General features: G+C 64.2%; 86 protein-coding genes, 1 tRNA gene and 1 pseudogene (1 of these 88 running past the window's edge). 27 read left to right on the top strand and 61 right to left on the bottom strand.

Going from position 1 to position 84,088, the window contains the following annotated elements; all coding sequences use genetic code 11:
- The first annotated feature begins 370 nt into the window (after positions 1-370).
- A complete protein-coding gene (locus tag QMG72_RS09005; RefSeq protein ID WP_309485689.1) occupies positions 371-1,087 on the top strand; it encodes an endonuclease domain-containing protein in 717 nt (238 codons plus the stop codon).
- A 201-nt stretch (positions 1,088-1,288) separates the two neighbouring features.
- On the opposite strand, the gene QMG72_RS09000 is transcribed toward QMG72_RS09005, so the two are convergent.
- From QMG72_RS09000 to glmS, 8 genes and pseudogenes are all read right to left on the bottom strand, one after another.
- Entirely contained in the window at positions 1,289-2,374 is a 1,086-nt protein-coding gene (locus QMG72_RS09000) for an inositol-3-phosphate synthase (RefSeq protein WP_226774617.1), read from the bottom strand.
- Positions 2,375-2,543: 169 nt separating this feature from the next.
- Complete coding sequence (gene mgrA / locus QMG72_RS08995; protein WP_283480313.1) at positions 2,544-3,581, bottom strand: L-glyceraldehyde 3-phosphate reductase; 1,038 nt, start codon at positions 3,579-3,581, stop codon at positions 2,544-2,546.
- Positions 3,582-3,605: 24 nt separating this feature from the next.
- Positions 3,606-5,366: pseudogene (gene treZ / locus QMG72_RS08990) on the bottom strand (malto-oligosyltrehalose trehalohydrolase); the annotation flags it as partial.
- Positions 5,367-5,398: 32 nt separating this feature from the next.
- Positions 5,399-7,741, bottom strand: a complete 2,343-nt coding sequence (treY, locus tag QMG72_RS08985) for a malto-oligosyltrehalose synthase (protein ID WP_283480297.1) — start codon at positions 7,739-7,741, stop codon at positions 5,399-5,401.
- Positions 7,738-9,978, bottom strand: a complete 2,241-nt coding sequence (glgX, locus tag QMG72_RS08980; RefSeq protein WP_226774614.1) for a glycogen debranching protein GlgX — start codon at positions 9,976-9,978, stop codon at positions 7,738-7,740. The genes treY and glgX overlap by 4 nt, the downstream gene beginning before the upstream one ends.
- A gap of 91 nt (positions 9,979-10,069) precedes the next feature.
- Positions 10,070-11,596 carry an NAD(P)H-hydrate epimerase gene (locus QMG72_RS08975; RefSeq protein ID WP_283480296.1) on the bottom strand — a complete coding sequence of 509 codons (1,527 nt, stop codon included), beginning with the start codon at positions 11,594-11,596 and terminating at the stop codon, positions 10,070-10,072.
- Between the two features lie 63 nt (positions 11,597-11,659).
- Positions 11,660-12,007 (bottom strand): holo-ACP synthase, encoded by a 348-nt coding sequence (locus tag QMG72_RS08970; RefSeq protein ID WP_226774612.1) that lies wholly within the window; start codon positions 12,005-12,007, stop codon positions 11,660-11,662.
- Between the two features lie 4 nt (positions 12,008-12,011).
- A complete protein-coding gene (gene glmS / locus QMG72_RS08965) occupies positions 12,012-13,904 on the bottom strand; it encodes a glutamine--fructose-6-phosphate transaminase (isomerizing) (RefSeq protein WP_226774611.1) in 1,893 nt (630 codons plus the stop codon).
- 130 nt (positions 13,905-14,034) lie between these two features.
- Between glmS and coaA the strand changes: the two genes are divergently transcribed.
- The 3 genes from coaA (at position 14,035) to mscL (ending at position 16,420) form a co-directional block, all read left to right on the top strand.
- Positions 14,035-15,000 (top strand): type I pantothenate kinase, encoded by a 966-nt coding sequence (coaA, locus tag QMG72_RS08960; protein ID WP_226774610.1) that lies wholly within the window; start codon positions 14,035-14,037, stop codon positions 14,998-15,000.
- A 5-nt stretch (positions 15,001-15,005) separates the two neighbouring features.
- The gene (locus QMG72_RS08955; RefSeq protein ID WP_283480294.1) at positions 15,006-15,911 is read left to right on the top strand and encodes a M15 family metallopeptidase; all 906 of its coding nucleotides are present in this window, start codon (positions 15,006-15,008) and stop codon (positions 15,909-15,911) included.
- 101 nt (positions 15,912-16,012) lie between these two features.
- A complete protein-coding gene (mscL, locus tag QMG72_RS08950) occupies positions 16,013-16,420 on the top strand; it encodes a large conductance mechanosensitive channel protein MscL (RefSeq protein WP_253032200.1) in 408 nt (135 codons plus the stop codon).
- A 65-nt stretch (positions 16,421-16,485) separates the two neighbouring features.
- Here mscL and glmM read toward each other — a convergent pair whose 3' ends face one another.
- The 3 genes from glmM to rplM form a co-directional block, all read right to left on the bottom strand.
- Entirely contained in the window at positions 16,486-17,847 is a 1,362-nt protein-coding gene (gene glmM / locus QMG72_RS08945; RefSeq protein WP_226774607.1) for a phosphoglucosamine mutase, read from the bottom strand.
- 150 nt (positions 17,848-17,997) lie between these two features.
- Complete coding sequence (gene rpsI / locus QMG72_RS08940) at positions 17,998-18,507, bottom strand: 30S ribosomal protein S9 (RefSeq protein ID WP_069949264.1); 510 nt, start codon at positions 18,505-18,507, stop codon at positions 17,998-18,000.
- Positions 18,508-18,543: 36 nt separating this feature from the next.
- Positions 18,544-18,987, bottom strand: a complete 444-nt coding sequence (rplM, locus tag QMG72_RS08935; RefSeq protein ID WP_024367145.1) for a 50S ribosomal protein L13 — start codon at positions 18,985-18,987, stop codon at positions 18,544-18,546.
- Between the two features lie 308 nt (positions 18,988-19,295).
- On the opposite strand from rplM, the gene QMG72_RS08930 reads away from it, so the two are divergent.
- The 10 genes from QMG72_RS08930 (at position 19,296) to QMG72_RS08885 (ending at position 27,648) form a co-directional block, all read left to right on the top strand.
- Complete coding sequence (locus QMG72_RS08930) at positions 19,296-19,961, top strand: prepilin peptidase (protein ID WP_282359735.1); 666 nt, start codon at positions 19,296-19,298, stop codon at positions 19,959-19,961.
- Between the two features lie 173 nt (positions 19,962-20,134).
- Entirely contained in the window at positions 20,135-20,341 is a 207-nt protein-coding gene (locus tag QMG72_RS08925; RefSeq protein ID WP_226774605.1) for a Flp family type IVb pilin, read from the top strand.
- Positions 20,342-20,427: 86 nt separating this feature from the next.
- Entirely contained in the window at positions 20,428-20,808 is a 381-nt protein-coding gene (locus QMG72_RS08920) for a TadE/TadG family type IV pilus assembly protein (protein ID WP_226774604.1), read from the top strand.
- A complete protein-coding gene (locus tag QMG72_RS08915) occupies positions 20,796-21,716 on the top strand; it encodes a pilus assembly protein TadG-related protein (RefSeq protein ID WP_226774603.1) in 921 nt (306 codons plus the stop codon). The genes QMG72_RS08920 and QMG72_RS08915 overlap by 13 nt, the downstream gene beginning before the upstream one ends.
- A gap of 11 nt (positions 21,717-21,727) precedes the next feature.
- Complete coding sequence (gene cpaB, locus QMG72_RS08910) at positions 21,728-22,465, top strand: Flp pilus assembly protein CpaB (RefSeq protein WP_226774602.1); 738 nt, start codon at positions 21,728-21,730, stop codon at positions 22,463-22,465.
- Positions 22,462-23,667 (top strand): CpaE/TadZ family protein, encoded by a 1,206-nt coding sequence (locus tag QMG72_RS08905; RefSeq protein WP_282359736.1) that lies wholly within the window; start codon positions 22,462-22,464, stop codon positions 23,665-23,667. Before cpaB ends, QMG72_RS08905 begins: the two co-directional genes overlap by 4 nt.
- Complete coding sequence (locus tag QMG72_RS08900) at positions 23,664-25,238, top strand: TadA family conjugal transfer-associated ATPase (protein WP_283480292.1); 1,575 nt, start codon at positions 23,664-23,666, stop codon at positions 25,236-25,238. The genes QMG72_RS08905 and QMG72_RS08900 overlap by 4 nt, the downstream gene beginning before the upstream one ends.
- Before the next feature lie 13 nt (positions 25,239-25,251).
- A complete protein-coding gene (locus tag QMG72_RS08895) occupies positions 25,252-26,184 on the top strand; it encodes a type II secretion system F family protein (protein WP_226774737.1) in 933 nt (310 codons plus the stop codon).
- Between the two features lie 26 nt (positions 26,185-26,210).
- On the top strand, positions 26,211-27,095 hold the full coding sequence (locus tag QMG72_RS08890) for a type II secretion system F family protein (protein ID WP_282468022.1): 885 nt from the start codon (positions 26,211-26,213) through the stop codon (positions 27,093-27,095).
- Between the two features lie 88 nt (positions 27,096-27,183).
- Positions 27,184-27,648 (top strand): Hpt domain-containing protein, encoded by a 465-nt coding sequence (locus QMG72_RS08885; RefSeq protein WP_226774739.1) that lies wholly within the window; start codon positions 27,184-27,186, stop codon positions 27,646-27,648.
- Here QMG72_RS08885 and QMG72_RS08880 read toward each other — a convergent pair.
- On the bottom strand, positions 27,645-28,415 hold the full coding sequence (locus QMG72_RS08880; protein ID WP_226774740.1) for a response regulator transcription factor: 771 nt from the start codon (positions 28,413-28,415) through the stop codon (positions 27,645-27,647). The two genes, QMG72_RS08885 and QMG72_RS08880, sit on opposite strands and share 4 nt — an antisense overlap.
- 213 nt (positions 28,416-28,628) lie before the next feature.
- Between QMG72_RS08880 and QMG72_RS08875 the strand changes: the two genes are divergently transcribed.
- The gene (locus QMG72_RS08875; protein ID WP_226774741.1) at positions 28,629-30,290 is read left to right on the top strand and encodes a sensor histidine kinase; all 1,662 of its coding nucleotides are present in this window, start codon (positions 28,629-28,631) and stop codon (positions 30,288-30,290) included.
- Here the strand turns inward: QMG72_RS08875 and QMG72_RS08870 are convergent.
- The 8 genes from QMG72_RS08870 to QMG72_RS08835 all read right to left on the bottom strand — a co-directional run bounded on the left by QMG72_RS08870 (position 30,287) and on the right by QMG72_RS08835 (position 35,525).
- Positions 30,287-31,195, bottom strand: a complete 909-nt coding sequence (locus QMG72_RS08870) for a tRNA pseudouridine synthase A (protein WP_226774742.1) — start codon at positions 31,193-31,195, stop codon at positions 30,287-30,289. The two genes, QMG72_RS08875 and QMG72_RS08870, sit on opposite strands and share 4 nt — an antisense overlap.
- A 31-nt stretch (positions 31,196-31,226) precedes the next feature.
- Entirely contained in the window at positions 31,227-31,784 is a 558-nt protein-coding gene (rplQ, locus tag QMG72_RS08865) for a 50S ribosomal protein L17 (RefSeq protein ID WP_253032186.1), read from the bottom strand.
- Positions 31,785-31,859: 75 nt separating this feature from the next.
- Complete coding sequence (locus tag QMG72_RS08860) at positions 31,860-32,870, bottom strand: DNA-directed RNA polymerase subunit alpha (protein ID WP_024366109.1); 1,011 nt, start codon at positions 32,868-32,870, stop codon at positions 31,860-31,862.
- Positions 32,871-33,001: 131 nt separating this feature from the next.
- Positions 33,002-33,403, bottom strand: coding sequence for a 30S ribosomal protein S11 (gene rpsK / locus QMG72_RS08855; protein WP_018773682.1), 402 nt, complete (start codon positions 33,401-33,403; stop codon positions 33,002-33,004).
- Positions 33,404-33,444: 41 nt separating this feature from the next.
- The gene (rpsM, locus tag QMG72_RS08850; RefSeq protein ID WP_024366110.1) at positions 33,445-33,819 is read right to left on the bottom strand and encodes a 30S ribosomal protein S13; all 375 of its coding nucleotides are present in this window, start codon (positions 33,817-33,819) and stop codon (positions 33,445-33,447) included.
- 174 nt (positions 33,820-33,993) lie between these two features.
- Positions 33,994-34,107, bottom strand: coding sequence for a 50S ribosomal protein L36 (rpmJ, locus tag QMG72_RS08845; protein WP_009358722.1), 114 nt, complete (start codon positions 34,105-34,107; stop codon positions 33,994-33,996).
- Between the two features lie 68 nt (positions 34,108-34,175).
- Complete coding sequence (gene infA, locus QMG72_RS08840; protein WP_011775571.1) at positions 34,176-34,397, bottom strand: translation initiation factor IF-1; 222 nt, start codon at positions 34,395-34,397, stop codon at positions 34,176-34,178.
- A gap of 177 nt (positions 34,398-34,574) precedes the next feature.
- Entirely contained in the window at positions 34,575-35,525 is a 951-nt protein-coding gene (locus QMG72_RS08835) for a P1 family peptidase (protein WP_283480278.1), read from the bottom strand.
- A 233-nt stretch (positions 35,526-35,758) separates the two neighbouring features.
- Between QMG72_RS08835 and QMG72_RS08830 the strand changes: the two genes are divergently transcribed.
- The 3 genes from QMG72_RS08830 (at position 35,759) to QMG72_RS08820 (ending at position 39,047) form a co-directional block, all read left to right on the top strand.
- Positions 35,759-36,709, top strand: coding sequence for a carbohydrate ABC transporter permease (locus QMG72_RS08830; RefSeq protein ID WP_226774745.1), 951 nt, complete (start codon positions 35,759-35,761; stop codon positions 36,707-36,709).
- A complete protein-coding gene (locus tag QMG72_RS08825; protein WP_502934654.1) occupies positions 36,706-37,626 on the top strand; it encodes a carbohydrate ABC transporter permease in 921 nt (306 codons plus the stop codon). The genes QMG72_RS08830 and QMG72_RS08825 overlap by 4 nt, the downstream gene beginning before the upstream one ends.
- A 74-nt stretch (positions 37,627-37,700) precedes the next feature.
- Positions 37,701-39,047: an ABC transporter substrate-binding protein gene (locus QMG72_RS08820; RefSeq protein ID WP_226774746.1), complete on the top strand. Its 1,347-nt coding sequence runs from the start codon at positions 37,701-37,703 to the stop codon at positions 39,045-39,047.
- An 86-nt stretch (positions 39,048-39,133) separates the two neighbouring features.
- Here the strand turns inward: QMG72_RS08820 and map are convergent, their stop codons facing one another.
- The 23 genes from map to rpsJ form a co-directional block, all read right to left on the bottom strand.
- Positions 39,134-39,961: a type I methionyl aminopeptidase gene (gene map, locus QMG72_RS08815; RefSeq protein WP_283480276.1), complete on the bottom strand. Its 828-nt coding sequence runs from the start codon at positions 39,959-39,961 to the stop codon at positions 39,134-39,136.
- A gap of 103 nt (positions 39,962-40,064) precedes the next feature.
- Entirely contained in the window at positions 40,065-40,634 is a 570-nt protein-coding gene (locus tag QMG72_RS08810; protein ID WP_226774812.1) for an adenylate kinase, read from the bottom strand.
- A gap of 5 nt (positions 40,635-40,639) precedes the next feature.
- A complete protein-coding gene (gene secY, locus QMG72_RS08805; protein WP_253032183.1) occupies positions 40,640-41,950 on the bottom strand; it encodes a preprotein translocase subunit SecY in 1,311 nt (436 codons plus the stop codon).
- A 185-nt stretch (positions 41,951-42,135) separates the two neighbouring features.
- The gene (gene rplO, locus QMG72_RS08800) at positions 42,136-42,630 is read right to left on the bottom strand and encodes a 50S ribosomal protein L15 (protein ID WP_058931722.1); all 495 of its coding nucleotides are present in this window, start codon (positions 42,628-42,630) and stop codon (positions 42,136-42,138) included.
- Complete coding sequence (gene rpmD, locus QMG72_RS08795; RefSeq protein WP_160664304.1) at positions 42,631-42,837, bottom strand: 50S ribosomal protein L30; 207 nt, start codon at positions 42,835-42,837, stop codon at positions 42,631-42,633. It abuts the gene before it with no gap.
- A gap of 3 nt (positions 42,838-42,840) precedes the next feature.
- Complete coding sequence (gene rpsE, locus QMG72_RS08790; protein WP_226774750.1) at positions 42,841-43,524, bottom strand: 30S ribosomal protein S5; 684 nt, start codon at positions 43,522-43,524, stop codon at positions 42,841-42,843.
- 26 nt (positions 43,525-43,550) lie between these two features.
- Positions 43,551-43,934 carry a 50S ribosomal protein L18 gene (gene rplR, locus QMG72_RS08785; RefSeq protein WP_024366121.1) on the bottom strand — a complete coding sequence of 128 codons (384 nt, stop codon included), beginning with the start codon at positions 43,932-43,934 and terminating at the stop codon, positions 43,551-43,553.
- A gap of 2 nt (positions 43,935-43,936) precedes the next feature.
- Entirely contained in the window at positions 43,937-44,473 is a 537-nt protein-coding gene (gene rplF, locus QMG72_RS08780; RefSeq protein ID WP_226774751.1) for a 50S ribosomal protein L6, read from the bottom strand.
- Between the two features lie 18 nt (positions 44,474-44,491).
- Positions 44,492-44,890, bottom strand: coding sequence for a 30S ribosomal protein S8 (rpsH, locus tag QMG72_RS08775; RefSeq protein ID WP_024366123.1), 399 nt, complete (start codon positions 44,888-44,890; stop codon positions 44,492-44,494).
- A 94-nt stretch (positions 44,891-44,984) separates the two neighbouring features.
- A complete protein-coding gene (gene rplE, locus QMG72_RS08770) occupies positions 44,985-45,566 on the bottom strand; it encodes a 50S ribosomal protein L5 (RefSeq protein ID WP_226774752.1) in 582 nt (193 codons plus the stop codon).
- Positions 45,566-45,925 (bottom strand): 50S ribosomal protein L24, encoded by a 360-nt coding sequence (rplX, locus tag QMG72_RS08765; protein WP_226774753.1) that lies wholly within the window; start codon positions 45,923-45,925, stop codon positions 45,566-45,568. The genes rplE and rplX overlap by 1 nt, the downstream gene beginning before the upstream one ends.
- Positions 45,926-45,928: 3 nt before the next feature.
- On the bottom strand, positions 45,929-46,297 hold the full coding sequence (rplN, locus tag QMG72_RS08760; protein ID WP_024366126.1) for a 50S ribosomal protein L14: 369 nt from the start codon (positions 46,295-46,297) through the stop codon (positions 45,929-45,931).
- Positions 46,298-46,663: 366 nt separating this feature from the next.
- Entirely contained in the window at positions 46,664-46,972 is a 309-nt protein-coding gene (gene rpsQ / locus QMG72_RS08755; RefSeq protein ID WP_136321879.1) for a 30S ribosomal protein S17, read from the bottom strand.
- The gene (gene rpmC / locus QMG72_RS08750; RefSeq protein WP_269461899.1) at positions 46,969-47,298 is read right to left on the bottom strand and encodes a 50S ribosomal protein L29; all 330 of its coding nucleotides are present in this window, start codon (positions 47,296-47,298) and stop codon (positions 46,969-46,971) included. Before rpmC ends, rpsQ begins: the two co-directional genes overlap by 4 nt.
- Positions 47,299-47,300: 2 nt before the next feature.
- A complete protein-coding gene (rplP, locus tag QMG72_RS08745; RefSeq protein ID WP_024366129.1) occupies positions 47,301-47,717 on the bottom strand; it encodes a 50S ribosomal protein L16 in 417 nt (138 codons plus the stop codon).
- Entirely contained in the window at positions 47,718-48,563 is an 846-nt protein-coding gene (rpsC, locus tag QMG72_RS08740) for a 30S ribosomal protein S3 (RefSeq protein WP_226774754.1), read from the bottom strand.
- On the bottom strand, positions 48,564-48,929 hold the full coding sequence (gene rplV, locus QMG72_RS08735; protein ID WP_069949298.1) for a 50S ribosomal protein L22: 366 nt from the start codon (positions 48,927-48,929) through the stop codon (positions 48,564-48,566). It abuts the gene before it with no gap.
- Between the two features lie 38 nt (positions 48,930-48,967).
- Positions 48,968-49,249 (bottom strand): 30S ribosomal protein S19, encoded by a 282-nt coding sequence (gene rpsS, locus QMG72_RS08730; protein WP_018773666.1) that lies wholly within the window; start codon positions 49,247-49,249, stop codon positions 48,968-48,970.
- A gap of 12 nt (positions 49,250-49,261) precedes the next feature.
- Positions 49,262-50,101 carry a 50S ribosomal protein L2 gene (gene rplB, locus QMG72_RS08725; RefSeq protein WP_226774755.1) on the bottom strand — a complete coding sequence of 280 codons (840 nt, stop codon included), beginning with the start codon at positions 50,099-50,101 and terminating at the stop codon, positions 49,262-49,264.
- Between the two features lie 29 nt (positions 50,102-50,130).
- Entirely contained in the window at positions 50,131-50,436 is a 306-nt protein-coding gene (rplW, locus tag QMG72_RS08720; RefSeq protein WP_056425233.1) for a 50S ribosomal protein L23, read from the bottom strand.
- Entirely contained in the window at positions 50,433-51,056 is a 624-nt protein-coding gene (gene rplD / locus QMG72_RS08715; protein WP_056425230.1) for a 50S ribosomal protein L4, read from the bottom strand. Before rplD ends, rplW begins: the two co-directional genes overlap by 4 nt.
- A 4-nt stretch (positions 51,057-51,060) precedes the next feature.
- Complete coding sequence (gene rplC, locus QMG72_RS08710; protein WP_024366134.1) at positions 51,061-51,711, bottom strand: 50S ribosomal protein L3; 651 nt, start codon at positions 51,709-51,711, stop codon at positions 51,061-51,063.
- Positions 51,712-51,728: 17 nt separating this feature from the next.
- Positions 51,729-52,037, bottom strand: coding sequence for a 30S ribosomal protein S10 (gene rpsJ, locus QMG72_RS08705; RefSeq protein WP_038464699.1), 309 nt, complete (start codon positions 52,035-52,037; stop codon positions 51,729-51,731).
- Between the two features lie 451 nt (positions 52,038-52,488).
- On the opposite strand from rpsJ, the gene QMG72_RS08700 reads away from it, so the two are divergent.
- Positions 52,489-53,928 carry a GH1 family beta-glucosidase gene (locus QMG72_RS08700; RefSeq protein WP_283480269.1) on the top strand — a complete coding sequence of 480 codons (1,440 nt, stop codon included), beginning with the start codon at positions 52,489-52,491 and terminating at the stop codon, positions 53,926-53,928.
- A 13-nt stretch (positions 53,929-53,941) separates the two neighbouring features.
- Here QMG72_RS08700 and QMG72_RS08695 read toward each other — a convergent pair whose 3' ends face one another.
- From QMG72_RS08695 to rpoB, 7 genes are all read right to left on the bottom strand, one after another.
- On the bottom strand, positions 53,942-54,067 hold the full coding sequence (locus QMG72_RS08695; protein ID WP_283480268.1) for a hypothetical protein: 126 nt from the start codon (positions 54,065-54,067) through the stop codon (positions 53,942-53,944).
- 140 nt (positions 54,068-54,207) lie between these two features.
- Complete coding sequence (gene tuf / locus QMG72_RS08690) at positions 54,208-55,398, bottom strand: elongation factor Tu (RefSeq protein WP_226774757.1); 1,191 nt, start codon at positions 55,396-55,398, stop codon at positions 54,208-54,210.
- A gap of 242 nt (positions 55,399-55,640) precedes the next feature.
- Positions 55,641-57,755, bottom strand: coding sequence for an elongation factor G (gene fusA, locus QMG72_RS08685; protein ID WP_226774758.1), 2,115 nt, complete (start codon positions 57,753-57,755; stop codon positions 55,641-55,643).
- A gap of 69 nt (positions 57,756-57,824) precedes the next feature.
- Positions 57,825-58,295 carry a 30S ribosomal protein S7 gene (gene rpsG / locus QMG72_RS08680; RefSeq protein WP_011692813.1) on the bottom strand — a complete coding sequence of 157 codons (471 nt, stop codon included), beginning with the start codon at positions 58,293-58,295 and terminating at the stop codon, positions 57,825-57,827.
- 1 nt (position 58,296) lies between these two features.
- Entirely contained in the window at positions 58,297-58,671 is a 375-nt protein-coding gene (gene rpsL / locus QMG72_RS08675; protein ID WP_011692814.1) for a 30S ribosomal protein S12, read from the bottom strand.
- Between the two features lie 395 nt (positions 58,672-59,066).
- Positions 59,067-62,966, bottom strand: coding sequence for a DNA-directed RNA polymerase subunit beta' (locus tag QMG72_RS08670; protein ID WP_226774759.1), 3,900 nt, complete (start codon positions 62,964-62,966; stop codon positions 59,067-59,069).
- A 101-nt stretch (positions 62,967-63,067) separates the two neighbouring features.
- A complete protein-coding gene (gene rpoB / locus QMG72_RS08665; protein WP_226774760.1) occupies positions 63,068-66,586 on the bottom strand; it encodes a DNA-directed RNA polymerase subunit beta in 3,519 nt (1,172 codons plus the stop codon).
- 391 nt (positions 66,587-66,977) lie between these two features.
- Here rpoB and QMG72_RS08660 point away from each other — a divergent pair, with 391 nt between their 5' ends.
- Both QMG72_RS08660 and QMG72_RS08655 read left to right on the top strand, forming a co-directional pair.
- Complete coding sequence (locus tag QMG72_RS08660; RefSeq protein WP_226774761.1) at positions 66,978-68,177, top strand: acetyl-CoA C-acetyltransferase; 1,200 nt, start codon at positions 66,978-66,980, stop codon at positions 68,175-68,177.
- A 20-nt stretch (positions 68,178-68,197) separates the two neighbouring features.
- The gene (locus QMG72_RS08655; RefSeq protein WP_283480260.1) at positions 68,198-68,755 is read left to right on the top strand and encodes an aminoacyl-tRNA deacylase; all 558 of its coding nucleotides are present in this window, start codon (positions 68,198-68,200) and stop codon (positions 68,753-68,755) included.
- Positions 68,756-68,779: 24 nt separating this feature from the next.
- Here QMG72_RS08655 and QMG72_RS08650 read toward each other — a convergent pair whose 3' ends face one another.
- From QMG72_RS08650 to QMG72_RS08610, 9 genes are all read right to left on the bottom strand, one after another.
- Positions 68,780-70,612 (bottom strand): bifunctional metallophosphatase/5'-nucleotidase, encoded by a 1,833-nt coding sequence (locus QMG72_RS08650; protein ID WP_282359757.1) that lies wholly within the window; start codon positions 70,610-70,612, stop codon positions 68,780-68,782.
- A gap of 215 nt (positions 70,613-70,827) precedes the next feature.
- Complete coding sequence (rplL, locus tag QMG72_RS08645) at positions 70,828-71,202, bottom strand: 50S ribosomal protein L7/L12 (protein ID WP_024365995.1); 375 nt, start codon at positions 71,200-71,202, stop codon at positions 70,828-70,830.
- A gap of 77 nt (positions 71,203-71,279) precedes the next feature.
- Positions 71,280-71,882, bottom strand: coding sequence for a 50S ribosomal protein L10 (gene rplJ, locus QMG72_RS08640; RefSeq protein WP_226774764.1), 603 nt, complete (start codon positions 71,880-71,882; stop codon positions 71,280-71,282).
- A gap of 308 nt (positions 71,883-72,190) precedes the next feature.
- The gene (locus QMG72_RS08635; RefSeq protein WP_226774765.1) at positions 72,191-73,300 is read right to left on the bottom strand and encodes a GNAT family N-acetyltransferase; all 1,110 of its coding nucleotides are present in this window, start codon (positions 73,298-73,300) and stop codon (positions 72,191-72,193) included.
- 221 nt (positions 73,301-73,521) lie between these two features.
- Positions 73,522-74,229, bottom strand: a complete 708-nt coding sequence (gene rplA / locus QMG72_RS08630) for a 50S ribosomal protein L1 (protein WP_024365991.1) — start codon at positions 74,227-74,229, stop codon at positions 73,522-73,524.
- 141 nt (positions 74,230-74,370) lie between these two features.
- The gene (gene rplK / locus QMG72_RS08625; protein ID WP_024365990.1) at positions 74,371-74,802 is read right to left on the bottom strand and encodes a 50S ribosomal protein L11; all 432 of its coding nucleotides are present in this window, start codon (positions 74,800-74,802) and stop codon (positions 74,371-74,373) included.
- Positions 74,803-74,932: 130 nt separating this feature from the next.
- Complete coding sequence (gene nusG / locus QMG72_RS08620; RefSeq protein ID WP_282359759.1) at positions 74,933-75,802, bottom strand: transcription termination/antitermination protein NusG; 870 nt, start codon at positions 75,800-75,802, stop codon at positions 74,933-74,935.
- A 114-nt stretch (positions 75,803-75,916) separates the two neighbouring features.
- Positions 75,917-76,201 carry a preprotein translocase subunit SecE gene (gene secE, locus QMG72_RS08615; RefSeq protein WP_226774768.1) on the bottom strand — a complete coding sequence of 95 codons (285 nt, stop codon included), beginning with the start codon at positions 76,199-76,201 and terminating at the stop codon, positions 75,917-75,919.
- A gap of 78 nt (positions 76,202-76,279) precedes the next feature.
- Positions 76,280-76,352, bottom strand: a tRNA-Trp gene (locus tag QMG72_RS08610).
- A gap of 297 nt (positions 76,353-76,649) precedes the next feature.
- Between QMG72_RS08610 and QMG72_RS08605 the strand changes: the two genes are divergently transcribed.
- Positions 76,650-77,867 carry a pyridoxal phosphate-dependent aminotransferase gene (locus tag QMG72_RS08605; protein ID WP_226774769.1) on the top strand — a complete coding sequence of 406 codons (1,218 nt, stop codon included), beginning with the start codon at positions 76,650-76,652 and terminating at the stop codon, positions 77,865-77,867.
- A 213-nt stretch (positions 77,868-78,080) separates the two neighbouring features.
- Here the strand turns inward: QMG72_RS08605 and QMG72_RS08600 are convergent, their stop codons facing one another.
- Together QMG72_RS08600 and QMG72_RS08595 are read right to left on the bottom strand one after the other, a co-directional pair.
- Positions 78,081-78,755 (bottom strand): LuxR C-terminal-related transcriptional regulator, encoded by a 675-nt coding sequence (locus QMG72_RS08600; protein ID WP_226774770.1) that lies wholly within the window; start codon positions 78,753-78,755, stop codon positions 78,081-78,083.
- Complete coding sequence (locus QMG72_RS08595) at positions 78,752-80,059, bottom strand: ATP-binding protein (protein ID WP_282359760.1); 1,308 nt, start codon at positions 80,057-80,059, stop codon at positions 78,752-78,754. The genes QMG72_RS08600 and QMG72_RS08595 overlap by 4 nt, the downstream gene beginning before the upstream one ends.
- Before the next feature lie 124 nt (positions 80,060-80,183).
- Between QMG72_RS08595 and QMG72_RS08590 the strand changes: the two genes are divergently transcribed.
- From QMG72_RS08590 to QMG72_RS08570, 5 genes are all read left to right on the top strand, one after another.
- A complete protein-coding gene (locus QMG72_RS08590) occupies positions 80,184-81,779 on the top strand; it encodes a PspC domain-containing protein (RefSeq protein WP_226774772.1) in 1,596 nt (531 codons plus the stop codon).
- A 1-nt stretch (position 81,780) separates the two neighbouring features.
- Positions 81,781-82,062, top strand: a complete 282-nt coding sequence (locus QMG72_RS08585; protein WP_226774773.1) for a hypothetical protein — start codon at positions 81,781-81,783, stop codon at positions 82,060-82,062.
- Positions 82,063-82,065: 3 nt separating this feature from the next.
- Positions 82,066-82,320: a PspC domain-containing protein gene (locus tag QMG72_RS08580; RefSeq protein ID WP_226774774.1), complete on the top strand. Its 255-nt coding sequence runs from the start codon at positions 82,066-82,068 to the stop codon at positions 82,318-82,320.
- A gap of 158 nt (positions 82,321-82,478) precedes the next feature.
- Positions 82,479-83,504 carry a 6-phosphofructokinase gene (locus QMG72_RS08575; RefSeq protein ID WP_226774775.1) on the top strand — a complete coding sequence of 342 codons (1,026 nt, stop codon included), beginning with the start codon at positions 82,479-82,481 and terminating at the stop codon, positions 83,502-83,504.
- A gap of 38 nt (positions 83,505-83,542) precedes the next feature.
- A protein-coding gene (locus QMG72_RS08570; RefSeq protein ID WP_226774776.1) for a GNAT family N-acetyltransferase crosses the window boundary here: on the top strand, positions 83,543-84,088 show its 5' portion. Its footprint extends 165 nt past the window's final position; the window shows 546 of its 711 coding nt (coding positions 1-546); the start codon lies at positions 83,543-83,545; its stop codon lies off the right edge, out of view.

Raw genomic sequence — 84,088 nt, 5'->3', positions numbered from 1 at the left:
ACCCTCCCTCACATCCCGCGACCCACCCGCCAAGGGACGTCGGAACCGGTGACTACCGCTACGGGCCATTCCCGGGCAACTGTGGATAACTCCTGCACGGTTACCTGAATGGGTTCACAATTCCAGCATGAGAATGCGAACGGAGCTTCCCGGGCCACTCGGCACAGCACCCTTCACTGTCGCTGACGCCCGGTCCTGGGGAGTGCCCAAAAACAGACTCAGACAGTCGGATATCCGGCAGATCAGCAGGGGTCTCTACCGGCCCGTGGAGTGGCGCTTCGAGTTGGAAACGGCGGCTCGAGCATTGTCCGTCGCGTCGCCGGGTGCCTGGATCTCACACGTCACAGCCGCCAGACTTCGATGTCAGCTCTTGCCTCCCTGGCTCTCGGACTCTGAGGAGCTCCACCTAAGCAAGCCGCGGGAGCTGCCCGAGGTCCGCCGCAAGGGCATAGTCGGGCATACGGTTCTCGCTTGGGACGACGAGGTCGAAACAGCGGACGGCATCCGGATCAGCACCCGGCCCCGGACGTGGCTCGACCTCGCCCGGCGGTTGAGCCTGCCCGAACTTGTCTGCATGGGAGACGAGCTCGTGCGTATTCCCCGGGTGGGCCTGGAAGGACGGAGCGAACCCTTCGCGACCATGGATGGGCTGCGTTCGATGCTGAAACGCCACCCGAATCTGCAGGGAATCGTCCGTGCCCGGGCGGCACTTGACCTGATGCGAGTGGGATCCGATTCAGGTCCGGAGACGCTGTTGCGCCTTGTGATGTGCGACGCCGGGCTCCCGGAGCCGGAGCTCCAGCTCCTGCTCCGCCCGGAAAGACCGGGCTCCCCAACAGCGGACCTTGGCTATCGCCGGCGTCGGGTGGCAGTGCAATACGACGGCGGTCACCATCTGCTCCCTGCCCAGATATTTAGCGACCGTCGTCGTGACAAAGCGTTCGAGGCAGCGGGATGGACGGTGCTCGTCCTGACAAGAGATGACCTTGCGGACGGCTTCGCCGTCGCCACCGCCAGGATTAAGCGACTCCTCCGCAACGCATACCTCAGCCCGTCCTCTGCTGCCGGCTTTTCCAGCGAAGACTGAAGGAGCGCTCCGCCGATACCTGCATAACGTGAGGGAGGATCGGGCTGGAAACGACCGGAAGTGAGGGAGGATCGGGCTGGAAGCGACCGGACGTGAGGGAGCGCCTCCCGGACACTCCCGGACACTCCCGGACACTCCGGACACACGAACGCTCCCACACCAAAGGTGCGGGAGCGTTGTCGGGGGGCGAAAGAGCGGGGCTTAGCGCTCCACGTCTCCGCGGATGAAGGCCTCGACCTTTTCACGGGCAAGGTCGTCGTTGAACTGCTCCGGCGGCGACTTCATGAAGTAGCTCGAGGCGGAGAGCAGCGGGCCGCCGATGCCGCGGTCCATGCCGATCTTCGCGGCACGGATGGCGTCGATGATCACACCGGCAGAGTTGGGCGAGTCCCAGACCTCCAGCTTGTATTCCAGCGACACCGGGGCGTCGCCGAAGTTGCGGCCCTCGAGGCGGACGAAGGCCCATTTGCGGTCGTCGAGCCACTGGACGTAGTCCGACGGGCCGATGTGGACGTCCTTGGCGGCGAGCACGGCTTCGACATTGGACGTCACGGCCTGCGTCTTGGAGATCTTCTTGGACTCGAGCCGGTCGCGCTCCAGCATGTTCTTGAAGTCCATGTTGCCGCCGACGTTCAGCTGGTAGGTGCGGTCCAGGGTGACGCCGCGGTCCTCGAACAACTTTGCCATCACGCGGTGCGTGATGGTGGCGCCGATCTGGCTCTTGATGTCATCGCCCACGATCGGCACGCCTGCGGCGGTGAACTTGTCCGCCCAGGCCTTGGTCCCGGCGATGAACACCGGCAGGGCGTTGACAAAGCCAACTCCGGCATCGATCGCGCACTGGGCGTAGAATTCGGCGGCCTCCTGCGATCCGACCGGCAGGTAGCAGACCATCACATCGACCTTGGCGTCCTTGAGGGCCTGGACAACGTCGACCGGCTCCTCCGGGGACTGCTCGATGGTCTCGAGGTAGTACTTGCCGAGTCCGTCGAGGGTCGGGCCGCGCTGGACGGTAACACCGGTCGGCGGGACGTCGGCGATCTTGATGGTGTTGTTTTCGCTGGCCAGGATGGCGTCGGACAAGTCCAGGCCCACCTTTTTGCCATCGACATCGAAGGCGGCGACGAACTCGACGTCGTTGACGTGGTACTTGCCGAACTCCACATGCATCAGCCCGGGAATCGTGGCCTGTGGGTCGGCATTGCGGTAGTACTCAACGCCCTGGACCAGTGAAGTGGCACAGTTACCTACGCCGACGATTGCAACACGAATCGGATGTGAAGACACGGAACTCCTTTGAGGACAACTTCATGTGCCCGGCGCGGAAGTACTCTGATGCACGACGGCGGCAACGGGCACGGCGCCATACGGCGCCCTTAGCATTCTAGTCAACGGCGCGGCGGCCTAAGTTGTTCCCGGCCGCCGCACCTTCCTTAGCGCCTGCAGGCGAGGCAGGCTACTTCTGCGCCCACAGGTTGATCTCGGACTCGACGGCGAACTCGTCGATCGCGCTCAGCTCTTCGGCGCTGAAGCCGAGGTTGTTGATCGCCGCCAGGGTGTCCTCCAGTTGCCGGACACTGGAGGCGCCGACCAGCGCCGATGTCACGGCGGAGCCCTTCTCCTGCGGACGGAGGATCCAGGCGATGGCCATCTGGGCGAGGGACTGGCCGCGGCTTTCGGCGATCCGCTGCAGGCCCCGCACCCGGTCCAGCTTCTCCTCGGTGATGCTGTCTTCGGCCAGGGACTTCTCCTGGGCGGCGCGGGAACCGGCCGGGATCCCGTTCAGGTAACGGTCGGTCAGCATTCCCTGGGCCAAGGGCGAGAATGCGATGGAGCCGGCACCGACCTGTTCGATCGCCTCGTACAGGTTGGGGCTGCCGTTTTCGGTCCAGCGGTTCAGCATGGAGTAGCTCGGCTGGTGGATCAGCAACGGGGTGCCGAGTTCCTTGAGAATCCGGGCGGCTTCGAGGGTCTGCTCCGGGGTGTAGGAGGAGATGCCCGCGTAGAGGGCCTTCCCGGACCGGACGGCGTGGTCCAGTGCGCCCATGGTCTCTTCCAGCGGCGTTTCCGGGTCGGGACGGTGGCTGTAGAAGATGTCCACATAGTCCAGGCCCATCCGGGTCAGCGACTGGTCCAGGCTCGCGAGCAGGTATTTACGGGAACCCCATTCGCCGAACGGACCGGGCCACATGTTGTAGCCGGCCTTGGTGGAGATGATGAGCTCGTCCCGGTAGGGCGCGAAATCATCTTTGAGGTGGCGGCCGAAGTTGGTTTCGGCCGAACCGGCGGCCGGGCCGTAGTTGTTCGCCAGGTCGAAGTGGTTCACACCCAGGTCGAAGGCCCGGCGCAGGATGGCCCGCTGGGTCTCGAACGGCTTATCATCCCCGAAGTTGTGCCACAGCCCCAGGGAGATGGCGGGGAGCTTCAGTCCGCTGCGGCCCACACGGCGGTACGGCATGGAGTCATAACGGGTTTCTGCTGCAACATAAGTCATACGTTCAATCCTGTCCGATTTCGAGACGACGGCGGCACTGTGGCCGGGGAGGGCGAGCTGGCCGTCGGCGAGGTGTACTGCGTCCTCGGTGGCCAGCGAGATCGAGGCGCCCGCAACACTGAGCCGGCGCGGTTCGGCGGAGAAGTTCATGGCGACCTCCACACTGCCGCGGCGCAGGCGGAGCCAGCCTTCGGCCTCGCTGAAGGCGACAGCGGTGTCTTCGAAGCCGAGTCCGGCGAGCTCAGGCGTCGTGCGCCGCAGCGAGATCAGCTTGCGGTACAGCTCCAGCAGACGGGCATGCTCACCCGCGGCGGCTTCGGCCCAGTCGAGCTTGGAACGGGTGAAGGTTTCCGGGTCCTGCGGGTCGGGGACGACGGCGGGGTCCCAGCCCATCCGTTCGAACTCCCTGATCCGGCCCTCCGCAGTGGCTTTGCCGAGTTCCGGTTCGGGGTGCGAGGTGAAGAACTGCCAGGGTGTGGTGGCGCCGTATTCCTCACCCATAAAGAGCATCGGCGTGAACGGCGAGGTCAGGGTCGCGACGGCCGCCAGCGCCAGCTGCCCGTATCCCAGCGTTTGGGACAGCCGGTCGCCGGTGGCCCGGTTGCCGATCTGGTCGTGGTTCTGGCTGCAGACCACCAGGGCCGCGGGATGCACCACACCGGTGTTGATCGGTCGGCCGTGGTGCCGCCCACGGAAGCTGGAGTAGCCGCCGTCGTGGAAGAACCCGTCCACCAGGACCTTGGCCAGGGCTTCAATGGACTCGAAGTCGGCGTAGTAGCCGGTGGCTTCGCCGCTCACGTTGACGTGCACCGCATGGTGGAAGTCATCGCTCCACTGGCCGGCCAGGCCGTAGCCGTTGATGCCGCGCGGGTAAAGCAGCCGCGGATCGTTGAGGTCCGATTCGGCGATCATGGTGGCAGCGCGTCCGGTTTCGGCGGAGATGCTGTCCGCAAGCGCACCGAACTCCTCCAGCAGGTGGACGGCCCGCTCGTCCTTGAAGGCATGCACGGCGTCGAGCCGAAGCCCGTCGACGTGGTAGTCCCGCAGCCACATGGCGGCGTTCTCCAGGATGTAACCGCGCACCACGTCGGACCCGGAACCGTCGAGGTTCACCGAGTCGCCCCAGGTGTTGCCCTCGCCCGATTTCAGGTACGGACCAAAGCGCGGAAGGTAGTTCCCGCTGGGTCCGAGGTGGTTGTAAACCACGTCCTGGATCACACCCAGACCGGCAGCATGGGCCGCGTCCACGAACCGCTGGTACGCGGCAGGGCCGCCGTAGCCCTCGTGCACGGCGTACCAGAGAACGCCGTCGTAGCCCCAGTTGTGGGTTCCATTAAAGCCGTTCACCGGCAGCAACTCCACAAAATCAATACCAAGCTCCGCCAGGTAGTCCAGCTTGCCGGCCGCGGCGTCCAGGGTGCCTTCGGGGGTGAAGGTCCCGATGTGGAGCTCGTAGATCACCGCTCCCTGCAGCCCGCGGCCCTGCCAGTTTCCGTCCGACCACGTGTGGCTGCCTGCGTCGAAGGTCCGGGAGAGCGAGTGCACCCCGTCGGGCTGCCGGCGGGACCGGGGGTCCGGCAGCGGTGTGGTGTCGCCGTCGAGCAGGTAGCCGTAGTCGACCTCCCCGCTGGCCGGGGCGTCGGGTGCGGTCCACCAGCCGTCAGCGGCATCGGCAGGTGCCCGGCGGGTCATCGGGTACTGCCGACCGTCGGCCAGCAGCGTCACGGCGGCCGGTTCCGGCGCCCAGAGGTCAAAGCGTTCATTTCCATCGGCAGGCAAAGTGATCACAGCTTTCCGTTCGCTTTTCGGAGGTTACGTCAGTGCTCGGCGGGAACCAGCAGGGCGACCGGGTAGCGGCCCAGGATGGCTGCCAGTTCCACGGCACCCGGGCCGAACGTGGCGCCGGTCAGTTCGTCGGTCATGGCTCCGGGCAGGTCAATGGCGGTCTCCCGCCAGCCGCCTTGCTGCTCCAGGGTGCGGGGCAGCCGGGTGGCGAGCGTCACCGCGCCCGGTCCCGCCGCTGAGCCGCGGTCAAAGCCGACCAGATGCCCCGCAGCCGGCCCTGCAGCCACCACGGGGCGGTACCCCGTGAACAGCCCGGGCCGGTCGCGGCGCAGCCGCAGCGCCCTCGAGGTGACCAGGAGTTTCGCCGCGTCATCGGTGTACGACGCCGGACGTTCGCCCGCGTCCAGCGCGGCCAGTGCGGCACGCCGCGCACCGTAGTCGAAGGGCCGCCGGTTATCCGGATCGGTCAGCGAGCGGTCCCAGAACTCGGTGCCCTGGTAGACATCGGGGACTCCCGGCATGGTCAGCTGAACCAGCTTGGCCCCAAGCGAATTGACGGCACCATAGGGATTCAGGAGCTGCACCAGGGATTCCAGTTCCGCCACAACCTCAGGGTTGTCAAAGGCCGCGTCGACGACGGCGGCCAGCTTCACCTCGAAACCCGCGTCCGGATCCAGCCAGTCGGTGGAGTTGCCGGCCTCACGGGCGGCCTTCAGTGCATAGGACTGCAAACGCTCACGGTCCGCGGGCCAGGCTCCGGCAATGGCTTGCCACAACAGGTTGGCCAGCGGTCCGTCCGGCAGCGGTGCAAGGTCCTGAAGCCGGGCCAGGGCAGCCCGCCATTCCGGTGCCAATTCGGCAAGCACAGAGATCCGCGCGCGGGTGTCTTCGCTGCGCTTGGTGTCGTGGGTGCTCAGCGTGGTCATGGACAACGGGAGCTCCGCCTGCCGGCGCGCCATCCGGTGATGGAATTCTTCCGCTGCGAGGGAGAACTCGGTAGGGTCGGCGCCGACCTCCGTCAGGGTGCCCAGCCGGGTGTAGCGGAAGAACGCGGTGTCCTCCACCCCCTTGGCCATGACCATGCCGGAGGTCTGCTGGAAGCGGCGCCCCAGCTCGGCATCGGGCTCCGGGCCCGCGTCAAGCAGCAGCGGGAGCAGCATCGCAATAGCGTCGGCGAGGTCAGGACGCCGGCCGGCTGCGAGTTCGCACGCTTCCGCCAGGACGTCGGCGCCCACGGGCAGGTAGCTGCGGTAAACGGGGAAAGCGGCGATGATCTCGGACAGGGCGTCGGCGCTCTGGTCTGCCCTGAGACCGGTACCGGCCGGGACCAGCCGGGCCAGCCGAAGCATCTCGGAGTGCAGGATCCCGTCCGTGATCCGGCGCTTGGTCCCCCGGATCATGTCCTCGTAGTCCGCCGCCTGGCCGCCGCGCAGCCCGGTGTCGAGGGCGTCGAGGTCTGCCTGCCCGGCGGGGTCGACGAAGAGCCGGTCCACGTCCGCGAGGGCGTCGTACCCGGTGGTTCCGTCGCAGTCGAAGCTGGCCGGAAGCTGCTCTCCGGGCTCGAGGATCTTCTCGATCAGCAGGTAGCTGCCGCCGGTCACTTCGCGGAGCCGGTGCAGGTAACCCTCCGGGTCGGCCAAGCCGTCCGGGTGGTCGATCCGGAGACCGTCAACCAGGCCCTCGCGGAACCAGCGGACAATCTCGGCGTGGGCCTCATCAAAGACCTCCGGGAGCTCCACCCGGATGCCGGCCAGGGAATTGACGGCAAAGAACCTGCGGTAGTTCAGTTCGTCGTCGGCCCGGCGCCAGCCGATCAGCTCGTAGTGCTGCCGGTCGTGCACCTCGCGGGAGTCATCGGCAGAGGAGTCACCTGCGGTATACGTGCCTTCGGCAAGCGGGAAGCGGTGGTCGTAGTAGCACAGCTCCCCGTCCTTGATCTCCAGCGCGTCAACGTCGGAGTCCTCCCCGAGGACTGGGATCCGGATCCTGCCTGCCCCAAAGTCCCAGTCGACGTCGAACGCCGGGGCGTAACGGGACTGCTGTCCCTCCTTGAGCAGGGACCACCACCACGGGTTCTGGGCGGGGGTTGCGACGCCGACATGGTTGGGCACGATGTCAACGAGCACACCCATGCCGGCGTCCCGCGCCGCCTTCGACGCCGCGATCAGACCCTCGGCGCCGCCGCGGTCAGGGTCGATCGCGGCGGGGTCGGTGACGTCGTAGCCATGGTCCGATCCCTTTTCGGCGGTGAGGATCGGCGAGAGGTAGATCCAGTCCACGCCGAGCGATTTCAGGTACGGCACGGTCTCGGCAGCATCCTGGAGGGTGAACCCGGGCCGGACCTGCAGCCGGTAGGTGGAGACAGGAGTCCTCATTCGGCGGCAGCCTTCGAAGCGCTGGTAGCGGCGGCTTCCTCCTGGGACTCCACCATTTCCTCGAGGGCGTCCTCGTGCTCGGCCATGGAGGCCAGCGACGCGGCTGCGGAGTAGTCCACTTCCACCTCGGGACCGGAGTGGGCGCGGAGCACCACCATCGACTTGGCCGCGAGCTTCACCACCGCACCAGCCTTAAGCGGCTCCTCGGTGTCAGCCTGGTCTGCGGTGTCCACAAGCACGTCCCAGAACCGCGAGTACTCCGTGGACGGCAGTGCGAAGTCCACGTCGTCGTCGTGGGCGTTGAAGCACAACAGGAAGCTGTCGTCGGTGATGCGGCGTCCGCGGGAGTCCTGCTCCTGGATGCCGTCTCCGTTGTAGAACACACCGATGGTCCGCCCGAAGCCGCTGTCCCAGTCCTCCGGGAGCATTTCGGTGCCGTCCGTTTTCAGCCAGACGATGTCCGGGAGCTTCTCGCCCTCGCCGCGGCGGACCGGGCGGCCGTCGAAGAAGCGGCTGCGCCGGAACGTCGGGTGGTCGTGCCGGATCTTGTTGACGACGGCGGTGAACTCGACCAACGGCTGGTCCATCGCCTCCCAGTGGATCCAGCTCAGTTCCGAGTCCTGGCAGTAGGTGTTGTTGTTGCCCTGCTGGGTGCGGCCCAGTTCGTCGCCGTGCAGGAGCATCGGGACGCCCTGCGAAAGCAGCAGGGTGGCGATGAAGTTGCGCTGCTGGCGGGCGCGGAGGGTCAGTACGTGGTCGTTGTCCGTGTCCCCCTCCTCGCCGCAGTTCCAGGAGCGGTTGTGGGATTCGCCGTCGTTGTTGCCTTCGCCGTTGGCGTCGTTGTGCTTTTCGTTGTAGGAGACGAGGTCGCGCATGGTGAAGCCGTCGTGGGCGGTGACGAAGTTGATCGAGGCCACCGGGCGCCGGGCAGAGCTTTCGTACAGATCCGCCGAGCCGGTCAGACGGGACGCGAATTCACCCAGGGTGGATGCCTCACCACGCCAGAAGTCGCGGACCGTGTCGCGGTACTTGCCGTTCCATTCGGTCCACTGCGGCGGGAAGTTGCCCACCTGGTAGCCGCCCGGGCCGATGTCCCACGGCTCGGCGATCAGCTTCACCTGGGAAACAATCGGATCCTGCTGGATGAGTTCGAAGAAGGTGGAGAGCTTGTCGACGTCGTAGAACTCTCGGGCCAAGGTGGAGGCGAGGTCGAAGCGGAAGCCGTCGACGTGCATTTCCGTCACCCAATAGCGCAGGGAGTCCATCAACAGCTGCAGGGAGTGCGGGTGCCGGACGTTGAGGGAGTTTCCGGTTCCGGTGTAATCCATGTAGTGCTTCTGGTCGTCGTCAACGAGCCGGTAGTAGGCCTGGTTGTCGATGCCCTTGAAGGAGAGTGTGGGGCCCAGGTGGTTCCCTTCCGCGGTGTGGTTGTAAACCACGTCCAGGATCACCTCGATGCCGGCCCGGTGCAGATCGCGGACCATGGCCTTGAACTCCTGGACCTGGTGCCCGACGTCGCCGGAGGAGCTGTAGGTGTTCTGCGGCGCGAAGAAGCCGATGGTGTTGTAGCCCCAGTAGTTGTTGAGGCCCTTTTCCTCGAGCGTGCCGTCATTGACGAACTGGTGCACCGGCATTAGTTCGATTGCGGTGACGCCGAGCTTCTTCATGTGATCAATAACCGCCGGGTGCGCGACGCCGGCGTAGGTGCCGCGCTGCTCTTCGGGGATTTCAGGGTGCAGCTCGGTCAGGCCCTTGACGTGCGCCTCGTAGATTACCGACTGGTGGTAAGGGATCCGCAGCTGGCGGTCCCCGTCCCATTCGAAGTAGGGGTTGATGACCACACCGTGCATGGTGTGGGGCGCCGAATCGCTGTCGTTCCGGGAATCGGGGTCACCGAATTCATAGGTGAAGAGCGCCGGATCCCAGTCAATCTGGCCTTGGACTGCTTTGGCGTAGGGGTCCATCAGCAGCTTGTTGGCGTTGAAGCGGTTGCCGTTTTCGGGTTCATACGGGCCGTGGACGCGGTAGCCGTATTTCTGTCCGGGCTGGATGTGCGGCAGGTAGCAGTGCCACACATAGCCGTCCACTTCGGTCAGCTCAACCCGGGTTTCGGTCAGGTCATCAGCGAGGATGCACAGCTCCACCCGATCGGCGCGTTCGCTGAACAGGGCAAAATTGGTTCCGGTGCCATCAAAAGTGGCTCCCAGCGGATATGCCGTTCCGGGCCAGACTTCCATGTGTACTCCTCGTGCGTGGCGAAAATTCTCTAGAAAGACTACTTGTAAGTAAGGTTACTATCTGACGTGGCGCACTCAACGCGCGGTTATATTACATCCTCGACATAACCTCCCGCACGGCCTCCGCAACGTTCGACGCCGTCACCGGCCCGCCGCCCGATGCCAGGCTCCCGGCCCGGCCATGGACGCTGGCTGCCAGCGCCGCGATGGCGGCCCAGCGGTCGGCGGCCGGAATGCCGCGGCGCGCGAAAGCCCCGGCGTGCTCCGACAGCTGCGCCAGGAGGCCGCCGAGAACACCGGCCAGGACGTCTCCGCTGCCGGCCGTTGCCAGCCACGGTGTCGCTTCGGACTGGCTGAAGACGGTCCCGGACGGTGCGGCGACGAGGGTTGTGGCGCCCTTGAGCAGTACCGTGGCGCCGGTGAGGCCGCTGGCCCGCCGGACGGCCGCGAGCGTGGCGCTTTCCACCGCGGAACGGCCGGCTCCGTCGCCGTATCGCGCCAGCAGGGCGGCAAGTTCGCCGGCGTGCGGCGTCAGCACAACGTGCGGGGCGAGGGTCCGCGGCAAAGCAGGCAGCGCCCCGGCATCCGCGACGACCGGAAGGCCGGCGGCGGCGGCGTCGCTGACGCGCTCCAGTTGCGCGTGGGCTTGCTCATCAAGGCCCGGGCCCAGGAGCCACGCCTGGACGCGGGCATCAGCGACGCTGCCGGCGCCGCAGACAACTTCGGGGCAGGAACGCCGGACCAGGTCGGAGACCTCGGGCGGGCCGAGGTAGCGCACCATGCCCGCCCCTGCGGCCAGCGCGCCGCGGCAGGCCAGCACGGCGGCGCCGGGATAGCGCGTCGATCCTGCCACGACACCCAGGACACCGCGGGAGTACTTCTGGGAGCGCCGTTCCGGATACGGCAGGAGGGCGGACAGATCCCCGGCTTCGAAACGGCGCAGGGCCGGCTCCGGCAGGACATCGTCAATGCCGATGCGGACAAGCTGCACGCGGCCGGCGAAGTCCGCGCCGGGATCGGCCAGCAGGCCGGCCTTGGCCGCCCCAAAGGTCACAGTGAGTTCGGCGCGCAGCACAGGTCCGCTGACTTCACCGGTATCGGCGTCTACGCCGCTGGGGAGGTCGCAGGCCACCACGAGTCCGGGCCGCGACCCCGCCAGCTGCTCGAACAGCGCAGCGGCAGGGCCGCGGAGCCCGCCGCGGGCGCCCGTGCCAAGGACCGCGTCGATCACGACGCCGGAACCGGCGGCGGCCAGCGCGGCGGCGGCGATGTTCTCCGACGACAGACGCAGCACCCGGCCGCCTGCCGCTTCAAAGGCGGTGAGTGCCCCCGGATGGGCTTCTCCCCCCGTCAGGACGGCCGTCGTCCGCATTCCCCGGCCCGCAAGCATGGCTGCCGCGAACAATCCGTCCCCGCCGTTGTTGCCCTTCCCGGCCAGCACCGTGACGCTGGCGCCATAGAGCCGGCTGCCGCGGGACCGGAGCTCGCGGACTACCGCGTTGGCCAGCCCGTAGGCGGCCCGCTGCATCAGGACAGCGCCCGCGCGGGGTGCCCGGCTGGCGTGGAGAAAGCTCTCTTCAGCCGCACGAATCTGGTTTCCGGTGTAGGCGCTGATCATCGTTTCAGTCCGTTCGCGGTGCACTCGCTGCGGGTAGTCCGGTTCTGGTCAGGCGGGTAACGCTCAGCTTTCGGCGATGACCGTCGCCGTGGCAATTCCGCCGTCGTGGCTCATCGACAGGTGCCAGCGTTTAACGCCCTTCGACTCCGCCACGGCAAGCACAGTTCCTTTGACCTGGACGGTGGGCCCGTGCTGGTCAAGACCGATCCAGCAGTCCTGCCAGTTCATGCCGGCCGGAGCGCCGAGGACCTTGGCCACGGCTTCCTTGGCGGCGAACCGGGCAGCCAGGGAGCGGGTGTTCAGTTCGCGCTCCGCCGGCACAAACAGCCTGTCACGCAGCCCGGGGGTGCGCTCCAGCTGCCGGCCGAACCGTTCAATGTCTACGACGTCTACGCCAATGCCAACAATCATGGCGCTATTCTACGGTCACGCTCTTGGCCAGGTTGCGAGGCTGGTCCACGTCGTAACCCTTGGCGGAGGCCAGGGCAAGGGCAAAGATCTGCAGTGGAACGGTACTGAGCAGCGGTGCCAGCAGCGTGGGGGTTTCGGGGATGTAGAAGACATGCTCGGCGTATGCCTTGACAGCCTCGTCGCCTTCTTCCGCGATGACGATGGTCTTGGCGCCGCGGGCCCGGACCTCCTGGATGTTGGAGACAACCTTGGCGTGCAGCGAGTCGCGGCCGCGGGGCGAGGGAACCACCACAAACACGGGCTGGCCCTCTTCGATCAGGGCGATCGGGCCGTGCTTGAGTTCACCGGCGGCAAAACCCTCGGCGTGGATGTAGGCGAGTTCCTTGAGCTTGAGCGCACCCTCCATTGCCACGGGGAAGCCGACGTGGCGGCCCAGGAACAGGACGGATTTGGCGTCCGCCATGGACTGGCCGAGTTCCTTGATCTGTGCTTCGTTGTCGAGGATCTGCTGGATCTTGGCCGGGATCTTGTTCAGGTCCGCGAGGATGTCCTTGATCTCGCCCTGGAACTTGTTGCCGCGCAGCTGGGCCAGGTAGAGGCCCAGGAGGTAGGCGGCGGTGATCTGCGCCAGGAAAGCCTTGGTGGAGGCGACGGCGATTTCCGGCCCGGCGTGGGTGTACAGCACGGCGTCGGACTCACGCGGGATGGTGGACCCGTTGGTGTTGCAGATCGAGACCGTTTTGGCGCCCTGTTCCTTGGCGTAACGGACGGCCATCAGGGTGTCCATGGTCTCGCCGGACTGGGAAATCGAGACGATCAGGGTGTTCTCGTCCACAATCGGGTCGCGGTAGCGGAATTCGTGCGAGAGCTCCACCTCGGTCGGGATCCGGCACCAGTGCTCGATCGCGTACTTGGCGACCTGGCCGGCGTAGGCGGAGGTGCCGCAGGCGAGGACGATGATCTTGTTGACGTTCTTGAGCAGTTCCGGATCTACCCGGAGCTCGTCGAGGGTCAGCTTGCCGTTGATGTCCGAGCGGCCCAACAGGGTCTGCAGGACGGCATCCGGCTGGTCGTGGATTTCTTTCTCCATAAAGGACGGGAAGCCGCCCTTTTCCGCCGAAGCCGGATCCCAGTTGACGTGGTATTCCTTGCCCTCGGCCGGGGCGCCGTAGAAGTCGGTGATTTCCACGGTGTCTGCGGTGATGGTGACGATCTGGTCCTGGCCGAGTTCGACGGCGCGCCGGGTGTAGTCGATGAACCCGGAGACGTCCGAGCCGAGAAAATTCTCGCCGTCACCGAGTCCGACGACGAGCGGGGAGTTCCGGCGGGCTGCCACCACAACATCGGGCTGGTCCGCGTGGACGGCGAGGAGGGTAAACGCACCTTCCAGGCGCTGGCAGGCAAGCTGCATGGCTTTGGTGAGGCCGCCGTTGGCGGGGTCGCCCTGGAGTTGATTCCGGTAGATATCGCCCAGGAGGGCCGCAGCGACTTCGGTGTCCGTCTCGGAGAGGAAAGTCACTCCCTTGTGCACGAGTTCCAGCTTGAGTTCGGCGAAGTTTTCGATGATGCCGTTGTGGATGACGGCCAGCTTGCCCCCGTCGGAGAGGTGCGGGTGCGCGTTCTGGTCCGTCGGACCGCCGTGGGTTGCCCATCGAGTGTGACCGATGCCGGTCAGCGAGTCAGGCAGCGGGTTGGCCTCAAGTTCGGCGATCAAGTTGCTCAGCTTGCCCGACTTTTTGCGCGATGAAATGGTTCCGTCCGCCACTACGGCGATCCCTGCAGAGTCGTAGCCCCGGTATTCCAAGCGCCGCAGTCCCTCAAGGACAACGTCCAGAGCATTGTGTCCAGTATTTACCCGGCCAGCGGAGTGGCCCACATATCCAACGATTCCACACATGGACACAAGCCTAGCGGGTTTCCCGGGCCCCCGGCGTAGGATCAGCAGCCAGCCCGCAACCTGCCTGCCGCGCGGCGGTCCGCTGACGGCCCATTTCGCTCTCGGCCCGGCGAAGGGCAGAATCTCTAGGGTGACTTTGCAACGCAATGATGCGAACGGCGACGGCGTCTCCCCGTTCGTGGAGCTGGACCGGCAGACCTGGTCCCGGCTCGCTGCCCAGATGGAGCAGCCCCTCAACCGGGAGGACGTGCTCCGTCTCCGTGGCCTCGGCGACCCCCTGGATATAAAGGAAGTCCGCGAGGTCTATCTCCCCTTGTCCCGGCTGCTGCATTTGTATGTCGAGGCGGCAGGCCAGCTCCATGCCGCGACCACAACATTCCTGGGAGAGCAGACCCAGCGCACGCCGTTTGTGATCGGCGTCGCCGGCTCGGTCGCCGTGGGCAAATCGACAATCGCCCGGGTACTCCGCGAGATGCTCCGCCGGTGGCCCGGTACCCCCAACGTGGAGCTGATCACCACCGACGGTTTCCTGTACCCGCTGGCCGAACTCAAGCGGCGGCAGCTCCTGGAACGGAAGGGATTCCCCGAATCCTACGACCGCCGCGCCCTGCTCCGCTTTGTCAGCGAGATCAAGGGCGGGGCCGAAGAAGTCCGGGCACCCTGGTACTCCCATGTAACGTACGACATCGTCCCGGGCAAGGAAGTGGTGGTGCGCCGCCCCGATGTGCTGATCGTTGAGGGGCTGAACGTGCTGGCGCCGGCCAGGCCGCGCCAGGACGGCCGGCAGGGGCTGGCGCTGAGTGACTTCTTCGACTTTTCCATCTATGTTGACGCCAAAACCTCCTATATAGAGGAATGGTACGTGGACCGCTTCCGCACCCTTAGGACCACGGCGTTCGCGCAGCCGGAGTCCTACTTCCACCGCTATGCCACGCTCTCGGATGCCGAGGCGGAACAGACTGCCCGGGATATCTGGAAACGCATCAACGAACCAAACCTCGAAGAGAACGTGCTCCCCACCAGGGGCCGTGCACAGCTGGTCCTCACCAAGGACGCAGACCACTCCATCCGCCGTATGCTGCTCCGCAAGGTGTAGCACACGTGTGCCATGACGGTTCGGCCGCGCCGCAGCCGGCACCGGAGTCAGCCGCCGGCCCCGGCAGGCGGGCTTTCAGCCGGCTCCTGCTGGCCGGCTCGGGCCTCGCGGTCCTCAGCGCCTGCGCTCCCGAAGGGATCCGGCCGCCGCCGTCCGTGTCGGCAACGCCGCCGGCAGCCACCGGGGGGACGGTTTCGGCGACGGCTGCGGCAGGGATTCTGCCGGACAGTCCCGCAGCCACCGAGCCAACAGCAGCAGCTCCGGCCCCGGCCCCGGCCCCCGCGGTGTCCACTGCCGCACCCCCGGCCCGGCACTCACTCACCGACCCGGCGAGCCCGTGGGTCATCGTGAACAAGCACCGGCCACTTTCCCCCGCCGACTTCGCTCCGGCCGGCCTCGTCCAGCCGCGGGTGCGCCTGGCCACCTCCGGCGAAGCGGCGCTACTGAACAGCACGACGGCGGCAGCAGCGGAAGAGATGTTTGCTGCGGCTGCGGCCGACGGCATCTCCATCACCCTGGCCAGCGGGTACCGCTCCTTCGCCACCCAGATCGCGACTTATAACAAGTGGGTGGCTGCGGAGGGGCAGGCCGGTGCGGATACCGCCTCCGCCCGGCCGGGCTATTCGGAACACCAGACGGGCTGGTCCTTCGACATCGGCGACGGCAGCGGGCAGGACAGCTTCACCCCCGCATTCGCCACGCAACCGGCAGCACTTTGGGCCAAGGCCAACGCCCATCGGTTTGGTTTTGTGGTGCGCTACCCGTGGATGTTCCACGAGCGAACCGGCTACTACTACGAACCCTGGCACCTGCGCTACGTGGGCGTGGAAGCGGCGGTCGATATGAACACCCGGGGCGTTGCGACTCTCGAGGAGTACTTCGGCCTCGAAGCGGCGCCGGGCTACCGGTAGGCCGGGTGCCTGGACCCGAGCTCCGGAGCGGCCGACCGACACGCTACGGGAACTAACCTCCCTGATACGGGGTGTTCACACAGGCGGGCTATTTTGAGGACATGCTAACCGGGTTCAAGAACTTTATTCTCAAGGGCAACGTCGTAGACCTTGCCGTCGCAGTCGTCATCGGCGCCGCTTTTGGCGCCGTGGTAACGGCACTAGTCCAGAGCGTGCTGATGCCGTTCATTGCAGGCCTGGTGGGTTCGCCCAACTTTGACAGTTTCGCCGTTGTTACCTTGAACGGAAATGACATCAAGTTCGGTGTGCTGCTGACCGCGATCGTCAACTTCCTCCTGATCGCGGCAGCTATCTACTTTGTTGTCGTCGTCCCCATGAACCACATGATCGAACGACGCAACCGCCGCCTCGGCATCAACGCCGACGTCAAGGCAGAAGCAGCCGAGGATCCCCAGATCGCCCTGCTCACCGAGATCCGCGACGCGCTCCAGAGCGGGCGCGCCAGCTAAAGGCGCCGCACGCAGTTGTGGCGTGTCCCCCGCGGGGGACACTCCACAACAGCGTGCGGGAAAGCTCAGTCGGCGACGAGCTCCAAGGCCAGCTCGGTCCGGACCACCTGGGCAAGGCGCTCCGCGACGTGCTGGGCCGTGTCCTGGGACTCCGCCTCAACCATCACCCGGACCACAGCCTCGGTGCCTGAGGGGCGCAGCAGGACCCGTCCGGTGTCTCCGAGCTCGGCCTCAGCCCGCGCAACGGCTTCAGCCACTGCGCCGTCGCCCTTGACCCGCGTGCGGTCCACTCCCCTGACGTTGATCAGGACCTGCGGAAGTTTGGTCATCACCGCGGCCAGTTCCTTCAACGGACGGCCGGTCAGTGCCACCTGGGCGGCAATCTGCAAGCCGGTGAGGACGCCGTCGCCGGTGGTGGCATGGTCGGCGAAGATCACGTGGCCGGACTGCTCGCCGCCAAGGTTGTAGCCGCCTTCGCGCATCCCTTCCAGGACGTAGCGGTCGCCCACTCCTGTTTCGCGCAGGCTGATGCCGGCTTCGCGCAGCGCGATCTTGAGGCCGAGGTTGCTCATCACTGTCGCGACGAGGACGTCGTCCTTGAGCTTGCCGGAGGCTTTCAGCGCAACGGCGAGGATGGCCATAATCTCATCGCCGTCCACTTCACCGCCTTCGTGGTCAACGGCCAGGCAGCGGTCCGCATCGCCGTCATGCGCAATCCCGAGGTCCGCACCGTGCTCCAGGACTGCTTGCTTGAGCGGTCCCAGATGGGTGGAGCCAACGCCGTCGTTGATGTTCAGGCCGTCCGGTTCCGCGCCGATAACAACAACGTCAGCGCCGGCGTCCTTGAAGACCTGGGGGGAACAGCCACTCGCCGCACCGTGGGCACAGTCCAAAACGACCTTAAGACCGTCCAGGCGGTGTGGGAGGGTGCCGAGCAGATGGACGATGTAACGGTCCTCGGCGTCCGAGAAACGCTGGATCCGGCCAACATCGCCCCCGATCGGCCGGAATGGCTCTTTGCCGAGCTGTTCCTCGATGGCGTCTTCAACGGCGTCAGGGAGCTTCTGGCCGCCACGGGCAAAAAACTTGATGCCGTTATCCGGGGCAGGATTGTGCGAAGCGGAGATCATCACACCGAAGTCTGCGTCGAGATCTGCCACCAGATAAGCCGCGGCCGGGGTCGGCAGCACACCGGCGTCGTACACGTCGATCCCGGAGCTGGAAAGCCCCGCTTCGACGGCAGCTGCGATGAATTCACCACTGGCCCGGGGGTCCCGGGCGACCACGGCACGCGGCCGGGTCACGCTCGTATTACGGTCGTGGCCAAGCACCACTGCCGCGGCCTGGGCCAGCTGCATCGCCAGCTCGGCCGTCAGCAGGCCGTTCGCCAAACCCCGGACACCATCTGTTCCAAATAATCTAGACATCGGGTCAAGTTTAGACGATGGCGGGCCATCTTCCGCCCGTCGGGCCCCGCCGAGCCCGCGGCGCCGGCCGAATACCGGCCGTTGCGGAGGGCAAACGGCGAAAGCCCGCCCCGCCACAATGGGCGGAACGGGCTTTCGCGCCAGCGCAGTTTAGCGCTTGGAGTACTGCTGAGCCTTACGGGCCTTCTTGAGGCCGGCCTTCTTGCGCTCGATGACGCGGGCGTCACGACGCAGGTAACCGGCCTTCTTCAAGGTGGCCCGGTTGTTCTCGGTGTCGATCTCGTTCAGTGAACGGGCGATGCCGAGGCGCAGGGCACCGGCCTGGCCGGAAATTCCGCCACCGTGGATACGGGCGAAGACGTCATAGGCGCCATCAAGATCAAGGATCTTGAAGGGCTCGTTGACGTCCTGCTGGTGCAGCTTGTTCGGGAAGTAGTTGGCCAGTTCGCGGCCGTTGATGATCCACTTGCCGGTGCCGGGCACGATGCGAACGCGTGCGACGGCTTCCTTGCGACGGCCAACTGCTGCACCGGCAACCGTGAGGGCCGGGCGTTCCTTCTTGGGCGCTTCTGCTTCTGCAGGACCGCTTTCCGAGGTGTAGCTGGTCAGGTTTTCCTCAGCCACAACGGCCTCGGTGGTCAGTTCTTCGTTCTGAGCCACGATTCTCCTTGATAAAAAGTTGGTTGGTGGCCAGGACTACTGGGCGACCTGGGTGATTTCGTACGTCTTGGGCTGCTGGGCTGCGTGGGGGTGCTCTGCACCCTTGTAGACCTTCAGCTTGCCCAGCTGCTGTGCAGCGAGGGAGTTCTTCGGGAGCATGCCCTTGATGGCCTTCTCCACGGCGCGAACCGGGTTGGATTCCAGCAGCTCCGCGTAGGTGACCGAGGTCAGGCCGCCCGGGTAGCCGGAGTGGCGGTATGCGCGCTTCTGCTCCAGCTTGGCGCCGGTGAGGGCAACCTTTTCAGCGTTGATGATGATGACGAAATCGCCCATGTCCATGTGGGACGCAAAGGTGGCCTTGTGCTTGCCGCGCAGCAGGATTGCGGTCTGGCTGGCAAGACGACCAAGGACAACGTCGGTGGCGTCAATGACGTGCCACTGGCGGTTGATATCGCCGGGCTTCGGGGTGTACGTACGCACGGTGTTTGCCTCGTTCTTGTTCTGGCGTTCTTGTTTTAGGCGTCACACGAAGGTGCACCTACTATCTATGCGTTACCGGAACAGAGGTGAGGGCTCTATGTAACCAGTCATCCTGAGGTCTCGACTGTGCCCACCGGGTAGTCATCCTGCAACCGGATTCCCACGTGGGCACGCATCATCGAGAAGGACACGCACAACGACTACCAAGAATAGCCGAAGACGTGTCGCTGGGTCAAAATGGGGTGTCCCCGTGCACGGTGCACGGTCAGCCCGGCCCGCCCCCGTGCTGCTCCAGTCAGGGAGTCCTAGTGTCCTTATCAGGTATTGCAGCCAGCGCCGGGCCGCTCCTCGTCATTTCCGCGGGACTGTTCGGCCTGTTCGCGGCGATGCTCTCCGAGCTGGCGATCGCTCGCTCGCTCCCCCGCCTTGGCGTATTGCCGGCCAGATGGACACGAATTACGACGTCGGCCCTGACTGGCCTATTTTGCGTCGCCCTGGCACTCCGGTTCGGTGCGGTCTGGTCGCTGCCAGCCTTTCTGGTGCTTGGCGTGCTCGCCGTCCAGCTGGCCCGCATCGACCTCACTCTCCGCCTGCTGCCAAATCCACTCGTGGGCGCCTTGCTCGTGTCCGGCTTGGCGCTCTTCGCTGTCAGTAGCGTGGCCACGACCGATTGGTTCGGGTTTCTTCGCGCAGTGGCCGGGGCGGCGGTCTTGTTCGTTGTATTCCTGAGCCTGGCGCTCGTGTCGCCGCATGGCATCGGAATGGGCGATGTGAAGCTCGCCGCTCCTGTGGGCCTCCACCTGGGTTTCCTGGGTTGGAGCCAGGTACTTTACGGCGGCGCCCTGGGCTTCGTCATCGGGGGGATTGTCTCCCTAGTCGCGATCCGGCGGCAGGTACCGGGCCGAGCGGCTGAGGTTGCTTTTGGGCCCTCTCTGCTCGCGGCGGCCCTGGGGGTTGTTTTGTTCACGTCGTAGCCCGCGAGGAGCGCTCCATTTCCCAGCGTAGGCACAGGTCCAGCGCAGGAACAGCCCGTACGTCAAGCCTTTGCGCAGCTTGCGCGCAGCACCGGCCCGAAGCGTCCTGGCACGTTCTAACGTATACTCTGGAGCTGGCGCTGGGCCAGCCGCATCTCTCTTCAGGAGTCTTTATGTTCGCTCGTCTGGCAGCAAACCTGCACACCCTCGGTTTCACGCTCCAGTCCCGCCTTCGCAACGATGAAAAGGGCGCCACCGCGGTCGAATACGGCCTCCTGGTGGCCCTGATCGCCGTGGTCCTGATCGTCGGTGTCACCGCTTTCGGCAAAGACCTGAGCGCCTTCTTCACGGGCCTCAGCGCCAAGACCACGCTCAAGTAGCCGGCCCGGCCGGACAGCTGCCTCTCGAGGCGCTGCGGTGCCTCGGTTGATTGTGGCCGCATTCCCTACGTCTGCCGAAAGAAGCAATGGAACGATCATCCTCAGAGCGCGGCGCCGCCGCAGTCGAGTTCGCCTTGATCGTTCCGTTGCTTCTTTTGCTTCTTCTGGGGGTTATCGAGTTTGGCCGGGTCTTCAACGCCCAGCTGCAGCTGAGCGCCGCCGCCCGGGAATCGGTACGGGTGATGGCCATCCAGAAGCTGCCCGGCACGGCGATCAACACGGCGATCGCTGCGGCGCCAAACCTCAATCCCCGGCTCAACGCCGGGAACATCCAGGTCACGCCGGCGTCCTGCGCCGCCGCCACGGATGTAACGGTCACCATCACCTACTCCGTGGATCTGTTGTCCGGCCTCTTCGCCGACTCTGTCCCGCTGACCGGACGGGCGGTGATGCGATGCGGCGGCTGAACAGGCAGCTGAGGAACGGGGAAGACGGCGCCGTGGCCGTGATCATGGCAATTTTTATGGTGGTGTTGCTCGGCATGACCGCAATCGTGGTGGACGTCGGCATGATCTATGCGGAACGGTTCCAGCTACAGAACGGGGCCGACGCTGCGGCTCTGGCCATTGCTCAGGACTGCGCTGCGGGAAGATGCACCAATCCCGACGCCACGGCCACGCTGCTCGCCGGGAAGAACGCCCACGACGGGGTTTCCGCCGCCACGGCCGTCATTTCCGGGAACTCCGTGACGGTCCGGACCAGCACCGCCACCCCGGACGGCGGCAGCGCCGTCCGGCACTGGTTTGCCCCGGTCCTGGGCATCAAGTCCACCACGGTAGAGGCGGAGGCAAAGGCCTCGTGGGGCAGCCCGTCAAAAGCCACCGTTTTTCCGTTCACCGCCCCCCGTTGCATTTTCGATTCGGCACCCAAAGATGTTGAGCTTTGGATCACCAGTACCTCCACCTGCACCGGCGCAGGTGGCCAAACATTACCGGGCGCTTTTGGCTGGCTAGACGCAGACGCAAGGAATGACTGCCAGACTTCCGTCGACGTCCACCAGGTCATCGGCGGCGAGCCGGGCAAGAGCGGCCCCAAGGGATGCCACATTGATGGCACCACCATCCTCCTTCCGGTCTACGCCAGCGCCTCCGGCAACGGAAACAACGTGTCATACGTTATCGACGGTTTCGCCGCCCTCAAAGTGACCGCGCACAGCTGGCCGAGCGAGCAGCGATCGGAGGCTGGCTGCAATAAGTGCACGGGCGTCAAGGGCAAATTCATTACGCTGGTCTCCCTCGCGGATCTCCAGTCTTTCGGCGTTGAGGAGCTGGACGGAAAGTCCCTCAACGCCTTCTTCGTCGCGTTAACCCTGTAGGAGCAATCAGAGTGAACAGCAGAGTCCTGGCATCGGTAGCAGCCGTCGTGCTGGCAGTGGTCGGGAGCATCCTGCTGGTCTCCTACACCAACGGCGCAGAGCAGCGAGCTTTCGCTGGAGTCCAGACCTCCGAGGTGCTCATAGTCAGCGCGGCGGTGCCCGCCGGAACCCCTTCAGCCACGGTGCTGCAGAGCGCCACGCGGCAAGCTGTGCCCGCAAAGACTCTTGCGGCTGACGCCGTGTCCGATCCTGCAGCCATCAGCGGACTCGTCACAACCGTGGACCTGGTGCCCGGTGAACAGCTCCTGCGCACCCGATTCCGGGATCCGGCCACCACGACGGACCCGGGGACTGCCACTGTGCCGGCCGGGATGCAGGAGGTGTCGATCCTCCTGGCGCCGCAGCGCGCGGTGGGCGGACTGCTCAAGGCCGGGGACACCGTGGGGATCTTCATCTCCCTCGGTGCTGGCATAACCAAACCGCCGGCGGAAGTCACGCATCTGACGCTGCACAAAGTCCTAGTCACTGCCGTCCAGGGAGCAACCGCCCCTGTCACGGAAAAATCGAGCTCCGAAGCCAGCCCGGGGGCCGCATCCGAGAACTTGCTGGTGACCCTGGCACTGACCTCGGCAAACGCGGAGAAAGTTGTCTATGGACAGGAGTTCGGCACCATCTGGCTCTCCGGCGAACCCTCAACCGCCGGGGAAGACGGCACCCGCGAACTGAGCCGCGAGGGGATCTACAAGTGAGCCGTTACGTCGTCGTGACCGATGATCCTGGCCTGCCGGGCCGGATCGGGGCAGCCGCCACGGGGCCCTTGCAGGGGGACGTCCACCGCTGGCAGGGCGGCAGGCTTCCGGGGCGCCCTGCCGACGTTCGGAGCCAGTTGGAACGCCCCGCTGATCTCGAGGTTCTGATCCTTGGCCCGGGCATGCCGCTGGAGCTGGCGCTGACGCTCGCGACGGCGTTCGACGTAGAATGCCCCGAAGTGGCGGTACTCCTGGCGGCTCAGCCGGACCCCGGCGTTGTGCTGGCGGCGCTGCGCGCCGGAGTCCTTGACCTGCTGGAACCGGAGGCCGGTGCTGCCGAGATCGCGGCGCTGCTCCACCGTGCCGTGCGTAGCGCCGCTGTGCACCGCAGAGCTGTGCCCGTGGAACAGACCAAGGCTGCGACGCCTGCCGGGCGGGTCATCGCCGTCGTCTCACCCAAGGGCGGCGTCGGAAAGACGACTATCGCGAGCAATCTCGCAGTGGGCCTCGCCAGGTCAGCGCCGCACGGCGCAGTTTTGGTGGATCTGGATCTGCAGTTCGGCGACGTTGCCAGCGCACTCGCCATCTCCGCTGAACACTCGGTGTCCGACGCCGTACACGGTCCCGCGCGGCGGGACACCATGGTGCTCAAGACGTTCCTGAGCGCCCATCCCAGTGGTCTCTATGCACTCTGCGCCCCGGACTCCCCCGACGCCGCCGAGGGACTGACCGGCGAGGACGTTGCCCACCTGCTCGGCCAACTGGCCAGCCAGTACCGCTATGTTGTAGTGGACACCGCCCCCGGCCTGTCGGACCACACCCTTGCCGCCTTGGACCAAGCCACGGATTTCATCTTCGTCACCGGTCCTGATGTGCCGGGCGTCCGGGGCATGCGCAGGGAACTGGACGTGCTGGCCGAGCTGGGGATGCATCCGCTCAAGCGGCATATGATCCTCAACGGCGCGGACTTCAAGGCCGGCGTCTCACTGCGCGATGTGGAGACTGCGCTGGGAACCAGCGTGGACGTGGTGATACCGCGCTCCCGAGCGGTCGCTCTTTCCACCAACCAGGGATCCCCCCTGCTGAACGGAGCGGTCCGCGGACCGGCCACCAAAGCACTGCAAACATTGTTGGCCCGCTTCGTCGCCCCTGCAGTCCCGCCCCGGCGGTACGGGCCCCGGCACCGGGTAGGAGCCAAATGAACCTCGCCCAGCGCCTGCAGGCTGCCCGCGACACTGCCGGACAGCAGGCCCGTTACGAAGCACCCGCACGTCCTGACCGCCCCGCACCCGCATCCTCACTGATGCCCGCCCCGGACCCGACCTCTATCCCTGCCCCTGCGCCTGGCCCTGCACCGGTCCCGGCCCCGGTCAAGAGTGCGCCGGACGCCCGCTCCGTTCGCGCGGCAGGCACCACCCAGCCGGTTCCCCCGTACGCCGCCGGGAGTCCCCGGAAACCCGCGCCGGCGGCGGCCGCCCCGGCCCGGGACGCCCTGGCGAAGTTGAAAGATCGGGCCGGTTCCATTTTGTTCGAACGGCTGGGCACCCGGCTGATTGATACGTCCCTGACCGAGGATCAGCTGCACGCGCTGGTGCAGCAAGAGCTCATCGAGGTGGTCGAGGCCGAGCAGGTGCCGCTGACCAAGGATGAAAGACAACGCCTGATCAAGGGCGTCAGCGATGACGTCCTGGGCTACGGACCCCTGCAGCGCCTCCTTGACGACGAGAGCATCACGGAGATCATGGTCAACGGCCCGGACATGATCTACGTCGAACAGGATGGGAAACTGACCCGCAGCAGGGTCCGTTTCGCCTCCGAAGCGCACCTCCGGAAGGTCATCGAGCGCATCGTTGCGCGGGTGGGACGGCGCATCGATGAATCCTCGCCCTTGGTGGACGCCCGGCTGGCCGACGGATCCAGAGTCAACGCCGTTGTCCCGCCGCTGGCCGTCAACGGGTCGTCACTGACCATCCGCAAATTCGCCACCGACCCCTTCCAGGTCCACGACCTCATCGGCTTCGGCACGCTGTCCCCGGAAATGGCCGAGCTCCTCGACGCCTGCGTCAAAGCCCGCCTGAACATCATCGTCTCGGGCGGCACCGGGACGGGCAAAACCACGCTGCTCAACGTCCTGTCCAGCTTCATTCCGGACGGCGAACGCATCGTCACCATCGAGGACGCCGTCGAGCTCCAACTGCAGCAGGACCATGTGGTCCGGCTGGAGAGCAGGCCCAGCAACATTGAGGGTAAAGGCGAAATCACCATCCGCGACCTCGTCCGCAACTCCCTCCGGATGCGGCCCGACCGGATCGTGGTGGGTGAGGTCAGAGGCGGAGAGACCCTGGACATGCTGCAGGCCATGAACACCGGCCACGATGGTTCCCTGTCCACGGTCCACTCAAACTCCCCCCGGGATGCCATCGCCCGGCTCGAAACCCTGGTACTGATGGCCGGGATGGACCTGCCGCTGCGCGCAGTCCGGGAACAGATCGCCTCCGCCGTGGACGTGATCGTCCAACTCACCCGGCTCCGCGACGGCACCCGCCGCGTCACCCATGTCACCGAAGTCCAGGGCATGGAAGGCGAGATCGTGACCCTTCAAGACGCATTTGTCTTCGACTACAGCGCCGGACTCGATGCCAACGGCCGTTTCCTCGGCAAGCCGATGCCCACCGGGGTCCGCCCGCGGTTTACGGACCGCTTCACGGAACTCGGCATAGAGCTCTCCCCCGGGATTTTCAATCCTGCTCCCGTATTGGCCCGGGCCCGATGACGAAGGCAAACTCATGGAAATGATCCTGGGATTTCTGTTGAGCTACGCGGCCCTGGGCGTTGCCGTTCTGTTCGTTGTGGCGCCGCGTAGGCCGGCCACCCTGCTCAACCGGCGGGCCGCCACAGTTCCCGGCCGGAGCACCTTAGCCGGGGGTATGGGGGCCCGGGCAACTGCAGCCGTGGAATCCCTGTTGAAGCGGCGGAACTACACTGCAGCGGTGGCGGCATCGCTGGAACAGGCAGGCCTCAGTATGAGGGCCGCGGAGTTTGTGGTGCTCGGACTGGCCGGCGCGGCCATCATCGGCGCCGTAGCGCTGGCCGTGCTAGGTCCGCTTCCGGCGTTGATTCTCCTGCTACTCTCGCCGTTCGGTGCGCGCTTCATCCTGCGGTTCCTGGCATCGCGCCGCCGAGCAAAATTCGCCGCACAGCTCGACGAGACCCTGCAGCTTCTCGCCGGTGGCCTGCGCGCCGGCCACAGCCTGCTGCGCGCCATTGACGCGGTGGCCGGGGAAGCCGAGGCCCCCACCACCGCTGAGTTCGCACGGATCATCAACGAAACGAGGCTCGGCCGGGATCTGGGCGAGGCTCTGGACGACGCCGCCCTGCGCATGCGCTCGGAGGATTTTTCATGGGTGGCCCAAGCCATCGCCATCCACCGGGAGGTTGGCGGCAACTTGGCTGACGTGCTGGACCAGGTGGGCCAGACCATCCGGGAGCGGAGCCAGATCCGCGGCCAGGTGAAGGCTCTCAGCGCCGAAGGGAAGATCTCGGCGCTGGTCCTGATGCTGCTGCCGGTGGCGATCACGGGAGCCTTGATGGTCATCAGCCCGGGGTACATGGATCCCATGGTGACCACACCGCTGGGCCTCACGATGGTCGGCGCCGCGGCAGTCCTCTTCAGTCTGGGCGGACTCTGGCTGCGCAAAGTCGTTCAGTTCAAGTTCTAGCGAAGGCCTGAGAGGAGAAGTTTCTTATGTCGGCAACGGCTAGTGCAGCTATCGGATTGATCATGGCGGCTATTGCCCTGGCAACGTGGTCCGTCGTCGGCACCCGTGTCGCCGGGAAGGATTCCATCGTGGCAAACCTGTCCCGGGGGCTTGTTCCCGCCAAGAAGCCCGTCAAAGCGAGGAACTCGGTACTGGAGTCTTTCGCCGGACGGTTCACCCCCCGGCGTCTGGTGGCAAACCTGGACCGGCAGCTCGCCCTGGCGGGCCGTCCTCCCGCGTGGCCGCTCAAGCGCCTCATGGCCGCCAAATTCGCCGCCGCGGGCATCGCCGTCGTCGTCGGGTTACTGCTGATCAGAGATGATCCCAGCGCCAAGACACTGTGGCTCTCGATCGCCGTAACCATGGTTGGCTATTTCCTCCCCGATCTCCTGATCTACAGCAGGGGGCTCGAGCGCCAGGCCACCATCGGACTGGAACTGCCGGATACGCTGGATCAGATGACCATCGCTGTGGAAGCCGGCCTGGGGTTCGATGCCGCCATGTCACGGACCGGCCAAAACGGAAAAGGACCACTGGCCGCCGAGCTGGTCCGGACCCTGCAGGATATGCACATCGGGATGTCTCGCCGCGAGGCGTACCTGGCCCTCGCGGACCGGACCGGCGCGCCGGACCTCCGTCGCTTCGTCAACGCCATCCTGCAGGCGGACCGGTACGGAATCTCGATTTCCGCGGTACTCCGGACGCAGGCCAGCGAAATGCGGCGGAAGCGCCGGCAGCGGGCCGAGGAGCAAGCCATGAAGATCCCCGTCAAGGTCCTTTTCCCGCTCATGCTCTGCATCCTGCCCGTGCTCTTCATCGCACTGCTCGGCCCAGCCGTCATTAACGCCATCGCGACTTTCAGCGGCTTGTAAGGAGACCTTCCTGCGGCAAGCCGAAAGGTTTCCGCAGGAACCCCCAGAACGCGGAGCGTGTCCGGGTGGAGGCAGTAACGTTGGGCACATGTGCATTACAAGTCCCCCAGACGACGGCGGCGCGAACACTGCCCCCTCGGGCGAGGCCACCGCCAGCGGACCCAGCCTGAAAGTCCGCGAGGCAGCCGATCCAGCAGTTGCACCCCTCGTCGACCCTGCGGCGCTCCAGGATCTCGGTACCCAGCTGGACAGCCCTTCCGCAGCCAAAGGTTTCGCCAGAGACTACGCAAAGATGTGGGATCGCCGCTACAGCTGCCTGGCGTCGGCGCTGGGGCGCCGGGACCAGGCCGGCTCCCTGGAGGCTGTGCTGAGCCTTAAAACGTCCTCGGAGATGGTTGGCGGAGTGCGACTGGCCGAGCTCGCCGCAGAACTTGAGGCTGCCATCCGAGCCGGCGACATGGACCGCGCCCGGTCCCTCCTGGCCGAAGTTGCCGAGAGCGGCAGCGACACCGTGGACGAACTGCAGTACGGCTTCATCCTCCGGGAAAACTAGCCGCGCTGGGGAGCGAGCCGATACCCCACACCGCGGATCGTCTGAAGCCAGCGCGGCTGCAGCGGATCCTCGCGCAGCTTCCGCCGAAGATTCCCGATATGGACCTCAACGGCCCGCTCGTCGGATTCACCGATATAGGCATCCGTCGGGTAATACTCGCCACGCACCACGCGGACCAGGTCAGACTTGGAGCGGACGGCACCGGCTCCCTTGAGCAAGGCATGCAGTAGATCGAACTCGCTGCGGGTAAGGCTGGTGGCCGCACCTTCCACGGTGACCGTCCTGCTGTCCGGGTTAAGTTCCAGACCGTTGTGACGCAACATGGAATCCTGCGGCACAGCCGGGGCGGCCGAACCCGCAGCGACCGCAGTGCCGAGTGGTGCGCTGATAGTGTTCTGCCGGGGCCGCCGCATCATCGCCGCCACCCTGGCACGGAGTTCGCGGGGCCTGAAGGGTTTGGTCAAAAAATCGTCGGCGCCGGTGTGCAGCGCGGTGAGTGTGTCCACCTCGTCCGTTCGCGCTGTCAACATCACGACGTACGCATCACTGAACAGGCGGATCCGGCGCAGTACTTCGAAGCCGTCGATGTCGGGCAGCCCAACGTCCAAGGTGACGACGTCAGCGTCCAAGCGACGGACGACGTCCACCCCTTCCCGGCCGCGGTCTGCCAAATGGACGTCGAATCCCGCCTGGCTCAGTACGGCTTCGATCAGGTTTCGAACGTCTTCGTCGTCCTCAACGACGACAGCGACTCCAAGGTCAGTCATGGCGCCCCTCACATCAGGTCCTGCTCCATCTTCCGACGCGGACGCGCCGGCAATGCTGATCACACCGGCCCCCACCGGCATTGTCAGGATACCCACGGGGACCCGGAAAAGACGGTTCCGGCGCAGGAATAGAAGGCCAATTCCTAAGTGTTGAGTCAATCTTGTGTGACAGGAGGTGTAAAACTGGAGAAGCGAGGAAGGAGTAAAGCTTCAGTGAGTGAACAGCAACTGGTCCGAAGGGTGGACGGCTACTTCAGTGCCTTGGGGCCTCGGGTGCGGTCGCTGGCCTGCCAGCTGCCGCTGGCGGTGGCCATGGCCGTCGTCGTCCTGGCATCACCCGCCAGCTGGCAAGGGCTCTTCAGCGATCCGGTGTTTCTTTTCGCCGTGGCACTGCACACACTGGCCCTGCTGGCATGCGTTGTGGTGCCGTGGGAACGTCTCGGACGGCTTGCCACGCTGATGATCCCACTTCTGGACCTCATCGCGATCGGGTTCAGCGGCAGCCCCGGGGGCCTGTCCAGCGTCGGCGTGCTGTCCATCCTGCCGGTGGTCTGGATCTCCAGCTCCGGCTTGCCCACAGCCGCGTGCCTGTCCATCAGCTTCTTCGGGCCGCTTCTGGCCGTCCTGCCGTGGATCCCGGCCAACGCCGCCGGGCCGGACCGGATCGCAGCGCTGCTGCTCCTGCCGGGCACGGCACTTGCCGTGTCGGTCGCCCTGCGCTTCGCCCGCCTTCGGGTGCACCAGGAGCAACGGCGAATCCAAGCCCAAGAGGCCCAGCTGCACGCCTTGCTTGCTGCCAGCAGGGAACGCGAGCGGCTTCTCAAAACCATCCTGGACACTGTCGATGTTGGCATCGTCGCCGTCAACGCCGCGGGCAGCCGCCTGCTGACCAACAGCTGGCAAACGGCGTTGGAGGAGTCCGCCACCCCTGCCGGCGCCGCGAAGGGTACGGACGAGTCACGGCTGCTGCTCACCGGGCAGGACCCTGAGACACCCCTCGCCCCGGAACGACGGCCGCTGCGGCGGGCGGCCTCCGGCGAGACTTTCGCGGACTACCTGGTGCGCTTTGGCGAACCCCCCGGCAGCCGGGTGGTCTCCACTGGCGCGCGGCCACTCAGGGACGACGACGGCGGATTCTGCGGCTCCGTCGTGGTGTTCACCGAGGTCACCGGACTGGTGGAGGCCCTCGCCGTCAGGGACGACATCGTCTCCACCGTCTCACATGAGTTCCGCACCCCGTTGACCTCGATCATCGGCAACCTGGACTTGGTCCTCGGTGATTCCGCGGAGCTCTCCACCACCACCGAGCGGCGGGTCGAAGTGGCCCAACGCAACGCCGAGCGCCTGCTGGCCCTTGTCTCGGACCTGTTGATGTCCGCGACCGCGACCGTCTACGTCCATCCGCGCCGGACTGACCTGACCAGCCTTGTGGAAGCGAGCCTCGGCTCGGCCCAAGCCCACGCCCACGCGTCCCGGGTCTTGCTGACCATGGACCTGCCGGACCCGCTCTGGGCCGATGTTGATCCGCTGCGGATCAGCCAGGCCCTGGACAACCTCGTCTCCAATGCCATTAAGTACTCACCCGGCGGCGGCAGCGTCCACGTCTCCGCCAGTACGGCGGAGGGGCTGGTGCTGCTGCACGTGGAGGATGCCGGAATGGGGATGACCGCCAGCGACGCCGAACGGATCTTCACCCGGTTCTTCCGCAGCCCGGCGGTTCGTGAGGGCCCGATCCCCGGGGCCGGGCTGGGCCTGTCCATCACCAAGGCGATCATTGAGGGCCACGGCGGTTCCCTTAGCTGCACGACGCGTCCGGGCTGCGGGAGCACCTTCACCATGGTTCTGCCCGCCGAGGCCGCCCCGCCGGCCTTCTAATCCACTGCGGGCTGCTCTCGGCGCAACGCCCGGGTCAACTCGGCCCTAGCCAGCAACCCGCTCGCCGAGGGATAGGCCACTTCCTCCAGCACCAGCGGATGCGGGGCAGCCAGCACGGATTTGGCATCACGCTGGCGGGCCATCAGCCGCTCGAAGAGCCAGTCCGGCGTCTCGATGCCGGCCCCCACGAACAGCGCTGATCCAACCAACGACCTGACCATGTTGTGGCAAAACGCATCCGCCTGGACCGTGGCCACTAATACCCCGTCGGCACCGCGGGCGAACTCGAAGCGCTGGAGCTCCCGGATGGTGGTGGCGCCCTGCCGCGGTTTGCAGTACGAACGGAAATCCTGCAGGCCCAGCAACTGGGAGGCACCCTCGTTGAGCAACCCGACGTTCAACTGTTCCGGGTGCCACAGGGTGGAGGTCCGCCCCAGTGGATCCCAAAGCGCAGGCCCGTCAGCAATCCGGTAGCTGTAGCGGCGCCAGAGCGCTGAGAACCGGGCGTCAAAGCCCTCCGGGGCGATGGCGACCCTATGGACCTCGATGGCGCCGGTGAGGTCGCCGAGACCACGGCTTAGGGAGCCGCGGAGGCGGCGGAGCAGGGCCACTGCGGGGTCCAGTTCCACGCCGCGGTTCAGGCCCGTCCACTCTGCCGCGCTGAGGTCAACGTGCACCACCTGTCCGCGTGCGTGCACCCCGGCATCGGTCCGCCCGGCGACGGTGACCCTGACGGGCCGGCGGATCAGCATCGCAATGGCGTCCTCGAGCGTGCCCTGGACAGTTCGCCGGCCGGGCTGGACGGCCCACCCGCTGAAGGGCCCGCCGTCGTACGCAAGATCCAGCCGGATACGCAAAAACCCGCCGCCCCCTCGGACGGGGGCAACGGGTTTCTGGTCGTTCATAGACATAAGTCTAGGCGAAGAAGTCAGCGAATTACTTCGCGTCCTTGGACTCTGCGGCGGCTTCCTCAGCGGCCGGAGCCTCTTCGGCAGCAACTGCTTCGGTCTCGGTGACCTCGGCGGCCGGAGCCTCTTCGGTCTCGGCAGCGTCGGTCTCAGCAACCGGGGCCGCCTTGTCGGCGTCGCGCTTGGCGGCGGAGGTAGCCTCGGCTACGACTGCCTGCTTCGCGGAAACCGGCTCGAGAACCAGTTCAATGACAGCCATGGGAGCGTTGTCGCCCTTACGGTTGCCGATCTTGGTGATGCGGGTGTAGCCGCCGTTGCGGTTCTCCACTGCCTGCGCAATGTCGGTGAACAGCTCGTGGACGATGCCCTTGTCGCTGATCAAACCGAGTACACGGCGGCGGGAAGCCAGGTCGCCGCGCTTGGCGAAAGTCACCAGGCGCTCGGCGTACGGCTTCAGTCGCTTGGCCTTGGTCACCGTGGTGGTGATCCGCTTGTGCTCGAACAGTGCGGCGGACAGGTTCGCGAGCATCAGGCGCTCGTGACTTGCTCCGCCTCCGAGGCGCGGACCCTTAGCGGGGGTAGGCATAATAGTTTCTCCTCATATGGAAGCCGTTGGGCTGCGCACCGTGGTGCATCCAGCCGGCAGGCCAAGATCTGTTTGTTAGAGCTCGTCGTCGCTGAACGCGGCGTCGTCCTCTTCAATTGCTGCGGCGCGTGCTGCGAGGTCAAATCCGGGAGGGGAGTCCTTGAGGGACAGGCCCAGTTCAACAAGCTTTGCCTTGACCTCATCAATGGACTTCGCACCAAAGTTACGGATGTCCATCAGGTCAGCCTCGGAGCGGGCAACGAGTTCACCCACGGTGTGGATGCCCTCACGCTTGAGGCAGTTGTAGGAACGGACGGTGAGGTCCAGATCCTCGATCGGCAAGGCCATGTCTGCTGCCAGCGCAGCATCCGTCGGCGACGGGCCAATCTCGATACCTTCAGCTGCGGTGTTCAGCTCGCGGGCCAGACCGAACAGTTCCACCAGGGTGGTACCTGCCGAAGCAACCGCATCGCGCGGGGCGATGGCCTGCTTGGTCTCGACGTCGACAATCAGCTTGTCGAAGTCAGTGCGCTGCTCAACACGGGTAGCTTCCACGCGGAAAGTAACCTTCAGCACCGGCGAGTAGATCGAGTCGACCGGGATGCGGCCAATCTCGGAGTCGCCGGACTTGTTCTGAGCTGCCGAAACGTAGCCGCGGCCGCGCTCGATGGTCAGTTCGAGTTCGAACTTGCCCTTCGAGTTCAGTGTGGCAATGTGCAGATCCGGGTTGTGGAATTCGACGCCGGCCGGCGGAGCGATGTCCGCGGCCGTGACGACTCCCGGGCCCTGCTTGCGCAGGTAGGCAACAACCGGCTCGTCGTGCTCGGAGGAGACCGAGAGGTTCTTGATGTTCAGGATGATCTCAGTGACATCTTCCTTGACACCCGGAACCGTGGTGAACTCGTGCAGCACGCCATCGATCCGGATGCTCGTGACAGAGGCACCGGGGATGGAGGAGAGCAGGGTACGGCGGAGGGAATTTCCGAGGGTGTAACCAAAACCAGGCTCCAGCGGTTCAATGATGAAACGGGAGCGGTTGTCGGAGACTACCTCTTCGGAGAGGGTGGGGCGCTGTGCAATGAGCACTTAGGTTTCCTTTCGGCGAGCATCCGCTATATGACGCAACACAGGTGGTGGAAAGATCGGTCTGAAGACTTAACGCGCCCGGGCTTGCCCGGACCTTTGACGGTCCGGGCAAGCACCGGTGGGGCAAAGCCTTAGACGCGGCGGCGCTTCGGCGGACGGCAGCCGTTGTGGGCGCTGGGGGTGACATCCTGGATGGATCCAACCTCAAGGCCAGCGGCCTGCAGTGAACGGATTGCCGTTTCGCGTCCCGAGCCCGGGCCCTTGACGAATACGTCAACCTTGCGCATACCGTGCTCCTGTGCACGCTTTGCGGCGGCTTCGGCGGCCATCTGGGCGGCGAACGGGGTGGACTTACGTGAGCCCTTGAAGCCAACCTCGCCGGAGGAAGCCCAGGAGATGACAGCACCATTCGGGTCCGTGATGGAAACGATGGTGTTGTTAAAGGTGCTCTTGATGTGCGCCTGGCCCAGCGCGATATTCTTTTTGTCCTTCTTACGCGGCTTGCGAACCGCGCCACGAGTCTTCGGGGGCATTTTTTCTCCTACAGAAAGTTATCGGGTGGAAGACGGGCGGTTTAGCGCGTCTTCTTCTTGCCTGCGACGGTGCGCTTCGGGCCCTTGCGGGTACGTGCGTTCGTCTTTGTACGCTGTCCGCGCACTGGCAGGCCCTTGCGATGGCGAATACCTTCATAGCTGCCGATTTCCACCTTGCGGCGGATATCTGCTGCTACTTCGCGGCGAAGGTCACCTTCAACCTTGTAGTTGCCTTCAATGTAATCACGCAGCTGGACGAGCTCGGCGTCGGACAGGTCCTTGACCCGAACGTCCGCGCTGATGCCGGTGGCAGCCAGGGTTTCGTGTGCACGGGTCTTGCCCACGCCGTAGATGTAAGTAAGCGCAATTTCCAACCGCTTTTCGCGGGGAATGTCTACGCCAGCGAGACGAGCCATAGAGGCAGTGCTCCTTGAATAAACCGGAGGTCGTAGGCAGTACACCCGCACGGTGCGTGCGGCCCCAGCCTCCGACCGGGGGTTAGCTGTCCGGGCCCATACGTCCCAGATCAGCTTGTGCTGCCTTTTATTTACTTGCGTGGGTTAGCAACCCAGGATTTCCCGAAAGGGAAATTAGCCCTGGCGCTGCTTGTGGCGCGGGTTCTCGCAGATCACCATGACCCGGCCATTACGGCGGATCACTTTGCACTTTTCGCAGATCTGCTTGACGCTCGGCTTGACCTTCATGGCGTTCCTTTGCGTGTTGCAGTGGTCAGCTGGACCGGCCTTCGGCTGTTGCCTTGGCCGTCCAGTGTTTACTTGTAGCGGTAGACGATACGACCACGTGTCAGGTCGTACGGGCTCAGCTCCACCACTACCCGGTCCTCAGGGAGAATCCTGATGTAGTGCTGGCGCATCTTTCCAGAGATGTGTGCCAGAACGACGTGCTTGTTGGTGAGCTCAACGCGAAACATCGCGTTAGGCAGCGCCTCAGTCACAACGCCCTCGATCTCAATGACCCCGTCCTTCTTGGCCATACCCTCCGCTAACTGTTGTTTGCCGCAGCCCTTCCGGTTGCACCGGAAATGACCACGGACGTTTTTGATTGATTGGCTGATGCCTCCCGGCCACAAAAGGGCACAACAGGGCAGACAACCAACAGACAACACTACGGCATTGCCGCCGAAATGTTAAATCCAGCCATCGTAGCGCACTCAGCGTCCGTATGCACCAAAGTGGCCCGCCGGAGTGCTCACGGCCCGCGCGCTGGCGATCCCGTCCAGGATCGCCAGGCGGACGACGTCGGCAGCCGCACTTTGCAGGCTGATCAGGCTCCCCTGCCGAGCCGCCTCGCTGCTGCGGTCCAGCGACAGGGCGCCGGTGGCGAGGCAAAAGACGGTGTCGCCGTCGGCCAGGGTGTGGCTGGGATACAGTGCCCGCGCCAGACCGGCATGCGCCGCCGAAGCGGTGCGTTTGCATTCGGCTTTGTCCAGGACCGCATTGGTGGCTACAACGGCAAGGGTGGTGTTGAGCGGCGGCGCAGCCGTGGCTTTCGCTTGCCGATCAGTGATCGCGCCGGAACCCTCGTAGGGCAGGCCCAGGGCGTTAACTACGGCGAGGGCCCCGACCACGACGCCGTTCTCCAGCGTGATCGAGGCTGTGCCTATGCCGCCCTTATAGGTCCCCCGGCCAATGAGGGCGCCGGTGCCGGCGCCTACGTTGCCTCGTTCGACGGCGTGCCCTTCAGTGCGGCCGGCCGCGTCCGCTGTGGCCGCGTAGCCCATGGCGGCGTCCGGGCGGGCAGCAAAGTCGCCGCCGCGGCCAAGGTCGAAGATTGCCGCCGCCGGCACGATTGGGACCAGTCCGCCGGGCACGGTTAACCCGCGGCCGTGCTCCTCGCACCAGCGCTGGGCCCCGCCGGCGGCGGCCAGGCCGTAGGCGCTCCCTCCGGTGAGTACGACGGCGTCAACGGTGCGGGTCAGGGTTGTGGGGTCCAGCGCGTCGGTTTCATGCGTTCCTGGGCCGCCGCCGCGGACGTCGACGGAGCCCGCAGTGCCGGCCGGAGCGAGCACCACCGTCACCCCGCTGAGCCACCCGGCGGCCGTCCTTTCCGTGTGGCCCACCCGGATTCCCGGCACGTCCGTGATCGAAGTGATTGCAGTCATGGGTCCATTGTGCGCGCAGCCGCCGTGAACATGACCGGCGCACATCACACGGTCCCGGGCGAACTTTGTGTAATACTGCAACCAACATTAGGTAAACGGGCACGGAAGCCTGCCAAAACAATGCTCCGACCGGGGCTTGATCGGGGTTCCGCCCACCACCTGTGTGGTGAAGTGTTGTTGATCCCCCGCCCACTTGCCTGCCATCGGCAGGCCCGGATCCGTTAGAGACCCCTATGACACGACAATTGACCGAGAGTCCTCCGGCTATCGCCCGGACTGTCGCACCGGACCCGCGCCGGGGACGCTGGTCCAACCGGACCCGCCGGGATTTTATGGTCTTCCTGGCGCTGGCCCTGCCAAACCTTGCACTGATAGCGGTGTTTACCTACCTGCCGCTGATCAATAACATCTACTACTCCACGCTTGACTGGACCCTTGGCTCCGCTTCCGCCACGGTCGTCGGCTTCGACAACTACATCAACTTCTTCACCAGCGCCGACGCCGCCAAGGTCCTGGGGACCACCGCCGTCTTTACCGTTATCACCGTTGGCGGCTCCATGGTCCTCGGTTTGCTGGTAGCCCTCGCGTTGAACTCCAAAGTCCGCGGAACCACCTTCGCCCGGTCCGCCGTCTTTGCCCCCTACGTGCTCAGCGGTGTGGGCGTTGGGCTGGTCTGGCTGTTCATCTTTGATCCCGGCTACGGCGTGCTCGCCTGGCTGCTGCGAGGCTTCGGCCAGCAGAGCCCCCAGTGGATCAACGACCCGCAACTGTCCCTGGTGATGGTCATCATCGTCTATGTCTGGAAAAACCTCGGCTACTGCGCCGTCGTCTACCTCGCCGGGTTGCAGTCGCTCCCCCAGGATGTGATGGAGGCCGCCTCCCTGGACGGCGCCAACGGTTTCCGCCGCTTCGTCAGCATGTCGGTTCCGCTGCTCTCTCCCACAACCTTCTTCCTGCTGATCACCACAATGCTCAGCTCCCTGCAGGCCTTCGACCTGATCCGGATCATGACCCCGCTGGGCAACGGCACCAGCACCCTGATTTACGAGGCATACCTGCAGGCTTTCGGTGCCTTCAACCGGGCCGGCTACTCCGCCTCAATCTCCGTGATCCTCTTTGGCATCCTGCTCATCATCACCGTGCTGCAGGTGCGGTTCGTCGAACGGAAGGTGCACTACTCGTGAGCACACTCTCGCCCGTGAATCCCGATCCCCCGGCCGCAGCCGCCTCCGGCACCGAGGCTGAGGTGCCGCGCCAGCGGCCGTTTTCCCGCGCCAACCTGGTGCAGACAATCGCCGGCGGCTACGTCCCCCTCATCCTCGGCACCCTCGTCGTGGTCCTGCCACTGCTATGGATGGTCCTCAGTTCCCTCAAGCAACCCGGTGAAATCATCACCATGGACCTCAAGCTCCTGCCGGAGAGCGTAAACCTGGACAACTACCGCGTTGCGATGACCACCGTGCCGTTTGCCCAGTTCTTCCTCAACAGCCTGATTGTGACTACCGTGGGCGCCACCGTGAAGGTGATCCTGGCCATCCTGACCGCCTACGCCCTGGTTTTTGTGCGCTTTCCCTTCAAGAACGCCATTTTCATTCTTATCCTGGTCGCGCTGATGGTGCCGCCGCAGGTTTCGATCCTGCCCAACTACATCCTGATCGCGGGCATGGGCGGAAAAAACACGCTGTGGGGCATCATCCTGCCCGGACTCGGCACCGCCTTCGGCACCTTCCTGCTGCGCCAGCATTTTATGACGCTGCCCGGCTCCATCCTGGAGGCTGCCGAGATCGACGGCGCGGGCCACTGGCGCCGGCTGTGGCAGGTCGTTGTCCCGGTCTCCGGCCCCTCCATCGCTACCGTCGCCCTGGTCACAGTGGTGAGCGAATGGAACGACTACATCTGGCCCCTTATCATTACCGACCGGCCGGAAACCATGACACTGCCCGTCGGCCTGACGCTGTTGCAGAACTCGGAAGGAAACGGCTCCGGCTGGGGCATCCTGATGGCCGGCGCCGTACTGGTCATTGTGCCCATCCTCTTGGTCTTTGCCGCCCTGCAGCGCTATATCGTCGCCGGCCTCACCCAGGGCAGCGTCACCGGATGACACAGCGCTCGAAAGTTCCCCTGCCCACAACGTCTACACCGTTCAACGAGTCAGCATCATCGAGAGGATCCACCATGGCATCGAATCTTGGCCGAAGGCACTTCCTGGGACTGGCCGGCGCAGGCGCCGGCGCCGCTGCGCTGTCTGCCTGCGGCGGCCCGTCCACCGGCGGCACTGCGGCAGCAACCACCGCCGCCGACATCGACTTCAACGGCGTCAAGCCGGCAGCTTCGATCGATTTCTGGAGCAACCACCCGGGCAAGTCCCAGGACGTGGAAAAAGCCATGATCGACAAGTTCCAGGCCAAATTCCCGGAGATCAAAGTCAACCTCGTCACCGCCGGGGCGAACTACGAGGAAATCGCACAGAAGTTCCAAACATCCCAGGCCGCCAAGTCAGGCCTTCCGGGCCTTGTGGTGCTCTCCGATGTCTGGTGGTTCCGCTACTACACCAACGGCAACATCATCCCGCTGGACAGCCTGGTCAAGCAGCTGGACATCAAGGTGGGGGATTTCCAAAAGTCCCTGGTCGCCGACTACCAGTACGAGGACAAGCAGTGGGCGCTCCCCTACGGCCGCTCCACCCCGCTGTTCTACTACAACAAGGACCACTTCAAGGCAGCCGGGCTGCCGGACCGCGCGCCGAAGACGTGGCAGGAATTTGCCGAGTGGGCCCCTAAGCTGCAGGCCAGCTCCGGCGCCCAGTATGCCTACATTTACCCGGCCCTGGCCGGGTACGCCGGCTGGACACTGCAAAATAACCTGTGGGGTTGGGGCGGCAGCTGGTCCAATGAATGGTCCATCAACTGCGATTCCGCCGAGTCGGTCGCCGCGCTGCAGTGGGCCCAGGACTCCATCTTCAAGGACAAGTGGGCAGGCGTCTCCTCCAAGGAAGCTGCCGACGACTTCGCCGCGGGCATTACCTCATCAACGATCTCCTCAACGGGTTCGCTGCTGGGGGTCCTGAAGTCCGCGAAGTTTAATGTCGGCGTCGGCTACCTCCCGGGCGGACCCAAGAACGAGAGCCCTGTGTGCCCCACCGGCGGTGCGGGATTGGGCATCCCCAGCGGCGTCAGCAAGGAGGTCCAGCTCGCAGCAGCCATGTTCCTGAAGTTCATTACGGAACCGGAAAACACGGCAGACTTCTCCGCGGCCACCGGCTACATGCCCACCCGGACGTCCGCGGACATGACCGCTGTTCTCGCTGCCACCCCGCAGATCAAGACAGCCATGGACCAGCTCGCCGTGACGCGCGTGCAGGACAACGCGCGGGTGTTCCTGCCCGGCGCCGACCAGGAAATGGCCAAGTCCGCCGCGGCGATCCTCACCCAGCAGGGCGATGTCCAGGCGACAATGACGGCACTCAAAAGCACCTTGGAAGGGATCTACACCAAGGACGTGAAGCCTAAACTCAAGAGCTAAGTCCCTCCCACCCAACTGGCTCGCAGTTGTGGCCGTTTTGAGCACTCATAACGGCCACAACTGCGAGCTACTTGGGTTAAGCGGGTTTAGGGAATCGGGACGGGCACGACGCCGAACGGTGCCAGCTTCGCCGCTCCCCCGTCCGGCGCGGACAGAACCCAGATGCCCTTCTCGTGGACCGCAACGGAATGTTCCCACTGGCAGGACCGTTTGCCGTCGGTGGTCACGACTGTCCAGTCGTCGTCCAGGACAGCGGTTTCGATGCTGCCCCGGACCAGCATGGGTTCGATGGCCAGGCACAGCCCGGGACGGATCTTCGGTCCGCGGTGAGTGGTGCGGAAGTTCGGTACGTCCGGGGCCATATGCATTTCGGAACCGATGCCGTGGCCCACATAGTCCTCGAGGATGCCCAAAGCCTTGCCGGCCACGGAGGAAACGTAATCGTCGACGGCGTTGCCGATATCGCCGACGAACTTCCCGGTCGCGAGGGCGGCAATCCCATGCCACATTGCGCTCTCGGTGACGTCGGAGAGCCTCTGGTCCTCAGGATCGGCCGTGCCCACGATAACGGTTCGCGCGGAGTCCGAGTGCCACCCGTCCAGGATCGCGCCGCCGTCGATCGAAAGGATATCCCCGTCCGCCAGGACGCGGCCGCCGGGGATGCCGTGCACTACTTCCTCGTTGACCGAGGTGCAGATGGTGGCGGGGAACCCGTGGTATCCGAGGAAATTCGATGTGGCACCAGCGTCCTTGAGGACGGCGGCGAACACAGCGTCAAGGTCTTTGGTGGTCTTCCCCGGGGCGGCCGCCGCTGTCGCGGCGTCAAGGGCCCGGCTGAGGACGAGCCCGGCCTGGTGCATTGAACGCATCTGGGCGTTGGTCTTGTATTCGATGCGTGGCTGGCCGAATGCCATCCGCAACTTCCTTTCGGTGGGGCCGGCCGCCCCGATGGGCGGATGGCCAAATGGCTGAGGCCCCTCCCGGTTTACGGGAGGGGCCTCAAGGTTCATGATCCGGTCAGGCCGACTGGGCCGCTTTGATCGCTTCCATCACACGGTCGGTGACCTCGTCGATGCCGCCAATGCCATCAACACGGGTCAGGATGCCACGCTCGGCGTACTTGGCGACGACGGCTTCCGTCTGGCCGTGGTACAGGTCGAGGCGGTGCCGGATGACGGCTTCGTTGTCGTCGGAGCGTCCGGTTTCCCTGGCGCGGCCCAGCAGGCGGGTGACAAGCTCCTCGTCGTCGGCCGTCAGCTGCAGGACGACGTCAAGCTTCTGGTCCCCTTCGGCGAGGATCCCGTCGAGGTAGTCGACCTGCGCTGTGGTCCGCGGGTAGCCGTCGAGGAGGAAGCCGTTCCCGACGTCGCCCTCCTGCAGCCGGTCGCGAACCATCTTGTTGGTCACGCTGTCCGGGACAAAGTCGCCGGCGTCCATGTACTTCTTGGCTTCGATGCCCAGCGGCGTCTCACCCTTGACGTTGGCGCGGAAGATATCTCCCGTGGAGATCGCAATAACGCCGAGGCGCTCAGAAATGCGTTCCGCCTGCGTACCCTTGCCGGATCCGGGAGGTCCGATAATCAACATTCTCGTCATCGCAAAAGCCCTTCGTAGTGACGCTGCTGTAGCTGCGCGTCAATCTGCTTGACGGTCTCCAACCCGACGCCGACCATAATCAGGATCGACGTACCACCGAACGGGAAGTTCTGGTTGGCGTTGATCAGGACCAGGGCGACCAGCGGGATAAGTGCCACAAAAGCGAGGTAAATGGCACCGGGAAGCGTGATCCTGGCAAGCACGTACTGCAGGTAATCTGCAGTCGGCTTGCCGGCACGGATACCCGGAATGAAGCCGCCGTACTTCTTCATGTTCTCAGATACTTCTTCAGGGTTGAAAGTGATCGCAACATAGAAGTAAGTGAAGAACACAATCATGGCGAAATAGAGCGCCATGTAGACGGGGTGGTCACCGCGGACCAGGTTGTTGTTGATCCACTCCACCCAGGGTGCCAGCTGCTCGCCGGGCTTGGGCTGGTTGAACTGCGAGATCAGGCCCGGCAGGTACAGCATCGACGAAGCGAAGATGACGGGAACGACGCCGGCCATGTTCACCTTGATCGGGATGTAGGTACTGGTGCCCCCCACGGTGCGGCGGCCGATCATGCGCTTGGCGTACTGCACCGGGATGCGCCGCTGGGACTGCTCCACAAAGACCACGGCGGCCACCGTCAGCAATCCGATGACCAGGACCAGGAAGAAGGTGCCCGGACCCTTGGAGGTCCAGATGGCACCCAGGGAGCCGGGGAAGCTGGAGACGATCGAGGTGAAGATGAGCAGCGACATGCCGTTGCCAACACCCTTTTCGGTCACAAGCTCGCCCATCCACATGATCAGGCCGGTGCCGGCCGTGAGCGTGATGATGATCAGGATGGTGGTCACGATGCCGGTGTCCGGGATGATCGGCAGCTGGCAGTTGGGCAGCAGTTGGCCGGAGCGGGCCAACGACACCAGGGTCGTGGCATTCAACAGGCCCAGCGCGATCGTAAGGTAACGCGTGTACTGCGTCAGCTTCGATTGGCCGGAGGCACCTTCTTCGTACAACATCTGGAACCGGGGAATAACCACCCGGAGCAGCTGGACGATGATACTGGCCGTGATGTAGGGCATGATGCCCAGGGCGAAGACGGACACCTGCAGCAGCGCACCGCCGCTAAACAGGTTGACGAGCTGGTAGATACCGCCCGAGGTCTGACCGTTCTGCAAGCATTGCTGGACATTCTGGTAGCTCACACCGGGCGAGGGGACAAAGGCACCCAAGCGGAAGATGGTGATGATTCCCAGCGTGAACAACAACTTGCGTCGCAGATCAGGCGTGCGAAAGGCCCGGCCAAATGCGCTAAGCAAGCGTCCTCCTGAGTATTAAGTAAAGTCGTGTGAGGCAGGTCAAATAAACCCAACAACCGAGTCTAACGGGTGGACGCGCCCTGCGAACAATCGCCGGACCGGGAAACGAGAAAAACTCCCGGCAGCCGGGGCCGAAGCCCCGGCTACCGGGAGTTTTCACAACGGGCAACTGCCCCGCCGCCTCCTTAGAGGGCGGTGGTGCTTCCGCCTGCTGCGGCAATCTTCTCTGCGGCGCTGGCCGAGAATGCGTGCACGGTGACGTCAACCTTGACGGTGATGTCACCGGTGCCCAGCACCTTGACGGGCTGGTTCTTGCGAACCGCACCCTTTTCGACCAGGTTCTCCACGGTGACTGCGCCACCTTCCGGGAACAGCTCGTTGAGCTTGTCCAAGTTTACTACCTGGAACTCAACCCGGAACGGGTTCTTGAAACCGCGCAGTTTCGGCAGGCGCATGTGCAGCGGCAACTGGCCGCCGGCAAAGCCAGCCTTGATCTGGTAGCGGGCCTTCGTACCCTTGGTACCGCGACCAGCGGTCTTACCCTTGGAACCTTCGCCACGACCAACACGGGTCTTGGCGGTCTTGGCACCCGGGGCGGGACGCAGGTGGTGAACCTTCAGTGCGTTCTGCTTCTCAGCAGCGGCGCCCTGTGCCTTTTCGGCGGTGTTCTTCTCTGCCATTTACTTCGCCTCCTCTACCTTTACCAGGTGCGGAACCGTGTTGAGCATTCCGACGGTCACGGCGTCGGCGGTGCGGACAACGGTGTGTCCGATCCGCTTCAGGCCGAGGGACCGAAGGGTGTCGCGCTGGTTCTGCTTGCCGCCAATGGCGGACTTGATCTGAGTGATCTCCAACTGTGCGTCGGAGACAAGCACGTTCTTAGCCAAGACTCAGACACCTGCCTTCTGGTTCAAAAGCGCCTTCACCATTGCCGGCGGAGCGATCTCGTCGAGCGGGAGGCCGCGGCGTGCTGCCACTGCTGCCGGCTCTTCGAGGCGCTTCAGCGCGTCAACGGTCGCGTGCACGATGTTGATGGCGTTGGAAGATCCGAGCGACTTGGAGAGGATGTCGTGGATGCCCACGCACTCCAGTACTGCACGGACCGGACCGCCGGCGATCACACCGGTACCGGCGGAAGCCGGACGCAGCATAACAACGCCTGCGGCGGCTTCACCCTGAACGCGGTGCGGGATGGTGCTGCCGATGCGGGGGACGCGGAAGAAGGACTTCTTGGCTTCTTCGACGCCCTTCGCGATGGCGGCAGGAACTTCCTTAGCCTTGCCGTAGCCAACGCCGACCATACCGTTGCCGTCACCGACGACGACGAGGGCGGTGAAGCTGAAGCGACGACCACCCTTGACGACCTTGGAAACACGGTTGATGGTTACGACGCGCTCTACGAACTGGCTCTTTTCGGCTTCACGGCCACCATCGCGGCCACCACGGCCACCACGGTCGCCACGGCCCTGGCCGCGGTCGCCACGCTCGCCGCGACGAGCGCCACCACGGGCGCCGTCAGCGGCAGCAGCAGGCGCAGCGGTCTCAGTTGCCGGAGCAGCTACAGCTTCAGTCACCTGAATGTCCTTTTCGTTATTTTCGGTCACAGTGCCAGCCCACCTTCACGTGCGCCGTCAGCGACGGCGGCGATCCGGCCGTGGTACTTGTTACCACCGCGGTCGAAGACAACTGCTTCGATACCGGCAGCCTTGGCACGCTCGGCGACGAGCTCGCCAACGCGCTTGGCCTTGGCAGTCTTGTCACCGTCGAATGCACGAAGGTCGGCTTCCAAAGTGGAGGCGCTCGCTACGGTCAGGCCCTTGCTGTCATCAACAACCTGGACGAATACGTGGCGTGCGGACCGGTTGACGACCAGACGAGGACGTACAGCCGTTCCGGAAATGCGCTTGCGGATACGAAGCTGGCGACGGCTGCGCTGGGCAGACTTGCTCTTGTTCGTACGCTTCTTGTTAATTGCGATCGCCATGGTTACTTACCAGCCTTTCCGACCTTGCGGCGGATGACTTCGCCTGCGTAGCGGATGCCCTTGCCCTTGTAGGGGTCCGGCTTCCGCAGCTTGCGAATGTTGGCAGCAACCTCGCCGACCTGCTGCTTGGAGATACCTGAAACAGAGAGCTTGGTCGGGGTCTCTACTGCAAAGGTGATGCCGTTCGGTGCCGTGATGTTAACCGGGTGGCTGTAGCCCAGAGCGAACTCCAGGTCAGTTCCCTTTGCCTGAACGCGGTAACCGGTACCGACAATTTCAAGCTTCTTCTCGTAGCCTGCGGTGACACCCTGGATCATGTTGGCGATCAGGGTGCGGGTCAGGCCGTGCAGCGAACGTGAGGCGCGCTCATCGTTCGGGCGGGCGACGGTCAGGGTGCCATCTTCCAGGGAAACCTCGATCGGGCTGGCCACAGTGTGGCTCAGCTCGCCTTTGGAACCCTTGACGCTGACGACAGAGCCGTCAACCTTGACCTCAACGCCGGCAGGAACGGTGATGGGGAGACGTCCAATACGTGACATTATTCTCTTCCTTTCCCGTTACCAGACGTAAGCGAGGACTTCGCCGCCCACGCCCTTCTTGCCGGCCTGCTTGTCAGTCAAGAGGCCGGAAGAGGTGGACAGGATTGCGACACCCAGGCCACCGAGCACGTGCGGCAGGTTGGTGGACTTTGCGTAAACGCGCAGTCCCGGCTTGGAAATACGACGAACGCCAGCGATTGAACGCTCGCGGTTCGGACCGAACTTGAGCTCGAGGGTCAGCTTCTTGCCAACCTCCGCGTCTTCTTCTTTCCAGGAGGCGATGTAACCCTCGGCCTTCAGGATGTCGGCAACGCGTGCCTTGAGCTTGCTGTACGGCATAGACACGGATTCGTGGTATGCCGAGTTTGCGTTGCGCAGACGCGTAAGCATGTCTGCGACGGGATCTGTCATTGTCATGGTGGGCTCTTGCCCTTCCTCATAACGGTTTCCACCGTGCTGGGCAGCCGAACAAGTTCGGAACCAGCACGGACGGACCTTTTACGTAGCTAGATTAATCTTCGGTCTTGAACGGGAAGCCAAGCGCCTTGAGCAGCGAGCGGCCTTCGTTGTCGGTCTTGGCAGTGGTTACGACGGTGATGTCCATGCCGCGAACGCGGTCGATGGAATCCTGGTCGATCTCGTGGAACATAACCTGCTCGGTCAGACCGAAGGTGTAGTTGCCGTTGCCGTCGAACTGCTTGCCGCTGAGGCCCCGGAAGTCGCGGATACGCGGCAGAGCCAGCGTGACCAGACGGTCCAGGAATTCCCACATACGGTCCCCACGCAGAGTTGCGTGTGCACCGATCGGCATGCCTTCGCGCAGCTTGAACTGCGCGATCGACTTGCGGGCTTTGGTTACCTGCGGCTTCTGGCCGGTGATCAGGGTCAGATCGCGGACAGCGCCGTCGATCAGCTTGGAGTCCTTGGCGGCATCTCCAACACCCATGTTCACAACGACCTTCACCAGACGGGGAACCTGGTTGACGTTCTCGTACTTGAATTCCTCAACGAGCGTGCTCTTGATGGAATCCGCGTACTTGGTCTTCAGACGAGGAACGATCTTGCTTGCCGGAGTCTCGAGAGTCTCAGTCATTAGATGTCCTTCCCTGAGCTCTTGGCCACGCGAACACGCACTTCGCGCTTCACGCCATCGCGCTCAACGGTCTCGGTGCGGAAACCGACGCGGGTGGGCTTTTTGGTGGACGGGTCAACCAGTGCCACGTTGGAGATGTGGATCGTAGCCTCGACGACTTCGATGCCACCGGTCTTGGTGCCGCGCTGCGACTGACCGACCTTGGTGTGCTTGGTTACGCGGTTGATACCTTCGACCAACACGCGGTTGGACTCGGGGTATACGCGCAGAACCTTGCCCTGCTTGCCCTTGTCACCGCCGCGCTCAGCCTTGGCACCGGTGATGACCTGAACCAGGTCGCCCTTTTTGATCTTAGCCATGGACTAAAGCACCTCCGGAGCCAGAGAAACGATCTTCATGAACTTCTTATCGCGAAGTTCACGACCAACCGGTCCGAAGATGCGGGTACCGCGGGGGTCACCGTCAGCCTTCAGGATCACAGCTGCGTTCTCGTCAAACTTGATATAGGAACCATCCGCACGGCGGCGTTCCTTCTTGGTACGGACGATGACAGCCTTGACGACGTCGCCCTTTTTTACGTTGCCGCCCGGAATTGCGTCCTTGACGGTAGCGACGATTACGTCGCCAATGCCTGCGTAGCGACGGCCAGATCCACCGAGAACGCGAATGGTAAGGATTTCCTTAGCACCCGTGTTGTCGGCGACCTTGAGTCGCGACTCCTGCTGAATCACTATTTACTCCTTGCGTCGCGCGGGTTCTCAGACCGAAAGTCTTCCTACGGAATGAGCCTTGCGGAACGGTTGATCGGGGTGTCTCTTGACCTGCCTGGATTTTGCCAGACCAGGCCTAAACTCCCGTGCCAAAAACATTTGCTTCCCTGATGAATCCCGACGGGTCGGGGCAGCAGGGGGCACTATGCCGTGGCACGCTTGTTTACGAGTTTGATGACAGCGCACAGAGGGCGCCATACAAACTCAAAATCTTAGCACGTTTCAGGCGTATCCCCATATCACGGCAGCGACCCCGGCGGGAAACGGAGAAACCCCCGCGCCCAGAAGGGAACGGGGGTTTCTCGACTCACAGCGAGGCTGCAGGTGTTACTTGGCCTTCTCGAGGATCTCCACCAGACGCCACCGCTTGGTAGCGGAGAGCGGGCGGGTCTCGGCGAGGAGAACGAGGTCGCCGATGCCGGCGCTGTTCTCTTCGTCGTGAGCCTTGATCTTCGTGTTGCGGCGAAGGACCTTGCCATAGAGGGCGTGCTTCACACGGTCCTCGACCTGGACAACAATGGTCTTTTCCATCTTGTCCGAGACCACGTAGCCGCGCTTCGTCTTACGGTCACCGCGCTCGTCAGCCGTAGCTGCGCCGGAAACAGTTTCCGTCACGTTCTCGTCCTTTTCACTCACTTGGTGTCCTCCTCAGTCTCAACCGTTTCAGCCTTGTCGGCCTTCTTGGTTGCAGCTTTCTTGGACTTCTTTTCTTCCTTGGCTTCCACAACCGGTGCGGCAACCTCGGCACGAATGCCCAGCTCGCGCTCACGGAGAACGGTGTAGATGCGGGCGATGTCCTTCTTTACCGCGCGCAGCCGACCGTGGTTCTCCAGCTGACCGGTGGCGGACTGGAAACGCAGGTTGAACAGCTCTTCCTTGGCCTTACGGAGTTCCTCAACGAGTCGCTCGTTGTCGAAACCGTCCAGCTGTGCGGATGCAAGTTCCTTGGATCCTACTGACATTTCTATTCACCACCTTCGCGACGCAGAATGCGTGCCTTCAACGGGAGTTTGTGGATCGCCAGGCGCAGTGCCTCGCGGGCCGTTTCTTCATCGACCCCGGAGATCTCAAAGAGAACCCGGCCCGGCTTGACGTTTGAGACCCACCATTCCGGAGAACCCTTACCGGAACCCATGCGGGTTTCGGCCGGCTTCTTCGTCAGCGGACGGTCCGGGTAGATGTTGATCCAGACCTTGCCGCCACGCTTGATGTGGCGGGTCATCGCGATACGGGCAGACTCGATCTGACGGTTGGTGACGTATGCCGGGCTCAGAGCCTGGATACCCCACTCACCGAAAGAGACCTTCGTGCCGCCCGTTGCAGCGCCGGAACGACCCGGGTGGTGCTGCTTACGGTGCTTGACTCGACGTGGGATAAGCATTTAAGCCTGTCCTCCTTCTACTGACTGCGCCGTGCCTGCGGCTCCGGCTTCAACAGCCGGAGCTTCGGCAGCAGCGGGTGCAGCCTCAGCCGGGCGATCGTTACGACGACGGCGGTCACCACGGTCAGCGCCGCCCGGGCGGCCCGGACGATCGCTGGCACCACGGCCGCGGGACGGAGCAGCAGCAGCCTGCTGAGCCAGTTCCTTGGCGGTGACGTCACCCTTGTAGATCCAGACCTTCACGCCGATACGGCCGAAGGTGGTCTTGGCCTCGTAGAAGCCGTAGTCGATGTTCGCGCGGAGGGTGTGCAGGGGCACACGGCCTTCGCGGTAGAACTCCGAGCGGGACATTTCTGCGCCGCCCAGTCGACCGGAGCAAGCGATCCGGATGCCCTTGGCACCGGCACGCTGTGCGGACTGCATGGCCTTCTTCATCGCACGGCGGAAAGCCACGCGGGAAGTCAGCTGCTCAGCAACGCCCTGGGCAACAAGCTGGGCTTCCATCTCGGGGTTCTTGACCTCGAGGATGTTCAGCTGAACCTGCTTGCCGGTGAGCTTTTCGAGCTCGCCGCGGATGCGGTCTGCTTCTGCACCGCGGCGGCCGATAACGATGCCCGGACGTGCAGTGTGGATATCCACACGGACACGGTCGCGGGTGCGCTCGATTTCAACCTTGGCGATACCGGCGCGCTCCATGCCCGTGGACATAAGCTGGCGGATCCGGATGTCTTCGCGAACGAAGTCCTTGTACCGCTGGCCGGGCTTGGTGCTGTCAGCAAACCAGTGCGATACGTGATCGGTGGTGATGCCGAGTCGGAACCCGTGCGGGTTAACTTTCTGTCCCACTTAGCGAGCCTCCTCTTTCTCCGGGGTAGCGACTACCACGGTGATGTGGCTCGTGCGCTTCTTAATCTGAAATGCACGACCCTGGGCTCGCGGCTGAAACCGCTTCATGGTCGGGCCTTCATCAACATACATTTCGCTGATGATGAGGTCACCCTCGTCAAACGCCACGCCGTCACGGTCCGCGAGGACCCGGGCGTTGGAGATTGCCGACTGAACTACCTTGAATACCGGCTCCGAAGCTGCCTGCGGGGCAAACTTCAGAATTGCCAGAGCCTCATTCGCTTGCTTACCACGAACAAGGTTGACGACGCGCCGGGCCTTCATAGGCGTTACGCGGATGTGACGCGCAATTGCCTTGGCTTCCATTGCTTTCCTTCTCTCGTCTTTGACGTAAGTGCAGGCGCCTAGCGGCGCTTGCCCTTACGGTCGTCCTTGACATGGCCGCGGAATGTCCGCGTGGGAGCGAATTCGCCGAGCTTGTGCCCGACCATCGACTCAGTGACAAACACGGGGATGTGCTTGCGTCCGTCATGTACGGCGATCGTGTGACCGAGCATGTCGGGGACGATCATCGAACGGCGGGACCAGGTCTTGATGACGTTTTTGGTGCCCTTTTCGTTTTCCCTGGCTACCTTTACAAAGAGGTGCTGGTCAACGAAGGGACCTTTTTTCAGGCTGCGTGGCATGTGTCCAGGCTCCTATCGCTTGTTCTTGCCAGTACGACGGCGACGAACAATAAGCTTGTCGCTCTCTTTGTTGGGACGGCGGGTGCGGCCTTCGCGCTTACCGTTCGGGTTGACGGGGTGACGTCCACCGGACGTCTTACCCTCGCCACCACCATGGGGGTGGTCGACCGGGTTCATGGCGACACCACGGACGGTCGGGCGAACGCCCTTCCAGCGCATACGGCCGGCCTTACCCCAGTTGATGTTCGACTGCTCGGCGTTGCCGACCTCGCCGACGGTTGCGCGGCAGCGCACGTCAACGTTGCGGATTTCGCCGGAAGGCAGACGCAGCTGGGCGAAGCGGCCTTCCTTTGCCACGAGCTGGATCGATGCGCCGGCAGAGCGGCCCATCTTGGCGCCGCCACCCGGACGCAGTTCAACTGCGTGGATAACGGTACCCACCGGGATGTTGCGCAGCGGAAGGTTGTTGCCGGGCTTGATATCAGCGTCGGCACCTGCTTCCACCGTGTCACCCTGGGACAGCTTGTTCGGGGCGATGATGTAACGCTTGGTGCCATCAACGTAGTGGAGGAGTGCGATGCGAGCCGTGCGGTTCGGATCGTACTCGATTTCGGCAACGCGGGCGTTGACGCCGTCTTTGTCGTGGCGACGGAAGTCGATCAGACGGTACTGGCGCTTGTGTCCACCACCCTTGTGACGGGTCGTGATCTTACCGGTGTTGTTACGGCCACCCTTTTTCGGGAGGGGACGTACCAACGACTTTTCCGGCGTCGACCGCGTGATTTCAGTGAAGTCCGCTACGCTCGAGCCGCGACGGCCCGGGGTAGTCGGCTTATATTTACGGATTCCCATAATTTATTTCCTCGTTAAAGTGGTCTCCGCTACGAGAGCGGACCGCCGAAGATGTCGATAGTGCCTTCTTTGAGGCTCACAATTGCACGCTTGGTGTTCTTGCGGGTACCCCATCCGAATTTGGTGCGCTTGCGCTTACCGGCACGGTTGATGGTGTTGATCGAGTCGACCTTGACGGAGAAGATTTTCTCCACGGCCAGCTTGATCTCGGTCTTGTTCGAGCGGGGGTCCACCAGGAAGGTGTACTTGCCCTCGTCGATCAGGCCGTAGCTCTTTTCCGAGACGACGGGTGCAAGCACAACGTCGCGCGGATCCTTGAGGGTGGCTGCACTCACTTGGCATCCTCCTGGTTCTTTGCCACTGCCCGGTCAGCAACGAATGCTTCGTAGGCAGCCTTGGTGAAGACAACGTCATCGGAGACGAGAACGTCGTAGGTGTTCAGCTGGTCTGCGTACAGAACGTGAACATCCGTGAGGTTACGCACGGAGAGTGCAGCAACGTCGTTGGCGCGCTCGATGACAACGAGCAGGTTCTTACGCTCGGAGACACCTCGCAGGGTTGCCAGTGCTGCGCTGGAGGACGGCTTGGTGCCGGCTACCAGTTCAGCGACGACGTGGATGCGGCCGTTACGGGCGCGGTCAGAGAGAGCGCCGCGCAGTGCAGCAGCAATCATCTTCTTGGGGGTGCGCTGGCTGTAGTCACGCGGCGTGGGGCCGTGGACAACGCCACCACCGGTCATGTGAGGAGCACGGATTGAACCCTGACGGGCGCGGCCGGTGCCCTTCTGCTTGAACGGCTTGCGACCTGCACCGGAAACCTCGGCGCGGGTCTTGGTCTTGTGGGTACCCTGGCGAGCAGCAGCGAGCTGGGCAACGACGACCTGGTGCAGCAACGGCACGTTGGTCTGTACGTCGAAGATCTCTGCAGGCAGGTCAACCTTGACAGTGCTAGTCATTGAACTAGGCTCCCTTCACGGCGGTGCGTACGAGTACGACCTGGCCGCGGGCGCCGGGGACGGCGCCCTTGATCAGGAGCAGCGACTTCTCGACGTCAACCGCGTGGACCGTGAGGTTCAGCGTGGTGTGACGAACGGCGCCCATGCGGCCGGCCATTTTCATGCCCTTGAAGACGCGGCTCGGGGTGGATGCGCCACCGATGGAACCGGGCTTGCGGTGGTTCTTGTGTGCACCGTGGGAAGCTCCAACGCCGTGGAAGCCGTGACGCTTCATTACACCGGCGAAGCCCTTGCCCTTGGTGGTGCCAACAACGTCGATCTTCTGGCCGGCTTCGAAGAGCTCTACGGAGAGCTCCTGGCCCAGCTCGTAAGAGTCAGCATCTGCAGTGCGCAGTTCGACGACGTGGCGGCGAGGCGTGACGCCTGCCTTTTCAAAGTGACCAGCCAGCGGCTTGGTGACCTTGCGGGGATCGATCTGGCCGTAGCCGATCTGAACGGCGACATAGCCATCAGTGTCTGCATTGCGCAGCTGCGTGATGACGTTGGAGTCAGCCTGGACCACAGTGACGGGGATGAGCTTGTTGTTCTCGTCCCAGACCTGGGTCATGCCGAGCTTCGTGCCCAGCAGGCCCTTTACGTTACGGGTTGCGGTCATAGTCTCTCAGCACCTCCCTAGAGCTTGATTTCGATGTTCACGTCGGCCGGCAGGTCGAGACGCATAAGCGAATCAACAGCCTTGGGCGTGGGGTCGATGATGTCGATCAGACGCTTGTGAGTACGCATTTCGAAGTGCTCACGGCTGTCCTTGTACTTGTGCGGAGAGCGGATGACGCAGTAGATGTTCTTCTCCGTCGGCAGCGGCACAGGGCCTACTACCGTGGCGCCTGCGCGCGTGACCGTCTCAACGATCTTCCGTGCTGAAACGTCAATGACCTCGTGGTCGTATGACTTCAGCCGGATGCGGATTTTTTGTCCCGCCATGTCGCCTGACTCTCTTTCAGTTAGTGCTGCTCCAGTGAGGGCTGCTCTGTTTACTTGCGTGTTGCATGTGGCTGCCGAGGCAATTGAAGTCGTAACTACCACCCGCCGCACAAGCTGAATCCGGACAAATCCGGGTTCCTCAACCTGCCGGCGTAACCGACCCCCGCGGTCGGGCGTGTCGCGCTTTTCACGCATACACATCCGCAGTTCCATGGGGAGTGGGTTATGTTTGGTCTCCTACTTGGACCCTGACACCCGGCATTATCCGGATCGGGACGCGAAAGAGCGCTTGAACAACTCATCTAGTATGCCGGAATTTATGGGCAGAAGCGAATCGGCAGCCGCGGCGGGCGGTCCGGGCACCGCGCCAGCGGCAGTCTCTCAGCCCGGTCGACGCCGGAACGGATGGACACTCATTGCCTTCAGCAGGCAGCGTGGGGATGATGGGCAGATGACCGTGCAGGATGCTGTGGCGCTGCAGGCTCTTGCCGACCGCTTGAGCCCGGATTTCCTGTTGGGCGTCGCCTCGGCCGCCTTCCAGATCGAAGGTTCGCTGGACGCCGGCGGCCGCGGCCCCTCCGGCTGGGACGCCTTTGTCCAGAAACCAGGCAGCATCCGGGACGGCCACTCCCCCGCCGTCGCCTGCGACCACTACAACCGCACTCCCGAAGACGTCGAGCTGATGCGCACTCTCGGCGTCGACTCCTACCGCTTCTCGCTCTCCTGGCCCCGCATCCAGCCGGCGGGGTCCGGGCCGTTCAACACCGAGGGGCTGGACTTCTACGACCGGCTCATTGACCAGCTGCTCGCGGCCGGCATCGCTCCGATGGCGACCTTGTACCATTGGGACACTCCGCTGCCGCTCGAACACCGGGGCGGCTGGCTGAACCGCTCCACAGCGGAGCGCTTCGCGGAGTACAGTGCGGCCGCCGGCCGCCGGTTCGGTGATCGCGTTTCACAGTGGGTAACGCTGAACGAACCGGCATCCGTGACGCTCAACGGCTACGCCCTGGGGGTGCACGCGCCGGGCCGGGAGCTGCTCTTTGACTCCCTGCCCGCCGTCCACCACCAGCTGTTGGGCCACGGCCTCGCCGTACAGGCGCTGCGGGCCGAGGGAGTTGCCGGCGCCGTGGGTGTCACCAACCTGCACTCCCCGGTGCGGCCGGCCGGCCGGTCGGTCACGGACCGGATGCTTGCCGACATCTTTGACCTGGTCCTTAACCGGGTCTATGCGGATCCGATCCTCCTGGGGCGGTACCCGAAGGTCCCCCTGATCGCGAGGCCCTGGTTCCGCGCACTCGGCAATGCCTCCGACGACGACCTCCGGACCATCCACCAGCCCCTCGATTTTTACGGGCTGAACTATTACTATCCGGTGAAGGTCGCGACCGGACGCGGCCAGGGCGACACCCCTGCGGGCAACGTGGACGCCATGCTGAAGATGCCCTTCCACCTGGTGGCATTCCCGGAGTACCCGACCACTGGATTTGGCTGGCCGGTGGCACCGGAGTACCTGGGCCTGCTGCTCCGTGAGCTGAAAGACCGCTATGGAGCAGCGCTGCCCCCGCTGTATATCACCGAAAGCGGCGCCAGCTTTCCGGAGCCCGACCACGTCTCCGGCGCCATAGCGGATGCGGACCGGATCAAATACATCGCGGCCCATCTGGGCCATGCCCTGGATGCGACGGCGCCTGGCGGCGTCGCCGAGGACGTTGAACTGCTTGGTTACTACGTGTGGACCCTGATGGACAACTTTGAATGGGCGGCCGGCTATTCTCAGCGCTTCGGCCTGATCCACGTGGATTTTGACACCCAGGAGCGCACGCCCAAGGACTCGTTCTACTGGTATCAGGCACTAAGCCGGGCCCGGAAAGGTCGATCCGATCCCTAGCCCGCCGGCGCGGCTACTGGCGCTTGTTGGCGCGGTCGATCCGCTTCGCCCGCTTGATTTCGTGCCGGAAGTACCTCTTGGCCCACAAGCCGCCCGCGACGACAGCAAGGACAACCACGAGGAAAATGATCCATTCCATGCCGGACTCCTCTCTTCACCTGCAACGGTAGCAGGACGTTAAAAAGAACAGCCCCGCTGCAGTGCAGCGGGGCTGTTCCTTGCTTAACGGCGGCCGTCAGGCGGCCGGACCGGTCAGCGACTAACTCGGATCAGCAAGTATTACTTGAGGATCTTGGTAACGCGTCCCGAACCAACGGTGCGGCCGCCTTCGCGGATAGCGAAGCCGAGGCCGTCTTCCATGGCGATGGGCTGGATGAGCGCAACGCTCATTTCAGTGTTGTCGCCGGGCATAACCATTTCCGTGCCTTCCGGCAGGGTGATAACGCCGGTTACGTCCGTGGTGCGGAAGTAGAACTGCGGGCGGTAGTTGGAGTAGAACGGGTTGTGACGCCCGCCTTCGTCCTTGGAGAGGATGTAGACGTTAGCCTCGAAGTCGGTGTGCGGGGTGATGGAACCCGGCTTGACGACAACCTGGCCACGCTCAACATCGTCACGCTTCAGACCGCGGAGCAGGAGGCCACAGTTCTCGCCGGCCCATGCTTCGTCGAGCTGCTTGTGGAACATCTCGATACCGGTCACCGTGGTCTTCTGGACCGGGCGGATGCCGACGATCTCGACCTCGGAGTTGATGGCGAGGGTTCCACGCTCGGCGCGGCCCGTTACAACGGTGCCACGGCCGGTGATCGTGAAGACATCTTCGATCGGCATCAGGAACGGCTTGTCACGGTCACGGACGGGGTCCGGAACGGACTCGTCGACAGCTTCCATAAGGTCCTCGACGGACTTGACCCAAACCGGGTCGCCTTCGAGGGCCTTCAGACCGGAAACGCGCACAACCGGGGCGTTGTCGCCATCGAAGCCCTGAGCCGAAAGCAGCTCGCGAACTTCCATTTCGACGAGGTCGAGGAGCTCTTCGTCATCGACCATGTCCGACTTGTTCAGCGCGACCAGCAGGTAGGGAACGCCAACCTGGCGGGCCAGCAGAACGTGCTCGCGGGTCTGAGCCATCGGGCCGTCAGTGGCGGCAACCACAAGGATCGCACCGTCCATCTGTGCGGCACCGGTGATCATGTTCTTGATGTAGTCAGCGTGACCCGGAGCGTCTACGTGTGCGTAGTGGCGCTTCTCGGTCTGGTACTCAACGTGGGAGATGTTGATGGTAATGCCGCGCTGACGCTCTTCGGGAGCAGAGTCAATGGACGCGAAGTCGCGCTGCTCGTTGAGAGTCGGGTACTTGTCGTACAGCACCTTGGAAATCGCGGCCGTCAACGTCGTCTTACCGTGGTCAACGTGACCAATGGTGCCGATGTTAACGTGCGGCTTAGTCCGCTCGAACTTTGCCTTTGCCACAGGTTCCTCCTAGAACGTTTTCAAATGACTTACCCTTCGACCGCGCTTGTCGCGGCGAAACTTCAGTAAGTCTACTTGGGGGGCTTTGGATTGATGAAATTGCAGATTCAGGAACTAATACTAGTCCCTTGAGCCTGTCGGTGCTGGTGGCCGGTCCGGCGGACCGAAGCCGGCCACCTGCACCAGGTGAATTTCCGGAACCGGAAACGCACCCGAGTTTGTTGCTGCGGAAGCCTTGGAGGCTACTCGCCGCGGTTCTTCTGGATGATCTCGTCGGCGACTGCCTTCGGGACCTCGGCGTAGCTGTTGAACGTCATGGAGTACACAGCACGGCCCTGGGTCTTCGAGCGCAGGTCACCGATGTAGCCGAACATGCCGGACAGCGGGACGTGCGCACGGATGACCTTGACACCCTGCGCGTCTTCCATGGACTGCATCTGGCCGCGGCGGGAGTTGAGGTCACCGATTACTTCACCCATGTATTCCTCAGGGGTGCGGACCTCGACATCCATCAGCGGTTCGAGCAGAACGGGGTTCGCCTTGCGTGCAGCTTCCTTGAAAGCCATCCGCCCGGCGATCTTGAACGCCATTTCCGAGGAGTCAACGTCGTGGTACGCGCCGTCAATCAGCGTGGCCTTGATGCCGACAACCGGGTAGCCGGCCAGGACGCCGTCGTTCAGCGCAGACTGGATGCCAGCGTCAACCGAGGGAATGTATTCGCGCGGAATGCGGCCGCCGGTGACCTTGTTCGAGAACTCGTACATCTCGCCCTCGGACGTGTCCAGCGGCTCGATCGCAATCTGGATCTTAGCGAACTGGCCCGAACCACCGGTCTGCTTCTTGTGTGTGTAGTCGTGACGCTCCACAGCACGCTTGATGGTTTCGCGGTAAGCGACCTGGGGCTTGCCCACGTTCGCCTCGACCTTGAATTCGCGGCGCATGCGGTCCACCAGGATATCCAGGTGGAGTTCGCCCATGCCGGCGATGATGGTCTGGCCCGTGTCCTCGTTGAGGGAGACCTGGAAGGTCGGGTCCTCAGCGGAGAGCTTCTGGATGGCCGTGGAAAGCTTCTCCTGGTCGCCTTTGGTGTTCGGCTCGATCGCAACAGAGATCACGGGCTCCGGGAAGCTCATGGACTCCAGGACGATCTGGTTCGAAGAGTCACACAGGGTGTCGCCCGTGGTGGTGTCCTTCAGACCGATCGCTGCGTAGATGTGGCCGGCGGTAGCGCCCTCAACGGGCATTTCCTTGTTGGCGTGCATCTGGAACAGCTTGCCGATGCGCTCCTTCTTGCCCTTGGTGGAGTTGACCACCTGGGAGCCTGCCTCCACGTGACCGGAGTACACGCGGATGAAGGTGAGCTGACCGAAGAACGGGTGCGTAGCGATCTTGAAAGCCAGAGCCGAGAACGGCTCCTCGGAAGACGGCTTGCGCGTCAGTTCCTTCTCTTCGTCGCGGGGATCGTGACCGATCATCGGCGGGACGTCGAGCGGGTTCGGCAGGTAGTCCACCACGGCATCGAGCATCGGCTGGACGCCGCGGTTCTTGAACGCGGAGCCGCAGAAGACCGGGTACAGCTCGGAGTTGATCGTCATCTTTCGGATGCCGGCCTTGAGTTCATCGGTGGTGATTTCTTCACCTTCGAGGTACTTCTCCATCAGCTCTTCGGAGGACTCCGCTACGGTCTCAACGAGCGTTGCGCGGTACTCCTCGGCCTTTTCCTGGAGGTCCGCCGGGATCTCGCGGATCTCGTACTTGGCACCCATGGTGACGTCACCCTTGGAGTCGCCGGGCCACACCAGTGCGCGCATGTAGAGCAGGTCGACGACGCCGACGAAGTCGTTCTCGGCGCCGATCGGCAGCTGCATAACCAGCGGCTTGGCGCCGAGGCGGCTGATGATGGTATCTACGGTGAAGTAGAAATCAGCACCGAGCTTGTCCATCTTGTTGACGAAGCAGATGCGCGGGACGTTGTACTTGTCCGCCTGGCGCCAGACAGTCTCAGACTGCGGCTCCACACCTTCCTTGCCATCGAACACGGCAACGGCACCGTCGAGGACGCGCAAGGAGCGCTCCACCTCAACAGTGAAGTCAACGTGCCCGGGGGTGTCAATGATGTTGATCTGGTTGTTCTCCCAGAAGCAGGTCACGGCGGCAGACGTGATGGTAATGCCGCGTTCCTTTTCCTGTTCCATCCAGTCAGTCGTCGAAGCGCCGTCGTGCGTCTCGCCGATTTTGTGGTTCACACCTGTGTAAAACAGGATGCGCTCGGTAGTAGTGGTCTTGCCGGCATCAATGTGGGCCATAATGCCGATATTGCGGACCTTGCTAAGGTCAGTAAGCACGTCCTGTGCCACGGTGTCTCCCTTTCGGATGGACTGCACGTCCGCCGCCGGCTCGGTTGAGCCGGCGGCGTCCGGGAAGTATTACCAGCGGTAGTGTGCGAAGGCCTTGTTGGACTCGGCCATCTTGTGGGTGTCTTCGCGGCGCTTCACAGCGGCACCGAGACCGTTGGAGGCATCCAGAATTTCGTTCTGGAGGCGCTCGGTCATCGTCTTCTCGCGGCGGGCCTTGGAGTACCCAACCAGCCAGCGCAGGGCGAGGGCGGTGGAGCGGCCCGGCTTGACCTCAACCGGAACCTGGTAGGTAGCGCCACCGACGCGGCGCGAGCGGACCTCGAGGGAAGGCTTGACGTTCTCCATGGCCTTCTTGAGGGCTGCAACCGGGTCGCCGCCGGACTTGGCACGAGCACCTTCGAGTGCACCGTAAACGATACGCTCGGCGGTGGACTTCTTGCCGTCAACGAGCACCTTGTTGATCAACTGGGTGACCAGCGGGGAGCCGTAAACGGGATCTAGAACTAGCGGCCGCTTGGGGGCCGGACCCTTGCGAGGCATATTACTTCTTCTCCATCTTTGCGCCGTAGCGGCTACGAGCCTGCTTACGGTTCTTGACACCCTGGGTATCGAGGGCACCACGGACGATCTTGTAGCGGACACCCGGAAGGTCCTTAACGCGACCACCACGGACGAGCACAATGGAGTGCTCCTGCAGGTTGTGGCCCACGCCGGGGATGTAGGCGGTAACTTCAACGCCACCGTTGAGGCGGACACGTGCAACCTTACGCAGAGCCGAGTTCGGCTTCTTCGGGGTTGTTGTGTAGACGCGGGTGCAAACACCGCGGCGCATCGGGCTGCCGTTAAGCGCGGGGGCCTTGGTCTTCTTGACCTTAGGCGTGCGGCCCTTGCGGACCAGCTGGTTAATCGTAGGCACTCTCGTGTTCTCCGTTTTATCCGGAGCGGCCGTTGGCGGCCGCTCTCTTGTCGCTGCGCCCCGCCGCTCGAGCTTTGAAGTTCTCTCCAGAGCAGCTGAGGCGAAGCCTTAATAGTCGGGCCGCACGCCGGGATCCGCGGACTAATGCCCACCCTTGCCCCTAGGCATGCGAAAATGTGGCATACGTTGCACAAGAACCCTGCAAACCGGAAACGTCGTCCTGGCCCAGCCTTTCAGCTGTAACCGGCGCACTCATCCACTGCCACAATAACAATTAGTTTCAAGTCTAACACGGCCCGCTGCCAGCCCTTAATCGAACCCAGCAAACGCAAAGGCCCCGCCTCAGCTCCGCTGTTAGGCGGAGCGGTGACGGGGCCCGGCGTCGAACTGGCGGCTTAGCGGAAGTCGCTGCCCAGGTCGTAGTCATCCAGCGGGATGGCGTGGAACTCAGGAGCTCCGTCGCCGCCCAGGGAATCGTAGGAGAAGTCACTGAACGCGCTGGGGCCGGTAAACAGATTGGCCTTTGCTTCTTCAGTGGGCTCCACCGTGACCTCGGTGTAGCGCGGGAGACCCGTGCCGGCCGGGATGAGCTTACCGATGATGACGTTTTCCTTCAGGCCGAGCAGCGGATCGCTCTTGCCTTCCATGGCCGCCTGCGTCAGGACGCGGGTGGTTTCCTGGAAGGAAGCTGCGGACAGCCAGGACTCGGTCGCCAGGGACGCCTTGGTGATGCCCATCAGCTCGGGACGGCCGGAAGCCGGCGTCTTGCCCTCGGACACAACACGGCGGTTGGCATCTTCGAAGCGGCTGCGCTCGGCGAGCTCGCCGGGCAGCAGATCCGATTCGCCGGACTCGATGACAGTGACGCGGCGCAGCATCTGGCGGACGATAACCTCGACGTGCTTGTCGTGGATACCGATGCCCTGGCTGCGGTACACACCCTGGACTTCGTCCACCAGGAACTTCTGCGCGGCCCGGGGGCCCATGATGCGCAGAACCTGCTTGGGGTCGACCGGACCGTTGATGAGCTTCTGGCCGACGCTGACGTGATCGCCGTCTTCGATGAGAAGACGTGAACGGCGCAGCACCGGGTAAGCGATCTCTTCGGATCCGTCATCCGGGGTGATGACCAGGCGCATCTGGCGCTCGGACTCTTCGATGGTGATCCGGCCGGCTGCTTCAGCAATCGGCGCGACACCCTTCGGAGTACGGGCTTCAAAGAGCTCCTGGATACGGGGCAGACCCTGGGTGATGTCGTCGCCGCCGCTGGAGGAGACAGCACCACCGGTGTGGAACGTACGCATCGTCAGCTGGGTACCCGGCTCACCGATGGACTGTGCGGCGATGATGCCCACGGCCTCTCCGATGTCGACGGTCTTACCAGTGGCGAGCGAACGGCCGTAGCACAGGGCGCAGGTGCCGACGCTGGACTCACAGGTGAGTACGGAGCGGACCTTGACCTCGGTGATGCCGGCGGCGAACAGTTCGGCAATAACAACGTCGCCGCAGTCGGTGCCGCCCGCTGCCAGAACCTTGCCCTTGGAGTCAACGACATCCACGGCCAGGGTCCGGGCGTACGCGCTGTTCTCAACGTTCTCGTCCAGGACCAGCTCACCGTTGGCGTCAGCCACGGCAATGGCGGTCATCAGGCCGCGCTCGGTGCCGCAGTCTTCTTCCCGAACGATAACGTCCTGCGAGACGTCCACCAGACGGCGGGTCAGGTAACCCGAGTTGGCGGTACGCAGTGCGGTATCGGCCAGACCCTTACGGGCACCGTGCGTGGCGATGAAGTATTCCAGCACCGACAGGCCCTCGCGGTAGGAGGACTTGATCGGACGCGGGATGATCTCGCCCTTAGGGTTAGCCACCAGGCCACGGATACCCGCGATCTGGCGAACCTGCATCCAGTTACCACGTGCGCCCGAGGAGACCATGCGGTTGATGGTGTTCATCGGCGACAGGCTGTCACGCATCGCCTGGGCGATTTCGTTGGTTGCCTTGTTCCAGATCTCGATCAGTTCCTGGCGACGCTCGTCGTCGTCGATCAGGCCCTTGTCGTACTGTCCCTGGATCTTGGCAGCCATGGTCTCGTAACCGGCGAGGATCCGCGGCTTGTCCTTGGGTACCTCGATGTCGGAGATGGCGACGGTAACGCCGGACCGGGTGGCCCAGTAGAAACCGGCATCCTTCAGGTTGTCCAGCGTTGCCGCCGTGATCACCTTCGGGTAGCGCTCTGCGAGATCGTTGACGATCGTGGACAGTTCGCCCTTGTCCGCAACGTTCTCCACCCACGGGTAGTCCGCGGGCAGGGTCTCGTTGAAGAGGACCTGGCCCAGGGAGGTCTGGACGAGCACGGTCTGACCCGGCTCGTAGCCTTCCGGAGCTTCCCAGCCGGCGTAAGGGACAAAGCCCTCCAGCCGGATCTTGACCTGGGAGTTCAGGTGCAGCTCGTGCAGGTCGTACGCCATGATGGCTTCCGACACCGAGGAGAAGATCCGGCCTTCGCCAGCTGAACCGACACGCTTGGTGGTCAGGTGGTAGAGACCGATGATCATATCCTGCGACGGCAGGGTCACCGGGCGGCCGTCGGACGGCTTCAGGATGTTGTTCGAGGACAGCATCAGGATCCGGGCTTCCGCCTGGGCTTCGGGGCTCAGCGGCAGGTGCACTGCCATCTGGTCGCCGTCGAAGTCGGCGTTGAAGGCGCCACAAACCAGCGGGTGAAGCTGGATTGCCTTGCCTTCAACAAGCTGCGGTTCGAACGCCTGGATGCCGAGACGGTGCAGGGTGGGTGCACGGTTCAGCAGCACGGGGTGCTCGGTGATGATCTCTTCGAGGACGTCCCAGACCTGCGGGCGGTAACGCTCAACCATCCGCTTGGCCGACTTGATGTTCTGCGCGTGGTTGAGGTCAACCAGGCGCTTCATCACGAACGGCTTGAAGAGCTCCAGCGCCATCTGCTTCGGCAGACCACACTGGTGCAGCTTCAGCTGCGGGCCGACGACGATGACCGAACGGCCGGAGTAGTCAACGCGCTTGCCGAGGAGGTTCTGGCGGAACCGGCCCTGCTTGCCCTTGAGCATGTCGGACAGGGACTTCAGCGGACGGTTGCCCGGTCCGGTGACCGGACGGCCGCGGCGGCCGTTGTCGAAGAGGCTGTCAACGGCTTCCTGAAGCATCCGCTTCTCGTTGTTGACGATGATCTCCGGAGCGCCGAGGTCAAGCAGGCGCTTGAGCCGGTTGTTGCGGTTGATCACGCGGCGGTAGAGGTCGTTGAGGTCGGAGGTCGCGAAGCGGCCGCCGTCCAGCTGGACCATCGGGCGCAGTTCCGGCGGGATCACCGGGACCGCGTCCAGCACCATGCCGAGCGGGCTGTTGTTGGTCGTCAGGAAGGCGTTGACCACCTTGAGCCGCTTCAGGGCGCGGGTCTTGCGCTGGCCCTTGCCGTTGGCGATGATGTCCCGGAGCATGTCCGACTCGGCCTGCATGTCGAAGTTCTCAAGACGCTTCTTGATCGCCTCGGCACCCATGGAGCCTTCGAAGTACATGCCGTAGCGGTCACGCAGTTCGCGGTACAGGCCTTCGTCACCTTCGAGGTCGGCGACCTTGAGGTTCTTGAACCGGTCCCAGACCTGCTCGAGGCGCTCGATTTCAGCATCCGCGCGCTTGCGGACGTTAGCCATCTGGCGGTCGGCGGAGTCGCGGGCCTTCTTCTTGTCGGCAGCCTTGGCGCCTTCGCCTTCGAGACGGGCAAGCTCGTTCTCGAGGTCGCGGGCGATCGTGGCGATGTCGGAGTCGCGGTTGTCGATCAGCTGCTTCTTCTCGATGTCGTGCTCAACCTGGAGGTTGGGCAGTTCTTCGTGGCGGCTGTCGGCGTCGACGCTCGTGATCATGTAGGCGGCGAAGTAGATGACCTTTTCGAGGTCCTTCGGTGCCAGGTCAAGGAGGTAGCCCAGACGGGACGGAACACCCTTGAAGTACCAGATGTGCGTGACCGGGGCGGCCAGCTCGATGTGGCCCATACGCTCACGGCGCACCTTGGCGCGGGTGACTTCAACGCCACACCGCTCGCAGATGATGCCCTTGAAGCGCACGCGCTTGTACTTACCGCAGTAGCACTCCCAGTCGCGGGACGGGCCGAAGATCTTCTCGCAGAAGAGGCCGTCCTTCTCAGGCTTGAGCGTGCGGTAGTTGATGGTTTCCGGCTTCTTAACCTCGCCGTAAGACCAGCCACGGATGTCTTCCGCGGTGGCGAGGCCGATCTGCATGAGGCCGAAGGAGGATTCGCTGGACATATGGTCCCTGTTCTCTCTTGTTCTCTAAATTCTGAAGTCTTGGGTTACGGGAAGAGGGAGGTGCCGACGGCGGATGGGGACCACCCGCCGTCGGACGCCTGCTAAACCTCTTCTACGGAACTGGGCTCTGCACGAGACAGATCGATGCCCAGTTCTTCCGCAGCCGTGAAGACTGCGTCATCAGAGTCACGCATTTCAATTGTGGTTCCGTCCGTGGAAAGAACTTCCACGTTCAGGCACAGCGACTGCATTTCCTTGATCAAGACCTTGAAGGACTCAGGAACGCCCGGCTCGGGGATGTTCTCGCCCTTGACGATGGCTTCGTAGACCTTCACACGACCGTGGATATCATCCGACTTGATCGTGAGAAGTTCCTGAAGCGTGTAAGCGGCACCGTAAGCTTCGAGCGCCCACACTTCCATTTCACCGAAGCGCTGGCCACCGAACTGTGCCTTACCACCCAGCGGCTGCTGCGTGATCATGGAGTACGGGCCGGTGGAGCGCGCGTGGATCTTGTCGTCCACCAGGTGGTGGAGTTTCAGGATGTACATGTAGCCGACCGAGATCGGATCCGGGAACGGCTCGCCGGAGCGGCCGTCGAAGAGGCGGGTTTTGCCTGAGGAGTTGATCAGGCGGACGCCGTCGCGGGTGACGTTGGTGGAGTCGAGGAGACCGGTGATTTCCTCTTCCCGCGCACCATCGAAGACCGGCGTAGCGACAGTGGTCTGGCCACTCTCGCGCGGCAGGTTCGGCAGCTGCTTGACCCACTCGGGCTCGCCCTCGATCTTCCAGCCGGTCTTGGCAACCCAGCCGAGGTGCGTTTCCAGCACCTGGCCGACGTTCATACGGCCCGGAACACCCAGCGGGTTCAGGACAATATCAACGGGGGTACCGTCGGCAAGGAAGGGCATGTCCTCGATCGGAAGGATCTTGGAGATAACACCCTTGTTGCCGTGACGGCCGGCAAGCTTGTCGCCGTCGGTGATCTTGCGCTTGGCAGCGACGTACACCCGGACCAGCTGGTTGACGCCCGGGGGCAGCTCGTCGTCGTTGTCGCGGTCGAAGACGCGGACACCGATTACAGTGCCCGACTCACCGTGCGGAACCTTCAGGGAGGTGTCACGCACTTCGCGGGACTTCTCACCGAAGATGGCGCGCAGCAGGCGCTCTTCCGGGGTCAGCTCGGTCTCGCCCTTCGGGGTGACCTTTCCGACCAGGATGTCGCCTGCTTCAACCTCGGCACCGATGTGGATGATGCCGCGCTCGTCCAGGCCGGCGAGGACTTCCTCGGACACGTTGGGGATGTCACGGGTGATTTCCTCGGCACCAAGCTTGGTGTCGCGGGCGTCGATCTCGTGCTCCTCGATGTGGATGGAGGAAAGAACGTCCTCAGCCACGATCCGCTGGGACAGGATGATGGCATCCTCGAAGTTGTGGCCTTCCCATGACATAAATGCCACGAGCAGGTTCTTACCGAGGGCCAGTTCGCCCTGGTCCGTTGCCGGGCCGTCAGCGATGATGCCGCCGACTTCCAGGCGCTGGCCTTCGTTCACCAGAACGCGGTTGTTGTAGCAGTTGCCCTGGTTGGAGCGGGCGAACTTGTTGATGCGGTAGTTGGTTTCCGTACCGTCGTCGTTCAACACGATGACCAGCTCAGCGGAGACCTCGGTCACCACACCTGCCTTCTTCGCGATGGTGACGTCACCGGCGTCGACGGCTGCGGCACGCTCCATGCCGGTGCCGACGAACGGCGCCTCGGAACGGACCAGCGGCACGGCCTGGCGCTGCATGTTGGCACCCATAAGTGCGCGGTTGGCATCGTCATGCTCGAGGAACGGGATCAGGGCGGTAGCCACTGACACCATCTGGCGCGGGGAGACGTCCATGAACTCGACCTCGGCGGCGGGAACCAGCACGGGCTCGCCTCCACCACCACGGGCACGCACGAGGACGGTATCCTCGGCGAACTTCTTGTTCTGATCGAGCGGAGCGTTGGCCTGTGCAATCAGGACTTCAGCTTCGTCATCGGCCGTGAGGTACTCGACCTCGTCGGAGACGACCCCTTCAGCCACGAGGCGGTACGGGGTTTCGATGAATCCGAACGGGTTGATCCGCCCGTAGGACGCCAGCGAACCGATCAGGCCGATGTTCGGGCCTTCAGGAGTTTCGATGGGGCACATACGTCCGTAGTGGGACGGGTGAACGTCTCGGACTTCCATGCCTGCACGGTCACGGGACAGACCGCCCGGGCCGAGTGCGGACAGGCGGCGCTTGTGGGTCAGACCCGAGAGCGGGTTGTTCTGGTCCATAAACTGGGACAGCTGGGAGGTTCCGAAGAACTCCTTGATTGCTGCCACAACGGGACGGATGTTGATCAGGGTCTGCGGCGTGATGGCCTCGACGTCCTGGGTCGTCATCCGTTCGCGGACAACGCGCTCCATCCGGGACAGGCCGGTGCGGACCTGGTTCTCGATGAGCTCGCCGACGGCGCGGATACGGCGGTTGCCGAAGTGGTCGATGTCATCGATCTCCACACGGAGCTCGTGGTCCTGGCCGTCGCGCTTACCCGTGAGGGTCTTCTCACCGGCGTGCAGGGCAACGAGGAACTTGATCATGGCGACGATGTCTTCAACGTGCAGCACTGAGGCTTCCTTGTCACCAAGGGAGCGGTCGATGCCGAGCTTGCGGTTGATCTTGTAGCGGCCAACCTTGGCCAGATCGTAGCGCTTGGAGTTGAAGTACAGGTTGTCCAGCAGGGACTGGGCAGCCTCGACCGTGGGCGGCTCGCCCGGTCGGAGCTTCCGGTAGATGTCCAGCAAGGCATCTTCGCGGGTTTCGGTGGCGTCCTTCTCCAGCGTCGCGCGCATGGAGTCGTACTGGCCGAACTCTTCGAGGATCTGGCCTTCGGTCCAGCCGAGGGCCTTCAGCAGCACCGTGACGGACTGCTTGCGCTTACGGTCGAGGCGAACGCCGACCTGGTCGCGCTTGTCGATTTCGAGTTCAAACCAGGCGCCGCGGGACGGGATGATCTTCGCGGTGAAGATGTCCTTGTCGCTGGTCTTGTCGGCGGTGCGCTCAAAGTAGGCGCCCGGGGAACGGACCAGCTGCGAGACAACAACACGCTCGGTGCCGTTGACGACGAAGGTGCCCTTCTCGGTCATCAGCGGGAAGTCACCCATGAACACGGTCTGCTGCTTGATTTCGCCCGTGTTGTTGTTCATGAATTCGGCCTTGACATACAGCGGAGCCGAGTACGTTGCGTCCCGGTCCTTGCATTCAGCCATGGTGTACTTCGGATCAGCGAACTCCGGCTCCGAGAAGCTCAGGGACATGGTGCCCTGGAAATCCTCGATCGGGGAGATCTCTTCAAAGATGTCCGACAAACCCGAGGAGGTGGCGACGCTGAGGTCGCCTTCTTCGACGGCTTTGGCGACGCGTGCCTGCCAGCGTTCGTTTCCGACCAGCCAGTCAAAGCTGTCCGTCTGCAGGGCAAGCAGGTTCGGAACGTCAAGAGGTTCGTGAATCTTTGCGAATGAGAGCCGGCGGGTTGCACCGTCGGTACTGTCGGCATTGATAGCGGTTGCAGCGTTGTTTACATTAGAGGTGCTCGAGGCGACCAAGAGGGATCCTTCCACAGACCTTCAGGCGTTTTCAGATCTCCCCCGCTATGCACCCTGCGGAGTGACTCCGCAGTGCTACCAGTCCGGTTCCGCTATATGACCCGGGACCCGCGCTGGCCATGGTGGTGCACGTTGTAGACGGCACAATGATGGCGCAGCTGCCAGGCTAAGCCCACCGCTATATGAAGGCTGAAGGTAAACAGGGAAGACGCAAATATCTACGATACGGCAAAGCAACCTACTTGTCTACCCCACTTCGCCCGCGATTGCAAGCACTGGACCCGGCTCCCGGCTGGGGTGTCCACCCCCTGTGCCACAGGCCGCCGGATGGCCCCGTGACTGGGGTCACGATAGCCTTGCTGTACAACGTTCACGATTGGAAGAGACAACCATGAGCCACTCTGCAGACAACAATGATGTTGTCATCCTCGCCGCCGCCCGCACCCCCCAGGGGCGCCTCAACGGCCAGCTCGCAAGTTTCACGGCCGTAGAACTCGGCGCACACGCCATCCGGGCGGCCCTGGCCGCCAGCGGTGTAAAGGCCGAGCAGGTGGACTCTGTCATCATGGGACAGGTGCTGCAGGCCGGCGCGGGCCAGAACCCTGCACGGCAGAGCGCCATCGCGGCCGGAATCGGCTGGAACGTTCCCAGTGTGACCATCAACAAGGTCTGCCTGTCCGGGCTAACTGCCGTCATCGACGCGGCCCGAATGATCCGCAGCGGCGACGCCGCCGTCGTTATAGCCGGCGGCCAGGAGTCGATGTCCCGCGCGCCGCACATCCTCCCCGGTTCCCGGCAGGGCTGGACCTACGGGTCCATCCAGGCCCTGGATGTTGCAGCGCACGACGGCCTGACCGACGCTTTCGACGGGCAATCCATGGGCCTGTCCACCGAGACCAAGAACCTTTCGCTGGGCATTGACCGCAGCTCCCAGGACGAAGTGGCGGCAGCGTCCCACCAGCGCGCCGCGCGGGCCGCCAAGGACGGTGTGTTCGACGGCGAAATCGCCCCCATCAGCGTCAAGCAGCGCAAAGGCGAGCCGATTGTCCTGGCCTCGGACGAGGGGATCCGGCCGGACACAACTGTCGGCTCACTGGCGGGCCTGCGGGCGGCGTTCGTCACCGACGGCACCATCACGGCGGGCAATTCCTCCCCCCTGTCCGACGGCGCCTCCGCCCTCGTGCTCTCCTCACGGAAGTTTGCCGAAGAGAACGGCCTTGAGTACCTGGCCGTCGTCGGCAAGCCCGGGCAGGTGGCCGGCCCGGACAACTCGCTGCACTCCCAGCCCGCCAACGCGATTGCCAGCGCGCTGCAGAAAGCCGGCTGGTCTGCCGCGGACCTGGACTTCATCGAGATCAACGAGGCTTTCGGTTCGGTGGCCGTGCAGTCGCTCAAGGACCTCGGCTACCCGCTGGCGCAGTGCAACATCCACGGCGGCGCGATCGCCCTGGGCCACCCGATCGGCGCCTCCGGCGCCCGGCTGGCCCTGCATGCGGCGCACGAGCTGAAGCGGAGAGGCAGCGGCAAGGCTGCCGTGTCGCTGTGCGGCGGCGGAGGCCAGGGCGAAGCGCTCCTGCTGTTCCGCGACTGAGTTCGGTGAGTGAGCCCACCATGACCGATCCAGGCGCGGCGGCGGACGCTCGTGGCGGCACCGGCCGGGAGCGGTTCCTGGCGGACGCCGCCGCCCGTGGCCTCAGCATCCGTCTGGTGGAACGCCAAGCCGCGAAAAGCCTCGAGGAGGCGGCCGATATCCTCGGAATTCAGCCCGCGGATATCGTGAAGTCCCTTGTGGTCAAACACAAGGACGGCAGCTTCCTCTTTGCGCTCATCCCGGGCGACCGGCAGATTTCCTGGCCCAAGCTGCGCGCGCTGCTTGGTGTCAACAAACTGTCCCTTCCCAGTGCGGAGGTCGCCCTTGGCGCCACCGGCTACGAACGCGGCACGATCACCCCGCTGGGAAGTACCAGGCCATGGCCGGTCTATGTGGACCGCAGCATCACCGGGCGCAGGATTGCCCTGGGCGCGGGCGAGCATGGCTACAGCGCGTTTGTGGACGCCGATGCCTTCGCCGCCGCCCTCGACGCCGTGGTCGCGGACATCTCCGAATTGAACGAACAGCATGCCGCGGCGCGGCACGTGCCGGCGCGGGATCTAGCCTGTCCGGGTTAAATCGCCCGGGTCGACGCAGGCCGGCTAGGCGGTGACGGTGAGTGCCGCGCCGTTGACGGTCAGCCGCCAGTTGTCCTGGCTGAACACCGAAACGTCCAGGGTGCCGTGATCCACAACGTAGTCGATAATCCGCTGCCGGATCTCCTGCTGGCTGTTGGAGAGTACCGGAGCCGCCATGACTGCCGGGAAGTTGCCGCCGCCGCTTTGCCGGTAGTTGTTGATGGCCAGCGCGAATTCCTGGTCCCGCCGAAGGACCTCGCCACCGTAGCGCAGCCCGGTGATCCGCTCCCCCACCGGTTTGGCAAGGTCGATCTCGTAGTTCAGTGCTGCGTCAAGACCGTAGACAACGTCGTAGTTGTAGTCCGGCGTCCCGCCCGGCGCCATCGCGGTGGCAGCGTTGGTAACGTCGGCGGCGCGTGCCGGGCTGCTGAACACCGGTTTGAAGTACCGCGCGGACCACTCCAGATAGTCCCGGACCTGAGCCCCGGTGACCTTGACGGAGAGCAGCGTGTTGTCGAAGATGTACAGCCCGGCAACGTCCCGGATGGTCAGCGGCCCGGCTTTGACGTCCACCGAGCGGGAGAAGGCCGCAGCGATGGAGAGCACCGGCAACCCGGCGGACGGGCCGCCGGCCAGTTCGGCCTTGATGGTGCTGGCCTGGACATAGTTGATGGCATCGATGGCCGCCGAGTCCTCCCAGCAAGCGGTGGCGGTGTTCAGCGGCGCCGTGGACGTGCCGATGACTTCGTTGACATACTTTACAGTCGCCTCGTGCCCTGCCTGGACGGCGCGCACAACGGCGGGATCGGCATCGACCGTCTTGGCGTCCAGCAAGTGCGAGTGGGCGGCGGTGACCGTCCAACGGCCTTTGTCCTTGGCCACTTCCAAATCCATTACAGCCACGCGCATGCCCCACTTCAGCGGCTCCGTCAGCAGTACCTGCCTTCCGGTGGCCTTGTTGGTGACAAAACGTTCCGGGATTTCCAGGTGCGCGTGCCCGACCAGGATAGCGTCGATGCCGGGGACCTCTTCGGCCAACTGCGTGGAGGCGTTCTCCGGGAACGGCAGCGCATCGCCGTAGGACGACCCCGGGGTTGCGCCCGAGTGGCTGGTGACGATAACGACGTCGGCTCCGGCTGCCTTGAGCTGCGGGATAACCGTCCTGGCTTCCTCCACGATGCCGTTGAAATCCAGTTTTCCCTGGACGTTGTCGCGGTCCCAGAGGGCGCAGCCGGGGGTGACAAAGCCAACCAGGCCCACGGTCAGCCAGCCGTTGTTCGTCTTCACGCGTTTGAGTACGTAGGGTGTAAAAGCGCGTTTGCCGGTAGTGGCGTCGTGGACGTTGGCGCCAAGCAGCGGGAAGTTCAGCTGGCTTTCCCAGGTCCGCAGCAGCGGGATGCCGTAGTTGAACTCGTGGTTTCCCAGGCCAACGGCGTCGTAACCCACCGCGTTCATGGCCAAGGCCATGGGATGGGTGACCGTCGCCGAGATGGGGCTGATCTTGGCGAAATAGTAGGCCAGGGGTGTGCCCTGGATGGTGTCGCCCGCGTCGATGGTAAGCGTGTTCGACGCTCCCCGTTCGTCCCGCATCGCCTTGATCAGGGTGGCCGCCTGCGCGATGCCGATCTTGTTCCCTGCGGTATCCGCATAGGGGACGTTCTTGAAGTAATCCCAGTTGAACACGTTGTTGTGCAGATCGGTGGTGCCAAGCACCGTCAGGTTGAACGTCTTCCGGCCCGCTGCGGGGGCTGCCTGGGCGGCCGGGGCTCCGGACAGGGCCGCAGCCGCCGCGCTGCCGCCCACCAGGGCTGCAGTCAGCATGGTCCGGCGCGAAAGCGAGTGATGGGGATCGGTCATTGTGGGGACTCCTCAGCGTTGGCGGCCTGTTGGCACAAAGCCACAGTCTAGGCGCGCATTCACCCGCGAGAACAGGGATTCCACAAACTCTTTGGGAAGTTCACCTGCCGTTGATGTCCGCCCGGAACGCAGGAAACCCCGCACACCGGGGTGCGCGGGGTTTCCCGGAGCGGAACGGGAACACGAGGTTCCCGGCCAGGTCCTGAAGCGGCGGGTTACTTGAGGGTAACGCGGGCACCGGCTTCTTCGAGCTGGGCAACAGCCTTCTCGGCAGCTTCCTTGGTGACACCTTCGAGGATGGCCTTCGGTGCGCTGTCAACAACGTCCTTGGCTTCCTTGAGGCCCAGCGAAGTGATGGCGCGAACTTCCTTGATGACTGCAATCTTCTTGTCGCCCGGGTGCTCCAGGATGACGTCGAATGCGGTCTGCTCTTCTTCTTCTGCAGCACCACCGGCAGCGGGGCCAGCAACGGCAACGGCAGCGGCCGTAACTTCGAAGGTCTCTTCGAAGAGCTTAACGAACTCAGAGAGCTCGATGATGGTCAGTTCCTTGAAAGCTTCAATGAGCTCTTCGTTGGTGAGCTTCGCCATGGTGTGGCGTCCTTCCTATAGTGGTGCTCGGCAGCCCGGGGGCTCGCCTTCGCACCGGAGTCTGGTTTGAAAGAGAGTTAGTTCTCTTCGGGGGCTGCGGCGTCAGCCGGAGCTTCGGTCTCTACTGCTGCATCTGCGGGAGCTTCGGCCGGAGCTTCGTCAGCGGCGGGCGCTTCGGCTTCGGCCGGGGCACCGTTCGCTTCTTCAAGCTTGAGGCGCAGAGCATCGATGGTGCGTGCAGCGGCGGCAGCAGGAGCCTTGAGGATGCCTGCAACCATGGCAAGCTGGCGCTCACGGGACTCGAGTGCTGCCAGGGCAGCTACCTCGCTGGCGTTCAGTGCCTTGCCCTCGAAGTAACCGGTCTTGATAACCAGCTGCTTGTTGGCCTTGGCAAAATCCGTCAGGCTCTTGGCAGCGGCAACTGCGTCACCCTTGATAAACGCGATTGCAGTGGGGCCGGCGAGCTGGCCGTCGAATGCTTCGACACCGGCTTCCTTGGCTGCAAGGGCGGTCAGGGTGTTCTTGACGACCGAGAACTTGGTGTCCTGGCCGAGAGAAACACGCAGCTGCTTGAGCTGTGCAACGGTGAGCCCGCGGTATTCGGTCAGGACAGCGGCGTTCGATTCCTTGAAATCGTTAGTGATCTCAGCTACTGCTGAAACCTTGCTAGGCGTTGCCATAACCCTCCTTCCGGGGATAGAGCCGGTAGTTCCCGGTCCCCGCTCAAAAGAGCTAAAAACTAAAAACGCCCCGCGCAGATGCACGGGGCTTGTCTCGACGCAGTCCATGACTGCGGAGCTTTGCTTCGTTCACCTGCGCCGGCCGCCCTATGTTCAGGGTCCTTCGTCTGGAGATTCACTGGTTCTCCCGGCGCAGCTGCAGAAGTGAGCCTTGCTTGGGAGAGTGAATGTCCAACAACCGACGGTCTTTGGTCCCCCCAGCCTACGCGAAACCTGGCCCTTGCTCCAAATCGGCGACGTCGGACGGTTCAGCTGTTGCTGGGGCCCAAATCCGGAAGTTCCTTCTGCCAGATCCCGGTGACTCCGGCGGTGGTGAATCCCAGCTGTTGGTTGACCGTGAGCAGGTAACGGTTTTCCGGTGCGTTCCAGGTGTACAGCACCCGGGCGTCCGGGAACTGTTCGGAGAGCCGCTCCATGTTGGCGACCTTGATCAGCAGGCCCAGTTTGTTGCCGCGGTGCTCCGGGAGGACGACTGTGTCATCTTGGAAGACCACATCGGGCCGCAGTGCCAGGACGCTGATCGTGGTCAGACCGACCAGGTCACCGCTGCCCAGACGCTCGACGGCGGTGACCACTGTCCGGCGGCCCTGCGCAATGGCGACATCTTCCGCTTGCCGGAGGATTCCGCCGTCGAACACCATGCTTGAATCATCGACACCGGGCACGCCGTCTTCGCCCGCGTTGTTTTCCAGTGCCGCGACGGCCTCAAGCCACTGCTCCGGGCACCGGTCCGTCCAATGGTGCAGCCGGTAGCGTCCTGCGTTCGCCTCCTCGGCCTCGGTTCCCAGCTCCGCCACGAGCTTGCCGTCAAGCGGCAGCGCGCAGGCACTGAACTGCTCGATGTGCTGCAGGGCATAGCCGCTGTGGCGGGCGAACTCGACTTCGCGGCTGTTGTCCGGGACGAACCCGAAGCCCGTGCCCGGCACCAGTTGCCCGGCTTCGCTGTCACCGAGCGAGGAACTCGGATGGTTCGTGTCGACCAGGATGGTGTGCCGGCCCTCGTCGCGGGCGAAGTGCTCCGCAGCTTCAAGCAGTTGCCGGCCCACGCCCCGTCCTTGGAATTCGGGCAGGATGTCGAGCGCGAATTCGGCCAGGTCGAGGTTGTCCGCGAGCGGCAGCGCGATGTCCACAGTACCGACGATTTCCCCGCTCACCTTGGCAACGAGAATGACCTGGCGCTCGTACGGGTCCGCCATTTCCAGCAGTTTTTCCTGCGGCAAGTAGGCGAGATCATCGCTGCCCCACGTCTGCATTCGCACCTTGCGTCCCACTTCGACGGCGGCAACGAAGTCGGAGGCATCCGACCCGTCAAGCGAATCGGGGATCCACAGCTGTTCAATCCGTACTTCATTTGCCATTGCGGCCATCATCCCCAGCGGTTCTGCCATCCGTGCGTGCCGGAAACCCGGCGATAACCGGGCAACCACGGCCAGCATATGCCGCTTTGGGCCGCTGTTCCATCAATACCGGTCCACCAGCGACGCGCGCCGGGCCCTGGCCGTTCGTCGTGGAATGCAGGAAAGACCGCCCCGCGGATGCGGGACGGTCTTTCCGTCGTGTGCTGTAAGGCTGGTGAGGATTAGACCTCGGTCAGGACCTTGGTGACGTTGGGGTCAACCGAGATGCCCGGGCCAAACGTGGTGGCGACGGTAGCCTTCTGGATGTACCGGCCCTTGGAAGCGGACGGCTTGAGGCGAAGAACTTCTTCCAGAGCGGCGGCGTAGTTCTCGGCCAACTTGAGGGCGTCGAACGAAACCTTGCCGATGATGAAGTGCAGGTTGGAGTGCTTGTCGACGCGGAAGTCGATCTTGCCACCCTTGATGTCGTTGACGGCCTTGGCGACGTCAGCGGTCACGGTGCCGGTCTTCGGGTTCGGCATCAGGTTACGCGGACCCAGGACCTTACCGAGGCGGCCAACCTTGCCCATAAGGTCAGGGGTGGCGACGGCGGCGTCGAAGTCGGTCCAGCCGGCTGCGATCTTTTCGATCAGGTCATCGGAACCAACGAAGTCGGCGCCGGCTGCGATTGCTGCCTCAGCCTTGTCGCCCGTTGCGAAGACCAGGACGCGGGCTGTTTTACCCGTGCCGTGCGGCAGGATAACGGTGCCGCGGACCATCTGGTCGGCCTTGCGAGGGTCAACACCCAGGCGGAAAGCTACCTCAACGGTGGCGTCGAACTTGGACGGGTTGGTGTCCTTGGCCAGCGTCACTGCCTCAAACGGCGCGTAGAACTTCTCCGCGTCGATTTTGGCTGCGGCTGCCTCATATGCTTTGCTGCGCTTTGCCATGCTGCTTATTTCTCCTTGTGCAGTTGTGGTCTGCGGACCGCGCTGGGCCCTGCCACAGTTGGGACTCCGGCTCGATAATCCGTGCCGGGCTTCCAACATTCAAATGTTTAGGTGGTGCCGGTTGCCCGGCGGTAAAGGCATTTAGCCTTCGACGGTGATACCCATGGAGCGGGCGGTGCCGGCGATGATCTTCGCGGCGCCTTCAAGGCTGGTGGCGTTGAGGTCTTCCATCTTGGTGGTGGCGATCTCGTTGACCTGGGCCTGGGTAAGCTTCGCGACCTTGACGGTGTGCGGGGTAGGCGAACCCTTGGCGACGCCTGCAGCCTTTTTGATGAGCTCTGCAGCCGGCGGGGTTTTGGTGATGAACGTGAATGAACGGTCCTCGTAGACCGTGATTTCAACCGGAATAACGTTGCCGCGCTGGGCTTCCGTCGCAGCGTTGTACGCCTTGCAGAATTCCATGATGTTGACACCGTGCTGGCCAAGCGCAGGACCGATCGGCGGGGCCGGGTTAGCGGCACCTGCCTGGATCTGCAGCTTGATGAGGCCGGTGACCTTCTTCTTGGGAGCCAATGTAGGGTCCTTCTCTCAATTACTTCCTGGGACACAGGAGCGTGCCGCAGCTTGGTGGCCGCCATGGCGAGGCGGCCGGCCGCCCCTGGCTGCTAAAGCGGGCAGCCCGGGACGAATTCTGTGGGAACAGCTAGATCTTGCTGACCTGGTTGAAGGCCAGCGTGACCGGCGTCTCGCGCTCGAAGATGGAAACCAGCACCACCAGGGTCTGGGAGTCCACCTTGATTTCGGAGATGGTGGCCGGGAGGGTCTCGAAGGGGCCCTCCTTGACGATGACCGACTCGCCGACCTCAAAGTCGACGTCGATCTGCGCCGCAGCGTGCTTGATGGGCTTGCCCTTCTCGGCCTGCTCTTCTTCGAAGACCGGCGCGAGCATGGAGAAGACCTCATCGAGGCGCAGCGGGACCGGGTTGTGGGCGTTGCCCACAAATCCGGTGACGCCCGGGGTGTGGCGGACGGCGCCCCAGGAGGCATCCGTCAGGTCCATCCGGACCAGGACATAGCCGGGGATCCGGACGCGGTTGATGACCTTGCGCTGAGCGTTCTTGATCTCAACGACTTCCTCCATCGGAACCTGGATTTCGAAGATGAAGTCTTCCATGTCCAGGGTCTGGATGCGGGTCTCAAGGTTGGCCTTGACGCGGTTCTCGTAGCCTGCGTACGAGTGGATGACGAACCAGTCACCTTCCTGGCGGCGCAGCTTGGCCTTGAACTCATCGGCCGGGTCAACCTCTGCAGCGGCCGCAGCGGCTGCCAGCGCGTCGGCCGATTCGTCATCGGATCCGGCTGCTTCGTCGCTGGCAACGGCTACCTCGTCCGAGTCCGCCTCAGCAGACTCTTCCGCAGCGGCTTCCCCGGCTTCTGCTGTGTCAGCGGCCTCGTCAGCGACGTCGGATGCGGGCGCAGCAGACGCGGCCTCGGACAGTTCCCCGGTCTCCACCGCGGCGTCCTGGCTCTTATCCAGCTCAGTCTCAGTTACCTCGAGCTCCTGCTCAGACACTTGGTCTCCTGCTTCCTCATTGCCTAACATGCCTATTTAAATGACTCAATTCCGCACACCCCGCAGAACCGCCGGAATCCCGGGGTAAGCCACGAAGTCTGCGGACCGGTCGCCTTAGCGGTCCGTGGGGCCTGTGCCGCCGAAGACCCAGCCAACGCCGACCCCGAAGGCTAGATCCAGCACTGTGGCGATGAGCATCATAATGACGACGAACACCAGCACCACAAGCGTGTAGTTGATCAGTTCCTTGCGGGTCGGAGCGACAACCTTCTTCAGTTCGCCGATGACCTGGCGGACAAAAAGCGCGATCCGGGCGAAGAAACCTGCCTTGGGGGCATTCTTGGCGGGGCGGCCACTGGAGCTGCCTGCAGCCGTTTCGGTCACCTGGATCTCACTCATCCTCGCAATGTCGGATACCCGGCCCTGAACTGAACCATGGTTGCTGCGCTTGTTCCGGAGAAACCGGAACAGCTTGCGCAGGGCAGACAGGACTCGAACCTGCAACCTGCGGTTTTGGAGACCGCTGCGCTACCAATTGCGCCACTACCCTATGGATCAAAAACAAGCCCCCGGCCTGTTTCCCCAGACTTCGCTGAGGCGCAGGCCATCGTCGTGTTTTCAACACCGGAGAACCAGTCTACGCAACAACTGCGTCTACGTCGAACCGGCCCCTTCGGACCGTGCGTCCGGCCGGGAGCAGTTGAGCAAAAAGCCGCGACCACGACTTTCCACGCTGCAGTCACACTTCCGCACGGGCACCTCTGAGGATCCGATGAACAGCATAGAGTAGATTCCGTCGAATCCCACCCGCAGCCGCCGAAGCTGCAAGCGAAGAAATGGACCCGCGATGCCTGCCGCCCGCATTTCACAGCGTATTTCCGCCATAGCCGAATCCGCCACATTGGCTGTTGATGCCAAGGCGAAGGCGTTGAAGGCGGCAGGCCGGCCGGTCATCGGTTTCGGCGCCGGGGAGCCGGACTTCCCGACCCCCGATTACATTGTGCAGGCGGCAATCGAAGCCGCCAGCCAGCCCAAGTACCACCGGTACTCCCCGGCCGCCGGCCTGCCGGAGTTGCGGCAGGCCATCGCGGACAAGACGTTCCGCGATTCCGGCTACCGGGCAGAGGCGTCCCAGGTGCTCGTCACCAACGGCGGCAAACAAGCCGTTTACAACACCTTCGCCACGCTACTGGACCCGGGCGACGAGGTGATTGTCCCGACTCCGTTCTGGACCACCTACCCGGAAGCCATCCGGCTCGCGGGCGGCGTCCCGGTCGAGGTCTTCGCCGGACCGGAGCAGGAATACCTGGTTGCCGTGGAGCAGCTGGAAGCGGCAGTTACGGACCGCACGAAAATACTCCTTTTTGTGTCCCCTTCCAACCCCACCGGCGCCGTGTACTCGCCGGAACAGGTCCGGGAGATCGGCCAGTGGGCAGCCGCCAAGGGACTCTGGGTGGTCACGGACGAGATCTACGAGCACCTGACCTACGACGGGGTGCCATTCACCTCGATTGCCACGGCCGTCCCTGAACTGGGCGACCGGGTGGTCATCCTCAACGGCGTGGCGAAGACGTACGCCATGACAGGCTGGCGCGTCGGGTGGATGATCGGCCCCGCCGACGTCATCAAGGCCGCCACGAACCTGCAGTCGCATGCCACGTCGAACGTCTCCAACATCCCGCAGGTTGCGGCGCTCGCCGCGGTGTCCGGTCCGCTGAGCGCCGTCGACGAGATGAAGCTCGCCTTCGACCGGCGCCGCAAAGCCATCGTGGCCGGACTGAACGCCATCGAGGGCGTGGATTGCCCGACGCCGAAAGGTGCCTTCTACGTCTACGCGGACGTCCGTGCCCTGCTTGGCAAGGAATTGCCGTCCGCAAACGGACCCGTCCGGCCGTCCACGTCCGCGGAGCTGGCGGCACTGATCCTCGATGAGGTGGAAGTGGCTGTGGTTCCGGGTGAGGCCTTTGGGCCCTCCGGGTACCTACGCCTCTCCTACGCCCTGGGCGATGAGGACCTCGCCACAGGCGTCGCCCGCCTGCAGGACTTCCTCGGCCAAGCCAAGTAAACAACCCTCCCGCACTTCCGGCGGGCGAATCACGAACGCTCCCGCAGCCGCTGCCGGCCGCTGCGGGAGCGTTCCCCGACAACCCGCCGAAACTGCGGGAGCGTTCCCCGACAACCCGCCGAAACTGCGGGAGCGTTCCCCGACAACCCGCCGAAACTGCGGGAGCGTTCCCCGACAACCCGCCGAAACTGCGGGAGCGTCGGGTTTGTGGGATTAGAGGAGCCTGCGCTCGGCGGCCCAGCGGGTGAGTTCGTGCCGGTTGGAGAGCTGGAGCTTGCGCAGCACGGCCGAGACGTGCGTTTCCACCGTCTTGATCGAGATGAACAACTCCCTCGCGACTTCCTTATAGCTGTAGCCCCTGGCGATGAGCCGCATCACTTCGAGCTCGCGGGCTGAGAGCCTGTCCAGTTCGTCGTCGGCAATGTCGGCCGGGGCGGTGCCGAAAGCATCGAGCACAAAGCCGGCCAGCCGGGGCGAGAAGACGGCGTCGCCGCCCGCCACCCGACGCACGGCGTCGGAAATTTCCTTCCCGGAGATGGTTTTGGTGACGTAGCCGCGGGCCCCGGCCCGGATCACCGACACAACATCCTCTGCCGCGTCGGAGACGCTCAGGGCCAGGAACCGGGTACTGCCCAGCAAGGGAGCTGAACCGGCCAGCACCTCTCGGCCGCCGCCGCCGAGCCCGCCGGGCAGATGGACATCCAGGAGCACCACGTCGGGGCGCACCGCCGCGATCACCGCGATGGCTTCTTCCACAGTCCCAGCCTCGCCGGCGACGACAATGTTCGGGTCCAGGTCAGCTTTCAGGCCGGACCTGAAGATGGCATGATCGTCCACAATTACTACCCGGATCCCCGGTCCGGGACGTTCCTCCGCGCTAATGCTCACTGTGTTGCCTCTCCGTTGCCGTTGGCGGCCGCAGCGCCCGTGGCTGCTCCCGCCGCCAACGGAAGCCTCAGCCGCACCTCGGTGCCGTCTTCGTTGCTGCTGATGGTAGCGGTGCCGCCATGGCGGTTCATCCGGCCGACAATCGATTCACGGACCCCCAGCCGGTCAGCAGGGACGGCGTCCGGGTCGAAGCCGGGACCGCGGTCCTTCACGAAGACCTCCGCCGCGTCGTCGGCGACCTCCAGATACACGGACACGGCGCCGCCGCCGTGCCGGGCAGCGTTCAGCATCGCCTCTCGGGCGGCCTGGACGAGCGCCTCGTGGCGTTCGGCCATGGCGCAGTCCCCCACAGAGACCACTTCGACCGCGCGGCCCAGGGCGTCCTCCACGTCCGCCGCGGCGGCCCTAATACGCTCGGACAACTGACCGGATTCCCGGCCCGGATCCCGGTACAGCCAGCCCCTCAACTCGCGTTCCTGGGCGCGGGCAAGCCGGACGACGTCGGTCTCGTTGCCGGCCCGCCGCTGGATCAGGGCCAGGGTCTGCAGCACGGAGTCGTGGAGGTGGGCGGCAATCTCGGCCCGTTCGGTGGCGCGGACCCGCCCGGCCCGTTCCGCCTCCAGGTCGCGCCAGAACTTCAGCCCCCAGGGCAAGAGGACCAGCGCCACGCCCCCTAGCACCGCCACCGAGGCCAGCAGCGCAAGCCAGGTCTGTTCCCACGACCCGGAGCCGGACACCATAACCAGGACGCCGGTGACAACAAGTGCCAACCCGGCCGCAAGACGTGCCCAGCCGCCGGCCTGGTCCGCTTTGGTCTTGTCCACAAGGCCTGCCCGGCGGGTTTCATCCAACTGCATCCAGGCGATGGCCGCGCCGCACAGGATGGCCGCAACCGGGACGAGGGTCCCGAGCGGAATGTCAACGCCGAGCAGACGGGCAATCAGGATGCCGGCGGCCAGCAGCAGGCCCGACCCAAGCAGGATCTCCTTGCCGTAGCGCATTCCGGTGATCCTGCCGCGCCACCACCCGGCTGGAAACTCACCGTCCGGCACGCTCACAGCGGGAGCAATGGGCGACACCGGCTGGCGGGCGCTGCGCCTGGCGCTTTCATCAGCGGTGGGAACCATGATCCAAAGCCAGGCGTAGAACGCCACCCCGGCACCGCCGGCGAGCGCGGCAACCGCCATACCGATTCGGATCATCCGCACCGGCCAGCCCAGATGCCCGGCGAGGCCGGCGCAGACCCCGGCGATCACCCGGTCGCTGCCGCGGACCAGCGGCGGGCGGGAAGCGGCTGTTGTCATAAGGCAATCCAAACACGGATCAGGGTTTCCCTGCCGTGTTTCCGGCCCGAACCGGGGTCGACTCAGGGGCAGTTCAGGGTGTTCCCCAGTAGAACGGAATCGTGGCGGACGGCAGGATCGAAGTATGAATCCGCACCCTGAGCACCCCAATGAAGGAAACGCCCCTGCAGGCGGTGCCGCAGAAGAGCCTGCGGCGCCGGCCGCGGAGACCTCTGCCGGCACTGCCGCCAACACCTCCGCGACCGCGCCGCTGGAGGATTCGGCCGGTTCCGGGGCCGGCAACCCGCCTCCTCCGCCCTACGACTACGCGCCAACACCTCCTCCGCCTCCGCCCTACGACTACGCGCCAACACCTCCTCCGCCTCCGCCTTACGACTACGCGCCAACGCCTCCGCCGGCCGGCAGCCCGCCGCAGGATTTCTTCGACTGGATCCGGAGCCACGGCGTCCACCGAGGCCGCGAGCGCTGGGTCGGCGGGGTGGCAAGTGGCATAGCCCGGCACTTCGGCGTCGACCCGTTGATTGTCCGCGGCATCCTGATAGTGCTGGCAATCTTCGCCGGCGTCGGCGTCCTGCTCTACGGCATCGCGTGGGCACTCCTGCCCGAACCGGACGGGCGCATCCATCTGCAGGAAGCCGCCGCGGGCCGCTGGTCATCCGGCATGACCGGGGCCCTGATCACCACGGTCGTCGGCTTCCCCAGCCTGGGCAGCGGCGCCTGGGGCTGGGACCGCTACGGCGCTGGCCCCTTCCTTTGGACAGTTTTTTGGGTCGGCGGCGCCATCTACCTCATCTACTACCTCACGCACCGCAACAAGTCCCGGAACGGCGCCACCGGCCTGTCCGCTGGCCATCCGGACGGTGACCCGGCGGTCCACACCGCCTACCCGCCAAAGCAGGCAACGCCCGCGGTACCGGCAGGGGTGGCCCCCTTCGCCGCAACCGGCTACGGGGCCTCGGAAACACCGGCCCACAACGGCGAGTCAACGCTGCCGGCACCGGGCTGGGGCACACCCCAACCGCCGGGTGCAACACGCCCGTTCCGTGGCGGCTACCAGCCGGTGCCCGGGCCCGTCCAGCCGGGCAAACCCCGGAAGCTGGGCCCGGGCACTCCCGCCGTCGCGGTGACAGCCGGCCTTGCCCTGCTGGTGGGCGGCGGTATCAAGATCCTCGACGTCGCGAACCTCATCAACCTCGGTACCTCCAGCAGCGCCGTTATCTGGGCCAGCGCCGCCGTGGTCCTGGGTCTCGGCATCCTTATCGCCGGTCTCAGGGGCCGCACGTCGGGCAGCCTCGGGTTCTTGGCAGCGCTCGCCCTGGTCGTCGGCGGAATCTTCAATGTGTTGCCCAACGGCGACCGCTTCCGTCCGCAGAATGCGGACTGGTCACCGGTGAGCATCGAGCAGGCACTGGGAGGCTTCGACATCACGGCCGGCACCGGAACCGTGGACCTTACCGGGCTCTCGCTCAACCCTCCGTTGAAAACCGACCTTGTGGTCCCTCTCGACGCGACAGCAAGCAACCTCACGGTGGTCATCCCGGACACCGTTCCGGTGGAAATCCAGGCAGACATGACCATGGGCAACCTCAATGAGGGCAGCCAGAATCACAGTGGCATGACCACTCGGCAGATCGATTACAACACCGAAATGCCGGGGGCGACCCTGATCGTCAAGATAGACGGCACCTTCAGCAACGTCACCATCAAGGAAGGTAATTGACATGAGCAGCTATGACGCACCGGCCGGCAGCCCGGCAGCCCCGCCTCCGCCGGGAGCGCGGGAACCGCAGGTGGAATCACCGCCCCGCGTGGGCACCATCGTCTGGGGCTTGATAGTGATGGCACTGGCCGCACTTATCATCGTTTCCGAGCTGCGCCTCGTGTCGCTCAACGGCAGCTACGTGGTGATCGGCCTGATGATTGGCGCCGGAGCCGCTCTCGTCGTCGGCGGGCTGCTCTCATCGCGCGGACGTGACAAAGCCACCCCGACAAGGAAGTCTTGAACCATGGAAAAATTCTTCAGCACCGTCAGGGGCCTTGGGCTCAAACGCGGCCCGCAGCGTTGGCTGGGCGGAGTCTGCGGAGGCATCGCCGCCAAACTGAACGTGGATGTTGCGTTCGTCCGGATCGCCTTTTTGCTCGTCGCGCTGCTGCCTGGACCGGCTTTTGTGCTTTATCTTGCGGCCTGGCTTCTCCTCCCGGACCAGCGGAACGCCGTCGTCCTTGAGACGTTCCTCGCCAAGCGCTCGGGACGACCCTGACGCCGTCCCCGCGAGGAAACGCAGTGCCCCGGCCGGCCGGCCGGGGCACTTTCCCGAAGTCACAGGTTGTGTCCTGCCCCACAGGCGCCACTAGACTCTAGGTGAGCTCAGCGTGGCGCTCTTCCTGAAAACCTACGAACCAGGATTTGAGCCGAGACATGAAAATTGGAATCCTCACCAGTGGCGGCGACTGCCCGGGACTGAACGCCGTCATCCGAGGCGCCGTCCTGAAGGGCATCGCCGTGCACGGCCACGAGTTCGTGGGGTTCCTGGACGGCTGGCGTGGCGTCGTCGAAGCAGACACCATCGATATCCCCCGCAGCATGGTCCGCGGCATCGCCAAACAGGGCGGGACCATCCTGGGGACGTCCCGGACCAACCCGTTTGAAAACAACGGCGGACCCGAGGTGATCAAGGCCAATATGGACCGGTTGGGCATCGACGCCCTCATCGCCATCGGCGGGGAAGGCACGCTGGCGGCCGCCAAACGCCTCACCGACGCCGGCCTGAAGATCGTGGGCGTCCCCAAGACCGTCGACAACGATCTCGACGCCACTGACTACACCTTCGGCTTCGACACCGCCGTCGAAATTGCCACCGAGGCGATCGACCGGCTGCGGACCACCGGCGAGTCCCACCACCGTTGCATGATCGCCGAAGTGATGGGACGCCACGTGGGCTGGATCGCCCTGCACGCCGGCATGGCCTCGGGCGCCCACGCCATCCTGATCCCGGAGCAGAAAGCCTCGATGAAGCAGATCGCCGACTGGGTTGTCTCGGCTCGGGACCGTGGCCGCGCGCCGCTCATTGTCGTGGCCGAGGGATTCGTCCCGGATGACCAGGAAACGCCGCACTCCGAACGCGGGCTGGACACCTTCGGACGTCCGCGCCTTGGCGGGATCTCGGAAAGGCTGGCCCCCGAGCTGGAAGCCATGACCGGCATCGAAACCCGTGCGACCGTCCTGGGCCACATCCAGCGCGGCGGTGTTCCCACCGCATTCGACCGTGTCCTGGCGACCCGGCTGGGCATGGCCGCGATCGATTCGGTCGTCGAAGCGCGCTGGGGCACCATGGTGTCCCTCAACGGCACCGACATCGTCCATGTAGGCTTCGACGCCGCGCTCGGTAACCTCAAGACCGTCCCGCAGTACCGCTACGACGAGGCCGCGGTCCTCTTCGGTTAGGCCCCGGGCCCCGGCGCGCCGGTGGGTAGGGTGGAGTCATGACACTTGAGCCCGGTTCCGTCGACATCATCCAGCTCGCGTGGGCCCGTTCCCTCGGTCTGGACGACGGCGCGTTTGCCGCTGCGGCGGGCGAACGCATCACGCGGGCAGACGACTCGGCCCGCGCCGTCCGGTTTGTCCGGCTGTTCGGCAATTCTGCATTCGTGGGACCACAATGGGCGCTGGACGCCGCCAGGGGGCTAACCGACGGGGAGCTGGCGCAACACGGCACGCTGCTCGCCCTCACCCGGGAGCACGGAGGCCACGGTCTCGGCGCCACGGCACTTTTTTTCGCAGATGATCTGCCCCTGCAACAACCCGCTGAGGAGCTCACCGTCTCGCCGGGCAGCCCGGAAGCTGTCGAGCTGGAATCCGCCTGCCCGCCGGATGACGTCAACGAAGTAGGCCTCGCGGACCTTGAGCACCGTTTCACCATCATGCATGTGGAAGACGGCCGCAAGACCCCGGTGGCCTGCGGTGCCTACACCGAGTGGGAAGGCATCCTGGCCCAGATGGGGGTGCTGGTCGCCCCGGACTGGCGCCGC

The organism is Pseudarthrobacter sp. PH31-O2, from assembly GCF_030063265.1.
In the GTDB taxonomy this organism is placed as follows: domain Bacteria; phylum Actinomycetota; class Actinomycetes; order Actinomycetales; family Micrococcaceae; genus Arthrobacter.
The sequence above is the reverse complement of the archived record's forward strand: the minus strand, read 5'-3'. Positions and strand labels throughout refer to the sequence as shown.

Excerpts from the sequence above, each read along its gene's own strand:
- mgrA (WP_283480313.1), bottom strand. The coding sequence starts at position 3,581 with ATGACTTATGTTGCAGCAGAAACCCGTTATGACTCCATGCCGTACCGC.
- treY (WP_283480297.1), bottom strand. The coding sequence starts at position 7,741 with ATGAGGACTCCTGTCTCCACCTACCGGCTGCAGGTCCGGCCCGGGTTC.
- glgX (WP_226774614.1), bottom strand. The coding sequence starts at position 9,978 with ATGGAAGTCTGGCCCGGAACGGCATATCCGCTGGGAGCCACTTTTGAT.
- QMG72_RS08975 (WP_283480296.1), bottom strand. The coding sequence starts at position 11,596 with ATGATCAGCGCCTACACCGGAAACCAGATTCGTGCGGCTGAAGAGAGC.
- QMG72_RS08970 (WP_226774612.1), bottom strand. The coding sequence starts at position 12,007 with ATGATTGTTGGCATTGGCGTAGACGTCGTAGACATTGAACGGTTCGGC.
- glmS (WP_226774611.1), bottom strand. The coding sequence starts at position 13,904 with ATGTGTGGAATCGTTGGATATGTGGGCCACTCCGCTGGCCGGGTAAAT.
- mscL (WP_253032200.1), top strand. The coding sequence starts at position 16,013 with ATGCTAACCGGGTTCAAGAACTTTATTCTCAAGGGCAACGTCGTAGAC.
- glmM (WP_226774607.1), bottom strand. The coding sequence starts at position 17,847 with ATGTCTAGATTATTTGGAACAGATGGTGTCCGGGGTTTGGCGAACGGC.
- QMG72_RS08925 (WP_226774605.1), top strand. The coding sequence starts at position 20,135 with ATGTTCGCTCGTCTGGCAGCAAACCTGCACACCCTCGGTTTCACGCTC.
- QMG72_RS08920 (WP_226774604.1), top strand. The coding sequence starts at position 20,428 with ATGGAACGATCATCCTCAGAGCGCGGCGCCGCCGCAGTCGAGTTCGCC.
- QMG72_RS08915 (WP_226774603.1), top strand. The coding sequence starts at position 20,796 with ATGCGGCGGCTGAACAGGCAGCTGAGGAACGGGGAAGACGGCGCCGTG.
- QMG72_RS08900 (WP_283480292.1), top strand. The coding sequence starts at position 23,664 with ATGAACCTCGCCCAGCGCCTGCAGGCTGCCCGCGACACTGCCGGACAG.
- QMG72_RS08895 (WP_226774737.1), top strand. The coding sequence starts at position 25,252 with ATGGAAATGATCCTGGGATTTCTGTTGAGCTACGCGGCCCTGGGCGTT.
- QMG72_RS08890 (WP_282468022.1), top strand. The coding sequence starts at position 26,211 with ATGTCGGCAACGGCTAGTGCAGCTATCGGATTGATCATGGCGGCTATT.
- QMG72_RS08885 (WP_226774739.1), top strand. The coding sequence starts at position 27,184 with ATGTGCATTACAAGTCCCCCAGACGACGGCGGCGCGAACACTGCCCCC.
- QMG72_RS08880 (WP_226774740.1), bottom strand. The coding sequence starts at position 28,415 with ATGACTGACCTTGGAGTCGCTGTCGTCGTTGAGGACGACGAAGACGTT.
- QMG72_RS08870 (WP_226774742.1), bottom strand. The coding sequence starts at position 31,195 with ATGAACGACCAGAAACCCGTTGCCCCCGTCCGAGGGGGCGGCGGGTTT.
- rplQ (WP_253032186.1), bottom strand. The coding sequence starts at position 31,784 with ATGCCTACCCCCGCTAAGGGTCCGCGCCTCGGAGGCGGAGCAAGTCAC.
- rpsK (WP_018773682.1), bottom strand. The coding sequence starts at position 33,403 with ATGCCCCCGAAGACTCGTGGCGCGGTTCGCAAGCCGCGTAAGAAGGAC.
- rpsM (WP_024366110.1), bottom strand. The coding sequence starts at position 33,819 with ATGGCTCGTCTCGCTGGCGTAGACATTCCCCGCGAAAAGCGGTTGGAA.
- rpmJ (WP_009358722.1), bottom strand. The coding sequence starts at position 34,107 with ATGAAGGTCAAGCCGAGCGTCAAGCAGATCTGCGAAAAGTGCAAAGTG.
- infA (WP_011775571.1), bottom strand. The coding sequence starts at position 34,397 with ATGGCCAAGAAGGACGGGGTCATTGAGATCGAGGGCGTTGTGACTGAG.
- QMG72_RS08835 (WP_283480278.1), bottom strand. The coding sequence starts at position 35,525 with ATGACTGCAATCACTTCGATCACGGACGTGCCGGGAATCCGGGTGGGC.
- QMG72_RS08830 (WP_226774745.1), top strand. The coding sequence starts at position 35,759 with ATGACACGACAATTGACCGAGAGTCCTCCGGCTATCGCCCGGACTGTC.
- QMG72_RS08820 (WP_226774746.1), top strand. The coding sequence starts at position 37,701 with ATGGCATCGAATCTTGGCCGAAGGCACTTCCTGGGACTGGCCGGCGCA.
- map (WP_283480276.1), bottom strand. The coding sequence starts at position 39,961 with ATGGCATTCGGCCAGCCACGCATCGAATACAAGACCAACGCCCAGATG.
- QMG72_RS08810 (WP_226774812.1), bottom strand. The coding sequence starts at position 40,634 with ATGTTGATTATCGGACCTCCCGGATCCGGCAAGGGTACGCAGGCGGAA.
- rplO (WP_058931722.1), bottom strand. The coding sequence starts at position 42,630 with ATGGCAGAGAAGAACACCGCCGAAAAGGCACAGGGCGCCGCTGCTGAG.
- rplR (WP_024366121.1), bottom strand. The coding sequence starts at position 43,934 with ATGGCGATCGCAATTAACAAGAAGCGTACGAACAAGAGCAAGTCTGCC.
- rplF (WP_226774751.1), bottom strand. The coding sequence starts at position 44,473 with ATGTCACGTATTGGACGTCTCCCCATCACCGTTCCTGCCGGCGTTGAG.
- rpsH (WP_024366123.1), bottom strand. The coding sequence starts at position 44,890 with ATGACAATGACAGATCCCGTCGCAGACATGCTTACGCGTCTGCGCAAC.
- rplE (WP_226774752.1), bottom strand. The coding sequence starts at position 45,566 with ATGACTGAGACTCTCGAGACTCCGGCAAGCAAGATCGTTCCTCGTCTG.
- rplX (WP_226774753.1), bottom strand. The coding sequence starts at position 45,925 with ATGGCTAAGATCAAAAAGGGCGACCTGGTTCAGGTCATCACCGGTGCC.
- rpmC (WP_269461899.1), bottom strand. The coding sequence starts at position 47,298 with ATGTCAGTAGGATCCAAGGAACTTGCATCCGCACAGCTGGACGGTTTC.
- rplP (WP_024366129.1), bottom strand. The coding sequence starts at position 47,717 with ATGCTTATCCCACGTCGAGTCAAGCACCGTAAGCAGCACCACCCGGGT.
- rplV (WP_069949298.1), bottom strand. The coding sequence starts at position 48,929 with ATGGAAGCCAAGGCAATTGCGCGTCACATCCGCGTAACGCCTATGAAG.
- rpsS (WP_018773666.1), bottom strand. The coding sequence starts at position 49,249 with ATGCCACGCAGCCTGAAAAAAGGTCCCTTCGTTGACCAGCACCTCTTT.
- rplB (WP_226774755.1), bottom strand. The coding sequence starts at position 50,101 with ATGGGAATCCGTAAATATAAGCCGACTACCCCGGGCCGTCGCGGCTCG.
- rplD (WP_056425230.1), bottom strand. The coding sequence starts at position 51,056 with ATGACTAGCACTGTCAAGGTTGACCTGCCTGCAGAGATCTTCGACGTA.
- rplC (WP_024366134.1), bottom strand. The coding sequence starts at position 51,711 with ATGACCGCAACCCGTAACGTAAAGGGCCTGCTGGGCACGAAGCTCGGC.
- rpsJ (WP_038464699.1), bottom strand. The coding sequence starts at position 52,037 with ATGGCGGGACAAAAAATCCGCATCCGGCTGAAGTCATACGACCACGAG.
- QMG72_RS08700 (WP_283480269.1), top strand. The coding sequence starts at position 52,489 with ATGACCGTGCAGGATGCTGTGGCGCTGCAGGCTCTTGCCGACCGCTTG.
- QMG72_RS08695 (WP_283480268.1), bottom strand. The coding sequence starts at position 54,067 with ATGGAATGGATCATTTTCCTCGTGGTTGTCCTTGCTGTCGTCGCGGGC.
- rpsG (WP_011692813.1), bottom strand. The coding sequence starts at position 58,295 with ATGCCTCGCAAGGGTCCGGCCCCCAAGCGGCCGCTAGTTCTAGATCCC.
- QMG72_RS08670 (WP_226774759.1), bottom strand. The coding sequence starts at position 62,966 with ATGTCCAGCGAATCCTCCTTCGGCCTCATGCAGATCGGCCTCGCCACC.
- QMG72_RS08660 (WP_226774761.1), top strand. The coding sequence starts at position 66,978 with ATGAGCCACTCTGCAGACAACAATGATGTTGTCATCCTCGCCGCCGCC.
- QMG72_RS08655 (WP_283480260.1), top strand. The coding sequence starts at position 68,198 with ATGACCGATCCAGGCGCGGCGGCGGACGCTCGTGGCGGCACCGGCCGG.
- QMG72_RS08650 (WP_282359757.1), bottom strand. The coding sequence starts at position 70,612 with ATGACCGATCCCCATCACTCGCTTTCGCGCCGGACCATGCTGACTGCA.
- rplL (WP_024365995.1), bottom strand. The coding sequence starts at position 71,202 with ATGGCGAAGCTCACCAACGAAGAGCTCATTGAAGCTTTCAAGGAACTG.
- rplJ (WP_226774764.1), bottom strand. The coding sequence starts at position 71,882 with ATGGCAACGCCTAGCAAGGTTTCAGCAGTAGCTGAGATCACTAACGAT.
- QMG72_RS08635 (WP_226774765.1), bottom strand. The coding sequence starts at position 73,300 with ATGGCAAATGAAGTACGGATTGAACAGCTGTGGATCCCCGATTCGCTT.
- rplA (WP_024365991.1), bottom strand. The coding sequence starts at position 74,229 with ATGGCAAAGCGCAGCAAAGCATATGAGGCAGCCGCAGCCAAAATCGAC.
- secE (WP_226774768.1), bottom strand. The coding sequence starts at position 76,201 with ATGAGTGAGATCCAGGTGACCGAAACGGCTGCAGGCAGCTCCAGTGGC.
- QMG72_RS08605 (WP_226774769.1), top strand. The coding sequence starts at position 76,650 with ATGCCTGCCGCCCGCATTTCACAGCGTATTTCCGCCATAGCCGAATCC.
- QMG72_RS08595 (WP_282359760.1), bottom strand. The coding sequence starts at position 80,059 with ATGACAACAGCCGCTTCCCGCCCGCCGCTGGTCCGCGGCAGCGACCGG.
- QMG72_RS08590 (WP_226774772.1), top strand. The coding sequence starts at position 80,184 with ATGAATCCGCACCCTGAGCACCCCAATGAAGGAAACGCCCCTGCAGGC.
- QMG72_RS08585 (WP_226774773.1), top strand. The coding sequence starts at position 81,781 with ATGAGCAGCTATGACGCACCGGCCGGCAGCCCGGCAGCCCCGCCTCCG.
- QMG72_RS08580 (WP_226774774.1), top strand. The coding sequence starts at position 82,066 with ATGGAAAAATTCTTCAGCACCGTCAGGGGCCTTGGGCTCAAACGCGGC.
- QMG72_RS08575 (WP_226774775.1), top strand. The coding sequence starts at position 82,479 with ATGAAAATTGGAATCCTCACCAGTGGCGGCGACTGCCCGGGACTGAAC.